The following is a 115343-nucleotide window of genomic DNA, read 5'->3' as shown; positions in this document are numbered from 1 at the left end:
GCGCCGCTTCGACTTCCAGGCGGCCGGGGAGTTCGTCGTCACCCGGGACACCGCGGCCGACCCGGCCACCGCGTTCCAGATCCAGGTCCGTGCACAACCCTGGCCGGGTAGCCGACTGGTCGGCGTCAATACCGCCATGGCGGCCAACGTGGCCGGCGACCGGGTCGAGGTGACCGTGGCCAACGGACAGATGGCGGTGCTGGTCAACGGGTCGCCGCACCCGCTGACGGGCGGATCCCTGCCCAGGGGCGGCGACCTCATCTACACGCCGAGGGCGGCCGGCCCGTTCCTGACCATCGACTGGCCTGACGGGTCCTATGTCCTGGTAACGCTCTTCAGCCGCACCCTGACCCTGATCGTGGTGCCGTCGGCGGCCCACTACGGACGCTTGACGGGACTGCTCGGCGACGCCGACGGCAACCCGTCCAACGACCTGCCCGCCGCGGCCGGATCCTCCGCCCCGAGCTACGACGTCCTCTACCCCGGGTTCGCCGACAGTCTGCGGATCAAGCAGGCGGAATCCCTGTTCACCTACTCCACCGGCACGAGCACGACGACCTACACCGACCGCACGTTCCCCGACCGCTCCGCCGCCCCGTCGTCCCGGTCCGCGTGGGCCCGCGCAGTGTGCACCGCGAACGGGATCACCGATCCGGTCACGCTGGAGAACTGTGTCCTGGACCTGGCCAACACCGGCAACCCCGGCCTGCTGGCGGCATCCCAACTGACGCAAGCCGTCGCCACCAGCTTCCGGATGGACGGCAGCGGTACCACCGTCGCGATCACGCCGTCCGGGTCGAGGACCACGGTGCCGTTCACGGGCCGGGCCGGGCAGAAGCTCTACGTCGACGTCGTCGCCAGCACCCTGCCGTCGGCGTGTGGGCAATTGAGCTTGCAGGACAGCACCGGGAAGTCGTTGGCCACCGGGTGCATCATCAACGGAACCGGGGGCATCGACGCCGTCACCTTGCCGGCCGACGGTGCCTACCAGGTGGTGGTCGCTCCACCGGCCGGCGTCACCGGAACGGTGACCATGAGGCTGGTCTCGGCCTCCGACCAGCGGGGCGTACTGACCATCGACGGGCCGCCGGTGGCGGTCGGGGTCACTGCGGCCGGAGGCGTCGGTCGCCTGACCTTCGCCGGGACCAAAGGGGACGTGGTCTACGTCAACATCCCGACGGCCACGTTGTCCAGTGCCTGCGGAGTGATCGCCATCCACGACCCGAACGACGACGTGCTGGCCAGCGGATGCGTGATCGACGGGCAGGGGTCGATCGACCGGACGACTTTGCCGGCCACCGGGACATACGCCTTCGTGCTTGATCCGGCCGGGGCGGCCACCGGCGGGGTCCAGGTCCGCCTGACCCGGGCCGTCGACCAGGTCGGGACCATCCAGGTGGACGGCCCGGCCGTGGCGGCGACCGTGTCCCAGCCGGGGGCGGTGGCCAGGCTGAGCTTCGCGGCGTCGGCCGGGGAGAAGGTGTTCGTACGGGCCGATTCAGCCACCGTTCCGGGTCAATGCGGCGATCTGTCGCTCCGGGGGCCATCCGGGAACGTCCTCGACACCGGATGCGTGCTGGATGGCAAGGGTCAGGTGGACGCGACCCTGCTGCCCGATGACGGGACGTACTCGGTGGTGCTGGATCCGGCCGACGCCGGCATCGGCGCGGTCCGGCTCCGGGTGATCCGCGACATCGACCAGCAGGGCACCATCGCCCTCGGTGGGCCGCCCGTCACGGCGTCCGTGGCCCAACCGGGTGCGATCTCCCGGTTCACCTTCCAGGGCACTGCCGGCCAGAAGGTGGCGGTCATCGCCTCCGGCTCCACCCTGCCGGCCGACTGCGGTCAGCTCCGGCTGCTGGACGCGTCCGGTGCCGTCGTGACCACCGGGTGCCTGGTCGGCGGGGCCAGCGGCATCGACCCGGTCGCGTTGCCGGCCACCGGGACCTTCACCGTTGTCCTCGATCCGGGCGACGCGGCAACCGGACAGGTGCAGTTGGCTCTCACCGCAGCGTCCTGACCCTGGGAGCGGGTCGGGGCCGGGCCGCATAGGGTTGGCCCCGTGATGCAGATCCGGACCACGGAGCGACGAAACCGAACCGGTGCGCAACGGCTGGCCTGGCTGGTGGCCGCCGGGCTGCTCATGGCCTCGTGCACCAGCGCCGGGGCCAAGGCCCAGGAATCCGCGGTACACCCGGTGACGACACCCGAGAGCACCACCGCGACCGCGCTGGGTACCCGGGCGGCGGCACCGGGCAGCGGTCCATCCACACCCAGTACTCCGGCCTCGTCGGTTCCGGGCCGGACTCCGCCGTCCAGCCCGGGTCGGATCCCGCTGTCGTCGCCGCACCCCACCACGAAGGCCGGCGCGGCCGGAGGTCTACCCGGCATGCCGCCGGTCGCCGATCCGCACAACGTGTACGCCGACGCGGCCGCCGGGCGGCTCAGCGCCGCGGTGGCCGGGGATCCGCCGTACGCCTACGTTCCGCACAACCGATCGGGCGACGTCTGGGTGATCGACCAGCGCACCCACGCGGTGATCCGGAAGTGTCACGTCGGCATCGAGATTCAGCACGTCGTCCCCTCCTACGATCTGACGAAGCTGTACGCGACCGACGACGTCGGCAATCACATCAGGGTCATCGACCCGCGGACCGGCGAGTGCGGGCGGGAGATACCGGTCAAGGACCCGTACAACATGTACTTCACGCCGGACGGCCGATATGCCATCTCCGTTGCCGAGGAGTATCGCCAACTCATCTGGTACGACCCGGTGACCTGGAAGGTGCACGACACCACCTCGATTCCGGGGTGCGCCGGGATCGACCACGCCGACTTCAGTCCCGACGGTCGCACGGCCGTGTTCACCTGCGAGTTCGCCGGGCGGGTGGCGGTGGTCGACATCGTCACCCACCGGGTGGAGCGGTTGATCGACATGCCGGTCCGCAACACCATGATGGGGCCGCAGGACATCAAGCTGGCTCCTGACGGGAGTGCCTACTACATCGCCGATTCCGACTCCAACGGCGTCTGGGTGCTCGACGGCGCGGCGCGAAAGGTGCTGCGGCACATCGCGACCGGTCGGGGAGCGCACGGCCTGTATCTGAGCCGGGATGCATCCGAGCTGTACGTGACCAACCGGCTGGCGGGCACGATCAGCGTCCTGAACTCGCGGACCGGCGCTCTGCTGACCACCTGGGTCATCCCGGGCGGCGGCAGCCCGGACATGGGCAACGTCAGCGCAGACGGAAGTCAGCTGTGGGTCTCGGGTCGGTATAACAGCGTGGTCTACGTGTTCGACACGCGCAACGGTCACCTGCTGGCCCGGATACCGGTCGGGGACGAGCCGCACGGGCTGGCCCTGATGCCCATACCCGGGCGATACAGCCTGGGGCACACCGGCATCACCCGCTGACCGGGTGAGCCCGGCCGATCAGCCGCGGAGCAGAGTGCTCACCGTGACGGCCGTCAGGTGCCGGGATCGCAGATCGTCCAGGATGCCGGGCAGTGCGTCGACGGTGCCCTGGTGTCCCAGGTGCATGCTCACGATCGAACCGGCGCGAGCCTCGCGGACGTTGGCCCGGATCGCCGAGGCCCCAGGATCGGTCCAGTCCATGGAGTCCAGGTCGTACGACAGGCACGTGGCGTAACCCGCTGCCCCGGCCTCCCTGCGCACCAGTGCATTCGCGGTGGGCGACTGGGACTGCCGGAAGTAGCGGCCGGCCGACCCGATCTGCGAACGCAGCAGATCCCGGCAGCGGACGATCTCGGCCGTCACATCGGTGGCCGACAGCGAGTTGATGTCCTGGTGCGACCAGGTGTGATTGCCCATCTCGTGACCGCCGGCCACGATCGCCGGCCCGATCTCCGGGTTCTCGGCCAGCCACGTCCCGACGGCCATGACCGTGATCAGGGCCTTCTTCTGCCGGGCGATCTGCAGGATCTGGCGGGCCAGGCCGGTGTCGCCGGCGCCGTGAAAGGTCAGGGCGACCTGACCCCGGTCGGTCGGACCGTGGGAGATCTGTTCCGCCGGTCCGCCGGGGGGCCGGGTCGACGTCGGGGCGGTCCGGCTGGTCCGGGTGGGAGGGGCTGCCGGGCGGGACGACGGCCGGGACGCGGTCGAGCGGCCGGGAGTCGACGCGGTCGTGGTGCCGGGGGTCGTGGTCGCCCGTGGCCGGGCGGGCGATGAGTTCACCCGGGGGACCGATAACGCCGCGGAGGCCGACCCGGGGCCGGTCGCGGCGACGTCCGGCGAGGGGGCCGGGGGACCGGACCGGATGGCCGAGGTGCACGCGGCCGCGACCGCCGCGGTGAACGCCAGGCCCACCCCGATCAGGGCCCGTCGCGATATTCCACTGTGCATGAGGGAAGTATCCGGCCGGATCCCGATCTGACCCAATCGAGCACGATCGCCCGGCCCCGCCTAGGATTTCTCCGACCTCGATCCGTCCGCCGTCTTCGGAGAGGCACGTCATGGCCGAAGTGCTGCTGTTCCATCACGCCCAGGGGCTGACTCCCGGCGTGGTGGCCCTTGCGGACGTGCTCCGCGCCGCCGGGAACACCGTCCACACCCCCGATCTGTACGACGGGCACACCTTCGATGTGCTCGACGACGGGCTGGCCTACGCCGGTGGCGTCGGGTTCGAGGAGTTGATGAAGCTCGGGGTGCGGGCCGCCGCCGAGCTGCCGGAAGCCCTGGTGTACATCGGGTTCTCCTTGGGCGTGATGCCCGCGCAGAACCTGGCCCAGACCCGGCCCGGTGCCCGGGGGGCGGTCTTCATGGGCTCCTGTCTGCCGGCGGGTGAATTCGGGGGCTGGCCGCCGGAGGTGCCGGTGCGGATCCACGGCATGGCGGCCGACCCCATCTTCACCGGCGAGGGCGATCTGGAGGCGGCCCGCGAGCTCGTCAGCTCGGCGCCGGATGCTGAATTGTTCCTCTACCCGGGTGATCGCCACCTGTTCGTCGGCCGATCACTGCCCGACTACGACCCCGACGCCACTGAACTGCTGCTCGACCGCACGGTGCGGTTCCTGCGCGAGGTGTGAACGACGCGCGGTCCCGCGGCCGCGCTCAGTCGTGGACGGGCTCGCCGGTGATCTGGTGGTCGGCCTGGAACATCGCTTCCCGCAACAGATTGCGGACGTGCCCGCCGCGCAGCCGATAGACGATCCGGCGCCCCTCGCGGGTGCCTTCGACCAGACCGGCCAACCGGAGCTTCGACAGATGCTGGCTGGCCACGGTCGGCCGGCAGCCGGCTGCGGCGGCCAGGCTGGCCACGTCCATCTCGCGGGAGGACATGGCCCACAACATGCGCACCCGGGTCGGATCGGCCAGCATCGCGAACGAAACCACGGCTGCGTCCACCTGGGCCGGTGACGGATTCTCCGGGTGGGGACCGCCGACCGCGGCAACGGCATCCGTGGTCGCGGGGACGGTCATACATCTCACCCTAGCCGACCACCTTCATACCTTCACGGATGCGAAGATGACGATAGTATGACGGCGAACCCAACCGGCCCGGCGAAACGAGTCACCTGATGAGTCACCTTGTTGTCCGCGAGCATTCCGACCTCGACCTACCCGCGGCAGCCGAGCACGAGCACGACCACGACCACGATGAGCACGGGCACAGCCACGCCAATCACGACGAGCACGAACACGGCCACTCGCACGAGCACGGCCACTCACACGACGTGAGTTCCCCGTGGTCATCGATCAGGCATTGGCTGTCGGAACTGGTCGGCGGGCATTCCCACGACACGGTCGACGCCATCGACGACGCGCTGGAGGCCGACAGTGCGGGCCGACGGGCCCTTGTGATCAGCCTCATCGGGCTGGGTCTCACGGCCGCCATCCAGGGCGTGGTGGTGCTGCTGTCCGGCTCCATCGCCCTGTTGGGCGACACGCTGCACAACGTCGCCGACGCACTGACCGCAGTGCCCCTGCTGATCGCGTTCACGTTGGTCCGTCGACCGCCGAACAAGCGCCACACCTACGGTTACGGCCGCGCCGAGGACATCGGCGGGCTGTTCGTCATCGCCATGATGCTGCTGTCCAGCGTTCTGGCCGGATACGAGGCCATCGCCCGGCTCATCCATCCGCAGCCGGTGTCGCACCTCTGGGCGGTGGCCGGGGCCGGACTGATCGGCTTCCTGGGCAACGAGATCGTGGCCCGCTACCGGATCCGGGTCGGGCGCCAGATCGGATCGGCCGCACTGGTCGCCGACGGCCTGCACGCCCGCACCGACGGATTCACCAGTCTGGCCGTCCTGCTCGGCGCCGGCGGCGTCGCCCTCGGCTGGCGTTGGGCCGACCCGGTGGTCGGACTGCTGATCATGGTCGCCATCCTCGGAGTGCTCCGGTCGGCGATCCGTCAGGTCGGGGCCCGTCTCATGGACGCGGTCGATCCCGGTGTGGTGGACCTGGCCGCCGCGGCGATCGGCACGGTCGACGGGGTGCGACAGATCCGCGAGCTCAGGTTGCGCTGGATCGGGCACACCCTGCGGGCCGAGGCCGAGATCACCGTCGATCCGGCGCTCACCGTGCAGGAGGCGCACCAGATCGCCGATCACGCCGAGGCCCACCTGCTGGCCGGGGTGCGTCGCCTGGCCGCCGCCACCATCCAGGTCAGCCCGGCCCGGGTCGAGGCCGATCCGCAGCCGCACGGGTGAGCCACCGCCGGTGACGCGGCCCGGCTTCTCGGTGGGGCCACCGGTTCACCGGGACGGTGCCGGACCGGGACGGTGCCGCGGACGGGCACCGATCCCCCTACACTGATCGCATCCCGCGGGAGCCCGCAGATCGGGCTGAGAGGGTGGACGAGCGGCGGAAACATCGAATCCGCCCAGGCCACCGACCGCTTGAACCTGATCCGGCTAGTACCGGCGCAGGGAGAGGTTGGCTGTCATGTCCACATCTGTATCCAGATCGTCCCGACCATCGGCTGCATCGTCGGTGGCCCCTCCAGACGAGGCGCCGCACACCCTCACCGAGGCCGCCCCCCGCACCCTGGGCCTGCTCGACCAGCTGGGGCTGTGGGGCAACCTCGGGGTCAGCCTCCTCGGTTTCGCCGGGGCGGTCGCCGTCCTGCAGCCGTCCGGCGCGTCGCCGCTCGGGCTCACAGCGGCGATCGTCGCCATCGTCACCGGATCGGTACTCGGCGGGTTGATCCTCGGGGCGACGCTGGTGCTCGGAGCCCGGACCGGGGCGCCGGCCATGGTGCTTCTCCGCGGACTGCTCGGGGCCAAGGCCTCGTTCGTCCCGACCGTGCTGAACATCGCACAGTGCCTGGGCTGGGCTGTGTTCGAGTTGTTCGTCATTTCCAGTGGACTGCAGGCCCTTTCCCGCGGTCACCTGCCGTCCTGGCTCTGTGTCGTCGTCGCCGGCGCCGTCACCACCGGGCTCACCCTCCGGCCGCTCGGCGCCATCCGGGTACTGCGCAAGTACGTCTCCGTCCTGGTCGTGCTGTCGATGATCGTTCTTGCTGTCGGCCTGCTGCGCCGTCCGACCGGCGCGATCACCGGTTCCTGGGGCGGATTCTGGCTCGCGGTCGACGCGGTCATCGCCCTGACCATCTCCTGGGTCCCGCTCGGGGCCGACTACTCGCGTCATTCCCGCAGCGCCCGTTCGGCTTTCGCCGGCGGCTTCCTCGGATACGGGGTGACCCAGGTCGCCTGTCTGTTGATCGGCGTGGTGGCTCTGACCCAGCTCGGCTCGAGCAACGGAGATCAGATCCCCGATCTGTTCCTGACCCTCCCGTTGGGCACGGTGGCCTTCGCGATCCTGGTGCTGCGGGAGACCGATCAGTCGTTCGCGAACGTCTACTCCACCGCTGTCTCGATCCAGAACATGGCCCCGCGTTGGGATCGGCGGATCCTGACCGTGCTGATCGGGGCGGGTACGACGGTGCTCGCGCTCACCGTCGACGTGTCCCAGTACGAGAACTTCCTCTACCTGATCGGGGCCGTCTTCATCCCGCTGTCCGGTGCTCTGGTCGCCGGCTGGGCCCGCTCACGCGTCGCGGTTGCCCCGCCCGCGCCGGTGGTCGACGGTTCGTCGAGCGCCGAACCCACGGCCCTCGTCGCCGTCTGGGACGTGTCGGATGCGGCGCCCGTCCGGCCTGGGATGATCGCCGCCTGGATCATCGGATTCGTGGTCTACCAGTTGATCAACCCGGGCGGGATCGCCGGGTGGTCCTCGTTCTGGACCCGGATGGGGACCGACCTGCACCTCATCGGTCACCCGTGGCTGTCGGCCTCGATCGCCTCGTTCGTGGTCGCCGTGCTGGTGGCCCTGCCCTTCGCATCGCCGAAGGCGGGCCAGGTCTCGCCGCGCCAGGCGGCGTCCCAGAACATCCACTCGTAACGGGCGGCGGTGGCGAACGCGGCGTGCATGTCCGCCACCACCGAGGCCGACGAATTGGACGCGCACCGGTCGACGATGTCCTTGGCCCGTGCGGTCGCGGCTGCGAAATCCGGATCGCCGTACGTCTGGATCCAGTCTGCGTACGGATGTCCGGACAGGTCCAGACCGTCCATCAGCCGCTGACCCGTGTCCTGGTAGATCCAGAAGCACGGCAACAGCGCGGCGGCCAGTACCGGGTAGCTCCCGCGCGCCGCCGCGCCGAGCAGGAAGGTGACGTAGGCCGTCCCGGCCGGTGACGGCGGCGCCGCGTCGAGGTCGAGCACCCGGCCGGCGTGCAGCGTGCGTTCCACCTCGATGGCGTCGTGGGCGGAGCGGGCCCAGAACGACAGATCGTCGGGGTGCGAGGCTTGTGCCGCGCACATGGCCAGGGCGCGGGCGTACCCCAGAAGGTAGTGCGCGTCCTGTGCCAGGTAGCCGAGGAACGTTGCCTCGGCCAGGGTTCCGTCCCGCAGACCCAGCAGGAACGGATGCTCGTCGATGGCCCGCCGGATCGTCGCGGTGTCGGCCCAGGCGGTGTCGGTGAAGCGGTCCATGGTGTTCCTGTCTCCTCGGGATGGGTTCGAACGATCAGTGGCTGGTCAGGTCCGGGGAGGTGGCCCGGTGCTGCTGCGAAGTACCAGTTCAGGCGGGATGACCTGCTCCCGGGGGCCGATGCGGGTGCCGTCGAGCCGGCCGGCGATGCGAGCGACCGCCAATCGGGCCAGCCGGCCCGGATTCTGGCCGACCGTCGTCAGGTCGACGTAGGACAGAGCGGCCAGCCGACTGTCGTCCCAGCCGATCACCGAGACGTCCTGCGGGACCTGCCGCCCGTTGCGGTGCAGCGTGTCCAGGACGCCAAGGGCGCAGCGGTCGTTGTAGGCCACCACCGCGGTCGGCGCAATGCCCTGGGCCAGCAGGGTTCTGGTGGCGGCCGCGCCGTACTCCTCGGTCGGACCGCCCGGCACCACCCGGGCCTGATCGGCGAGGGCGTGACGGCCCATGGCGCCGGCGAAACTCCGGCGTCGCTCGGCCGAACCCGGCGCCGAGGCGCCGTCGACATGCGCGATCCGGGAATGGCCGGCCGCGACGAGATGTCCGACGGCCAGCGACATTCCCTTGTCGTCGGCCGACCGGACGGTGTCGACCCCCGGATGACGAACGCTGCGGCCCACGACGACCAGCGGCATCCGGGACGCCCAGCGGCCGAGCGTGGCGACGGGTACCCGCGGGCCGAGCAGGATCATCGCCTCGCACCGGTCGTCGAGCAGGGTCTGGGCGGCCCGCTCCTCGCTGCGACTGGGCGCCACCGCACTCAGGACCACCTCGTAGCCGGCCTCCTGTGCGGCGGTGTAGATCCCTTCGACCAGGTCACCGTGGAACGCTTGCTGCACCTCGAAGGAGACGCCCAGCAGTCTGGAGCGCTGGCGCCGGAGCATCCGCGCCCGCTGGTCCGGTCGATAGCCAAGGCCCTCGGCCACGGCCAGCACACGCTGCCGGGTGGCCGCCGAGGCACCGGGCACGCCGCGGATGACGATCGAGACCAACGCCGGCGAGACACCGGCCACCGCGGCGACATCGGCGATCGTCGCTCGACGCTCGACACTCGGGCGGTCCCCGGTCACGGTGCTCCTTCGGCTTCGGGGGTCCGGGGTCACCGGGCCGCTGATCCCGTCCACCCTAGATCGTTCTATGTCCAGGGGCGGAGCCTTGACCCCCGGGTTTGGGCGGTCGTAGGCTGCTGCGTCTAGAACGTTCTAGGCACGCGAAGGTGAGCGCCATGGGTTTCGATCTCGCGGTCAGCGCCGAAATGGTGTTTCTCGACCTTCCGTTCGCCGAGCGGGTGGCCAAGATCCACGAACTGGGCTTTGCGGCGGAGATCTGGGACTGGACGTCGAAGGACATCGATGCCCTGGTCGCGACCGGTGCCCGGTTCACCTCGATGACCGGCCACATCGCCGGCAACCTCACCGATCCGGCCGGGATTGCGGAGTTGCTGCGGACGGCGGCGCTGTCACTCCACGCCGCCGAGCGGCTCAACTGCCCGAACCTGAACCTGACCGGCACCGCACTGGACCGGAACGGGCTTCCGGTGGTGCCGGTCTCGGAGGTCACCGGGGCGATGTGGTTGGCCGCGGGCCGCACGCTGGGGCGCCTGGCCGAGCTCGGCGAGCGGGCCGGTCGGACGTTCCTGTTGGAGAACCTGAACACCGCGGTCGACCATCCGGGGACGCCGTTCGCGCGGGCGGCCGACACGCTGGCGCTGGTCGCGGCGGTCGACAATCCGCACCTGAAGATGAATCTCGACCTCTACCACGCCCAGATCGGCGAGGGCAATCTGATCGAACTCGTCGAGCGGGCGCTGCCGCACATCGGGGAGATCCAGGTGGCCGACGTCCCCGGTCGCCGCCAGCCCGGCACGGGCGAGATCAACTACCCGGCCATCGCCCGTGCCCTGCGACGTCTGGGCTACGACGGCGTGGTCGCCTTCGAGGGCTGGGCCGCCGGCGATCCGCTGCTGGCCCTGGAGCACTTCCGGGCCGCCTTCACGCTGTAGCGACGCGCTGGGAGCCCTCTCCGGGTGGTCGGCCACGCTCCGGTCGCGTATTCGGGGCCGGTGGAATCAGGGGAGCGAACCGGGTTCGGCCGCAGCCTCACACCGAGCAGGTATCGCCCTCGCACGACCCGGCGTTCCCGGCCGTCATCGTCAACGGGTGGGCATCGGACCAGGCCTGGTTGAGCACGTCCAGCAGGGCCGGCGCCGGCTGGGCCCCGGACACACCGTACTTGGCGTCGATGACGAAGAACGGGACTCCGCTGATCCCGTAGGCCCGCGCCTGGGCGATGTCGGCCCGCACGTCGTCGGCGTAGCGGTCGCCGGCCAGGGCGGCCTCCACCTCGGCGCGGTCCAGCCCCGCCTCGACGGCCAGATCGGCGAGGGTGCCGTGGTCCCCGACCGGCAGGCCGTCGGTGAAGGTGGCCTTCATCAGTCGCTCCTTCAGCACGTCCTGCCGACCCCGGGCCAGGGCCAGGTGCAACAGCCGATGGGCGTCGAAAGTGTTGGCGGCCTTCATCTTCTCGAAGTGATAGTCCAGACCTTCGGCAGCCGCCGTCGCCGTCAGGTCGTCGTGCATCCGGGCCGACTTCTCGCGGCTGAGGCCGAGTTTGTCGGCAATGGCCTGGATGTGGTCGTGGTCCGACCCGGGCGACGCGCTGGCGGCCGTGGGATCGAGTTGGAACGAATGCCACGTCACCGAGACGTCGTCGCGGTGGGCGAACTGCCGGAGAGCGGACTCGAAGCGGCGCTTGCCGAGGTAACACCAGGGGCAGACGACGTCCGACCAGATATCGATCTTCATGCCGAGTCCAACCCGCTCTCCGGCAGCAGCATTCCCGGCTCGATGCGCGCGTCGGGTCGAGGGGCGGGCAACGCGGGCGTGCTAGCCTTCTCCGGACCTAGAAATCGCTCTGACCAGCACAAATACCGAGGAGAACCGTCGTATGTCTGAGGTGGGCCCGAAGGGCGGTTTACGGTCTCGTGTCCGTTCGGCGGCCTACTCCGCGTTCGGATACCTGCCGCCCCGCGTGCGCCGGGGCATTGTCGGTGTGGTCGCGCCGTCGTTCACCGTCGGGGCGCTGGGCGTCATCCACGACGGCGATCTGGTCCTGTTCGTCCGGCAGCAGCATCGGCCCGGGCTGGCGCTGCCCGGTGGACTGCTCAAGAAGGGCGAACCGGCGCGCCGGGCCCTGGTGCGCGAATTGGCGGAGGAGCTGGGGGCCGACGCGTCCGGTTTCGCGGCCGCGCCCGACACCGCCCATGTCGATCCGGGCAAGACCAGAGTCGACCTGATCTTCTTCTGTGCCGCCGACCGGGCGACGATGGCCCTGACTCCGGCCGCAGAGGTGTTGTCGTTCGAATGGCGCCGGATCGACGACGTGGAACTGACGCCCCAGACCCGCGAGATCCTGGCTTCAGTCGGGGACCGCATTCCGAGATGAGTTCAACCGCAACCGATGTCGTCGGGGTGGTGCTGGCGGCGGGTCGCGGGTCGCGGCTGAGTCCGATCACCGATTTCGTCCCCAAGCCGCTGCTGACCGTGGACAATGAGCGACTGCTCGATCTGGCGCTGGCGCGGCTCGGGGCGGTGGTCGCCGACGTGGCCGTCAACGCCCACCACCTGGCCGAGAAGATCGCGGACGCGGCAACGGCTTTCCGGCCGTCGGTGCACGTGTCGTTCGAGCGCGAGAGACTGCTCGGGACGGCCGGGGCGCTCCGTCACCTGCGCGATTGGATCGACGGGCGCCCGGTGCTGGTGAACAACAGCGACCTGTGGCTGTCCGACCCGATCGACCGATTCCTCGACGATTGGGACCGGGAACGCCCGCGGCTGCTGGTCCGGGACATGGGGCGCCCGGCCGACTTCGGTACCTACCGGTACATGGGCGTCAGCACGGTTCCGGCGAAAGTTGCGGCCGCGCTGGAATATTCGCCCGATGGGCTGTACTCGGCCGTCTGGAAGGACGCGTATCGGCGCGGGGAACTGGAATTCGTCGAACTCACCGGACGCTCGTTCGACTGCGGCACGCCGGCCGAATTCCTGACGGCCAACCTCTCCGCCTCGGGATCGTCGTCGGTGGTCGCGCCGGACGCGCAGGTGCTCGGTGACCTTGACCGCTGCGTGATCCTGTCCGGCGCGCGGGTGGCTGCGGGGGAGCGGTTGGTGTGCGCCATCCGGGACCGCTTCGGAAACACCCTGACGGCCGATCCGGCCGACGTCGCGTCCTGACCCGGCGTCCGGCGGCTGGACGTGCCCCGACGAACCCGGACGACTGAGCACGCGCATTCGTGAGTCCGGCTGATCCGACGTAGGTTGGGCGCCATGACGACCTTGCCGCAAGCCGTGGCCGCCGGGCCGGTTGTGCTCGACGGGGGATTGGCCACCCTGCTCGAAGCCCGCGGTAACGACCTGACCTCTGACCTGTGGTCGGCCCGGTTGCTGCTCGACGATCCGGACGAGATCGTCGCCGCTCACCGGGAGTACTTCCAGGCCGGTGCGCAGGTGGCGATCACCGGCTCGTACCAGGCTTCGTACGAGGGTTTCGCACGGTTGGGGTTGAGCCGGGCCGAGTCCGAGGCGGCGCTGCTGGCCTCCGTCGCCTGTGCGGTGCGAGCCCGGGACCAGTTCGACGACGGGTCGCCGCGGTGGGTCGCCGCCTCGATCGGCCCCTACGGCGCGGTGCTGGCCGATGGCTCGGAGTATCGCGGCGACTACGGCCGGACCGCGACCGAACTCTACGAGTGGCATCGTCCCCGGTTCGAGGTGTTGGCCCGGTCCGGTGCCGACGTGCTGGCCTTCGAGACCGTTCCGGCGATGGTCGAGGTGGAGGCGATCGTCCGGCTGCTCGACGGGACCGGACTGAGGGCCTGGATCTCGCTGACCGCCGAGGACGGCCGGACCAGGGCCGGCGAGCCGATCGAGGACGCCTTCGCCCTCGCCGCATCAATCCCCGAGGTCTTCGCGGTCGGGGTCAACTGTTGCCCGGCACCGCAGGTCGCCGGCCTGGCCGCCGCCGCGTCGGCCACCGGGAAGTCCGTGGTGGTCTACCCCAACAGCGGTGAGGTGTGGGACGGCGTCACGCGCTCGTGGTCGGGTGACCCCACCTTCACCGCGACCGAGGTGGAGTCGTGGACGGCGGCCGGAGCGTCGTTGATCGGTGGTTGCTGCCGGGTCGGCCCGGCCCAGATCAGCGCCTTGGCGTCAGCTCTGCGGAACTGACCGGGCGCTCCGTCGTACCAGCACGGTCACCAGGACCAGAGCGGTCACCTCGGTCAGGGCCATGCCCCGTTCCACCAACCCGAGCGGGATCTGGGTCCACCAGGCTCGCGGGGCGACCGCGATCGCGATCAGGATCGGCACGAACCACAGCAGCGACACGGCCCCCGACCAGAAGGCCAACCGCGCCGTCGCCCGGTGCGCGCCACCACGTCGCCGGGCCAGGGCCATCACGGCGACCGGCAACGCGAGAAAGGCGACCAGGCTGGCCATCCGGTGGACCTGGCCTGAGCTGCTGATGGCACCGAGGGCCCAGTTGTGCTTGGGAAAGTTCACCAGCGTGAGCAGGCCGGCCACCCACAGGACGCCCCCGACGGTGGCTCCCGAAACGGGCTTGACCTGCCGCACCATGATCGCCCCGGCAAACGTCGCCACCGACGCGCCGGCCAGGGCCACCACGGCCAGGTTGAACGCCCAGGCCGATGTGGTCAACGCGTACTCGCTGATCGTGCGGTGCACCGGCGAGATCGCCGAGGTCGGCGGGAGGAGATGCAGGAGCGTGAAGGTGACCACGGTGACGGTGATCGCGGCCAGGGAGATCCAGGTCAGGAACCGGACCGGGATCGAGGCGGTCCGGTCACCGTTCGCCTGCACGTCGGCCGATCGGCTCGCCACCTCATTGGACACTGATCACTCTCCACCTCGGGTCGGACGAACCTGCTCTCCGGAAGTCCCGACCGTACGCAGGTGCGTTGTGCGGCGTCTGTGAGCGGTCGGTCCGACGGGCTGGATCCCGCACCCGACCGATCCGAAGGCACGGGCCAGCCGCCCGTGCGACAGTGGTAGCCGTGAGTACCCAGGGGCGTCACGCCAGGTCGACCGATCAGGCTGCGCATCGCAGTGCCGAACACGCACGACTGGCGGAGTCCCCGTCGGCGTCCGGCCCGTGGCGGCTCTGGGGTCCGTACCTGTCGGGACGGCAATGGGGCACGGTCCGCGAGGACTATTCGGCCGACGGGGACGCCTGGGCCTATCTGCCGTTCGAACAGGCCAGGGCCCGCGCCTACCGGTGGGGCGAGGACGGACTGGGTGGAATCTCGGACCGTTACGGTTTCCTCAATCTGTCGGTGGCGCTGTGGAACGGCCAGGACCCGATCCTCAAGGAACGGCTCTTCGGGCTGGCCAACGCCGAGGGGAACCACGGCGAGGACGTCAAGGAATACTGGTGGGTGCTCGACGGCACGCCGACCCACTCCTGGATGAGCTGGCTGTACCGGTATCCGCAGGCCGAGTATCCGTACCAGCGACTGCGGGAGGAGAATGCGCGGCGCGGCCGTGACGACCGCGAATTCGAACTCGGTGACACCGGGATCCTCGATCAGAACCGATTCTTCGACGTCCGCGTCGACTACGCCAAGGCCGGGCCTGACGACATCTGCGCCGAGATCACCGTGACCAATCACGGACCCGATCCGGCGCCGTTGGACGTGTTGCCGCAGATCTGGTTCCGGAACACCTGGGCCTGGGGGGTCGACTCGCGGACGCCGAGCCTGCACACCATCGACCCGATGATGTTCGGTGGCCGGTCCCGGGCCGTGGAATGCACGCACGAATTCCTCGGTCGTTACGTCCTGGCCGCCGAGGGAGCGCCCGAGGTCCTGGTCTGTCAGAACGAAACGAATGACGTGGCGTTGTTCGGATCCGAGAGCAACCCGACGCCGTACACCAAGGACGGCATCGACAACCGGGTGGTACATGGTGATCTCACTGCGGTGAATCCGGACGGCCACGGTACCAAGGCCGCGTTCTGGTACCACTTCGACGCGATCGCGCCCGGCGCGTCGGTGACCATCCGTCTGCGACTGTCGACCGAGGACGTCAACGCCGACACCTTCGGGGAGGCCTTCACCGCGGTGGTGGCCGACCGCCGCGCCGAGGCGGATGACTTCTACGGATCGGTCATCCCGCAGGAGCTGCCGGCGGCCGACGTGATCATCGCGCGCCGGGCGTTCGCCGGCCTGCTGTGGGGCAAACAGCTCTATCGCTTCGACGTGCGACGCTGGCTGCAGGGTGATCCCGGCGAGCCTGTCCCGCCCCGCGAGCGGAACGGTCCGCAGGGCCGCAACATCACCTGGGAGCACCTGTCCCTGGCCGATGTGATCAGCATGCCGGACGAATGGGAGTACCCGTGGTTCGCCTCCTGGGACCTGGCCTTCCAATGCGTGGCCCTGGCCCACGTCGACCCGGCGTTCGCCAAGGACCAGTTGCTGCTGCTGTGCCGCGAATGGGCCATGCACCCGAACGGGCAGCTGCCGGCCTACGAATGGAATTTCTCGGACGTGAATCCGCCGGTGCATTCCTGGGCGGCCTGGCAGGTCTTCCTGGTCGACGGTGGGAACGACCACGATTTCCTGATCCGCATCTGCACCAAACTCCTGCTGAACTTCTCCTGGTGGGTGAACACCAAGGACGCCGACGGTTCCAATCTGTTCGAGGGCGGATTCCTCGGCATGGACAACATCGGTTTTTTCGATCGGTCGGCCAAGCTGCCGGCGGGATACCGGTTGGAGGAATCCGACGCCACCAGCTGGATGGCCGTCTTCTGCCTCAACATGCTGCAGATGTCCCTGGAACTGGCCATGACCGTCCCGGCCTGGGACGACATCGCGACCAAGTTCCTGGAGCACTTCCTGTCCATCTCCAAGGCGACCCGCAGTTCCGGCGGGACCGACAACGCCCTGTGGGACGAGCAGGACGGCTTCTACTACGACATCCTGGTGCACCCCGACGGCGGTCACCAGAAGCTGCGGGTGCGGTCCATGGTCGGTCTGCTGCCCGTGCTGGCGGTGGCCACCGTCGCCCCCGAGGTCTGGTCGAAACTGCCGGATTTCACCGCGCGCCTGGCGTGGCTGCGGCGTCGCCGACCGGACCTGGCCGAAGGGGTCGTCACGGACCACGGCGCCGGTCACGGGGTGATGTTCGCGCTGGTCGACCAGGATTCCTTGATCCGGCTGGCCGGCCGGATGCTGAACGAGTCGGAATTCCTCTCCCCGTTCGGCATCCGCGCACTGTCGGCGGCCTACCGCACGCCCTTCTCGGCCGAGATCGAAGGCCAGCAGATGACCATCGACTACGAGCCGGGGGAGTCGCGGTCCGGGCTGTTCGGCGGCAACTCGAACTGGCGCGGCCCCATCTGGTTCCCGGTCAACGTGTTGCTGGCCGACGCCCTGCGGCGGCATGCCGGGTACTTCGGCGACACCGTGACCACGGCCATGCCGGCGCCGAACGGACCGCAGGTCCGGTTCGACGAGGCGGCCGACGTCATCGACGACCGCCTGGTCGACCTGTTCCGGCGGGGGCCCGACGGGCGGCGTCCCAGCAACGGCAACCGCATCGAGGCCTCGGCGGATCCGTTGTGGGCCGATCACATCACCTTCAGCGAGTACTTCAACGGTGATACCGGCGAGGGCCTGGGGGCATCGCACCAGACCGGCTGGACCGCCTTGGTGGCCCACCTGCTGTGCCGCCCGAAGGTCAGTCGGGGCGAATCCACCGTCAACCGCTGACCACGGCGGTCAGTTGCTGACCACGCCCGGCCGGGCGCCGGGTCAGGCGGTGGGCGCCGGGCCGGTGGGCCGGCGGATCATGATCAGGGTGATGCCCCCGACGACGAGGATCAGTCCGAGTTTGACCGCCCGGTAGAGCAGCGCGCCGGCCACGGCCACGCCGGCCGGCAGGCCGGATCCGACCAGCGCCGCGCCGAGCGCGATCTCGACCACCCCGAGTCCGCCCGGGGTCAGGTTCAGCGAGGAGGCGCCGGAGCCGACCGCCCAGGCCAGCACGATGCCGTGCCACGGGACGACGCCGTGCACGGCCATGATGGCGCAGACCAGGCAGGCCAGATCGGCGATCCAGTTGAGCGCGGCCATGCTGGTCGCCACCGTCGCGCTGGGTGTGCTCAGGCGCAGAGAGGTCAGTTGCCCGAGCGCGGACGAGGTCAACTCGGCGGCGTCGCCCCGCGGTCGGCGGGCCACCCGTTGCGTCAGCCGGAGGACCGCGGTCATCACCGTCGCGGCCAGGGCGTTCACCTTCGGCCGGCGCAGACCGGCGAACAGCAGGATGAGCGGCAGGACCACGCACACCGAGGTGATGAAGCCGGTGATGGCCAGCCCGGTGGAGCCGCTGATCATCGCCCCACCGGCGGCGATGGCCGCGAAGCTGACCGTCGAGTACACGCCGGAGATGGCCAGCGCCCAGCCGGCGACCGCCCGGTCCACCCCGATCGCGGTGAACCGCCGGTAGGAGAAGACGGTGGCCGCGGCCGAGCCGATCACCGGTACGGAGATCGAGATCGCATTGCCAGCGTAGACCGTGGCCAGCACCGACGGCAGCGGCTTCTGGCCACCCCGGACGCTGATCAGCCGGCGCTGCTCGCGGGCCAGCGCGCTGATCGAGAGCACCTGGGCCAGGATCGCCATGACGACCCAGTGCCACTTGGCGTGGGTCAGCAGTTCGGGGAGGCCGGCCAGCCGGTGCCGCTGCCAGATCAGCAGAGCGATGACGACGATGTAGAACAGGACGGTCAGGACGATCCGCACCGGGCGGACCCGGGGCAGATCGATCGGTGGTTCCTGCTCCCTCGTCGTCACTGGGCGTCCTCGATGGTCGTCGTTGTCCAACCAGTGTGACGCTCCCGGTCCCCCGACGGAGCGCACCGGGCCCGGATCACCAGGCTGGCGGAGCGCGTCGTATCGTCCGACGGACAGACCAGCCGGCGCATCCCGCGCCGAACACCAGGAGGCCACCACATGAGCGCACCCACCGCCAACGGCATCACCCGGGTCGGCGTCGTCGGGGGTGGCCTGATGGGATCGGGCATCGCCGAGGTCTGCGCGCGGAGCGGCCTCGACGTCGTCGTGTCCGAGGTGCGGGAGGAGTTCGCCGACTCGGCTCGGCAGCGGGTGGCGACGTCCCTGGCCCGGGCGGTCAAGTCCGGCAAGGCCACCGACGCGGAGGCGGCGCAGGCGCAGGGCCGGATCCGGGTGCTCGTCGGGCTCGATGCCCTGGCCGATCGGCAGCTGGTGATCGAGGCGGCCACCGAGAACGAGCAGCTCAAGCTGAAGGTGTTCACGGACCTGGACGCCATCGTCACCGACCCCGAGGCCATTCTGGCCTCCAACACGTCGTCGATCCCGATCTCCAAGCTGGCGGTGGCCACGAACCGGCCGCACCGCGTGGTCGGCGTGCACTTCTTCAACCCGGCCACCGTGCAGAAGCTGGTGGAGATCATCCCGTCGCTGCTGACCTCGGAGGAGACGGTCGCGACGGTGGTCGACTTCGCCGAGCGGGGTCTGGGCAAGACGGTCGTCAGAGCCAAGGATCGGGCCGGGTTCGTGGTGAACGCCCTGCTGATCCCGTACCTGCTGTCGGCGGTGCGGATGTTCGAGGCCGGCCACGCCAGCGCCGAGGACATCGACAACGGCATGGTCCTGGGCTGCGCGCATCCGATGGGACCGCTGCGACTGCTCGACCTGGTCGGCCTGGACACCACCAGGTCCGCCGCCGAGTCCATGTACGCCGAGTACGGCGAGCCGCACTTCGCGCCGCCCGCCCTCCTGTCCCGCATGGTCGAGGCCGGCCTGCTCGGCCGCAAGACCGGCCGCGGCTTCTACACCTACGCCTGAGCGCGGCTAGGCCTGAGCGCGGCTAGGCCCGAGCGTGGGCGGCGCCGCCGGCGGCCGGGGCCGGGTCAGCCGGTGTACAACTCGTCGAGCCGGCCCATGTGCTGCTTCTCGACCACCTTGCGGCGGACCTTCATCGACGGGGTCAGTTCGCCGTCCTCGACGGTCAGGTCCCGATCGAGGATGACGAACTTCTTGACCGTCTCCCACCGCTCCAGCTTGGAGTTCAACTCGTCGATGTAGCCGCCGATCAGTTCGCGGACCTTCGGCTCGGTGGCCAGCTCCCCGACCGACCGGCCTTCCAACCCGTTGGCCGCGGCCCAGGTGAGGATCTCGTCCGGGTCGAGCGTGATCATGGCCGAGATGAACTTGCGGCCGTCGCCGTGCACGATGATCTGCGACGCGTACGGACACACGGCCTTGAAGATGCCCTCGATCTTCTGGGGCGCGACGTACTTGCCGCCGGAGGTCTTGATCAGGTCCTTCTTGCGGTCGGTGATCTTGAGGTAACCGTCGACCAGCTCGCCGATGTCGCCGGTGTGCAGCCAGCCGTCGACGGTCAGCACCTCATGGGTGGCCTCCGGCAGGTTGTGGTAGCCCCGCATGATTCCCGGGCCCCGGACGAGGATCTCGCCGTCGGATGCGATGATCACCTCGGTTCCCGGCAGCGGCGGCCCGACGGTACCGATCCGCGCGTCGTCGGGCAGGTTGACGAAGGTCGCGGCGCTGGTCTCCGTCATGCCGTAGCCCTCGAGGATGACGAGGCCGGCCGCGTCGAACCACTCCGCCACATCCCGGGACAGGGCCGCCGAACCGGAGATGAAGAACCGGATCCGGCCGCCCACGACGGCGCGGATCTTGGTGAACACCAGCTTGTCGGCCAGCGCGAGCTGCAGGGAGTGCAGGCGGGTCAGCGGCGTGCGGGCCTGCCGTTGTCGCGATGCGGCCAGCCCGACGGCGAAGGCCCAGTCGAAGATCTTCGCCTTCAGGCCCCCGGCGCCCTGGCTGGTGAGGGTGACCCTGGCCTTCACCTTCTCGAAGATCCGGGGCGCGCCGGCCATGAACGTCGGCCGCACCTCGCCCAGGTTCTCCACGATCTTCGTCAGGTCGCCGTCGACGGCGGTGGCGAAACCGATCTGCAGCTGAATGGCGATCAGCATCTTCCCGAACACGTGGGACAGCGGGAGCCAGAGGTACTGCACGTCGTCGGGCCGCAGGATGCCCAGCTCGGTGACGGCCTTGCCCTCGTACGTCCAGTTGTCGTGGACCAGCCGCACCCCCTTGGGCCGGCCGGTGGTGCCGGAGGTGTAGATCAGGGTGGCCAGGTTCTCGCCGGTGAGGGCGTCGATCCGGGCATCGACGACGCCTGGCTCGGCGGCCCGCAACGCCTTTCCGCGGGCGGCGAGCTCCGACCAGGACAGCACCTTGTGCCCGTCCCCTTCACCGTCGATCAGGACGATCGCGGCGACGTCGGGCAGGCCAGCGCCGGTGACCTTGGCCGCCTGCCCCGCGTCCTCGGCGATGACCACGACCGAGCCCGAGTCGGCCAGGATGTACTCGACGTCCTCGGCCGTGGTGGACGGGTAGACGGTGGTGGTGGCCGCGCCGGCGCAGGCGATGGCCAGGTCGGCCAGGATCCACTCGAGCCGGGTCCCGGAGGCGATGGCCACCCGCTGCTCGGACGTCACACCCAGATCGATGAGACCGGCCGCGATGTCGTACACCTGATCCCGGGTCTGGGCCCAGGTCTGCGATTCCCAGCCGGATCCGGACTTGTGCCGGTAGGCCTCGGAGTCCGGGGTGGCCTTGACCCGGTCACGGAACAGGTGCCCGAACGAAGTCGATCGGGTGTCGATGCTGGCCATCTCGCGTCCTCCTTGACGGTGCCCGCGGCCGTCATCGAACAGGTCGAGCCGTCGGGCGGGTTCTCTGGTCGAGGTTACGTGGCCCGCGGCGCTCGTTCGGATCAGGCCCACCCGGCGACGGTCAGCGCAAACGGGTGACGCGAACGGTGACCTCGTTGCCGCTGGCCTCCGGTCCGGCGTACACACCCTTCACCGGTGGCACATCCCGGTAGTCCCGTCCGCGTCCGACCACCACGTGCGAGTGACCCGGGGCGGAGGCGTTGGTCGGATCGAACGGCACCCACATGCCGTCGAACCATTCGACCCAGGCGTGCGACTGCCCGACCACGGTCTTGCCGATCTCGGCGTCCCGGTCCGGGTGCAGGTACCCCGAGACGTACCGGGTCGGCACCCCCATTGCTCGCAGCATCCCGATCGCCAGGTGCGAGAAGTCCTGGCACACACCACGCTTCTCGGACCAGGCCTCGGCCGCCGAGGTGTGCACCCCGGTGGCGCCCTGTTCGTACCGCAGCGACTTGGTCAGCAGCGAGCACACCGCCCGTCCGGCGGCCGACGGGTCCGCGGCCTCGCTGCGGATCTGCTCCGACAGCCCGTTGAGCTCGTCGTCGAGTTCGGTCAGGTGGGTCGGCGTCAGGAACTCCTCGTACCGGTCGTGCGCCCCGGATGCGGCGAGCTGCTCCCAGGTGAGTCGTTCCGGGTCGGCCACCCCGGCGCCGTACCCGCCGGCCCCGAACGCGGTGGACGGAAAGGTCTCCACGGTCGAGGTGGCGGTCACCGTCAGGTGGCGGTGCGGGCGGTGCACATCGAAGGAAGCGACGCGGGTGCCGAAGTAGTCCAGGTAGCTGGTGACGCCCTCGAACGGATCGATCTCGATCCGGGACGACAGGACGGCCTGGCCGGGTTCGTCCGACGGCTGCATCCGGAACTCGTTGTAGGACGTGGTGACGGTGTCCGGGTAGGTCAACTCGGTGCGGTGCACGATCAGCAGGCGCCAGATGTCCGGCCCGTAGGCGTTCTCCGAGATGGCCGTCATGCCAGCGCCCCGTCCGATCCGATGTTGGCCCACGTGACCTCGTCGCCACGCCGGAAGAAAGAATTGGTGACGGCGACATGGGCACTGGCCACCGTGCGCTGCAGGCTGCTCAACAGGCTGGTCAGTTCGGAGGTCAGCTCGGTGCCGGTGCGGTAGTCGAGCCCGGTGCGGGTGCGGCCGACGATCCGGCGGGCCGATGACGGGTCCCGGCGCGGGTCTCGCTGTTGCATCGAACCGGCGGCCTCCAGTTCGGCCAGTGACGCCTCGGCCGCCGTCAGGCAGCGCAGCACCGATCGCGGGAACTTGCGGTCCAGTAGGGCGAATTCGATCGCGGTGCGCTGGCCGATGGAGCCGCCGTGTTCGCGGACGTACGGCTCCCAGCCGCCACAGGCGGACACCAGGGCGCGCCAGGGCGGAACCGATCCGGTTTCGGAGTCGGCCGCGGCGATCAGCCGGATCGTCATGTCGGCCCGTTCCAGGGCGCGGCCGACGGCGAGGAAGTGCCAGCCCTCGTCGTGGCTCATCACCTGATCGGTCAGGCCGGCCGCGATCGCGCACCGTTCGGACACCCACCGCAGGTAGGTGTGCGGTCCGCCGCCGGTCGAGGCCCGGCTGCGCAGCCCGTGCCAGGTGACGTTGAGGCATTCCCAGACGTCCAGCGGCAGCGCGTCGCGGACGCCGCGGGCGTTGTCGCGGGCGGCGATCAGCGCGCCGGAGACCGATGACGCCCGCTCCGTGTCGAAGACCAGGGTCCGGATCAACTTCCCGGAGTCGGCGCCCTCGACCTCGTCGTCGCCGGACAGGCCCATCGAGTCGACCAATGACCGGATCACCTGGTGGTCGGTGGCCCAGGAGCCGGTGGGGAGCAGGTGCAGGTAGGTGTCCAGGATGCGGGCCGTGCAGTCGGCCCGCTCCACGTGGCGGCCCAGCCAGTACAGGGATTCGGCGATCCGGCTCAGCATGGCAAACCACCGGCCGTGTGGTTCTCCATGCGGTTGATCTCGCTTCTCCGGAGGTGGGCGTCGGATCCTTCGGCGAGGCGGAGATGCGGCGCCGCCTGCTGCTGCTGGCCCTGCTGGTGGCGGAGCGCCGAGCCCCCGTCGTCGGGGGTCACCGGTGGGTCGAAGAAGAAGGCCCCGGTGCTCTGGGCGGCCGACTCCTGCCAGTGACTCGGCGATGGGCTCCCGGCGGGGTTGAACTCGTCGTGGTCGTGGTCGTGGTCGTGGTCGTGGTCGTAGTCCGAGTCCGCGATGTCCGCCGGCAGGTCCGCCTGCACCTGCAGCGGGGGTTCGACGTGCCTGGACTCCGGGGCGGCGAGCACCCACGTGTCCTTGGATCCACCGCCCTGCGAGGAGTTGACGACGAGTTCGCCCTCGGGCAGCGCGACCCGGGTCAGACCGCCCGGCAGCACCCACACCGAGTGGCCGTCATTGACGGCGAACGGGCGCAGGTCGACGTGCCGGGGGCGGATCTTGTCCCCGATCAGGGTCGGGACGGTGGACAGGGCGATCTCCCGCTGGGCGATCCAGCCTCGCGGGTTCTCCAGGATGGCCTGGCGCGCCTTGGCCAGGGTGGAGGCGTCGGCCTGCGACCCGATGACGATGCCCTTGCCGCCGGAACCGTCGACCGGTTTGATCACCAGTTCGGCCAGGTGCTCCAGGGCGTAGGCCAGGTGGTCCGGCTCCTCCATCCGATAGGTGTCGACGTTGAGCAGGATCGGCTCCTCGCGCAGGTAGTACCGGATGATGTCGGGCACGTAGGTGTAGACCAGCTTGTCGTCGGCGATGCCGTTGCCGACCGCGTTGGCGATGGTCAGATTCCCGGCCCGGGCTGCGTTGATCAGGCCGGGCGAACCGAGCATCGAGTCGAGCCGGAACTGCATCGGGTCCAGGAACTCGTCGTCCAGACGGCGGTAGATGACGTGCACCGGCATCTCGCCGCCGGTGGTGCGGACGAAGACGCGGTTGTTCCGGCAGATCAGGTCGCGGCCCTCGACCAGTTCGACGCCCATCTCGCGGGCCAGCAGCGTGTGCTCGAAGTAGGCCGAGTTGTAGACCCCAGGGGTCAGGACGACGACCGTCGGGTCGGTGACGTTGGACGGGCTGACGGCCCGCAGGGCAGCCAACAACCGGCCCGGATACTCGGCCACCGAACGGATCTGCTGGTCGCCGCCGGCCTCGGACAGCACCTGGGAGACGGCCTGCCGGTTCTCCAGCACGTAGGAGACCCCGGACGGGACGCGGACGTTGTCCTCCAGGACGCGGAAGGCGCCGTGCTCGTCACGGATCAGATCGACCCCGGAGATGACGATCCGGGCGCCGTCCTGGTTGTTCATCCCGGCGACCTGACGGTGGAAGTGCGGGGACGTGGTCACCAGGCGACGAGGCACCACCCCGTCCTGGAAGATCTGCCCGGGGCCGTAGCAGTCGGCCAGGAACGCCTCGAGGGCGCGCACCCGCTGCGGGACGCCGGTCTGCACGACCTTCCACTCCTGCGCCGTCACGATGCGCGGGATCAGGTCCAACGGGAAGGGCCGCTCGACGCCACCGAGGGCGAACGTGATGCCCTGGTCGAGGAAGGTGCGGCCCATGATGTCGGCCCTGGCCTTCAGATCCGCGGCCGAAAGGGTCTGCAGAGCGGCATGTACGGATTCGTACGCGGGCCGGATCACTCCGGGACCCGAGAACATCTCGTCCCACGCCCGCCCGAACGGATAGTCCTGGAACAGGTCGGCCATGGCCCGAACCGTAGGTTCGACGTGTTTCGCGGTCATGACAGTGCATTGTGGCCCTGTTACGTGACGCAGGTGACAGTTGGGGAGGACAGTTCGTGCTGCCGACCGGCGCCCCGACGGTATCGGTGAGGATGATCGCCGGCGCGGGGTCGGCCGGTGAGACGGGGTGTCCGGCGGCCTGGCCGTCTGCGCGACCACGGACCGAACTCCGGTGGCGGGCCGTGGGAGGATCGGGGCCCCATCGGGTAAAGAAGTGGTCACATCGAACGGGACAGGCGGGGCATGAGCGAGGATCGCAGCGGGATATGGGCCGGGCGTGGAGCGAACCGCGCTGAATGCCGGCGCGAAATGCGGGCGGCATGAGCACCGGGGGTGGCAACAAGGCGATCATCGCGGCGCTGTCGGCCAACGTCGGGATCGCGCTGGCCAAGTTCGTCGGGTTCCTGCTCTCCGGGGCCTCGTCGATGCTGGCCGAGGCGGTGCACTCGCTGGCCGATTCCGGCAACCAGGTGCTGCTGCTGATCGGCGGCAAGAAGTCGCGGCGCAAGGCCACCGCCGAGCACCCGTTCGGGTTCGGACGGGAACGCTACGTCTACGCGTTCATGGTGTCGATCGTGCTGTTCAGCGTGGGCGGCGTGTTCGCCATCTATGAAGGGGTGCACAAACTCCAGCATCCGGAGGCGGTGGAGAAGGCCTGGCTGCCGATCACCATCCTGCTGATCTCGATCGCGCTCGAGGGCTACTCGCTGCGGACCGCGCTGCACGAGTCGGCCGAGCACCGCCGCGGCATCAGCATCGCCCAGTTCATCCGCCGGGCCAAGGCGCCGGAGCTCCCGGTGGTGCTGCTGGAGGACATGGCCGCCCTCATCGGTCTGGTGCTGGCGTTCCTGGGCGTGGTGGTCGCCGTCATCACCGGCAACGGAGTCTGGGACGGGGTCGGAACGGTCGCCATCGGCGTCCTGCTGGTCCTGGTCGCGTTGATCCTGGGGGTGGAGGTGAAGAGTCTGCTGGTCGGCGAGGGCGCGTCCCCGGCCGATACGGAGGCCATCGTCACCGCGGCCGTCGCCGGGGAGGACATCGAGAAGATCATTCACATGAAGACGCTCTATCTCGGTCCGGACGAGTTGATGGTCGGGATGAAGGTCGCGGTCGCGGCGACCGACTCGGCCCGGGATGTCGCCAACGCCATCGACGCGCTGGAGCGTCGGGTCCGCGCGGCCGTCCCGATCGCCCGCGTCATCTACATCGAGCCGGACGTGTACGACCCGACCCGGGCCGACTCGGCCCCCTTGCCGACCGAGACCTGACCCCGGCGCATACACAACGGCCCGGCGCCTACAGTTCTGCCCAGATCGGCGTCGAACCGCACTGATCCGGGCAGAACTGTCTGCGCGCCGACCGCGGCGCCGGCTGGGAGGAGCACCATGCACCCGCTCGACCCGCTCAGCAGCGACGAGATCACGACGACGGTGGAGTTGTTGCGCGGGGCCGCGGTGGTCGGCGACACGTACCGATTCGCGTCGATCACGTTGGTCGAGCCGCCCAAGGCGCAGATGCTCGCCTGGCGGCCGGGCGACGAGGTGACCCGGCGCTCGCTGTCGGTGTTCTGGGACCGGCGGGACAACCTGGCCCGTGAGGCGATCGTGGACCTGGTGGCCGGATCGATCGAATCGGTCACCGAGATGCCCGGCGTCACACCGAATTTCACCGTCGATGAGTGGCACGACTGCGAACACGCGATGAAGGACGACCCCCGGGTCGTGCAGGCCCTGGCCGAGCGGGGCATCACCGACCTGTCGCTCGTCGTCATCGACGTCTGGACCTACGGCAAGGCGTTGATGCCCCCGCAGTGGGCCGACCGCCGGCTGGGCTGGGCCGACATCTGGGTGCGATCCACGCCCTACGGCAACCCGTACGCGAACCCGGTGTCGGGCATCAAGCTCATCGTGGACATGAACACGATGGAACTGCTGGAGATCGACCGGGACGACACGACCGACCCGGCGCCGGTGATGGGGGAGTACGAGCCCGATCTGGTACCCGGGCAGGTGCTGCGGGACGATGTGAAGGCGCTGCACATCACCCAGCCGGACGGCCCGGGATTCACCATCGACGGCAACGAACTGCGCTGGCAGAACTGGAAACTGCGAGTCGGCTTCAACTACCGCGAGGGTCTGGTGCTGCACCAGGTCAGTTACGACGACCATGGCACCGAGCGCGACATCGCCTACCGCATGTCACTGGCCGAGATGATCGTGCCGTACCGCGACTCCGGTTTCGACCACTACCGCCGGACGGCCTACGACATCGGCGAGTGGGGTCTGGGCTACATGACCACCTCACTGCAGCTCGGCTGCGACTGTCTCGGTGAGATCCGTTATCTGGACGCCACTCTGGCCGACAGTGCGGGCATTCCGTACGACATCAAGCAGGCCATCTGCATCCACGAGGAGGACAACGCGGTCCTGTGGAAGCACGTCGACAACAACGGTCGGTCGCAGGTGCGCCGGATGCGTCGGCTCGTGGTGTCGGCCCACGCCACGGTGGCCAACTACGAGTACCTGATCTATTGGCGGTTCTACACCGACGGCAACATCGAGTGCGAGATCCGGGCCACCGGCATCATGGTCACCACGCCGCTGGCTCCGGGACAGCCGACGCCGGCCACCGGCACCCTGGTCGACCAGCGCACCTACGCGCCGTTCCATCAGCACATCCTCGTCGCCCGCCTCGATCTGGACGTGGACGGGCCGCAGAACTCGGTCATGGAGGTCGACAGCTTCGCGGTCGAGACCTCACCGGACAATCCCTACGGCCTGGCGATACAGACCCGGGCCACCCTGATCGCCTCGGAATCCGAGGCGGGCCGGGACTACGACTTCGGGAAACAGCGGTCGTGGAAGGTGACGAACCCGAACCGGCCCAACGGGCTCGGCACACCGGTCGCCTACAAGCTCCTGCCCGGGGCCGCGATCCCGTCGTTGATGGCCGCCGGCGCCCCGCAGTACCGGCGGGCGCCCGTGATCGGGCACACCCTGTGGGTGACCAAGCAGCATGACGACGAGAAGTGGCCCTGCGGCGACTACCCGACGCAGAGTGAAACCGATGACGGTATGACGCGCTGGATCGCCGACGACGAGTCGCTGGAGAACACCGACGTGGTGCTGTGGTACGTCTTCGGCATCCACCACATCACCCGTCCCGAGGACTGGCCGGTGATGCCGGCCGACACGGTCTCGTTCTGGCTCAAGCCGTTCGGATTCTTCGACCGCAACCCCTCGCTCGACGTCCCCCCGACCCCCGCGGCCGACCACTGCCACTGACCGGGGGAGCGGGCGACGGCCACCTCGAGTGGGTCGTCGCCGGCGTTCACCAACCCGCGCCTGTCCCGTCGAACAAGAAACCAAGCCCGTCACTGTCAGTCGTGTATGGCCGGCTGGCGGCTCGGCCAAGACGTCCCGATGGGACGGTCTTCGCTGGTCAATGTGTACGTGGAGTAGGTTGTTCCGGCCCTGGAGCTGGTTACTCTGAGCCACCCCAACAGGTGATGTCGCTATACGTAGTCGCCTGCTACTGTCAGTGATGCAGCGGATAGTAGTCAGACCTAACTTACGGTAGCCAGGATGACGCGCGGCACCTCACCTTGGAGACCCATGTCTGCTCACGCGCGTCTGCATCGACTCTGCCCGAGTCGTGCCGTGCTGTCCCGGTTCGTACGTCCCGTGTCGGTCGGCCTGGCCATCGGTCTGGCCGTATCGGTGGCGAGTGCCCCATCGGCCGGGGCCTCCACCGTCGTCTGGGCTCCGGTGGCCACGGCCGTGCCGGTGCCGTCCGCCCCGTCCCTGGCGGTGGTCGCTCCGGTCACCACGGCCTTGAGTCCGTCCGACCAACTGGTGCTGAGTTCGCTGAACACGCAGCGATCCGCAGCCGGGCTGGGCACTCTCACCGAGGTCAAGGGCATCGACACCGAGTCCATGAACTGGTCGCGGAGCATGGCCACGGCCGGACAGCTGAGCCATGACGCGCTGGCCTCGACCGAGCTGCCGACATCCGGTGCCCCCGCTGCGACGGTGTACGGAGAGAACGTGGCCAGTTGGGTCGACTCGACGGTCGACGGCTCGGCGCTGGTCGCGAAGTACCTGACCAACGCGACCAACAGTGCCAACATCCTGAACCCGGCGTTCAAATACGTCGGCATCGGCACGGCGACCGCCGCTGACGGGTCGAACTGGAGCACCACCACGTTTGTCGACTCGGCCGATCCGACCCAGACGTACGACCCGGCCCTGCAGTCGATCCCGGTCGGGCAGTTGAATTCGGCCACCCTGGTGGGGAGCACGGTGCAGGTGACCGGATGGGGCTACGACCTGGACACGGCCACGAGTCCGATTCAGGTCCAGCTCACCGACACCGCGCCGAGCGGCGTGGTGACCTCGTCGACCGTCACTGCCGGCACCACGCGGACGGACGTCACCCAACTCACCGCCACCACCGGCACCTCCCACGGATTCACCGCCACGATGCCGGTCTCCGGGCGCGGGGTGCACCAGATCTGCGCGACGCTGGTCAATGCCGGCGCCGGAAGCACCAACCCGGCTCTTGGTTGTCTGCCGGTCGAGGTCACCGGGCCGTACGGAAGCCTCGACACGGCCGACGTGACGAGCACCGCGGTCACCGTCACGGGCTGGGCCGTCGATCCGGACGCGCCGTCGTCCGCGACCACGGTCACGCTGACCGACCAGAACGCGCAGGGAACCGTCACGCTGCCGACCGTGACGGCCGACCAGGCCGATCCGAACGTCGACGCCGCGATCCCGGGCGTCGGGTCCGGTCATGGCTTCGTGTCGACCTTCTCGTCCCAGGTCCCCGGAGCGCACACGGTCTGTGCGACCACATCCAGTGTCGCGGCCCCGACCCTGACCAAGGCGCTCGGATGTCGCACGTTCAGCGTCCGGTACCCGGCGGCCGGTGCGATCGGTGTGGTGTCGAGTACGACGTCGTCGTTGACGGTGAATGGTTGGGCTTTGGATCCGAACGTGGTTTCTCAGTCCTCGATGGTGCAGGTGACGGTGACGAGTCCGTCGGGTCAGGTGATCACTCCGGCGTTGCTGACGGCGGGTGGGGTCAGTGCGGATTCGTTGGTGCAGTTCCCGTCGGCCGGGTCGAGTCACGGTTTCGGTGTGACGGTTCCGACGACGGAGTTCGGTGTCTACAGGGTGTGTGCGGTGGCCAACTCTTTGGTGGATCCGTCGGCGTCGACGAGTCTGCCGTGCCAGTCGGCGACGATCACCAATCTGCAGGGTTGGTTCGATTCGGCGACGGTGGTGAGTGGGTCGATCAGGGTCCGTGGTTGGGGTTTGGATCCTGCTCATCTGACGACGAGTGTGCCGGCGTGGGTGACGGTGACCGGTCCGTCGGGGACGAAGACGCAGGCGTTGGCGACCAATGTGTCGCGGCCGGATATCGGTACGGCGTATCCGGGGGCGGGCAATCTGCACGGGTTCGACTCCACGGTGCCGTCGGCCGGGGTGGGCGTGAACAAGGTGTGTGTCACGGAGCAGGCGGTCGGGAACTCCACTACCCGCATGTTCCCCTGCATCAACGTCACCGTCTGATCGCACCAGGACTGAATGCACCAGGACTCACCGCACAGGGATTCACAGCACCGCGACGACCGGCAGCCCCCGACGAGCAATCGTCGGGGGCTGTCGTCGTCCCCGGTCGGGACGGTCACGGAGGTCCGGGGGCCTCGCGTCGGGCCGATCGCACTGACCTCGGCAAAAAAGAAAGCGACTATATATTGACAGTGACTACCAAAGAGTAGCTAGTATCGGATGACCACGAGCTAGCAACCAACGGGAGCTGTCATGTCTGAAGTCACGCCACGGCACGGCCACAAGCGGTGGTGGGCCCTCGCCGCCCTCGCGCTGGCCATGCTGACCATCGGCCTCGACACCACGGTGCTGAACGTCGCGGTGCCGACCCTGGCCACGGCGCTGCATGCGTCCAACGACCAGCTGCAATGGTTCTCGGCCGTCTACACCCTGGTCCTGGCGGCCGCCCTGCTGCCGGCCGGGACGCTGGGAGATCGATTCGGGCGCAAGAAGTTGCTCCTCGGCGCGCTGGCCGTGTTCGGGGTGGCCAGCGCGCTGTGCGCCTGGGCCGGCTCGGCCGGAATGCTGATCGGAGCGCGGGCCGCCCTCGGCCTGGGCGCGGCGTTCATGATGCCGCTGTCCATGGCCGTCCTGCCCACGCTGTTCCCGGAAGCCGAGGAACGCGGCCGAGCGATCACGGTGTGGGTCACCTCCACGGCGCTGGGGCTGCCACTCGGCCCGATCCTGGGTGGCTGGCTGCTCGACCACTTCTGGTGGGGATCGGTGTTCCTGATCAACGTTCCCCTGGTGGTGGTGGGGATCCTGGCCGTGGCCCTTCTCGTCCCGGAGACGTCGGCCGGTGGATCTCGTCCGATCGACACTGCGGGGGCGGTGCTGTCCAGCGCCGGACTGCTCGCCCTGACCTACGGGTTCATCGAGGCCGGGGCGCGAGGCTGGGGGAGTGCCGTCACCCTGGGCCTGATCGCCGGCGGCGTGGTGCTGTTGGCCGGCTTCGTCTTCCGGCAAGCTCGTACCGCCTACCCGTTGATCGACCTGAACCTCTTCCGGGACTCCGGATTCAGCTTCGGGACCTCGCTCGCCGTGTTGTCCAGCTTCGCCCTGTTCGGCTTGATGTTCACCCTGCCCCAGTACTTCCAGGCGGTGTTGCGTTCCGATGCCCTCGGCTCCGGGCTCCGGCTCCTTCCGATGATCGGCGGCCTGGTCGTCGGCACCCGGCTGGCCGGGAGGGTGTCGGGACGGTCCGGTCGTCGTGGCGTTCTGATCCTGGGGTGTGCCCTGCTGGCCCTGTCCATCGGGGCCGGTGCGTTCACCGCGGTCGGGACGGCCTACGGAATCAGCGCCATCTGGATCACCGGCGTCGGAGTGGGCCTTGGTCTCGCGCTGCCCACGTCCATGGCCATCGCGACCGACGCACTCGACCCGGCCACCGCCGGTTCCGGATCCGCCCTCCTCCAGGCCCTGCGGCAGGTCGGCGGCACGATCGGCGTCGCCGTGCTCGGCACCTTCCTGGCCTCGACGTACCGCCACCACCTGGATCTGACCGGCATCCCGGCCATTTCGGCGGATGCCGCGGCGTCGAGCGTGTCCAGTGGGGTCAAGGCCGCGGTGAAGCTCGACTCGGTGCCGTTGCTGGACACCGTTCGCAGCTCCTTCGTGCACGGTATGGACGTGGTGCTGCTCGTGTGTGCGGCGATCTGCGCCGGGGCATTGGCCCTGGCCTGGTTCTACCGCGAGCGGGTCGGGACGGCCGCGTCGACAGCGGGTACCGCACAATCAACGGATGAACTCGTCAGCTGACCCGGGCGCCCTGGGGTTGCGGGAGCGAAAGAAGATCCGCACCCGCAACGCGATCCGGGACAACGCCATGCGGCTGTTCAAGGAACAGGGTTTCGCCGCGACCACCGTCTTTCAGATCGCCGAGGCGGCTGATGTCTCACCCAGCACGTTCTTCCGGTACTTCCCCAACAAGGATGCCGTCGCGCTCACCGATGACATCGACGACCTCATGATCGCCGCGGTCCGCGGCGCTCCGGAGGGACTGAGCGCACTGGCCACCCTGCGCCACGCGTTCGAGACCACCTTCGACGCCATGACCGACGAGGCCATCGCCTTCGAACAGCAGCGACAGGAGCTGATCAGCAGCGTCCCGGAGTTGCGGACCGCGATGGTCGACGGGTTCAAGCACAACGTCGACCTGATTCGCACGCTGATGGCCGAGCGGACCGGCGTCGACCCGGATTCGTTGGAGATGAAGGTGTTCGCCGGCGCGGTCATCGGGGCGCTCCTGGCCGTGGTCGCCCCGGCGGCCGACTACCGGCGGGACGTGGATGCGGTGCTGGACCGTCTGGAGCAGGGGATCGAGCTGAAGCTCACCGGCCGGCCGGCGCCCGAGCACTGATCCGGGCCCTGCGCGGCCAGAAGCCCCCCGACGCGTCACGCGTCGAGGGGCTTTGTCGGGCTGGGCGTCCGGAACTACAGAACGATCAGACCCTTGGTCTTGTCGCGGGCGGCGGTGAACCGGGCCGTGGCATCGGCCCAGTTGATGACGTTCCACCAGGCCGTCACGTAGTCGGCCTTGACGTTCTTGTACTGCAGGTAGAAGGCGTGCTCCCACATGTCCAGCAGCACGATCGGGATCTGGGCGGCGGGCAGGTTGCCCTGCTGATCGAACAGCTGCATGATGTTCAGCCGCTGACCAAGGGTGTCCCAGGCCAGGATGGACCAGCCGGAACCCTGGATCGCGTTGGCGTTCGCACTGAACTGCTTGCGGAAGCCGTCCCACGAGCCGAAGAACTCGTCGATCGCAGCGCCGAGTTCACCGTCCGGCTTGTCGCCGCCGCCCGGCGCCAGGTTCGGCCAGAAGACGGAGTGGTTGATGTGCCCGCCGAGGTGGAACGCGAGGTTCTTCTCCAGCAGGTTGATGGTGCCGAAGGCGTCCTTCTCACGGGCCTCGGCCATCTGGTCGAGCGCCGTGTTGGCGCCGGCCACGTAGGCCGCGTGGTGCTTGGAGTGGTGCAGCTCCATGATCTGACCGGAGATGAACGGCTCGAGTGCGGCGTAGTCGTACGGGAGCTCGGGCAGGGTGTACTGGGCCATGGCGGCCTCCCTCACATTCGTTGGATGGCAGTGGACTTCAGGTGGGACAACTGCCGTCTGTGGATCTTCCACAGACCCTCGACCGACCCTATACCCGCTCATTTCGGGCCCGTTGGGGACCACCGGCCAGTACCCGTCACCGCCCGGGGTCACTCGTCACCCCCAGGACGGCAGCCAGGTCTCGGCGGTAAGCCGTTCCGGGGTCATGGGTGACCCGTCGAGCATGGGCAGCAGCCAGATGAAGTTGGCCACCACCAGCCCGACGTACAGCGCGACGATGGCGTAGGAGAGGTAGCGCCGTTCGATACCGACGTGCCTTCGGCCCAGGATGTCGCCCAGCACCAGGCAGATGCCGATGATCAGGAACGGCGCCAGCGGCGTGACGTAGAAGAAGTACATCTGCCGGTTCAGGTTGGTGAACCACGGCAGGTAGTCGGCGCCGTAGGCGACCAGCACGGCGGCGTACCGCCAGTCGAAGCGGGTGAAGGTGCGCCACAGTGCCCAGACCAGCACGAACAGCGACAGCCACCAGAGGGCCGGCGTCCCGATGATGAAGATGCGTTCGACGCAGTCGGTGCGGCCGGCTCCGCAGCCGGTCTGCCCGGCCGGAGGGGCGTAGTAGAGCACCGGCCGGGTGCCGATCGGCCACGACCACGGCTTGGACTCCCACGGATGACGGTCGGCCGGATTGCTCGGCGTCAGCAGGTTCGCGTGGAAGTCGAGCATCTTCCAGGTCCACTGCCAGAGGGCGTTGTGCCAGAGCGACGCCAGCTTGTGGAACAGGCCGGTCGGGTTGGCCCAGTCGCCGACATGGCTGGGATCGGCCATGAACGCATGACGCGGGTACGCGTTCTCCGAGAAGAACCAGGCCCACCACGACGCGATGTAGATCCCGAACGGCACGACGACCAGCGACCAGATCGACGGCAGTACGTCCCGGCGCAACGCCCCGATCACCGGGCGCCGCACGCCCAACTCGCGGCGCGCCGTGATGTCCCAGAACACCGAGAGCAACCCGAACGCGACGATCCAGTACACGCCGTTGTACTTGATCGCGAAGGTCAGGCCCATGAAGAAGCCGCAGCCGAACCGCCACCAGCGGGCGCCGAGCGCTGGGCCGGCCACATCACCCCAGCGGCGCCAGGCCCGGAACGGGCCGGTTCCCGGCTCGGGAGGCAGGAACGTGTCGTGGACGTGGGAGTTCAGCCGGGCCCTGGTCTGGTCACGATCGGCGATCAGACAGGCGAACGCGGCCAGGATGAACACCTCCTGGAACACGTCCAGCAAGGCCATCCGGGACATCACGAAGCTGACCCCGTCACAGATGATCAGGATGCCGCCGATGGCCCCGAGCAGGGTCGATCTGGTCATCCGCCGGACGACCCTGATGGTCAGGAAGACGACGACCGTGCCCGCGACGACGGACGCCAGCCGCCAGCCGGTCGGGTTGTAGCCGACCAGCTTCTCGCCCAGTGCGATCAGCTGTTTGCCCAGCGGGGGGTGGACGACGACCCCGTAGGCCTGGTTGTCCTCGACCCCGTTGTTGCGGATGACCTCGGCCGCCTGGACCGCGTAGTACTTCTCGTCGAACAGCGGGGTGCCCCCGTCGGTCGCGCTACCGACGTTCCAGATCCGGGTCAGTCCGCCGATGATCGTCAGGACGATCGTGGTGATCCAGCCGCGGAGCCGGTCGCTGGGCATCGGCGGGAGCTTCCGGCGCTCGGGCCGGATCGGCGCCGTGAGGGGCGGGATCTCCCCGATGGCCACCACGTCCGAGGCCGGATCGATGCGAGCAGAATGGGGATCGGAATCGTCGAAGTCGACGACGGTGGGACGCCCACCGACCGACGATTCCTCGTCGAGGGATTCGAGGCCCGGTCCGGACTCGTCACCGTGTTCGACGACGGTGGGCGGGGCAGTCATGGGGACGATCGTAGGGTGAGGACATGAGAGCCGAAGGCGTCACGGGCCGTTTGGTGCTGGCCGGAACGCCATTGGGCCGGACCTCCGATGCCTCGATCGGCCTGATCAACGCCCTGACCTCGGCTGACGTGATCGCCGCAGAGGACACCCGCCGCCTGCACCGGTTGGCCGCGGATCTGGGTGTCTCCCTGTCGGCGACCGTGTTGTCCTACTACGAGGCCGTTGAACAGGCCCGTATCCCCGGATTGCTGGAGCGGATCCGGCAGGGCGACGAGGTGGTGCTCGTCACCGACGCCGGAATGCCGTCGGTGTCCGACCCCGGCTACCGGCTGGTCGCGGCGGCGGCCGCGGCCGGGTTGACGGTGACCTCGGTGCCCGGCCCGAGCGCGGTGATCACCGCGCTCGCGCTCTCCGGCCTGCCGTCGGACCGGTTCACCTTCGAGGGGTTCCTGCCGCGCAAGACGGGGGAGCGCGGGACGGCACTGGCGGCCCTCGCCGGCGAGATGCGCACGATGGTGTTCTTCGAGTCGGTGCACCGGCTGTCGGAGACGCTGGCCGCGATGGCCGGCGTGTTCGGCGACGACCGGCCGGCCGCACTGTGCCGTGAGCTGACCAAGACCTACGAAGAGGTGCGGCGCGGGACGCTCCGCGAGCTGTCCGACGGCTCGGAGGGCGTGCGGGGCGAGGTCACCCTGGTGGTTGGCGGCGCCTCGTCGGATGCCGCCGGGCCGCCGTCCGACGAGGCGCTCGGATCGGCCGTGGCCGCCCTGGTCGCCGCCGGCTCGACCCGCCGGGATGCGGTGGACGCCATCGCGGCCCGGTACGGGTTGCCCCGTCGCACGGTGTATGCCGTCGGCCATCGCTCGACCTGAGGGGTTCGCGGCCGCCCCATGGCCGGTTACTCGGGCGCGTAACCCGGGCGCGCGGGGGTTCGCCGGCGCACTAACCTGGCCGGAGCCACCCCGACCGGGGCGGCGGCCGCGGTGGCCGCGGCCCGACGCGCCGATCCGACGCGCCGGCGGGGTCGATGTGAGGTGGAGAGATGTCGGAACTGAAGGCAACGTTGCGGTCGGACCTGACGGCGGCGATGAAGGCGCGGGATGCGCTGACTCTCGGCACGCTGCGGATGGCCCTGGCCGCGGTGACGAACGAGGAGGTCGCCGGCAGCAGTGCCCGCGAACTGACCGACGCCGAGGTGACGACCGTGCTGGCCCGAGAGGTCAAGAAGCGCAAGGAGTCGGCCGAGGCGTTCGAGAACGCAGGCCGGGCCGAGCTGGCCGAGAAGGAGCGGGCCGAATCGGCGGTGCTCCAGCGCTACCTGCCCGCCCAGCTGTCGGACGCCGAGATCTCGGCGTTGGCGCAGGAGGCGGTGGCCGAGGTGGCGGCTTCCACCGGCAGCGCGCCGACCATGAAGCAGATGGGTCTGGTGATCAAGGCCGCCCAGGCCAAGGCGGCCGGCCGGGCCGACGGCGCGAAGATCGCCGCCGCGGTGAAGGCCGCCTTGGCCTGACCGGCTCGAAGCCCGCCCGGCCCCGTGGCCCGGCGGCCGACCGCCCCGTAGTCCGGCGTGGATCAACTTCGCAGGCATGGACGAAATTGATCGATCCTGTCCCGCGCGTCCCAAACGATGGAAGTTGATCCATGCCGGGCGGCGGTCGCCGGACCGGGTTCGCCGGATCCGGGTTCGCCGGACCCGGGTGAGCCGGCCGTCGGCCCATACGGAAGGCTGGAGACTCGATACGCGTCCTGCGTAGCGCCGTTTTCGCTTCCGGAGGTCTGATAAATGTCCGACACCACTGCCACCGCCGACATCGGCGTGACGGGCCTGGCCGTGATGGGCTCGAACCTGGCCCGCAACTTCGCCAGCAAGGGCTTCGTCACGGCGGTGCACAACCGCTCGTACAGCAAGACGCGGGCCCTGATGGCCGATCACGGTGGCGACGGCCAGTTCGTGCCGTCGGAGTCGGCGGCCGACTTCGTCGCCTCGCTGAAGACCCCGCGCAAGATCATCATCATGGTCAAGGCGGGTGGGCCGACGGACGCCGTCATCGACGAGCTGTCGGAGCTGCTGGAGCCGGGCGACATCCTGATCGACGGTGGGAACGCGAAGTTCGCCGACACCATCCGACGGGAGGCGGCGGCCAAGGAGAAGGGCATCAACTTCGTCGGATGCGGCATCTCCGGTGGTGAGGAAGGTGCACTGCTCGGTCCGTCGATCATGCCCGGCGGTTCGGCCGAGGCGTACGCCTCGCTCGGTCCGATCCTGGAGAAGATCTCGGCCCACGTCGACGGTGCCCCGTGCTGCACCCACATCGGCGAGAACGGCGCCGGTCACTTCGTGAAGATGGTGCACAACGGCATCGAGTACGCCGACATGCAGCTGATCGCCGAGGCCTACGACCTGCTGCGCCGCGGCGCCGGGCTGGAGCCGGCCGAGATCGCCGACATCTTTGCCGAGTGGAATGCCGGCGAACTGGACTCGTTCCTGATCGAGATCACGGCCGAGGTGCTGCGTCAGGTCGACGCCGAGACCGGCAAGCCGTTCGTGGACGTCGTGGTCGACGCGGCCGGGATGAAGGGCACCGGCACCTGGACCGTGCAGACCGCTCTCGACCTCGGGGTGCCGGTTTCCGGCATCGCCGAGGCGGTGTTCGCCCGCGGTCTGTCGTCCTCGGCACTGCAGCGCTCCGGTGCCGGTGAGCTGCCCGGCCCGAACAATGCCTGGTCGATCAAGGACAAGGACGCCTTCGTCGAGGACGTCCGTCAGGCGCTCTACGCGTCGAAGATCGTCGCCTACGCGCAGGGACTCGACGAGATCGTGGCCGGGGCCGCCGAGTACAACTGGGACATCGATCTCGGTGCGGTGGCCCGGATCTGGCGCGGCGGCTGCATCATCCGGGCGGTGTTCCTGAACCGGATCACCGAGGCGTACGACGGAAAGGCCGAGCGTCCGGCCTCCCTGCTCTTCGCTCCGTACTTCACCTCGGCCGTCGCCGGGGTCCAGGACTCCTGGCGCCGCGTGGTCGCCGGGGCGGCGCAGTCCGGCATCCCGACCCCGGGTTTCGGGGCCGCACTCGCGTACTACGACGGCCTTCGCTCGCCGCGCTTGCCGGCGGCCCTGATCCAGGGCCAGCGGGACTTCTTCGGCGCCCACACCTACAAGCGCGTCGACAAGGACGGCACCTTCCACACCCTGTGGTCGGGCGATCGCACCGAGGTCCAGGCCTGACGGTCGCCCTCGGGTAGTCCGGGGCCTGGCGTTCAAGGCCACCCAACGGCCGACGCCCCCGCCCGGGTGCCGGATTCGGCACTCGAGCGGGAGCGTCATCGTGGGTCGACCCAGGCCTGCCGCCTCGGGCCGGTCACCGGCCCGAGGGTCTGCGGAACTCAGGCGTGCGCGGTCGCGGCGCGGAGTTCCTCCACGTCGGCGTCCAGTTCCGCTGTAGCCGCGTCCGGACGTCCGTCGAAGCTGGTCTCCACCGAGGCGGCGGGCTTCGGCTGCGGCCGGATGGCCACCAGGACCAGGATGACCGTGGCCGCCAGGAAGAGGGCGGCGATCAGGAAACCGCGATCGGCACCGACGACGAAGGCGTGCTGGGCGCGTTCGACCGCCGAGGCACCGGCCGGCGAGACCGCGGAGCGGGAAGCCGAACCGAACACGGTCACCAGGACGGCGAGGCCGAGCGCGCCGCCGACCTGCTGCATGACGTTGACCAGACCGGAGGCGGCGCCGGCGTCAGCCGGGTCGACGCCCCGTAGAGCGGTCGAGGTCAGCGGCACGAAGGCCAGGCCGTTGCCGATGCCGAACAGCACCAGCGGGAACAGCAGGGCGGTGTACCCGCTGGTGGCGTGGAGCTGGGTCAGCCACAGCAGCCCGATGGTGGAGAGCGTCAGGCCTCCGGCCATGACCGTCTTCGCCGGGACGCGACCCGTCAGCACCCGGGCGGAGATCTGCGAGGCGGCGAACAGCACCACCGTCAGGGGCAGGAAGGCCACGCCGGTGACGACGGCCGAGTAGTGCAGCACGTCCTGCAGGAACTGGGTGAGGAAGAAGAACATCCCCATCATCCCGGCCACCAGCAGCAGTCGCGCGACATAGGACGTGGCCCGATCGCGGTTGGCGAACAGCCGCAGCGGAACGATCGGAGAGCTGGCCCGCAACTCGACCGCGATGAAGGCGGCGAGCAGGACGACACCGGCCGCGAAGGCGGTCACGGTCACCGAATCGCCCCAGCCGTCGGAGGCGGCACGGACGAAGCCGTAGACCAGACCGGTCATTCCGAGGGTCGAGGTGATGGCGCCGGCCAGGTCGAAATGTCCAGGGCGCCTGGCGGTTTCGGGCAGTACGCGCAGGGCCACGGCGATGACGGCGAGGCCGATCGGAACGTTCACGAACAGCACCCAGCGCCAGGAGACCCACTGGGTCAGCATGCCGCCGGAGATCAGGCCAACTGCGCTGCCGCCGATGGAGACGGCGGTGTAGTACCCGATGGCCTTGGTGCGTTCCTTGGCGTCGGGGAACATCGTCATGAGCAGGGCCAGGGCGGACGGGGCGGCGAGGGCGGCGCCGACCCCCTGCACCGCGCGGGCACCGAGCAGCAGGCCCGCCGATGTGGCGAAGCCGCCGGCCAGCGAGGCCACGGTGAACAGCGCGATGCCGCCCAGGAAGACCTTGCGGCGGCCGAGGATGTCACCGGCCCTGGCGCCGAGCAGCAGCAGCCCGCCGAAGACCAGCGTGTAGGCGTTGATCACCCAGGACAGGCCGGTGGGGGTGAAGTCGAGGGCGCTGGAGATGTCGGGCAGTGCGATGTTCACGATCGTTGCATCGAGCACCACCATCAGCTGCGCCGTCAGGACGAGACCGAGGACGAGGAGGCGCCGGCGGGCGGCTGTCTTCTCCTCGTTCGGTGAGGACACGGACGTTGATGTAGTCACGGGCGGTCATTCCTTCCACGCCCACACCGGGCGTACTATCGGAAACGGATGGTCCCTCCGGATTGCATCCGGAGGCTGCCTCCGGTTAGAACTATACGGAGGTAGCCTCCGGTTTAGCAAGTGGGTTTGCCGATCTGTTCGCCGTCCGACTGAGGAGACTGATTTCGATGACCGCGCTGGACACGGCCGAGGGTTCTGCCGCGCCGGTCGAGAAGTCCGCCCCCGTGCCGGGTCCGACCCCGAGCGGTCCCTCCGAGCAGCCCGCGGTCCCGTCGGAGGCAGCCACGCCCCGTCGCCCGTTGCGGGCCGATGCCCAGCGCAACCGGGACAAGCTCATCGAGGTCGCCACCAGTGCCTTCGTCCGGGATGGATCGGACATCGCGCTCGAGGAGATCGCGCGACGGGCGGATGTCGGCATCGGGACCCTCTACCGCCACTTCCCGACCCGGGAGGCCCTGGTCGTCGCGGTCTACCGGAAGCAGATCGACGATCTGGGACAGCTGGCCCATGACCTGCCGCTGACCCACGGTCCGGCCGACGCCCTGCGCCTGTGGATGCAGGGTTTCGTCGAGTACGGGGCGGTCAAGCGGGGGTTGGTGGGCCTGCTGAAGTCGATGATGGAGACGGAGTCGGATCTGTTCGACCAGGCCCGCGCCACCTTGCGGGGATCCGCGGGGGCGCTGATGAAGGCCGCGGCGGAGGCGGGGGAGATCCGCCCGGACTTCGAGCCGGGCGACGTGATCCGGGCCCTTGGTGGTATCTGCATGGCCACGGATCGGCCGGACGCCGGGACCAGTGCGCTCGCGCTGGTCGACCTGGTCTTCGACGGCTTGCGCTACGGGGCGCCCGCTCGCAGTTGAGGGCGGGGCACGCGCGTCACCGGGGTTCGCGGGGCGCACTAACCTCTAGGGCATGAGTTCCATACTGACTGCGGTCGCCTGGCCCTACGCCAACGGTCCGCGGCACATCGGCCACGTTTCCGGTTTCGGCGTTCCCTCCGACGTCTTCTCGCGTTACCAGCGGATGGCCGGCAACGACGTGTTGATGGTCTCCGGCACCGACGAGCACGGGACCCCGATCCTGGTCCAGGCCGACGCCGAAGGCGTACCGGCCCAGGCGCTGGCCGACCGGTACAACAAGGTGATCGTCGGCGACCTGCAGCAGTTGGGTCTGGGCTACGACCTGTTCACCCGGACCACCACCCGGAACCACTACGCAGTGGTGCAGGAGCTGTTCCGCACCGTCTACCGGAACGGCTACATGGTTCCGAAGACCACCATGAGCGCGATCTCCCCGTCCACCGGGCGCACCCTGCCGGATCGCTACATCGAGGGCACCTGCCCGATCTGCGGGTACGGCGCGGCCCGGGGCGACCAGTGTGACAACTGCGGCAACCAACTGGATCCGATCGATCTGATCAATCCGAAGTCCCGGATCAACGGCGAGACACCGGCTTTCGTCGAGTCCGAGCACCTGTTCCTGGATCTGCCGGCACTGGCCCAGGCGCTCGGTGACTGGCTGAACACCCGCAACGACTGGCGACCGAACGTCCTGAAGTTCTCGATGAACCTGCTGGCCGACCTCAAGCCCCGCGCCATGACCCGCGACATCGACTGGGGCATACCGGTCCCGCTCGACGGCTGGCGGGATCGAGGGGACAAGAAGCTGTACGTGTGGTTCGACGCCGTCATCGGCTACCTGTCGGCCAGTATCGAATGGGCCCGGCGGTTCGGCGACAGCGCCGATGCCTGGCAACGGTTCTGGTCCGACGACGCGGCCCGGCAGTACTACTTCATGGGCAAGGACAACATCACCTTCCACTCGCAGATCTGGCCGGCCGAGCTGCTCGGTTACAACGGTCTGGGGGCCAATGGCGGCGAACCGGGACGGCTCGGCAAGCTGAACCTGCCGACGGAGGTGGTCTCGAGCGAGTTCCTGACGATGAGTGGATCGAAGTTCTCGACGTCACGCAAGACGGTCATCTACGTGGGTGATTTCATCTCCGAATTCGGTGCCGACGCGCTGCGTTACTTCATCGTGGCAGCCGGGCCGGAAAATCAGGACAGCGATTTCACCTGGGACGAGTTCGTGCGGCGCAACAACTCCGAACTGGCCAACGAGTGGGGCAACCTGGTCAACCGTTCGGTGTCCATGGCGCACAAGAACTTCGGTGAGATCCCGGCGGCCGCCACGCGCACGGAGATGGACGTGGCGTTGCTGCAGGCGTCGACCACGGCGTTCGACACGGTCGGAGAGCTGTTGGGCCGCAGCCGGTTCAAGCAGGCGATGGGTGAGGCGATGCGGGTGGTCTCCCTGGCCAACAAATACATCTCCGACACCGAACCGTGGAAACTCGGAGAGGACAGGGAGCGTCAGGCGACCGTGCTCAACACCGCGCTCCAGGTCGTGGACGACGCCAAGACCATGTTGACGCCGTTCCTTCCCCATTCCTCGCAAGGCGTCTTCGAGGCGCTCGGCGGTTCTGGGGTCTGGGCCGCGCAACCGGAGATCGTCCAGGTCACCGATTTCGACGACGACGTCGAGGGCGTCGGCGCACCCGCCGTCCGTGACTACCCGGTGATCACCGGGGACTACCGGAACCAGCTGGCGACCTGGGAACGACGGGACATCGTGGCCGGGACCAGGCTGGCCAAGCCGAACCCGTTGTTCGCCAAACTCGACCCGAAGCTCGGGGAGACCGGCCCGGAGTGGGCGCCGATCTCATGACGGTGCACCCCGCGGTGCGCGACCGGGCACCGGTGCCCGCTCCCGAGGCGCTGGCGGCCCGGGTGGCGGACGCGCACACCCATCTGGACGCATGTGGGTGTGAAACCCCGGCCGATGTCCAGGCAGCGATGGCCAGGGCCCACGCGGTCGGCGTGACCAGGGTGGTGACGGTGGCCGACGATCTGGACTCCGCCCGCTGGGCCGCTCAGGCCGCCACCTGGCATCCGGACCTGTACGCGGCGGTTGCCCTGCACCCGACCCGGGCCGATCGGCTCGACGAATCGGCCCGGAGCGTCCTGGAGGAACTGGCCGGCCATCACAGGGTCGTGGCGATCGGTGAGACCGGTCTGGACCACCACTGGGAGGCGGCGCCGCACGACGTCCAGGCCGAGGCATTCGCCTGGCACATCGACCTGGCCAAGCGCACCGGCAAGGCGCTGATGATCCACGACCGCAACGCCCACGACGCCGTGTTCGACGTGCTCGACTCGGAGGGCCCGCCCGACCGGGTGATCTTCCACTGCTTCTCCGGTGACGCCGCGATGGCGGCCAAGTGCGCGGATCGCGGCTTCGTGATGTCCTTCGCCGGACCGGTCACGTTCCGCAACGCCGTCGATCTGCAGGCCGCAGCCCGGGTCGCACCGGCCGATCTGCTGCTGGTCGAGACGGACGCGCCCTTCCTGACGCCCCATCCTCACCGCGGCCGCCGCAACGAGCCGTACGCGTTGCCGTACACCGTGCGAGCCCTGGCCGGGCTGCGCGGACAGGGAGTGGTGGACCTGTGCGAGCAGGTGAATCGGACCACAGAGGCCATGTTCGGCATTCGGGTGAACTGAGCACGGATCTCGAACTTTTCCGTGCTCCCAGGCAACCCCGAGCAAGTCTGTGAACGTTCCAGGGTTGCCGTGCCGTGCTCTGGCCGTTACTGTCCTGTGACAACAGCCGGGATGGGGAAGTTCCGGGTGCATCGGGGCAGGTGCTGTCCGCGGGTCGATCGGACTCGCTCCAACGCCTGCCTTTCGTGTGTCCCGCACCAGGTGCGGATCTGCGGAGATGACGCCGTTCCCCTGCCCGAACGGTACGACGTACGGATGTGACTTGGCTTCCAGCGACGACGTGTTCGACTCGACCCCCGAGCCGACGCAGGCCTTCTTCGACCAGTTCGGAGACCACCGCGACGCGGATGGCTCCGACGCTCTCTCCGGTGCCTCGGAGGTGGGATCGGTCGAGGACCTGCCCCCTGCGCATCCGACGGTGTCCGCCGAGGACGCTGATGACGAGCAGCCCGGGTCGGAAGTCTCGCCGGAACCGGAACCCAACGCCGCCGGGGCTGAGTCGGCCCCGACCGCAGCGGAGGCCACCGCGGTGGCCCTGCCCGCGGCGAAGGTCGCGAAGGCCCATCGCTATCGCAAACCCGCCCTGGTCAGTGTGGCCGCTCTCGTCTGTGCCCTGACCATCGGCGGCGGGGTGATCGCGGCCAAGACGAAGACCGTCACCATCTCGGTGGACGGCACCCAGCGCCAGATCACCACGTTGGCCGGGTCGGTCGACGGCGCACTGGCCGCCGCCGGCATCAGCGTCAGTGCGCACGACGCCTTGGCTCCGGCCGGCAGTGCGGCGATCGCTGACGGCTCGCAGATCGCTCTGAACCGTGGCCGCCTGTTCACCGTGACGATCGACGGCAAGCAGCAGACCATCTGGACCACCGCCCGTACCGTCGATCAGGCGATGGCCGAGATCGGCCGGAACCCGGCGGACTACCAGCTGTCGGCCAACCGGTCGCGGGCGATCCCGCTCAACGGACTGACGGTCGCCGCCTCGACCTTGCACACGGTGAAGGTCGGGTGGGCCGGTCGGAAGATGGCCAGCGTCACCTCGCCGGCGACCACGGTCGCTGCGCTGCTGGCCCAGCAGGGCATCAAGATCGGTCCCAACGAGCGGGTGTCGGTCCCGCTCAACACCGTGCTGTCCGACGGCGTACAGGTCACCATCCGCACGCTGCCCACCGTTGTCATCGCGGACGGGGCCAAGAAGGCCGATTCGATGGTCTCGGAGCTGAAGACGGTCGGCGACCTGCTGAAGTCCGAGGGCATCAAGGTGGGCAAGGACGACGTCGTCACCCCGGCCCTTGGGACCCAGCTGAAGCAGGGCCTGAAGATCAGCATCACGCGGGTCGGGTACCAGCTCGTGACGAAGAAGCTGACGCTCCCCCAGCCGGCTGGACAGACCGTCGACGACGACACGATGGACAAGGGCACTACCTCGGTCACCCAGCAGGGTCATGCCGGCGTCGTCGAGGTCACCTACCGCGCCAAGGTCGTCAACGGCAAGGCCGGGCGTCCGCAGGAAGTCGCGCGCAAGACGGTCCAGCCAGCTGTGGCCAGCATCACCCACGTCGGCACCTACGTCGCGCCCGTAGTGGTGACCAGCACGCCGACGCCGAGTTCGACGTCGGCCTCGACGTCGACTCCGCCCAGCAGTTCCGCTCCGCAGACCTCGTCCTCTTCGTCCTCCTCCTCCTCGTCATCGGGGAGTGGTTCGGGTGCGTCCTATTACGACAATCCCAGCCATTGGAGCGTCAACTGGGACGCAATTGCTCACTGTGAGTCGACCAACAACTGGGCCATCAACACCGGAAACGGATATTACGGCGGTCTGCAGTTCGACATCGGGACCTGGTTGAGCAACGGCGGCGGTCAATACGCGCCCCGAGCTGATCTGGCCACCAAGGACGAGCAGATCGCGGTGGCCGAGAAGGTCTACGCGTCACGTGGACTGCAGCCCTGGGCATGCGGGTACGCGGCCGGCTGATCGACCCGATCCGATTGCGGCACAACGTCATTCAAGTACCTGGGACAGCCCCCACCCGATATCTCCGGTGGGGGCTGTCTTGCATTTTTTTGTACGGTCCGTCCAATAGTTGCCCCTCGCAAATCCGTCGACAACCCCTGAGCCTGTTGCTTATTCGTTCAAATCCCGTTACTATTCTGTGATAACCGCCGGGATGGGAACGTTCCGGGCTGGTGTCGCGAGGTTCGCCACGCATCCATCGTGGAATTCCCTCATCCGCAATCGTGTGATCAGACGCACAAATTGTGGGGATGCCGCCCGTTCCTTGCTCGGACGTTTCGATACATCGGATGTGACGTGAGCAAGCACCACGCGGTGGAAGAAGAGCCGCAGTCTTCGGACATGTCGTGGATCAGAGGGCTGTCCCAGCCCGATGCGACCCCGGCCTCCCCGATTCCCTTCTACTCGGCGCTGGTTCCGCGCGCCCCCCGACATGCCGACCCGTCGGATCGAGACCTCGACGACACGTCGCCCGCGTCTCGGACCGCGCCCATCCGGCGGATCTCCGCCGAGCAGGTCGACACCTTGATCGGCCACCTCGACGCGGTCGGCTCGGTCGACGCCGAACCGGCCGATTCTGGGGTCGATCTCGGACTGGCCCTGTTCGATGCCGATGCTGCCGCCGTGGCCGAGAACCGGCCCGCCGACGAGTCGCCGGCCGAGGACGACTCAACGGGTGATGACGGCCATGGTGCCGATCCGGCCGCCGACCACGAGTCGCACAGCAACGCCGTGACCCCCGAATCTCCCGCCTCGACCGACGACTCGGCGCAGGTCACGGCGCCGACCGACACGGACGACACCCCGACCACCGTCGTCGATGCTCGGTCGGAGGCACAGGAAGAGGCACCGACCCGCGTGACGCCGCGTCGCGGACGTCTGCGCAAGCCGGTTCTGGCTGGTGCGGCCGCTGCTCTGTGCCTGCTGACCCTCGCCGGCGCCACCGTCACCACCGTGAACAACAGCAATGCGGCCGTCCCGGCCAAGACCGTCTCGGTCGTCGTCGACGGCCAGGCCCAGAGGGTGACGACCTCGTCCGACTCGGTCGAAGGCGCTCTGGCGGCAGCCGGGATCACCCCGACCGGCCACGACGTCATCGCCCCGGCCGTGACCGTACCGATCTCCGACGGCTCGACCGTTGTCGTGAAGCGCGGGCGGATGCTCACCCTCACCATCGACGGGCGCACGCGGCAGATCTGGACGACGGCCACCACCGTCGAGCAGGCCCTGTCCGAACTCGGAACCCGGACGGCGAACCTGTCACTCTCGGCGAACCGATCGCGAGCGATCCCGCTGACCGGCCTCTCGGTGACCGGCTCGACGCTGCACACCGTGGATGTTTCGGTGGGCGGCGCCAAGTCGACGTCGTCGACCACCACGGCTCGAACGGTCGGCGACCTGCTCGCCGCGGACGGGATCGTTCTCGGCCGCCGCGACACCGTCAGCCCGGCGCTGACCACCAAGCTGTCCGACGGGTTGGTGATCACGGTGAACCGGGTGCTGGTCAGCACCGGGACGAAGACCGTGGTCCTGCCCGAGCCGGCGGCGAAGACGGTCGGCGACGCCACCCTGGTCAAGGGCCAGTCCAAGGTGGTCCAGCCGGGAACAACCGGTCGCCAGCTGATCACCTACGCCGTGACCACCGTGAACGGGAAGCGAACGGCACAGACCGAGACGTCGCGGAAGATCATCGCCGCGCCGGTCGCCAAGGTGACCCACGTCGGCACCAAGACGACGTTCACCTACGTAGGCAACGAGGTCTTCACCAACGACACGTCGTTCGGCGTCAACTGGGACGGCCTGGCGATGTGCGAGTCGACCCACAACCCGAAGGCGGTCAACGCCAACCCGTCGGCCGGTCTGCCGACCTACGGCATGTTCCAGTTCGACATCCCGACCTGGGCCACGGTCGGCGGCAGTGGCAACCCGATGGACGCGAGCCCGGAGGAGCAGCTGATGCGGGCGAAGCTGTTGTACCAGCAGCGTGGCCTCGAGCCGTGGGCGTGTGCCTACGCGGCGCACTGAGCGGTTCAACTGTCGTAGTCAGGGGCCGGGCCCGGAGAGAGAACTCTCCGGGCCCGGCCCGTTGTCGCGTCCCGGGCTCCGGGCCGCTCGTGTGAGGATGGTGGTCGTGAGCGACACGAACCCGATGCCCGACCCAACGGGTGACGTCGCCGCCCACGGTCGGATCACGCTGCTCGGTGCGGCCGAGATCCGGCGGCTGGCCGCCGAGCTGGACCTGCGACCCACCAAGCAGCTCGGCCAGAACTTCGTCCACGACGCGAACACCGTCCGACGGATCGCCGCGGCCGCGAAGCTGGACCGGGCCGGGCACACCCTCGAAGTGGGACCCGGCCTCGGCTCGCTGACCCTGGCCCTGCTCGAGGTCTCGGAGAAGGTCACCGCCATCGAGATCGACCAGCGGCTGGCGTCCCGTCTCCCGGCCACCGTGGCAGCACACGCCCCGACCCGGACTGGCGATCTCACGGTCATCACGGCCGATGCGATGGCCGTGCGTAGCCACCACATCGAGGGCGCCCCGACCTCGCTGGTGGCCAATCTGCCGTACAACGTGGCCGTCCCCGTCCTTCTGCATCTGTTGGCCGAACTGCCGTCGCTGCAACGGGTTCTGGTGATGGTGCAGGCCGAGGTGGCCGACCGGCTGGCGGCGCCACCGGGTTCGAAGACCTACGGGTCGCCGAGTGCCAAAGCGGCCTGGTACGGCTCCGCGCGGCGGGCCGGCGCGATCGGTCGGTCGGTGTTCTGGCCGGTACCCGGGGTCGACTCCGCGCTGGTCGCGTTCGACCGCCGTCCCGTTCCGAGGGTGGGAGACCGGATGGCCGTGTTCGCCGCCATCGACGCCGCATTCGCCCAGCGTCGCAAGACGTTGCGAGCGGCGCTGTCGACCTGGGCCGGATCGCCCGTCCGGGCCGAGGAGATCCTGCGGGCCGCCGGGGTCGATCCCGGGCTGCGCGGCGAGATGCTCGACGTCGACGCCTTCGCCCGCATCGCCGCCGCGAAGACCGAAGCCGACGCCAAGGCGCTCGCGTGACGAGGCGGTCCTCGCAGACCCCCGGGCCGGTGCGGGTGCGGGTCCCCGGCAAGATCAATCTCCATCTCTCGGTCGGTGACCTGCGCGCCGACGGTTACCACGACCTGGTGACCGTGTTTCACGCGGTCGACCTGGTGGACGAACTGACCATCAGCCCAGCCGAGCGTCACACGGTCAGTACCGAGGGAGCGTCGGCCGCGGTGCCCACCGGAGGCAAGAACCTGGCCGGGGCGGCGGCCCGGCTGCTGGCCAAGCGGACCAAGGCCGGTGGCCCGGTGGCGATCCAGATCAGCAAGCAGATCCCGGTGGCCGGGGGGATGGCCGGCGGTAGTGCCGATGCGGCCGGTGCGCTGCTGGGCTGCGCCGCGTTGTGGGGGCTCGAGCTGACTCGAGATCAGCTGTCCGAGATCGCCGCCGAACTCGGGTCCGATGTGCCGTTCGCCCTGGCCGGAGGCACCGCGGTCGGCACCGGACGCGGGGAGCGGCTCTCGCCCGTCCTGGCTCGCACCCCGCTGCACTGGGTGCTGGCGCTGGCCGATGGTGGCCTGTCCACGCCGGCCGTGTTCGCCGAACTGGACCGGTTGCGCTCACACGCCGACCCGCCGCGGGTGGCCGGGGTCCAGGACATGCTCACCGCTTTGAGCAGCGGTGATCCGGCGCAGGTCGGCGCCGCCCTCGGCAACGATCTGCAGGCCGCGGCCATCTCGCTACAGCCCGGCCTGCGCCGGACGTTGCGAGCCGGGCTGGCCGCCGGTGCGCTCGGCGGCGTGGTGTCCGGGTCAGGGCCGACCGTCGCCCTGCTGTGCGCCGACCCGGCGGCCGCCGCCGAGGTGGCCGCGGAGTTGGCCGGATCCGGGACGTGCCGCTCGGTGCGGGTGGCCTCCGGGCCGGCCCCGGGGGCCCGCGTCATCGGTTGACCGGGAATCTGGTTGTTGCCGCTGCCGTTCCACTATTCGTCAGACCAGGGTCACAACGGGCCCGAACCCAGCTAGGAGACGTTCCGCCCCGATGGCCAATCTCGTCAATCTCGAATCCGCCACCGTCATCCACGGTGTTCGCGCCGTCCTGGACCAGGTGTCCCTCGGCGTGCAGACAGGCGATCGGATCGGCGTCCTCGGGCTCAACGGTTCGGGCAAGACGACGCTGCTGACGGTGCTGGCCGGGCTGGTTCCGCCGGATTCCGGCCGGGTAGCCACTCTCCGCGGCGTCAACATCGAGGTCGTCACGCAGTCGGACCGGCTGGAGCCGGGCGCCAGCGTGCGGGACATCGTGCTGCACACCTTCGGTGAAGGGGATCACGGCTGGGCCTCGGACTCCTCCGTGCGGGGGATCCTCGACGGTCTCGGCCTGGCCGGAATCGGCCTGGAGACACTGGTCGACAACCTTTCCGGCGGGGAGCGGCGGCGGGTGGCGCTGGCCGCGGCCCTGGTCACCGACGCCGACCTGCTGATCCTGGACGAACCGACCAACCACCTCGACATCGAGGGTGTGGCCTGGCTGGCCGATCACCTGCTGGCCCGACGGTCGGCCCTGGTCGCCGTCACCCACGATCGCTGGTTCCTCGATGCCGTCGCCACCACCACCTGGGAGGTGGTGGACGGCACCGTGCACATCCGCGAAGGCGGTTACTCGGACTGGGTTTTCGCGCGGGCCGAACGGCTGCGGCTCGATCGCGCGGCCGAGGAGACCCGGAAGAACCTGGCTCGCAAGGAGTTGGCCTGGCTGCGTCGTGGGGCGCCGGCCCGCACGTCGAAGCCGCGGTTCCGGATCGAGGCCGCCGAGGCGCTGATCGCCGACGTGCCCGAGCCGCGGAACTCGGTGGAGTTGCACAGCTTCGCCCGCAAGCGTCTGGGCAAGGACGTGCTGGACCTGGAGGACGTCACGGCCACTGTGCCCACCCCGACCGGGGACCGTGTGCTGCTCGACGACGTCACGTGGCGGATCGGTCCGGGCGACCGCATCGGGCTGGTCGGCATCAACGGATCCGGGAAGTCGACATTGCTGCGGGTGTTGGTCGGGGACCGGGCGGTGACCGACGGCGAGGTCAAGCGGGGAAAGACGGTGTCGGTCGGCTACCTGTCGCAGGACGTGGTCGAACTGCCGCCGAACCTGCGGCTGCTGGAGGCGGTCACCGAGATCGCCGGCACCGTGAATCTCGGGGGCAAGGACATCTCGGCCGGGCAGCTGGCCGAACGATTCGGCTTCACCAACGAGCACCAGTGGACCCGGGTGGCCCAGCTCTCCGGCGGTGAGCGCCGACGCCTGCAGTTGCTGCGCATCCTGATGGCCGAGCCGAACGTGCTGATCCTCGACGAGCCGACCAACGACCTGGACACCGACACCTTGGCCTCGCTCGAGGATCTGTTGGATTCCTGGCCGGGCACCATGATCGTGGTCAGCCACGATCGGTACCTGATCGAGCGGGTCACCGACGACGTCGTCGCGCTGCTGGGCGACGGCAAGATCACTCATCTGCCGGGCGGCATCACCGAGTACCTGCGCCGCCGGGCGTCGGTCGAGGTCGGGTCGGTGTCGGGATCGGTGAGTGGGGGCGCAGCCGTCAGCGGGCCCGGTCTCGACGCGGCCGCGGCGCGCACGCTGCGCAAGGAGCAGCAACGGTGGGAGAAGAAGCTGGAGTCGTTGAAGCGCCGCGAAAATGACGTGCACGCCCGGCTGGCCACGGTCGGCGCCGACTTCGCCGTCGCGGCCGACCTGAACGCCCAGCTCAAGTCCATCGCCGAAGAGGTCGACGAGGCCGAGCTGAGCTGGATGGCTGCCGCCGAGGCCCTCGAACAGGGCTGACCAGGCCGCATAGCCGTCGTGGTCGGCGTGGATCAACTTCGCAGGCAGGGACGAAATTGACCACTTGCGTCACTTCTGTCCCACATCAGCCAAGTTGATCCACGCCTGGGAAGTTGATCCACGCCGGGGGCGGGCGCAACCACTCAGGAGCAGAAGAACTCCAGGATCTGGGTGGAGAATTCCACCGGGGCGCTGGTGTGCGGCTTCCGGGCGCCGGGAACGGTGGCCCGGACGGAGTTCGGGATGGCCGCGGCGATCAGATCCAGCACGGCCCGCTCGCCGACCTCGGCGGCGCCGCTGCACAACACCATGGTCGGCGCCGTGATCGCGCCCAGCGACTCCCACCAGTCCGGGTCGGCCCGGGCCAGCTGATCCAGCACCGACTTGGCCCGGGAGAAACCTTGCAGGTTCTGCCGTAGCTTGCCGCGACGCAGCGTCGTCACGGCGCCGGACAGGGCCATGCCGGGCGACATCCGGGTGTTGGCCGGGGGGCCGGAGCGGGGTGGGGCGGTCGGTTCGCACAGCACCAGCTTCCGGACCAGTTGCGGGTAGCGCGCAGCCACCCCGGCGGCCAGATAGCCGCCGAAACCGTGTCCCAGCAGGTCGATCGGCTCGTCCCCGAGGTCGGCGAAGACCATCGCCACGTGCTGGACGAAACATTCCAGGTCGTCGCCCGGGGCCGGGTCACTGCGCCCGGTGCCCGGAAGGTCGATGGCGACCAGTTCCCGATCGGCCCGGACCAGCGGGGTCGTCAGGTGCTCGAAGGTCGCCGCCGACGCGCCCAGGTCGTGCAGCATCAGCACCGGGGTGCCGGAGCCGTTCGAGTAGACCCGGATCTCGCGTTCGTTGATGAACAGATCGTGTACAGCGCTGTACGTCACACCCCCATGGTGCCTTGTCGCCGCCACTCCCGGAAGACCGACCCGGAAACCAGGCGGTAAAGCGAGGCTCAGTCCGCCGCGACCCGGCGGAGCCCGGGGTCACCCTCGTCGACGTGGTAATCGGCGCCGACGGTCTCGTCCTGCCCATCACGGGCCTTCATGGCCCGGAGCACAACCGTGACCACGACGACGACGATCAGGTTGGCCGCCAGGGCGACGACGCCGACGTAGATCTGCACCGGCGACGTGCCGAACGGGTGCCAGCCGAAGATCGACAGCTTGCCCAGCTGCAGGGCCGAACCGCCGAAGTGCAGCTTGCCGTTCGCCGGGTTGGGGATCGTGTAGAGGAGGTACAGGCCCCAGGCCAGGCCCACGGCCCACCCGGCGATCAGGGCCTTCGAGTGCTGCCACCTGGTGTACAACGCGATCGCCACCGCAGGCAGGGTCTGCAGAATGATCACGCCGCCGATGAGCTGCAGGTCGATCGAGAACTGCGGATCGATGAAGAAGATGAAGGCCACGGCGCCGAACTTCACCACCAGGGAGGCCCACTTCGCCTGCTTGGCCTCCTGTTTCGAGGACGCCCCCCGGTTGATGTACTCCTTGTAGATGTTGCGCGTCCACAGGTTGGCCGCGGCGATGGACATGATGGCGGCGGGCACGAGGGCCCCGATGCCGATGGCGGCGAAGGCGATCCCGGCGAACCACCCGCTGAACTGCCCCTGGAACAGCACCGGCACCACGGTGTTTCCGTCGGCCCGGCCGGTTGCGTTGTTGGTGATCGGCTTGGTCCCGGCGGCGATCGCGACGTAACCCAGCAGGGCCAACAGCCCGAGCAGGAAACTGTAGGCCGGCAAGGCGATCATGTTCTTCTTGATCACGTTGCGGCCCCGGGAGGCCAGGATCCCGGTCGCCGAGTGGGGGTAGAGGAACAGCGCCAGGGCCGAACCGAGAGCGAGAGTGGCGTACTGCAGTTGGTTGTTCTTGGTGAGCAGGATGGAGCCGGTGGCGGCCTTCCCGCCCTTCGGGGCGAACTTAGCCGAGGCGCTGTCGAAGATGTGGCTCCAGCCGCCCAGTTTCGACGGCAGATAGATCACCGCGACGATGATGACGAGGTAGATGAGCCCGTCCTTGACGAAGGCGATGAGCGCCGGGGCCCGCAGGCCCGACTGGTACGTGTACAGCGCGAGGACCAGGAACGCGATGAACAACGGCAGGTGCCCGACGATGCCGTGCCCGTTGATGCCCATGGTGCGCAGCACCGATTCCAGGCCGACCAGCTGCAGGGCGATGTACGGCATGGTCGCGACGATGCCGGTGATGGCGATCACCAGCGCCAGGGTCGGCGAGTCGTAGCGGCCCCGGACGAAGTCGGCCGGCGTCACGTAGCCCTTGGCCCGCGACACCGACCACAAGCGCAGCACGGGCAGGAACACCAGCGGGTAGAGCACGACCGTGTAGGGCAGGGCGTAGAACCCGAGGGCACCGGCACCGAACACCAGGGCCGGCACGGCGACGAAGGTGTAGGCCGTGTAGAGGTCGCCGCCGACCAGGAACCAGGTGATCCAACCGCCGAACTTGCGGCCGCCCAGGCCCCATTCGTCCAGGTGCTCCATGGTGTCCCCGGCCTTCCACCGGCTGGCCATGAACCCCATGACGGCCACGCCGATGAACAGCACGACGAAGACGATGAATTCGGTCCAGTGCCCACTCATGCCCGGCCTCCGATCTGCTCTTCGGGGGTCGTCGGTGACGGTGGAGGCACGGACGACGTCGGGCGGCTCTTCGTGGCGCTGTAGACAATGGTCACGCAGGCCACGCCGACGAACACGAAAGCCAGTTGGTACCAGTAGAAGAAGGGCAGTCCGAGCATCCGGGGTTTGTCCTTGTTGAACCACGGTGTCAGGAGCATCAGCAGCGGGAGCACCAGCAAAAGGTTCCACCAGCGCCAGATCAAGGCGTTGGGGCCGCGTCCGACCGGCGGTGACGCGCCGGTCGTCGGGATGGGATGCTGCTCGCCTGGTTGCGTCATCGCTGCCTCCACGGGTCCGCTCCGCTGCGGGTGGTTTGCACGCTAGAACTTGATCTTGCCTTCGGATAGTCGGACGCGCCGCCGTTGCCCCATTTGACCGGTTTTACCTCCGGACGGGTCAGTGCGATCCACCCGGATATCGACTTTCGGTGGCCGGTTTCCCCCCTCGCGCGCTCATTCGGCGTCAATAGGTGGTGCGCACCAAGTCATCGATGCGATCGGACTCGGGTGCGGAGACACCGGCGCCGGGTGTGGTGGTGGCCAGCGCACCGGCCACGCACGCCCGCTGCAGCGCCGCGCGCGGGTCGAGGCCGGCGGCCCAGGCGACCGCCAGCGCCCCGGTGAAGGCGTCGCCCGCACCGGTGGTGTCGATCGCGACGACCTGCGGCGCTGACACCTCGAACGAGGTGCCCGGGCCGCGATAGCGGGCACCGGAGCGACCCAGGGTGATGACGAGGTGGGGGACCGAACGCAGGGCGTCGTCCCCGATCGCGGCCGCCTCGCCCTCGTTGACGACCAGAACCGTGACCGCGTCGAGCAGGTCGGACGGCAGATCCCGTGCGGGTGAAGGATTGAGCAGGACCGGGACGTCCGCCGCGGCCGCGACCCCGGCGGCCGAGATCACGGCGCTGATGGGGATCTCCAGCTGGCACAGCAGGATGTCGGCTCCGCGGACGACGTCACGGTCGGCATCGGTCAGGCCCAGGACACCTCCGTTGGCGCCCGGCACCACCACGATGGTGTTCTCCGCCTGCTCGTCGACCACGATCGCGGCGATCCCGCTGGCCCCGGCCGTGTGGCGGAGCTGTTCGACGTTCACGCCGGCCCCCAGCAGCGCTTCTCCGAGAGCCGCACCGAAATGATCGTCCCCGACCGCTCCGATGAACGCCACGGTGCCGCCGGCCCGTGCCGCGGCGATGGCCTGGTTGGCCCCCTTGCCGCCGGGGATGGTGCTGAACGAGCCGCCCAGCACGGTCTCGCCGGGAGCCGGCAGGTGCGACGTGGTGGTGACCAGGTCCATGTTCACCGAACCGAGGACGACGACCCGGGTCTCGTTCGTCATAGGGCTTCCTCCAGAAAGTCGAGCGGGCCCGCGCATCGCCCGCTGCGACGGTAGACCATGGCACCGGACCCGCTGTGAGATCGTGGGCGTATGAGCGCTTTTGTGGACGCCCTGCGCAGTGCTGCGCTGGGGGATGCCGGGATGACGACCGGAGAGCCGCGTCAGGCCGTCCGCACGGGATGGGGGGAGATCCATCAGCGTGCGCTGGGCGGCGCGGCGGTGCTGGCCGCCCGGGGTCTGCGGAAGGGACAGGCGGTGGCGATCCTGGCCGGTACGCCGGCCGAGGTGGCCCCCGCGGCCCAGTCGGTCTGGCTGGCCGGCGGATCGGTGACGATGCTGCACCAGCCGACCGCCCGTACCAAGCTGGAGCACTACGCGGCGGAGACGATGCGCACGCTCACGGTGATCGACGCCCACCTGGTCATCGTCGGGGAGCCGTTCACCGAGCTGGGCGGTCTGCTCGCCGGTACCGGGATCGGCGTGGTGACGGTAGCGGAGCTCACGGCCGGCGACCCGGCCGCTGCGCCCACGGTGGACGTCACGAACGCGGATCCGGCCCTGCTGCAACTGACCTCCGGTTCGACCGCGTCCCCCAAGGCGGTGCGGATCACCCACGGCAACCTGTGGGCCAACATCGAGGCCATGTGCGCCACCGCCCGCCTGCGGGCGGAGGACGACGTGATGGTGTCGTGGCTGCCGCTGTTCCACGACATGGGCATGGTCGGCTTCCTGACCCTGCCGATGTGCCGCGGCATCGAACTGGTCACCGTCACACCGCAGGACTTCCTGGGCCGCCCGCTGCTGTGGCCGGAGTTGATCAGCAAGTACCGCGGGACGGTGACCGCCGCTCCGAACTTCGCCTACGCCCTGACCGCTCGCGTGCTGGCCCGGCCAACGACCGGGGCGCAGGGGTCGCCCGAGCCATCGGCGGCGTCGGTGGGTAGGCAGGACCGACCGGGTGAGGCCGAGGGTGCGCCCCCCGGACTCGACCTGTCCAGCCTGCGGTTCGCCCTCAACGGCGCCGAACCGATCGACGTCGGGGCCGTGCGCGGCTTCCTGGCCGCGGGGGCGCGGTTCGGGTTGTCGTCGACCGCGGTGGTCTGCGCCTACGGCATGGCCGAGGCCACCCTCGGGGTGTCGTTCCATCCGTGGGGGACACCGCTGAAGGTCGACACCGTCGATGCCGACGCGCTGGAAAATCACCGGCGGGCGACGCCGGCCGATCCGGAAGGCGCCGGAACCCGCTCGTTCCCGGTCCTGGGTCCGCCGCTGCCCGGGATCGAGGCGGTGGCCTTCGACGAGGACGGCGTGCCGTTGGGGAATCGGGAGGTCGGGGTTCTGCACCTGCGCGGGGAATCGATCACCGAGCTGTACCTGACGGTGGACGGCCCACGCCCGACCCGGGGGCCCGGCGGGTGGCTGGACACCGGCGACCTCGGGTACCTGGTGGACGGCGAGGTCGTCGTCTGCGGCCGGGTGAAGGACGTGATCATCATGGGCGGCCGGAACATCTATCCGACCGACATCGAGCGGGTGGCCGAAGGCGTCGACGGGGTCCGGGCGGGTAACGCGGTGGCCGTCCGCTGGCTGGAGAACGGCCGCCGCGAGTCGTTCGCCGTGGCCGTCGAGTCGCGCGAGGCGGCCGATCCGGTTGCGGTGGAGCGCATCTCGGCCGGCGTTCGATCGGCCGTGACGGCTGCCATCGGCGCCCGCCCGGCTCTGGTCGCGGTCCTGCCGGTCGGCACGCTGCCCAAGACACCGTCGGGCAAGTTGCAGCGATCCGCCGCCTCGGCCCTGCTGGTCTGAGCTCTGGCGAGGGTCCGCCCCGACTCCGGGGTCGGCCGGCGATCCGACGACCCGGCCGGGGCCTAGTGCAGACGGTTCTGCGTGTCCAGCAGGCCGACCCGGATCAGTGATTCGACCGCGTCGGCCGCGTTCTCCAGGTCCACCGGGAGTTCCTTGCGCTCGGCGGCGGTGAAGTCGCGGAGCACGTAGTCGGCCGGGTCCATCCGGCCCGGCGGGCGCCCGATGCCGCATCGCACCCTCAGGTAGTCCTTGGTGCCGAGGGCGGCCGAGATCGACTTGAGCCCGTTGTGGCCGCCCTCGCCGCCGCCCTGCTTGACCCGGACCACCGACGGTGGCAGGTCCAGTTCGTCGTGGACGACGATCACGTCGGTCGGCGGGATCTTGAAGAATCGGGCCAAGCCGGCCGTCGGGCCGCCGGAGAGATTCATGTACGAACGGGGTTTGGCCACCACCACCCGGGCGCCGGCCAGTCGGCCCTCGGCGACGTCGGCGCCCGCCTTGTGCGACTTGAAGCGGCCGGAGAACCGCGCGGCCAGGACGTCGGCGACCATGGCCCCGATGTTGTGCCGGTTGCCGGCGTAGGCCGGTCCGGGGTTGCCCAGGCCGATGATCAGCACCTGGTCCGGCGTCACGAACGGCGTCGTCATGCTCGTCTCGATTCCAACTCGGCTCAGACGCCAACGGGCGCACCGGAATATCCGGCGCGCCCGTGGCGAGTGGAACAGGGAAAGACTCAGGCCTCTTCGGCCGGCTCCGCCGTGGCGGCCGCCTCGGCTTCCTCGCCGCTGTCGGCCTCCTCGACCACGGAGACGGCGACGACCAGGGTGTCGGGATCGCTGACCAGCGTCGCGCCCTCGGGGAGCACGACCTGCGAGGCGAGCACCTGCGAACCGATCGCCAGTCCGTCGAGCGAGACCTCGAGGTGCTGCGGGATGTGCAGGGCCTCGACCTCGATCGACAGGTAGTTGGTCTCGGTCAGCACGGTGGAGCCCGGGGCCGCGTCGCCCACCAGGGTGATCGGGATGTCGACGGTGACCTTCTCGCCACGCTTGACGATGATCAGGTCGACGTGCTCGAAGTAGTCGCGCAGCGGGTGCTTGACGACGGACTTGGCCAGGGCCAGCTCCTCGCCGCCCGGCAGATCCAGGGTCAGCACGGTGTTGGCGCCGCCCTTGATGGCGTGGGCGAACTCGCGAGCGACCAGCGCCAGGTGGCGGGGCTCGGTGCCGTGGCCGTACAGGACGGCGGGGATCTTGCCGACCTTGCGGATGCGGCGGGCGAAGCCCTTGCCGAACTCGGTGCGGGACTCGGCGGAGAGGCGGACCTCGGACACTTGGTGCTCCTAGCTGTAACGGTGGGTCTGGGAATTCTCGGTGTGTGGTGGCAGCAGCGCAGAACAACACCAGCGGATCCAGATATGACCCACCGCGTCGATCACGGTGGTCGGGGATCGAACAACGATCCGCCGGGCCACCCTCGCCGAGGCAACCCCCGAAGACTACGCGCTGCGGGCGGCACGGCCAAACCGTCGATGCGCGGCGTCCGGTCGGGCGGTGCCGAGCGCCGCGGCGTCCGGCCGCGGCGCTCAGTGGTCGACGAGCGTCACTTCGAACGAGTACTGGCTGGCCCGGTAGGCGTGATGTCCCCACTCCACGGGGCGACCCCGGTCGTCGTGGGTGGCGCGATCCATGGTCAGCAGCGGGCTGCCCCTGCGCTCACCCAGCAGTCGACACTCCTCGGTGGTGCCGGCCTTGGCCCCGATCCTCTGTTTTGCGACCCGGATGTGCACGCCGCGGGCCCGCATCAGCTGGTAGAGCCCCCGTTCTTCCAGATCGGCCCGGCCGATGTCGGAGAGGTCGGCGGGGAGGTAGTTCTCCATGATGGCCAGCGGCTCGCCGTTGGCGAACCGCAGGCGGCGCAGGCGGAGCACCTGGGACCGGACCGGAACGTCGAGGATGTCGGCGACGACTTCCGAGGCCGGGACGATCTCGTTGACCAGCAGGGTGGTACGCGGTGCCTGGTTGGCCCGGGCCAGATCGTCGTACAGGCTCGTCAGCTCGACCGGCCGGGACACCTGACCGTGGACGACCTGGGTGCCGACCCCGCGCTTGCGCACGAGCAGCCCTTTGTCGACCAGTTCCTGGATGGCGCGGCGCATGGTCGGACGGGACAGCCCGAATCGGTCGGCCAGGCTGATCTCGTTGTCGAGCCGGGCTCCTGGGCCGAGTCGCCCGGACGAGATGGCCTGCTCGATCTGTTGCGAGACCTGGAAGTACAGCGGAACCGGGCTGGAGCGATCCAGTTCCATGAACAGGTCGGTCATCGATCCCCCTCCGCCAGGACGACCCTTCACGTCGCCCGTCCGACTTGGGCCGGAACCGTCCGATCGTTCCAGGTTCGGCGCTGCGTCGGGTCAGAGTACGCCAGCACGAGAGAGCCACCGAATGACAGTATGTTATGACAAAGGTGGACAGACGACCACGGGTTCGCCCAGCCTTGGTACAACCGTGGTAGGACCCGGCAATGCGGCCGCCGGCGACCGTCACCTCCACTCGGCCGCGGGCGACTCAGGAGCGGCGTGAGCGGACATCTCGAGGTCGTGACCATCGGCCGCCTCGGCGTCGACCTGTACCCGCTGCAGGACAACGTGGGCCTGGAGGATGTGGAGACGTTCGGGAAATATCTGGGGGGCAGCGCGGCGAATGTCGCGGTCGCGGCCGCTCGGCATGGGCGCCGGACCGCCCTCATCTCGCGGACCGGCCCGGACGCGTTCGGCCGGTATCTGCATCGGGCGCTCCGGGACTTCGGGGTGGACGATTCGTTCGTCTCCGTGGTCCCGGACCTGCTGACGCCGATCACCTTCTGCGAGATGTACCCGCCGGACCACTTCCCGCTGCTGTTCTACCGGCTCCCGTCGGCGCCGGATCTGCAGATCCGGGCGGAGGAACTGGACCTGGACGCGATCGTCGACGCCGACGTCTACTGGTCGACGGTGACCGGTCTGTCCGAGGAACCGAGTCGCTCGGCCCACTTCGCCGCCTGGGACGCGCGGGCGCGCATGCCGCTCACCGTCCTGGATCTGGACTACCGTCCGATGTTCTGGTCCGACCCGACCGCGGCATGCGCCCAGGTCAGGGCGGCGCTGGCCCACGTGACGGTGGCCGTCGGGAATCGGGAGGAGTGCGAGATCGCCGTCGGAGAAACCGATCCGCGCCGGGCCGGGCGGGCGTTGCTGGAGGCCGGGGTGGAGATCGCGATCGTCAAACAGGGCCCCCGCGGTGTCCTGGGCATGACCAGGGACGTGACCGTGGAAGTACCGCCGACCCCGGTCGACGTGGTCAACGGGCTCGGCGCCGGCGACGGATTCGGCGGCGCCCTGTGTCACGGTCTGCTGGCCGGCTGGGACCTGGAAACGGTCCTGCGCTTCGCCAACGCGGCGGGGGCTATCGTGGCGTCTCGGCGTGAATGTTCCAGTGCGATGCCGTCCACGGCCGAGGTGCAGGCGCTTCTCGAGGAGGTCGGAGAATGAGCGTCGTGGCGACGCTGACCATCCGGGAACGAGTGGCCGAGATCAGCCGGATCAGGGCGGCGGACCCGGACGCGATCCGGCGGGCGGCACTGGCCCGCGCCAAGCGGCCGACACTGCGGGGTGACGGCCGGCTGATGATCCTGGCCGCGGATCATCCGGCCCGGGGCGCGTTCGGCGTCGGAGACCGGCCGATGGCGATGGGCTCGCGGGTCGACCTGCTGGACCGGCTGGTCACCGCGCTGTCCCGGCCGGGCGTCGACGGTCTGCTGGCCTCACCCGACGTCGTGGAGGACCTGCTGCTCCTCGGGGCGCTCGAGGACAAGGTGGTCTTCGGCTCGATGAACCGCGGCGGCCTGCAGGGCGCGGAGTTCGAGCTGGACGATCGGTTCACCGGCTACGACGCCCGGGGTGTGGCCGACATGGGCCTCAACGGCGGCAAGACCTTGACCCGTATCGCTCTGGGCGACCGCGGGACGGTGGCCACGATGGAGGCCACCGCCACGGCGGTGAACGAGCTGGCCGCGCGCAAGCTGATCGCCCTGGTGGAGCCGTTCTGGTCCAGCCGGGCCGGTGGCCGCGTCTACAACGACCTGACCCCGGACGCCGTGATCAGGTCGGTCGGTATCGCCGGCGCGCTCGGCCGGACGTCGGCCTTCACCTGGCTGAAGCTGCCGGTCGTCCCGGAGATGGCTCGGGTGATGGATTCGACGACGCTACCCACCCTGTTGCTGGGCGGAGACCCGGCCACCAGCCCCGAGGAGACCTACCAGAGCTGGCGGGACGCGCTGTCCCTGCCCTCGGTGCTGGGGCTCGTGGTCGGCCGGACCCTGTTGTACCCGGGTGACGACGACGTGGCGACCGCGGTCGACACGGCCGTGTCGATGGTGCGCTGATGACGGCCGGCCACTCTCGCCGTATCGGTCGGCCCGGGCGGCTCTACCGCCCGGCCGGCAGCACCGGCGACGACGTCTTCGACCTGGTGGTCACCCCGGAGTCGGCCGGCTGGGGCTACTCCAGCCTGCGCGTGCTGACCCTCGGCCCGGGCGGCGCGGTGACGTTCCCCACCGGCGACGCGGAGATGCTGGCCCTGCCGCTGTCCGGCGGCTGCTCGGTCACCGTCGACGGAGTGAAGCTCCAGCTCCAGGGTCGACCCGACGTCTTCACCGCCGTCACCGACTTCGCTTACCTGCCAATGGATTCCAGAGTGACGGTGGTCAGCGACGCCGGGGTTCAGATCGCATTCCCAGGGGCGCGGGCCAGCCGCCGGCTGCCGTTTCGGTACGGGCCGGCGGCCGGTGTGCCGATCGAGATCCGCGGCGCGGGACAGTCCAGCCGTCAGGTGAACAATTTCGCCACCCCGGCCGCCTTCGAGACCGACAAGCTCATCGCCTGCGAGGTGATCACCCCGGCCTCGAACTGGTCGTCCTATCCGCCGCACAAACACGACGAGGCCGGCCCGACCGAGTCGGAACTGGAGGAGATCTACTACTACCGGTTCCGCTCCAAGCGCCCGCTCGAAGCGTCATCGACGGCCGCGGGCGGCTACCAACGGGTCCGCGGGACGCCGGAGCGGCCGATCGACCTGCTGGAGGAGATCTCCGACGGTGACGTGGTCCTGATTCCGCACGGGTGGCACGGCCCGGCGATGGCCGCCCCCAGTCACGACATGTACTACCTCAACGTGATGGCCGGCCCCGGAGCCGAACGCGCCTGGCTGATCACCGACGATCCCGAACACGCGTGGATCCGCGACACCTGGGCCGGCCAGGTCGCCGATCCCCGGCTGCCCTTCTACCCATCGGTCGCGTCGACGTCCGTTGCGCCGGTCGGGCGTGCCGAGGGCGAGACCTCCGGCCGCCGGCCCACGGGAGGTTCCCATGGCTGACATCGCGGCGTCTCCGGCGATGATCCGACTGACCGTCGGACAGGCGATCGTCAAGTTCCTGGGCCGGCAGTACGCGGAGCGCGACGGGGTGAGGCGCAAGTTCTTCGCCGGGTGCTTAGGCATCCTCGGGCACGGCAACGTGGCCGGGCTCGGTCAGGCTCTGTTGCAGGCGGAACTGGACGAACCGGGTGAATTGCCGTACCACCAGGGACGCAACGAACAGGCCATGGTGCACATCGCGACCGGGTACGCCCGGCAGAAGGATCGGCTGGAGACGTTCGCCGTCACCGCATCGGTCGGTCCGGGGGCGACCAACATGCTGACCGGGGCCGCGCTGGCCACCGTCAACCGCATCCCGGTACTGCTGTTGCCGGCCGACGTCTTCGCCACCCGGGTCGCGTCACCGGTGCTGCAGGAACTGGAACAGCCGTTCGGCTATGACGTCTCGGTCAACGACGCCTTTCGTCCGCTGTCGAAGTTCTTCGATCGGATCTGGCGCCCCGAGCAGTTGCCGGCCGCGCTGTTGGGGGCCATGCGGGTGCTCACCGATCCCGCCGAGACCGGGGCGGCGACCGTGTGCCTGCCGGAGGACGTGCAGGCGCAGGCCCACGACTGGCCGGTGGAACTGTTCCGGAACCGGATCTGGCGCATCGCCCGCCCGGTGCCCGAACCCGAGGTCATCGCGGCCGCGGCCGAGATCATCCGCGCGGCGCGGCGACCGATGATCGTGGCCGGCGGCGGTGTCACCTACTCCGAGGCCAACGCCGAGCTGCGCTCGTTCGTCGAGGCCACCGGAATACCGATCGGGGAGACCCAGGCCGGGAAGGGGTCGCTGCCGTTCGACCATCCGTTGAACACCGGTGCCGTCGGCGCCACCGGCACCCCGGCGGCCAACCGGATCGCGGCCACCGCCGACGTCGTCATCGGGATCGGCACTCGCTATTCGGATTTCACCACGGCCTCCCGGACGGTGTGGCAGCACCCGGGGGTCCGGTTCGTCAACATCAACGTGGCCGGGTTGGACGCCGTCAAGCACGCCGGCCTGCCCGTGATCGCCGACGCCAAGCGGGCGCTGACGGCACTGCAGGACGCCCTGTCCGGATACCGCACCGACCCGGACTTCGCCGCGTCGGCCACGAAGCTGGCCGGCGACTGGGACGCCGCGGTGGTCGCCTCCCACCACAGCGGTCACGGTGCCCGGCACGGCGTCCTGGCCCAGAGCGAGGTGCTGGGCGCGATCGAGGCGGCCATGGACCCGCGGGACGTGGTGGTGTGCGCGGCCGGGTCGTTGCCCGGCGACCTGCACGCGATGTGGCGCACCCGGGACCGCAAGGGCTACCACGTCGAATACGGGTTCTCCTGCATGGGGTACGAGATTCCCGGCGGCATCGGAGTCGCCCTGGCCGCCCCCGACCGCGACGTCTTCGTGACGGTCGGCGACGGCTCGTACCTGATGATGCCGACCGAACTGGTCACCGCCGTCCAGGAGGGCATCAAGATCATCGTGGTCCTGTTGCAGAACCACGGATACGCCTCCATCGGGGCACTGTCGGAGTCGCTGGGCGGCCAGCGGTTCGGCACCAGGTTCCGGTACCGCTCCACGGGGTCGGGCCGGCTCGACGGCGGGGTGCTGCCGGTCGACCTGGCGGCCAACGCCGAGAGTCTGGGCGTCACCGTCTACCGCGCCAGGACCCTGGCCGAACTGAAGGACGGGCTGGCTCGGGCCAAGGCCGGCTCCAGCGCCGCCATGGTCCACGTCGACACCGACCTGTACCAGCGGTCGCCGTCCGGCGACGGATGGTGGGATGTCCCGGTGGCGCAGGTGTCGACGATCGACACCACCCGCGCGGCGCGTACCGCCTACGAGAATTTCAAAATCGCCCAGAAGCCCTACGTCACGCCGACGGTCGCCGACCCGAGCGCGACTCCCGAGAGGACGCAACAGCAATGACCGCAACCCAGCAAGCAACGACGCCCACGGCCACAACGGACCTTCCGGTGGTCGGTCACTGGATCGACGGGGCCATCGGCGCCGGCACCAGCGGGCGCGCCGCCGACGTCTACGACCCGGCCACCGGGCAGGTGACGAAGCGGGTGGCGCTGGCGTCACGGGAGGATGCCGATGCCGTCATCGCCGCCGCCGCGAAGGCCTGGCCCGCCTGGCGGGACATCTCCCTGGCCCGCCGCACCCAGGTGCTGTTCGCATTCCGCGAACTGCTCAACGCGCGCAAGGCCGAGCTGGCCGAGATCATCACCTCCGAGCACGGCAAGGTCCTGGCCGACGCCCTCGGCGAGGTCTCCCGCGGGCAGGAGATCGTCGAGTTCGCCTGTGGCCTCTCGCATCTGCTCAAGGGTGGCCAGACCGAGAACGCCTCCACCGGTGTCGACGTCTCCTCCATCCGGCAGCCGCTGGGCGTGGTGGGCGTCATCTCGCCGTTCAACTTCCCGGCCATGGTGCCCATGTGGTTCTTCCCGATGGCCATCGCCGCGGGTAACGCCGTAGTCCTCAAGCCGAGTGAGAAGGACCCGTCGGCGTCGCTCTGGCTGGCCCGGCTGTGGCAGGAGGCCGGTCTGCCCGACGGCATTTTCAACGTGCTGCAGGGCGACAAGGTCGCGGTCGATGCGCTGCTGGAGAGCCCGTCGGTGAAGGCGATCTCGTTCGTCGGCTCGACTCCGATCGCACGGTACGTGTACGAGGTCGCCACCCAGCACGGCAAGCGGGTGCAGGCCCTCGGGGGCGCCAAGAACCACATGGTCGTCCTGCCCGATGCCGACCTCGACCTGGCCGCCGACGCCGCCGTCAACGGCGGTTTCGGCTCCGCCGGCGAGCGGTGCATGGCGGTCAGCGCACTGGTCGCGGTGGACACCATCGCCGACGAACTGATCGGCAAGATCAAGGAGCGGATCGCCGGCCTGCGGACCGGTGACGGCCGACGCGGCTGCGACATGGGTCCGCTGGTCACCGGGGCCCACCGCGACAAGGTGGTCGGCTACATCGAGCAGGGAGTCGCCGCGGGTGCCGAACTGGTGGTGGACGGCCGGGACAAGCTAGTCGACGGTCCGGTCGGCGGGTTCTGGGTGACGCCGACGCTCTTCGACAAGGTCACCACCGACATGTCGATCTACACCGAGGAGATCTTCGGGCCGGTGCTGTCCGTCCTCCGGGTGAAGACGTTCGATGAGGCCATCGACATGATCAACGCCAACCCGTACGGGAACGGCACGGCCATCTTCACCAACGACGGTGGCGCCGCCCGCCGGTTCCAGCACGACGTAGAGGTCGGCATGGTCGGCATCAACGTGCCGGTCCCGGTGCCGGTCGGGTACTACAGCTTCGGCGGCTGGAAGAATTCGCTGTTCGGTGACACCCACGCCCACGGCACCGAGGGCATGCACTTCTTCACCCGCGGCAAGGTCGTCACCACCCGGTGGCTCGACCCGAGCCACGGCGGCATCAACCTCGGGTTCCCGCAGAACGTCTGAACCCGGCGGCCGCGTCGGGCAAGCCGGCTTTCTCACCGGCGGGCGGCCCTGGCCCCGAACGTCAGGACGCCAGGACGCCGGTGAGAAAGCCGAGCGAGGCGGCGATGTCGTCCAGGGCGGCGGCCGCCTGCTCGGGCCCGGACAGGATGGTGTCCTGCTCCATGACGTACCAGCCCGAGTATCCGGCGGTGTGCAGGATGCCGAGAATGGCGTTCAGATCGACGTCGCCGGTGCCCAACGGCACGTACATGCCGCTCCCGACGGCCTGCGTGTAGGTCAGTTCGGCGTGCTGCACGCGCCGGGCCAGGTCGGCCCGTACGTCTTTGAGGTGCACGTGGGCGATCCGGCCGGCGGCGGCCGACGTCAGCGCGACGAGGTCGTTGCCGCCGATCATCAGGTGGCCGGTGTCCAGGGTCAGGGCGATCCCGGAGCCGGTGAGCACCCGTTCCACCTCGTCCGGCTTCTCGATCATGGTGCCGACGTGGGGGTGCAGAGTCGGGATCACGCCGCGCTCGGCGGCCGCGGCCGCCACCCGGTCGAGGTTGTCCAGCAACCGGCGCCAGCCGGCCTCGTCGAGATCCGGCCGCTCGTCGTAGCCGTCGACGCCGGTGGCGGCGGCTAGGACCAACGTGCCCGCCCCGGCCGCGACGAACGCGTCGAGTTCGATCTGCAGACCCGGCAAGGGATCGTGGCCGGCTTCGTGCAGGACGACCGGGACGAAGCCGCCGACGGCGGACAGGTCGTACGCCGCGAGGGTCGCCGCCCGGGCGGCCGGGTCGGCCGGGAGGAAGGTGTCGGGGCCGAATTCGGTGGCCGTCAGCCCGAGGTCCCGCATCTGTCCCAGCACCAGCTCCGGCGGCAACTGGTAACCCCAGTCGGGGACTTCGCACACGCCCCAGGAGATCGGCGCTCCGGCGATCTTCTCGGCGCCGCTCGCGATGCCGCTCATGGGAACCTCCTCGTCGAAAAGGGTCGCTTCACTCTGGACCGCCGGCGAATGCTCGTCACCACTATGTTAAGACAAATACGCCCGCCAGGTCACCCGGTCGACCGTTCACCGAATGTGGCGGCCCGCCATGACAGGGCGAAACGTTCAGTGTTGAAACGGCTTTTGTAGGTCTCGCGAGCCTGGTGGCCGGCTTCGGTCACTTCTGTCCGGGACAGTCGCCCGAGGATTGCGGCCAGAGCGGCCACGTCTCCCGGCGGGTAGAGCCACCCGTCCACCTGGTCGGTGACCACGTCGACCAGGCCGCCGCCCGCGCTCGCGACGACCGGACGTCCGCGGGCGAAGGCCTCGATGGCTACCAGCCCGAATGGCTCCGGTTCATCGGACGGCATCAACACCACATCCGCTTCCTCGAGATAGACCGACGGATCCGACACCTCGCCCACCACCGACACCGACGACGGATCACGCAGTGCGGAGACCAGTCCGGGAACGTCGACCCACTCGCCGCTCGGCGGGCGGCCGCCCAGCACCGTGAGGTGGCCGGCCGGCTTGGCCCGATCCCAGGCCGCCAGCAGGGTTCGGTGTCCCTTCCAGGCGTTCCACCGGCTGGCGACGACGAACTGCAGCCGGCCCTGGTGGGTCTCGATCGGGACCAGGCGCGGCGGCTCCGGAGTCCCATTGGGCACTACGACGGTGCGCAGTGCGATCCGCCCCGGCACGGAGGCGACCACGGCCTCGGAGATTGCGAGCAGGCGGTGGCAGGCCAGCGCGGGTCCGCGCAGGACCTGTCGATCGGTCTTCGACCAGATCTCCTGGAGGTGTCCGATGACCGCGGGGACACGGGCGATCCGGGCCAGCGGAGCCCCGAGGAACGTCGCACTGGTCGTGCAGTAGACGACATCGGGGGCGCCGCGCCGCAATGCGCGGAACAACCGCGCCGAGCGTACGGCCAGGCGGACCAGGCCCATCGGGTTCTGATAGGCACGGCGCATGATCGGCAGATCGAGGTGGCGAACCGCGGCGCCCCGGCGCTCCAGTTCGACGCAGAGCGGCCGCTCGGGATGGGCCAGATCCGTGGGGAGCCACACCTCCGCCTCGGTGTGCTCGGGCAGTGCGCCGACCATCTCCAGCAGCATCCGATCGGCACCGTAGAGCTCGTCGGAAGAGTGCAGGAACACGAATCTCGTACGGTCACTCACTGTTGATCCTCATGACGAATGGGTCCGGTCGACGAGCGCGTGGCTGTGCGGTCAGATGGCCCAGTGTGCCACCCCACACGGCGGCACCCGGGTGTTGGACCCGAACCGCATTGTGGGCGGTTTACCCCGTCGGTCAATCGGGGGAATGGGTGGTCACTCGTCCGGGCTGAACGCGGAGTTCTTCGCTTTCCCTCCTCGGGCGACCACGCAGTGTTAAATTTGGTCCAGCTGTCGGTGCTGGCGGCGGCCCGCGCGAGCCGAGATTGGTGCGGGCCGTGAAGGTGACTGCGTACCGTGTCCGTTCGGTGTCACCCAACAGATGAGGTGATCAATCGTGCCGTCCACCGTTGGGTGTCATGTCCGGAACTCGAGTTCGACGTGGCCGGACCTTTCCGGCGCGCTCGGTTCCGGGTCGCTGGAAATGGGGGGTCATGATGGACGGTGAGGGAATCGGAGTTCGCTCGGACGATCGCTTGGGCGCGGCGGAGCCGTCCGGGGTTTCGGTCGGTCGGCCGGGGCCGGTGACGCCGGCGGCACCGTACTCCGAGGTCGTCCGCTCTCTGAGTACCGCCCAGAAGCCGTCCAAGGGGGCACCGGCCTATTCCCGTTTCGTCAACCGGCGGCTCGGCCGACTGATCGCCGCCGGCGCGTTCAAGTTGGGGCTGACACCGAATACGGTGACCGCCATCAGTGCCGTCTTCTCCTTCGCCGGAATTGCCGTGCTCGCCCTCGTCTCCCCGGCGGTGTGGGTCGGAGTGGTGGTGTGTCTCTGCCTTGTGCTCGGGTACGCCTTCGACGCCGCGGACGGTCAGTTGGCCCGGCTCCAGGGGTCCGGGAGTTCGGCCGGTGAGTGGCTGGACCACATGGTGGACGCGACGAAGATCTCCAGCCTTCATCTGGCCGTCCTGGTCAGCGCCTACCGATTCATGCCGGTGGGGCGGGCCGCCCTGCTGATTCCCATCGGGTTCACGGTCGTGGCGGCCGTGATGTTCTTCGGCATGATCCTGAACGACCAGTTGCGTCGGCAGTTCCAGGCCCGGTCCGGGCAACCGCTGGAGCGGGGCGGAACCTCACTGCTGCGCTCGCTCCTGGTGATCCCGACCGACTACGGCCTGCTGTGTGTGGTGTTCGTCGTACTGGGCTGGCCCCTGGTGTTCTTCTGGGTTTATGCGTTCCTCTTCGTCGCCTCGGCCGGATTCATGTTGCTCGCGTCGGTCAAGTGGTTCCGGGACATGAAGGCGCTCGGCTGAGGAACCCTGCGGCGTGCGGGCCGCTCAGGCCTGCTCGGCCAGGAGTCGTTTCATCTCCGCGACGAACGCGTCGACATCGGCCTCCGTGGTGTCGAAGGAGCACATCCAGCGGACCTCCCCGGTATGCGGGTTCCAGTCGTAGAACCGGAAGGTCTCGCGCAGTCGATCGGCGACTACCGGGTCGAGGATGGCGAAGACGGCGTTCGCCTGGACCGGCTGGGTGATCCGGACACCGTCGAGGGAGCCGGCCGCCTCGGCGAGCCGGGCCGCCATTGCGTTGGCGTGCTGGGCCGAGCGCAGCCACAGGTCGCCCTCCAACAGGGCGATCAGCTGGGCCGAGACGAACCGCATCTTGCTGGCCAACTGCATGTTCAGCTTCCGCAGGAACGGCAGAGCAGCCGCCGCGCCGTTTTCCTCCGGGCGCAGGACCACGACGGCCTCGCCGTAGAGCAGGCCGTTCTTCGTGCCCCCGAAGGACAGCAGGTCAACCCCGGCGTCGGTGGTGAAGGTCGACAGGTCGGTGCCGAGCGATGCCGCGGCGTTGGCGATCCGGGAGCCGTCGACGTGCAGCAGCATGCCCTTGGCATGCACGTGCTCGGCGATGGCGGTGATCTCGGCCGCCGTGTAGGCGGTCCCGAGTTCGGTGGTCTGGGTGATCGACACAGCCAGCGGCTGGGCGCGGTGCTCGTCGCCCCAACCCCAGGCCTGCCGGTCGATCAGTTCGGGGGTCAGTTTGCCGTCGGTGGTCGGAACGGTGAGCAACTTGAGACCGCCGACGCGCTCCGGTGCGGCGTTCTCGTCGGTGTTGATGTGTGCGGTCTCCGCGCAGACGACGGCCCCCCAGCGGGGCAGGATGGCCTGGAGGGACAGCACGTTGGCTCCCGTGCCGTTGAACACCGGGAACGCCTGCACGCCGGCGCCGAAGTGGCGCGCCATGACCGTCTGCAGGTGAGCGGTGTAGACGTCTTCGCCGTATGCGATCTGGTGGCCACCGTTCGCCTCGGCGATCGCCGTGAGCACCTCGGGATGGACTCCGGCGTAATTGTCCGAGGCGAAGCCCCGCTGATTGATGTCATGAAGGAGGGTCACCCGTCCATTGTCCATCGCCGTTCCGGCTCCTCCGACGCAGAGGTCTTCGGCCCCGCGGCGCCCGAAGACCGGGCGGTGTCACATCAGCAGGCGGGCCCCGTTGACCTCGGCCGGCTCATCGGTGAACAGGTCGACGATCCGGTCGGCCAGGTCGCGTACGTCCGTGAACCCGGTGAACTGCTTGTCCGGCGCGGCATCCCGCATTCCTTGGTCGACGAGCGCCTTGATGATCAGGATGGTGGCGGCCGACCGTTGGGGGAACGGCTCCGACTTGGCTCCCGACTGCAGCCGTCGGAACGACTCGGCCATGGCCAGCATCCACGCCTCGGTGGCCGCCTTCGCGGCCGCGTAGTTCGCCCCGCCCGGCGTCGGTCGCTCGGCCGCGGTCGCCGAGACGATCACCGCACGCCCGTCCGATGACGCCGCGAGGTCGTCGTGGAGAGCCATCGTGATGTGACGGAGGCTGTCGATCAACGTGCGGCTCAGGTAGCCCCAGTCGTCATCGCTGTTCGCGGTGAAGCCCGAGCCGCCTCGCCAGCCGCCGACCAGATGAACGAGGCCGTCGATGCGGTGGTGCCGCCGGCGAACCCGATCGGCGAGCGCCTCGCAGTGCTCGGTGTCGCTGATCTCGGCCACCTGGCAGTGGACGCCGGGCAGTCCCGCGAACAACGTCGCCAAGCGGTGCTCGTCACGCCCGACCGCCACCACCTCGGCGCCGGCCCGGGCCAGGGCCCGGACGGTCGCCCGCCCGGCGCTGCCGGTCGCGCCGGTGACGAGGATGACAAGACCGTTCAATTCACCTGCTGGACGACTGATCATTCAGGGATCATCCCGTAATTCCCGCGGTGGCGCTGACGACCGGTGCGAGCTTCCGGTTGAGTGCCTCGTAGAACATCGAGAGCGGAAATTCGTCGGGTAGCACCGCATCGGTGAGGCCGCGGACCGGGCCGTCCAACGGAAGCGCGTCCGGACCCTTGGCCCAGGTGGACGACGGATTAGGGGCCACGGTTCCGGACACCAGTTGGTACGCGGCCAGCCAGTGCGCGGTCTTGGAACGGTCGATGGACTGCCAGTACAGGTGCTCGATCTGGCGGCCCAGCTCGAGTACCGGCTCGGTCACCTCGGTCCAGTCGATGGTCAGCCGGTTGTCGGTCCAGTGCAGGACGTGATGCTGGTGCAACCAGGCGAAGAGCAGCTGGCCGCCCAGCCCGTCGTAGTTGCGGACCCGGCTCCCGGTGATGGCAAAGCGGAAGATGCGGTCGAACAGGATCGCGTACTGCACGAGACGGGCATGGGGAACGCCGGCCCGCTCGAGCTTGACCGACTCGCGGAAGGCGGTCAGATCACAGCGCAGCTCCTCCAGCGTGTAGAGGAAGAACGGCATGCGCTGCTTGATCATGAACGGGTCGAAGGGCAGGTCGCCGTGCATGTGGGTCCGGTCGTGGATCAGGTCCCACATGACGAATGTCTGCTCGGCCAGCTCCTGGTCCTGCAGCAACCGGGCCGCGTCCGGAGGCAGCGCCAACCGGGTGATCTCCGCCGCGGAGCTGACCACCGCGCGGAAGCGGGCCGCCTCCCGATCGGCGAAGATGGCGCCCCAGCTGAACTTGGGAACCTCGCGCATGGCGATCGTTTCCGGGAAGAGCACGGCCGAGTTCGTGTCGTACCCGGGTGTGAAGTCGAGGAACCGGATCGGCACGAACATCTTGTTGGAGTACTCGCCGGCCTCCAGATCGGCGACGAAGTCGGGCCAGATCACCTCGATGAGGACGGCTTCGACATTCCGATCGGGGTTGCCGTTCTGCGTGTACATCGGGAACAGCACGAGGTGCGCACGGCCGTCCACCCGGTCCGCCTCCGGATGGAAGGCCAGCAGCGAGTCGAGGAAGTCGGGGACGCCGAACCCGCTGTCGCTCCACCGGGTGAGGTCCTTGGCGCAGGCAGCCAGGTAGTCCGCGTCGTGCGGGAACTCGGGCGCGAGCTGCTCGACCGCGGCGACGATCCGCTGGATCAGAGTCGCGGCCTGCGTCTTGTTCTCCGGAACCGAGCCGTCCTTGGCCTGCAGGGGGCGCAGGTCACCGACGGCGCTCTTCAGGTCGAGCCAGGAGGGGTGCTCGATGATCGGCGACCGATGGGCGCGGCGACCGGCGGTGGTGGGGCGCGCCGCGTAGCTGACCGCGTTGAAGAACAGATCACCCGAGGACGGATCCATCGCGACGGCCAGGACCACCAGGCGGGACGAGCCGACGACCGACGTCGCGGCGACCGGAGCGCCGGGTCGGCCGCCGGACAGGCGCAGCAGCGGGGCAGCCGGGTCGGTCAGCGTCAGGGTGGCCAGGGGCCGCAGACGGTCGAGATCCGTGCGCGCCAGCAGGTCTTCGTCGATCTCGGTCCGTGCGTTGCCGTGTTGCGGGTGAAGTCCGGCGTCCCCCGGCTCGCGGGGGTCGGCCGACAGGCCGGCCGAGCCGGTCGGGAGTAGGTCGCCGGCGGCGATCCCGCCCAAGGGTGCCGCGAGGTCTTCGACCGAGTCGATCAGGAGGACCAGGCCGGCGCCGGCGGACACGGCCTGCGCGGCCGGAGCGGCAAGCGGCGCCGACCCGGCAACCACCACATCGGCTCGGGCCGGATCGTCGACCACGACGTATCCGCGGTGGGCCAGGACCTCCTCCGGGACGAAGCCATCCTTCGCCCAGGATTTGTTGCGGTCGAGCCAAACCCGTGGAAACTGTGTCATGTTCACCTCTCTAGCCATAGATCTTCCTGTCGAGCAGCCTACAGGCAGGAAGTTATGCGGGTCAACGAACGAGTGAGCGTCGTAACTCGTGGTGGGCGGGAAGATCGACCGATGTGCCAGAGCCGGTGCCGGGCTCAGGACAGCCGCAGCTTGCGGAATGCCGCCTCGCCGTCGGTGGAGCTCCGGCCTATGTGCAGGTATCCGCCCCTGGTGGTGGAATCGGACGACGTCACCGTCCCGGCCGCATCGGTCCTGGTCCAGGTGATGGCCGCCGGGGTCACCTGCAGACGCAGCGGGATCCACTGTCCGGGCGACGCTGGGGTGGTGGCCACCGAGACGCCGAGTTGGACGCCGTCCGGATGACCGTCGAGGTGACGATAGAGCTCGAGCCGGCCGTCGGCCCGCAGGATGGCGTGATAGCCGTTGCCCCGACCCAGCCGATGTTCGTAGTAGCTGTCGTCATTGCGTCCGAAAGCGATGGTCAGGTTGTCCGCCGCACTGGAGGGAAGCGCCGGCCAGCATGCTTCGACCTCCACCGTGTAGCTGCCGGCCGCGCTGCGCACGGGTCCGAAATGACCAAGGGTGAGGAAATGCTGAGTCCCTTTGGCGGCCAGGTGCAGTTCGGGGCCGGACCAGGCCGGGGCGTAGGTCGCAGAACTTGGGTCCCTGGTCATCTCTCCCGGCGCGATCGCTCCGGAGGCCCAGGTGTCGGCCGTGGCGATCGGGCGGTCGGAGGCGATGTACGGGGCGCTGGAGCCGACGATGCCTCGGCAGCCGAGGTCGAAGAAGTGGGCGGCGTCGGAGCGGCGATGGGCCGCGTAGATCCAGACCGGGATTCCGGTACCGACCGCCGCGGTGACGAACTGCGAGTTCAGGAGTCCGGATGCCCCCGAGGCGGGCAGGACTATGCAGTCGGTGGCCGGGGCGAGTGTCTTGGCCAGGGCGGCAATGCGTTCCAAGGTGATGTCCGTTTCGGCTCCGAAGTAGCCGAACACCGGATAACCGGCCGCGCGCGCCTGCGGGAGGCGCGAACTGGAGTAGAAGCCCTTGATGATGACGCTGTCCTTGAGCCCGGCCGTTTCGATGGCGGCGATCATCGCCGGGTACGCGTCGTCGTTCTTGGCTTCGATGCACATCACCACCTTCCCGCCCAGCTCGCGCAGGACGTCAAGGAGATACGGGACCCGGGGCACCGGCTCCGCCGCCCAGGCCGGACCGAGCTGGGGTACATCCAGGCGGCCGCCGCGCAACACCGTCGACGGGAGGGAGGCGACCGTGCCGGACAGCGTGGTGGTCCGGTCGTAGGTCGCGTCGTGCATGCAGATCAACGTGCCGTCCGACGTCATGCCGACGCTGATCTCGATGCACTCGATGCCGGCGGCCACCACGGCGCGATAGCCCTCGATACTGTGCTCGGGATAGACATCCCCGCTGCCTCGATGACCGATGTGGTAACGGTTTCCCCGGCGCGCGGCCCAGCCCGCGACCGTCGCGACGGCGCCGCTGCCACTGGGCGGCCGGGTCGGCTCGCCGAGTCTGCGATCGACGATCGCCCCGGCCGCCGCGCCGACGCCGATGGCTCCGACCGACATCGCGCCGATGGCAGTTCTGCGGCTCACCCCGGGCACATTGGACCCCGTTCGTCAGCTCAGCCTGACCGCGCTGAGTACCCGACCGGAGTATTCACCCACCGGCGTTCGGATCGCGTCAAAACGCCGGTCGGTCCCGGCCTCAGACGTCGAACAGCGAGGTCACCGATCCGTCTTCGAAGACCTCGTGGATCGCCCGGGCCAGCAGCGGGGCGATGGAGAGCACGGTCAGTTGCGGGAACTGATGCTCCGGCGGGATGGGCAGGGTGTTGGTCAGCACGACCTCGACCGCGCCGCACGTGCTGAGCCGTTCCGCCGCCGGGTCCGACAGCACGCCGTGGGTGGCCGCCACGATGACCTTCTCCGCCCCGGCGTGCATGATCTCCTGGACCGCCTTGGCGATGGTGCCGCCGGTGTCGATCATGTCGTCGACCACGATGCAGGTGCGCCCGGCCACGTCACCGACCACTCGGTTCGCCTTGACCTGGTTGGGGCGCAGCGGGTCCCGCGTCTTGTGGATGAAGGCGATCGGCTTGCCGCCGAGCCGGTTCGCCCAGCGCTCGGCGGTACGGACCCGCCCGGAGTCGGGGGAGACCACCGTGAGGTCCTCGGTGCCGTACTTCTCGGAGATGTAGTCGGTCAGCAGGGGCTGGGCGAACAGGTGGTCGACCGGGCCGTCGAAGAAGCCCTGCACCTGGTCGGTGTGCAGGTCGACCGTCATCAACCGGTGGGCGCCGGCCGTCTTGAGCAGGTCGGCGATCAATCGGGCCGAGATCGGCTCGCGACCGCGGTGCTTCTTGTCCTGCCGGGCATACGGATAGAAGGGCAGGACGACCGTGATCCGTTTGGCTGAAGCGCGTTTCAGGGCGTCGATCATGATCAGGGTCTCCATCACCCACTTGTTGATGGACGCGCCGCAGGACTGGATGATGAACGAATCCGTCCCGCGGACCGACAGCTCGGGCCGCACGAAGATCTCGCCGTTGGCGAAGTCGTAGATCGAGGTGGGGGTCACCTGGGCGTCGAGTTCACGGGCCACCTCGTCCGCCAGCTCGGGGAACCCGCGGCCGGAGAAGAGCATCATGCTCTTGCGGGTGGTGGTGGAGATGGCATTCACGCGAGGTGGTGTCCTTTTCGCTGACGAGCGGAGCGTGCTGTTCTGGTCGGGCCCGGGCAATGGGCGGGCGGCCTCACACGTCGGTGGCCGTGGGCGAACCGGCGCCGGCCGCACGGGCCGAGCGGTCGGAGGCCGTTCCTTCGCGGCGGCGCAGGACCCAGCCCTTGACGCTGCGCTGGCGACCACGCGCGACGGCCAGATCACCCGGTTCCACATCGTTGGTCACCGTCGAACCGGCGGCCACGTACACGCCATCGGCGATCCGCACCGGTGCGACCAAGGTGGAATTCGATCCTACGAAAGCGTTCTCGCCGATGGTGGTGGCACTCTTGAGCACTCCGTCGTAGTTCGCCGTGATGGTGCCGGCGCCGACGTTGGAGCCCGTCCCGATCGTCGTGTCCCCGATGTAGGACAGGTGCGGCACTTTGGCCCGGCGCCCGATGAACGACTTCTTGATCTCGACGAACGCGCCGACCTTGGACTTCTCGCCCAGATCGGCGCCGGGACGCAGGTACGAGTACGGCCCGACGCTGGCGCCCGGCCCGATGGTCGAGCCGGTGCAGTGGGAACGCACCACCGCGGCGTGATCGGCCACGCGGCAGTCCGAGAGGGTGGTTTCCGGGCCGATCACGCAATGGGATCCGATCACCGTGCCCGCCTCCAGCGACGTGCCCGGAAGGAGGACGGTGTCCCGGCCGATCACCACATCCGCGTGCAGGTAGGTGGCGGACGGGTCGACCACGGTGACGCCGGACAACTGGGCGTCCCGCACGAGCCGACCGTTGAGGACCTTGCCCAGCTCGGCCAGTTGCACGCGGTCGTTGACCCCCTCGGTCTGCGCGGCATCGTCGGTGGTCAAGGTCCCGACCGGATGATCATCGGATCGGGCCAGAGAAACGACGTCGGTCAGGTACCGCTCGCCCTGGGAGTTGGCCGACGTCAGGCGGGTCAGCGCGTCGGCCAGGACCGCTCCGTCGAAGGCGTACACACCGGAGTTGATCTCGGTGATGGCGCGCTGCACATCGTCGGCGTCCTTCTGCTCGACGATCGCCGCCAGCTGTCCGGACTCGTCGCGGACGATCCGGCCGTACCCGGTCGGATCGACCACGTCGGCCGTGAGCACGGTCACCGCGTTGGCGCTGCGCTGATGGTGCGCGGCCAGTTCGACGAGCGTCGCGCCGGTGAGCAGAGGGACGTCGCCGTAGGTGACCAGGACCGTCCCGCTGATCCGGCCCATCTCCGCCAGGGCGCAGGCGACCGCATGGCCGGTACCGAGTTGCTCGTCCTGCACGGCCTGCCGCACGGTGGGGTGATGATCGGCGAGATACTGGCCGACCTGTTCGCGTCCGTATCCGACGACGACCACCAGGTGTTCGGGCCGGACGGCGGCGGCTGCGGTCACGGCGTGCCACAGCAGTGGCTTCCCGGCGACCGGGTGCAGCACCTTGGGCACGGACGAGCGCATTCTGGTACCGGCGCCGGCGGCGAGGACGATCACCGCCGAGACGACGGCGGACGTCGCCCGTTCACTGTCCGGCATTGGCGATCCTCCTGTGCTGGCCCGAAGCCCCCACGGATGTTAGCCGGATTCGATGTGGGCACGAACCAGCGATCGAGGCCGTCCGCTCCGCCGCCAGGATTCGAACCTGAACCATCTGAACCAAAATCAGAGGTGCTGCCGTTACACCACGGCGGATTGACCACCAGCATCATTCCATGTCATGGCGGCGGTTGAGGCCGCCTCCCGTGCGCGGCTGCTCGGGGCCGGCACCGGAACGGCGACTGTGGTCGATTGCCCCGCACGCATTCCGCCGGTACCCCTGAGCCGGTACCGTTGGCGGAAGAACCCGGTGGGTCCGGCGCGTTCCGTGAACGTCGCAGGCACGGGCGGTTGGCCAGAGTTCCACCTGTCCCGGGCGGCTGTCGGCCGGGACCCGAGAAGATTGATCGCCCGTGACCCCTCCGCAGTCAGCCCCCACCATGGACGGTGCTCCCACCCCCACCAGCCCCGCCCGCACGACGGCCACGACGGCGCAGGGGCCGAAGCCGATCCTGGACGGCGAACGCGGCATCGCGGCTCAGATCGCCGTCTACGGTTTCTCCCTGGTGCCCCTGCTGGCCGTGATCCTGGCGGTTCCGTTCGCCTGGGGATGGGGTCTGACCTGGACCGACGTCATCATTGCGGCCGCGTTCTACGTGGTTTCGGGCATGGGGGTGACGGTCGGGTTCCACCGGCTGTTCACCCACGGATCGTTCAAGGCGAATCGCGCCCTCAAGATCGCCCTGGCCGGAGCCGGGCAGATGGCAGCCCAGGGTCCGGTGATCATCTGGGTCGCTGACCATCGGCGCCACCATGCCTTCTCCGACCGCGAGGGAGACCCGCACTCGCCCTGGACGTACGGAACATCGGTTCCGGCGTTGGCCAAGGGCTTCTGGCACGCCCACATGGGGTGGATCTTCGATCGGGACAACACCAATCAGCAGCGGTTCGCCCCTGACCTCCTGGCCGACAAGGACATCGCCCGCCAGAGCAAGTACTTCTGGACGTGGACCATCGGATCGATCATCGCGCCCGCTCTGATCGGCGGCCTGGTCACCATGTCCTGGCACGGCGCGCTGACCGCCTTCTTCTGGGCCGGGCTGGTGCGTATCGCGTTGCTGCACCACGTCACCTGGTCGGTGAACTCGATCTGCCACATGATCGGTGAGCGCCCGTTCGCGGCCCGGGACAAGTCGGCCAACTTCTGGCCGCTGGCCCTGCTCAGCTTCGGCGAGTCCTGGCACAACCTGCACCACGCCGACCCGACCTGCGCCCGTCACGGCGTGCTGCGCGGTCAACTCGACATCTCGGCCCGGACCATCTGGTTCTTCGAGAAGCTGGGCTGGGCGACCAAGGTGCGCTGGCCCAGCCCGCAGCGCCTGGCCCGGATCCAGGCCACCGCCGGCGAGATGGGCCACTGACCCACTGCGGCCGCCTCCGGCTCCGGGGGCACCGTCGGTGGACGACGGTACAGTCGTGACCAGACGCCCCCTACCGCACGGTCGGGGGTTTTCTGGCGTGTCGGCATCCCGCTGCGCCGGTGTTGATCGGGCCGATTCCGGCCGGTCAGGGACGCGAGGAGTGCCGACGTGGCGCAGCAGGTAGCGAAGAGACCGACCGCATCGGCGCACCCGGAGAGCGGGAACACGGCGCTGGCCGGGCTGCTGGAGGCCGTCCTGCGCACCACTGTGGTCAAGGACATGGTGGCCACCGCCGGCGCCCCGACCAACCGGATCATCGCTCCGCCCGGTGCCCGCCCGTTCCTGGCCGCCGCATTGGCCGTGGACAAGGCGGCGGGCGGAGCGGGGGTCCCGGTCCTGCTGGTCACCGCGACCGGCCGCGAGGCCGAAGTGGCGACCGCCGCCATCGCCGACCTGATCGGCGACGACAACGTGATGATCTTCCCGTCGTGGGAGACCCTGCCCCACGAGCGGCTGTCACCCCGGGCCGACACCGTCGGCAAGCGCCTGGCCACCTTGCGGCGACTGGCCCACCCGGAGGAGCACCCGGCGGGTTCGCCCAAGGTGGTGGTGGCCACGATCCGGTCGCTGATCCAGCCGATGGCCCCCGATCTGGGCGAGATGGCGCCGGTCGTGTTGCGGACCGGCGACTGGGTCGACCTGTCGGAGTTGGTCGGCCGACTCGTCACCCTGGCCTACACCCGGGTCGAGATGGTCGAGAAGCGCGGCGAGATCGCGGTCCGCGGCGGCATTCTGGACATCTTCCCGCCGACCGACAGCCACCCCATCCGGGTCGAGTTCTTCGGTGACGAGGTCACCGACATCCGCACCTTCGCCGTTACCGACCAGCGGTCGATCGACGCCGTCGACTCGGTGACCGCCCAGGCGTGCCGGGAGGTCCTGCTCACCGACGAGGTCCGGGAACGCGCGTCCCGGCTGTCGGCGGCCGGGACCGGTGACCCGACGCTGGCCCAGATGCTCGGGAACCTGGCCGCCGGCATCGCCGTCGAGGGGATGGAAGCCCTCATCCCGGTCCTGTTGCCGGGTCGGCTGACCATGCTCCCCGAGGTGTTGGCCAAGGGCACCCATGTGGTGCTGGCCGATCCGGAGCGGATCCGCACCAGGGCCGAGGATCTGGTCCGCACCGGGGCCGACTTCCTGGCCGCGTCGTGGATGGCCGCGGCCACCGGTGGGCGCGCCCCCATCGACCTGGCCGAGTCCGCCTACCGGTCCCTGGGTGAGGTGCAGGACCTCATCCGGGACCAGGAACTGCCGCTGTGGCGGGTCGCCCCGTTCGGCGTGGACGAACCGGGCGACGCGACGGCGGCGCTGCTGCAGGCCAACCCGGACGAGCAGGTGGCGATCATCGCCGCACCGTCCTACCGGGGCGAGATCGCAGTCGCCATCGACGATGCCGCGCAACGGGCGGCCGGTGGGGGAGTGACGGTCGTCGTCGTCCCCGGGGCGGGGACCGCCGCGCGGGCGGCCGAACGGTTCGCCGAGGCCGACCTCGCCGTCACCACATCGGGCGATTGGATGGAACACCCACCGCGACCGGGCATGGTCACCGTCGCCCGCGGGCGGTTGGAGGACGGTTTCGTCATCACCGGGTCAGGTCTGGCCATCATCACCGAGTCCGACCTGACGGGCACCCGCGGCACGGCGACCCCGCCATCCGCCACCAAGATGCCGTCTCGCCGCCGCAACATGGTCGACCCGCTGGCCCTCAAACCCGGTGACTACGTGGTGCACGCCCAGCACGGCATCGGCAAGTACATCGACCTGGTCAGCCGGACGTCCGGTGGCGCCGTCCGCGAGTACCTGGTGGTCGAGTACGCACCGAGCAAGCGGGGACATCCCGGCGACCGGTTGTTCGTCCCCACCGACGCCCTCGATCTGCTGTCCCGGTACATCGGGGGCGAGGTGCCGACGGTCAACAAGCTGGGCGGCGCCGACTGGGCGAAGACCAAGGGGCGCGCTCGGAAGGCCGTCCGGGACATCGCGGCCAAGCTGGTGCAGCTCTACGCGGCCCGTGCCTCGGCCCCGGGCCACGCCTTCGCTCCGGACACTCCGTGGCAGCGTGAGCTCGAGGATGCCTTCCCGTTCACCGAGACGCCCGACCAGATGGCGGCGATCGACGAGGTGAAGGCCGACATGGAGAAGCCGGTCCCGATGGACCGGGTGATCTCCGGTGACGTCGGCTACGGCAAGACCGAGATTGCCGTCCGGGCCGCCTTCAAGGCGGTGCAGGACGGCAAGCAGGTCGCCATCCTGGTGCCGACCACGCTGCTGGCCCAGCAACACCTTTCGACCTTCACCGACCGGATGTCGGCATTCCCGGTGACGGTCCGCGGGCTGTCCCGGTTCACCGACGACCGGGAGTCGAAGGAGACCGTCAAGGGCCTGGCCGACGGCAGTGTCGACATCGTCATCGGAACCCACCGGCTGCTGCAGCCGAGCGTCCGCTACAAGGACCTCGGTCTGGTCATCGTCGACGAGGAACAGCGGTTCGGGGTCGAGCACAAGGAACACATCACGGCCCTCCGGGCGCACGTGGACATGCTCACCATGTCGGCCACCCCGATCCCGAGGACCTTGGAGATGAGCCTGGCCGGCATCCGCGAGATGTCGACCATCCTCACCCCGCCCGAGGAGCGGCACCCGATCCTCACCTACGTCGGCGGCTATGACGAGAAGCTGGTCGCCGCCGCCATCCGGCGCGAGTTGCTCCGCGACGGTCAGGTGTTCTTCGTGCACAACCGGGTCTCCGACATCGACGCGGTGGCCGGGCGCATCCGGGAGGCCGTCCCCGAGGCCCGGGTCGCCGTGGCCCACGGTCAGATGAACGAAGACCGACTGGAGAAGGTGATCGACGGGTTCTGGGACCGGTCGTTCGACGTGCTCATCTGCACCACCATCGTGGAAACGGGCCTTGACATCTCGAACGCCAACACGCTGATCGTCGACCACGCGGAAATCCTGGGCCTGTCGCAGATGCACCAGTTGCGCGGCCGGGTCGGCCGGGGCCGCGAGCGCGGCTACGCGTACTTCCTGTACCCGAGCGAGAAGCCGCTCACCGAGACCGCCCACGACCGGTTGGCCACCATCGCGCAGAACTCCGACCTCGGGGCCGGCATGGCCGTGGCCATGCGCGATCTCGAGATCCGAGGGGCCGGATCGATCCTCGGGGCCGAACAGTCCGGGCACATCGCCGGTGTCGGGTTCGACCTCTACATCCGGTTGGTGGGTGAGGCGGTGACGGCGTTCAAGAAGGCCGCCGGCGGCCCCGCATCGGGCGACGAACAGGAGGTCGAGGAGGAAACCCTCGAGGTGCGGGTCGAGCTGCCGGTGGATGCCAGCATCCCGCACGACTACGTGCCGTCGGAACGCCTCCGGCTCGATGCGTACCGCAAGATCGCCGGCGCCACCACCACCGAGGAGATCACGTCCGTGCGGGCCGAACTGGTCGACCGCTACGGGCCGCTGCCCACCGAATCGGAAAACCTGTTGGCGGTGGCGGCATTCCGTCAGGTGTGCCGTGAGGCCGGCGTCTCCGAAGTTGCCCTCGGCCCGCAGGGTTTGCGATTCGCACCGCTGGAGTTGGCCGAATCGGCCCAGATGCGTGCGGCCCGCGTCTATCCCGGATCCAAGTACCGGGCACTGACGAACACCCTGACCCTCCGGCCCCCGACCGAGTCGGACCGTCTGGCCGCGGACACGCTGCGGGACCGGGAGTTGCTGGCCTTCTGCGAGCAGGTGCTCCACAACCTGGTGCCATCGACCAGGACGGCGTGACCGTCGCGTCAGTGGCGGGAAACGACCAAACCGCGGGTGGGTGAGGACCTCAGGTCCTCACCCACCCGCGGTGCCACTTCCGAGGCAGAAGGCTCAGCGCTGCGCTGACCGCCCGCGGATCATCTTGGTGCCGGCCAGGCACAGGCCGACGCCCAGCAGCAGTACGATCGCGCCGATCAGTACCGCTCCGCCGACGTTGAAGCCGGTGCCGGTGTAAGAAAGGGCTGAGCCGCTCGCGCTTCCCGCGCCGCCGACGGTCTGGGACGTCCCGAGTACCTGGACGGCCCCCGAAGAGTTGGACACTCCCGAGGTGACCGCGGGTGGGACGTAGTCGTCCGCCGAGGCGATACCCACCGAGAGGAACAGCGTTGCGGCGGCCATCGAGACGACGGCAAGGATCTTGTTGAACATCTGGTCTCCTGACCGAGTGAAGTCGTGCGCCTACTGTAGAACTTCCACGGCGCGAAGGTAACTATGAGTTCACATTCGTGGCCGAATGGACACAATGATCACCCGATCGTGTCGGGCGACCGGAGGGAATCGCACCAGCGGCCACAATCAGTGAACCGGTCGATGTCAACGCGCTGATGCGGCTCAGCAGCTCGGATATCCGGCCGCTGACGTCTTCCAGGTGGTCACCGACGGGGTGGTCTCCAGGCGCGGCTGATATTGCGCGGCGGTGGCGGACGGAGCAGCCACGGTGAAACGACCGGTCACCGTGGCCTGTGCCCCCGGGCGCAGCTCGACCGTGATCATGCCGACCCGGCGTCCGCCCTCGGTCGCCCACACGACCGGGACCGCCCTCCCATCGACCGACAACGTGGAGATGGTGCCATCGACCGGGGCGAAGATCAGGAAGTTGGTGCGCAGGACGTACGGTCCGCCTTTCGCGTAGCCAAGGACGTAGGTCGGAAGGCCCGCACTGGGTGCCGTGTAGCTCATCGTCACGGAGAGGGTGAGGTTCCGCTGACCGGCCGTACACGTCCCTGGCACCAGCGTCGCCGAACCGCTGGTGTAGTACCCGAGCTTCCCTCCGGTGCTGTCGTTGCGGAAGACACCGACCACGGGAGTGGCCCCGTCGACCGTTGGCAGATGCCCGGACAGATCGGTCGCCAGCAGGTCCGTCTGCTGCTCGCCGTCGGCACTCCAGACGAGCAACCGACGCTCGCCGACGGCCTTCCTCAGCCCGCGCAACAGCGACCGGGCGCTGCCGCCGGAGTTCGTCACGGCCGCGAACGCCTTTGCCGTCGCATCGGCCAGGAAGGCCTCCCGGGCCGGAGCATCGTTCGACTGCGGATACAGCGCGTAAGCGGTCGACAGCAGGATCCGGGTGACGTTGGACGAGGTGAGTTGCAGGTTGTGCCCGATCGGGATGGGCTTTGCCCCGACCAGGAGGTACGACAGCGCCACCGGGTCGATCGACACCACACCGTCGACGGTGACGTGCTTGCGGATGGCGTACATCTTGGCCAGCAGGGCGGCCGAGGTCGGGAAGTCCGGCGTGAGGTTCGTGTCGGTGGCGTAGGTCCCGGGCAGTTGGCCGTACAAGGCGGTGGACAGGCCGGCCGGCAGCGCGAGCGGCGGGTCGAACTTGCCGAGGTCTCTGGATCCTGACCCCTGATCGGTGATGGCGAGCTTCCCGTCGGTGATGGTGACCAGGGCGTAGGAGCCGAACAGGCCACCGCTCGCTCGCGGCTCGGCGAGGTTCTGGAAGACGACGAGGTACTTGCGGGGACCGTCGGCGCCGAGCATGGCGGGCGCCAGCCGGCCGATCCGGGCGGCCGCCGATGTGGTCTGCTCCAGCTTGGCCAGCTTCGCCTGCAACGTGGTGACCGCCCGGTCGATCGGACCGATCAGGCCACGGCGATCGATCGAGGAGGTGCTCTGCTCGGCCGAAACCACGGCGGCATCCGCTGCCTGCAGCGTGTCGGACGCCGCCGCGATGGGCTTGACGTCGATGGTGCCGTTCTTCGGCGTCAGTGTCTCCGGTTGCACGGTGCGCGCGACCTGCACCAGCGAGGGCGCGGTGGTGGTGGCCAGCTGGTCGACGGTGGAGGCGATGTCGGACACGGCCCGGAAGTTGGTGCCGATCCACGGGAGGTGGCCGGCCAGGCGGAACAACGGGTCCGAGGTGTCGGCCCGCGCCTTGTCCGCGTCCGCGCGCAACTGGGCCGCCGTGGCATCGGCCTTGTTCAGGTCGATATTGCTCAGGTCGCGGACCTGGGCCTGCAGATCACTGACCTGCGTCGCGGCGGCGTTCAGATGGCGGTACGCCTGGTAGGTCCGCCATCCGACCCAGGCGACGGACAGCAGGATCAGGACGCCGGCGACCAGCAGGGCCCGACCGAACCAACGCCGGGCCGTCCCCGCCCTGGGCTCCAGATGTTCGTCGTCCGTCACTGAATCGACCCCGTCGTCGCCGGGCCGGACCGGTTGCGGTTGCGGTGCCCCGTCCGGGTGGTCGGCGCCCTGGCCGTCTGCGATCGGCTCGGTCACGGTCGGCCCAGAGCCCGGTAGGTCCAACCGGCCGCGCGCCAACGAACCGGGTCCAGGGTGTTCCGGCCGTCCAGCATGTGTTTCCCGGCCACCACCGAGGCCAACTCGTCCGGATCGAGGGATCGGTAGTCGTCCCATTCGGTCAGAACCATGACCAGGTCCGCATCTTGGGCGGCCTCCATCGCCGTGTCGGCGTAGTGCAGACCGGGCGAGGCCCGCCTGGCGTTGGTCACCGCTTCCGGATCGGTGACGACGACCGTGGCTCCCTGCAGTTGCAGCTGGGTGGCCACGTCGAGGGCGGGAGAGTCCCGGATGTCGTCGCTGTTGGGTTTGAACGCCGCGCCCAGGACGGCAATGCGCCGCCCGACGATGGATCCGTTACACACCTCCCGCGCCAGGTCCACCATGCGGACGCGGCGTCGGAGGTTGATCGAGTCGATCTCGCGGAGGAAGGCCAGCGCCTGGTCGGCGCCGAGCTCCCCGGCGCGGGCCATGAAGGCCCGGATGTCCTTGGGCAGGCACCCGCCCCCGAACCCGAGCCCCGCGTTGAGGAATCGGCGGCCGATCCGTGCGTCGTACCCGATCGCATCGGCCAGCTGCGAGACGTCGGCCCCGGTCGCCTCGCAGACCTCGGCCATGGCGTTGATGAACGAGATCTTGGTGGCCAGGAACGAGTTGGCGGCCACCTTGACCAGTTCGGCCGTGGCGTAGTCGGTGGTGACCAGCGGCGTCCCGGCGGACAGCGGAAGGGCATAGACCTCGTCGAGCAGGGCCTTGGCCGCAGCGTCGGCCGGCGCCGCGGGCAACCCGTAGACGAGACGGTCAGGGGCCAGCGTGTCCTGGACGGCGAAACCCTCCCGCAGGAACTCGGGGTTCCAGGCCAGCATGGCGCCCGGTTCCGCGGCCCGCAGGATGCCGGCCAGCCGTCCGGCGGTGCCGACCGGGACCGTCGACTTGCCGACCACCAGGTCACCCGGCGACAGATGTGGGGTGAGGGCGTTGACCGCCGCGTCGACGTAGGTCATGTCGGCGGCGTTCTCCCCGGCCCGCTGCGGAGTGCCGACGCACACGAAATGCACCTGGTTGCCGTGGGCCGCCGCGAAGTCGGTGGTGAACCTCAGCCGCCCACTGGCGATCGCGTCGGCCAGGACGGTCTCGAACCCGGGCTCGAAGAACGGCGGCCGCCCGGACGCGAGGGACTCGACCTTGGGCCGATCGACATCGATCCCGACGACGTCATGGCCGGACTGGGCCATGCAGGCCGCGTGCACGGCTCCGAGGTATCCACATCCGATGACGGTCATCCTGGTCATGACGGGCTCCGCTTCCTCTCGCCGGGGCGGCTCGCAACGACGGGAGGAACCCCACCGGCGTTGTGGTCACCCGGTGTTGCGCATTCCGGCGGCAACACCGTTGATGGTGAGCAGCATCGCACGCTGCAACTCCGGATCGGGGGTCACACCGTCGTCCAGCGCCCGGATCCGGTGGAGCAGGTCGACCTGGAGGTACGAGATCGGCGCCAGGTACGGCTCCCGGACGGTGAGCGTGCGGCTGAGGTCCGGCTGGGACTGCAGCAGGTCGTTCGAGTGGGTCAGACGGAGCACCTCGGCCACGGTCAGGGCGTGTTCGGCTTTGATCAGGTCGAACAGATGCCGCAGTTCCGCCGGGACCAGCGCCGAGACGTAGAGCTCGGCTATGTCGAGATCCGTTTTGGCCAAAGTCATCTCGACATTCGAGATGAAGGTCCGGAAGAAGTGCCAGCTCCGGTGGATCTCCTCCAGGAGTTCGCCGTGGCCGGCCTCGCGTGCGGCCTTGAGCCCGGACCCGACGCCGAACCAGCCCGGGACGATCTGACGGGACTGGGTCCAGCCGAAGACCCAGGGGATCGCCCGCAGGCCGGAGAGGCCGGCGCCGGAATCGGGGCGCCGGGAGGGGCGGGACCCGATGTTGAGCGACCCGAGCTGCTCGACCGGGGTAGAGGCCAGGAAGTAGGCCGGCAGGTCCGGGTCGTCGATCAAGGTGCGGTAAGTGGTGAACGCCGCCCCGTTGACGACTTCCATGACCTCGTCCCACGCCGCGAGCTGCTGGTCCGACAACCGGGGGGCGCGGTGCAACGCCGACGCCTGGAGCGCGGCCGCCACGGTCAGTTCCAGGTTCTCCCGGGCCAGTTCGGGCAGCGCGTACTTGTCGCTGATCACCTCACCCTGCTCGGTGAACTTGATCGCCCCGGTGAGCACACCGTGCGGCTGAGCCAGGATCGAGTCGTAGGTCGGCCCGCCGCCACGACCGACGGTGCCGCCGCGGCCGTGGAACAGGACCAGCGAAACCCCGTGCCTGGCCGCCACGTCGCGCAGCACCCGCTGAGTCTTGTGGATCTCCCACTGGCTGGTGGTGATCCCGGCGTCCTTGTTTGAGTCCGAATACCCGAGCATGACCTCTTGGACGTCTCCGCGCAGCCGGACGATCTCCCGGTAGGTCGGGTCGGACAGCAGTTCGTCGATCACCTCGCCGGACCGGCGCAGTTCCTCGACCGTCTCCAGCAAGGGAGCGAAGCCGATGCGGGCGTACGGCTCTCGCAGTTCGGAGCCGTGCACGTCCAGCAGGCCGGCCTCCCGGGCCAGGATCGCCGGAGCCAACACGTCATCGGCGCCCATGGTCATCGACACGATGTAGGTCTCGATCACCTCGGGACCGTAGGTGTCCAGGGCATCGGCGATCTCCGCGAACACCGAGAAGGTCTTGGCCGCCGCCGCGTCAAGGGCGGCCGGGCGGTAGGTGAGGGGTCGACGGGAGGTGAGCTCGGCCGAGAGCAGCTTCATCCGGTCGGCCCGATCCAGCTCCGTGTAGGCCGTCCGGTTCTCGCCCAGCCGATCGAACAGCTGCGCAAGAACGTGGTGATGGGCCTCGGCGTGCTCGCGGATGTCCATGGTCGCGGTGTGCAGACCGGTGGCGGCGACCGAACGACGCACGGTCGCGACCACTCCGTCTGCCGCCAGCTCTCCGCCGTGCTGCCGGAGGGAGTCGGCGATGACGGCGAGATCGGCCAGGAGCTCGCTGCGCTGGGCGTAGTCCCGGCCCGGTTCGTGTCGTCCACGCGCGGCAACCCTGGTCCTGGTGTTCAGCAGCTTCGCCTTGACGCACGTCAGCTTGAGCCGGTACGGCTCGGCCGCGTTGATCTCCTTCACCCGCGGATCGAGCCCCGGCAGTCGGCGCAGGTCCTCGGCGACCGACTCGCTCAGCGCCGTGGATACGCCGACGATGGCGGTCGACGCCGACAGATAGGCGATCAACCGGTCGATGTTGCCGATGGCCAGGTCGATGGCCAATTGATGGTCGAGGGCGAGGACCTGGTGGGTGATGGCCGCGGTGACGTTGGGGTTCCCGTCCCGATCCCCGCCGATCCAGGTGCCGATCCGCAGCGGAACCGACTCCGCGGAGAGGGTGACGCCATGGCCGGAGAGTTCAGCAGCGAGGTCGTCCATCAATTCGGGCAGGCTCTCGCCACCGATCTGACGCAGGTAATAGAGCAGGTTGCGGGCCTCGTCGATCGGGGTCGGCCGGATCTGGCGCAGTTCGTCGGTCTGCCAGATGAGGTCGATCAGTTCGGCCAGTTGACGATCCTGCCGGACCCGGGCCGTCGATCCGGGCTCGGTCGGCTCGGCCAGCAGGTCGCTGATCCGGCGCAGTTTGGTCAGCACGCTGCGCCGGCTCGCCTCGGTGGGGTGGGCGGTGAACACCGGTCGGACGTCCAGATCGGCGATCGCCCTGGTCAGTTCCTCCGGTCCGAGTTCGGTCGCGACGTCGGCCACGGCACGCGCGAGCCAGCCTTCGGACGCCGGACGGGCTCGCAAGGCGCGGATGCGGTCCACCTGTTCGGCTGCGTTCGCCAGGTGGAAGTAGGCGGCGAACGCCCGGACCAGTGCGGTTGCCTCGCTGATGGGCAGCGTCGCCAGGATGGCCCGGACCTGGTCGGTGGCCGCCTGCCGATCCTGTGGTGTCGCGGACTCGTGAGCCTGCTTCGTCAGGGCTCGAACCTTCTCGACCAGATCCAGCATCTCCTGGCCCTCCTGACGGACCAGTGTTTGACCGAGGAGGGATCCGACCCGCCGGACGTCGGCGCGCAGCTCCGCCTCGGTGTCAACCGACCCGGCCGGTCGCGGGGGACGGGCCGAGGGGTTCAGCGGGGCAGAACTCGTTGGGGCAATCGTCATGCCCCGATCCTTCCCGATCGGGATGACAGGAAGATGACGACCGCCCTGGCTCTCGGAGCGAGAGGCGGGTGTCAGGAGGTGCCAATGAGCATTCGAGTGTCGCAACACCGAGACAATCCGACACGGAGAGTGGCCGTCAGTTCGCGGATTCACCCAAACGCGTCGGATCCCGGACGGGATCGACTCGATCGAGTTCGTGACTTGCACCGTGTGTGACGGGTAGGGTCACCGGAGGCGGCGCGCGGGTCGGATGTCGGGTACTTCCCGTTGCGGAGCTTCGAATGATGATCTCTCATCGATGGGAACCAGTAATGCCCGATTTCGCCCGATTTCGCCGCCCGTCCGCCGTCGCCGTGGCTGTGGCCATGCTCATGATGGCGGGGACCGGCATCGCTTCCGCGAGTCAGGCGTTCGCCGATGCGACCGCGAGCCCGACGGCGCCGACCACCTCCAGCCCGTTCTGGGGAATTCCGGTTGGGATGACGTTGTGGGGCCTGATCGGACTGGTCGGTGTGGTCGCGGGACTGTTCGTCGCAGCCAAGCCCACCCGCCGGCTGAAGGCCGCCGGGCAGCCGGACCCGCCGGCATCGACCAATTCGGTGCGGCTGCAATCCACTGACCCCTTCCCGCATTCGTAGGTCGAGCACCGTACGGGGCTGGGAATGCCGCCTGCCCCGTCCGACCCCTCTTCGGCTCGCCGCGTCCCTCGGTCGCAATGTGGGTGTATCCAACGGCGTATGCCGCCCATGAAGATAACGGATACATAACGTGATGTCGGTCACATCAAGACACCCGGACGCCGACGTGCTCGGCCGTCGCGCGGGGAGAACGACTGCCAATCGCATCACCTGATCGCCATGCGAGGTAGGTCTCCGGCCCGCGAAATCGTCGCCTGGCTCCCTTCGCGCGGCAGTCAACTGAGTGATGCCCTCCGACCGGCGCGATTCTGACGAGCGTCGGTCGCCATTCGCGGATCGAGCCGACTCGCACGTCCATTACCGCACGGGCCCGGTGTCTGGACGCGTTGACCAAATCGGGGCTTGGTGCGAGCACACCCAAACCGTTACCTTCTGCGACGAGCGATTCGCGCAAAGCGCTCACCAGATGAATCGTCACGCGGGCTTTCGGCCAGTCCGGTGATCAGGAACCATGCACGGCCCGGCGATCAGGTTCGGTCGGGGAGATCCCGACTCATGGCCCGCCACAAGGCAGCACGGAGCACAACTACCAGGGGTAGTCACCATCGGCGTGCCCAGAATCGGGCCGCCTCGGATTCGGCCGCCCAGAAGGGAGACGCCGGCCAGTTCGACCGGATGCAAGGAAACGCAGACCACCAACGAGTGTCGTGACGCCGAGCCGAATCGGGGCCGTGCGACCGCTCATGCCGGAGGAAAACTTGTCCCAAGCACCTCGTCATTCCATCAGGACGTCCAGAAGCAAACGCGTCCAACGAATCGCCATTTCCGTCTTCACGGCAGCCGTCGCCGGGGGCATCGTCGTCCCCGTCGCCTCGTCGGCCTCGGCTGCCGGAGCCACCTGGACCAACATCGCGGTGGATACCTACAGCCGAACGACCAGCGGCGGACTCGGTTCCGCCGATCTCGGCGGCGCATACACCACTGCCAAGGGCACCGGCTCCGGTGCGCTCAGCGTGACCGGCGGGCACGGTGTACTCGAAGCGGTGCAGCCCGGCACGGCCACGTCGGTCGTGCTGACGCAGACCTCGGCCGCGGACGTCCACCTGCAGGGCACCGTCCGGGCGCCGGCCATGGCCGCCTCGGCCTTCGGCCTCTATCACGGCCTCCAGGCTCGCCGCCAGAACGACGGATCCGCGTACATCGGCCGGGTCCGGCTGGCTCCGGGCGGCGCTCTCTCGGTGAGCGTGTCTCGGGTCAGCGGTAGCTCGGACACCCTCCTGAAGGATGTCAGGACCAATCTGACCGCTGCCCCAGGCACTCTCGTCAAGCTGGCCTTCGAGGTCACCGGAACCGATCCCGTGGTGCTCTCGGCCCGAGCCTGGTTGTCCGGTAGTGCCGAACCCGGCTGGCAACTGACCGCTCAGGACACCTCGCCGTCACGGATCACCAAGGCTGGGGCGGTGGGCCAGTGGGACTACGTATCCCGTTCCTCCGTGGCCACCACAGTTGTCGTCGACGACTTCTGGGCCGCGAAGAGGTTGACCGCAGGTGCGCCGGTGACCACGCCACCACCGGCCGTCCCACCCGCCGTCACCGCGCCCGCCACGACAACACACGGGGCCCTTCCGATCGGAACGGCGCAGTATGCCGTGCCGTCGAACGCGATCTTCGTCAATCCGAACTCGGGCAACGATTCCGGGTCCGGGACCATGGCAGCGCCCTACCGGACAGTGACTTACGCGGTGTCGAGGGCCGCGGCAGGTCAAACGGTCGTACTGCGTGGCGGCACCTATCACGAATCGGTCATCGTCAATGACCGCCCGATCACCATTCAGGCCTACCCGGCGGAGGCAGTCTGGTTCGACGGAAGCAGCGCGGTCACCGGATGGACCAAGTCCGGTTCGACCTGGGTCAAGTCCGGATGGACGAAGACATTCGACAGCTCGATCGGCTTCAGTTTCGGCCAGAACAACTCGGTCTTCCTCCAGAGCGGCTTTCCGATGGCATCCCACCCGGATCAGGTGTACATCGACGGCGTTCAGCTCAAGCAGGTCGCGACCGCCGCATCGGTGGTTCCCGGGACATTCGCGGTCAACTACGCGAGCAAGCAACTGATCATCGGTAGCGACCCGGCCAACCACCAGGTCCGGGCCACCGACATCGAGCAGGCCATCCGGGTCAACGTGGCCGGTGTCGTGCTCCGGGGGTTCGGAGTGCGCCGGTACGGAACGCCGATGCCACTGATGGGCGCCGTGCGGTTCAACAAGCCAGGGTCGGTCGAGAACGTGGAGATCGACGACGTCGCGGCCAACGCCCTGAGTTTCAGCGGAAGCAATGCATCGGCGAATCACGTGACGGTGAATCGGGCCGGTCAGATGGGTCTGCATGCCGACACGGCGGACAACCTGGTGGTGAAGAACTCGCTGTTCAACCAGAACAACTACGAGCACTTCAATCCGTGGATCGCCACCGGAGGAATCAAGATCACCAAGACCCGAAATGCGGTGATCAGTGGGAATACCGTCATCAACACCTATGGGACCGGCATCTGGTTCGACGAATCCAGCGTCAACATCAGAATCGTCGGCAACACGGTGACAGGCAACACCGAGGCCGGCATCGAAACCGAACTGTCGGACACGATGACCATCGCCAACAACACCGTGACCGGCGGCAAGACCGGGATCTACCTCTTCAATGCGGGCAATGGCAAGATCTACAACAACCGGCTCGGCGGCAGCTCGGACCAGGGTATCTGGCTTTCGCAGAACGGTCGGCGCCAGGCGAACGCCAGCGAACCGGGCCACGATCCCCGCTATCCCATTCCGGATCCGACGTGTCCATGGATCCTGCGGAACGTTCAGATCGTGAACAACAGTTTCGGTGAGGCACCGACCGACCACATCATGGTTCTGGACAAGGCGACCAATGTGGGCGCCGATTCGATGAACATCACGATCAACGGAAACCTCTTCTCCAAGAAGGTGTCCGCCTCGGATTCCAACCTGCTGGCCTGGGGCGGCACCAACAACCAGATCGCCTCCCGGATGACCAGCGTGGCCCAGCTCTCGGCAAAGAACGCCGGGTGGCGCAATGCCGAGAGTGCGACCAGCACCGCGCTCGCCGGGCTGACGACGCAGGAATCGGCGTTCAGCTCATTTGCCGTCGCCCTGCCGGCTGACGTCGCTTCGGCGGTTGGAGTAGCCTCCGGCACCAAGAAGATCGGTACCTTCTGAACCGATGCCGTCAGTGATCGGCCCGCCGATGCCCTTTCCAGGGTATCGGCGGGCCTCTTTTTGGTGTGACGTGGCCCAGGCGTCGCGGCACGGCTAGGATCCAGGTTCGGTCGAAATCGGAAGGGGCATGTTCTCGGTGGCATCGGTGTCGGTGACCGTGGCGATCCTGACCTTCCGTCGTCCGGGCGAGGTGTCCGAAGGTCTGCCGATGATTCTCGACCAGGTTCAGCAGATAAATTCCCGGCCCGGCCACCGAGCCGACGTCCTAGTGGTCGACAACGATCCCGAGGGGAGCGCGCGATCGGCGGTGTCGGCCTTCGGGTCACCCATCGTCCGGTATTGCGTCGAACCGAGACCCGGAATATCGGCCGCGCGAAACCGCGCGATCGACGAGTCCGCCGGATCGCGACTACTGGCCTACATCGACGATGACGAGCGCCCCGAGCCAGGATGGCTGTCGCAGTTGCTCGATGTCTGGGCGCCCACCGAACCGGCGGCGGTATCGGGTCGGGTGATCCCCGAGTACGAGCGGCCGCCCGAGCCGTGGATTGTGGCCGGCCGGTTCTTCGAGCGTCGCAGTCTGCCGACGGGAACCGAACTGGACGTGGCCGCGGCCGGCAATCTACTGATCGATCTGCAGCAGGTCCGGGCGTTCGGGCTGCGATTCGACGACCGCTACGGCCTGGCCGGCGGAGAGGACACCTTGTTCAGCCGTGCGCTTTTCGCCAAAGGTGGACGCATGTTGTGGTGCAACGAGTCGGTCGTGGTGGACAAGGTTCCGGCGGCGCGGATGAACCGTGAGTGGGTTCTGCGCCGGGCGTGGAGCCACGGCAACACGACCGGGCTCATCGCGCTCGATCTGACCGCCGGTCGCGCGCGTCGGTCGGTCCGTCGGGTGGAACTGGCCGTCGGGGGGCTGGCCCGCGTCGCGGTCGGCTCGGCGCGATCGACGTTCGGCCGGGTCAACGGGTCGGCCCGGCACCAGGCCCGCGGTCAGAGACTGGCCCGACGCGGGGGCGGGATGGCTGCCGCAGCGGTCGGGCACGTGTACCAGGAGTACCGGCGGGATGGCTGATCTGCGCCGACGCAGTGGCGTCCGCACCCTGGTGGAGAGCCGATCGTGGGGTGCCGGGTCCGTGATAGGGGTCCGGACCGCGAGTCCGATAGTGGTGATGACCTTCGACGACGGGCCGGACCCAGCGGGCACCACGGCCGTGCTCGAGGCACTTCGCTCCACCGGCGCCACTGCCACCTTCTTCGTTCTGATGACGAGGGTGCGTCGCCATCCGGCGCTGCTGTCCGAGATTGTGGCGGCCGGACACGAGGTGGGCCTGCACGGGGTGGATCATCGAGCCCTGCCGACCTTCAGCCCCAACCAGGTCTTTCGGCGTTGCCGGGACGGCCGGGCCGAATTGGAAGACATCCTCGGGCGACGGCTGCGCTGGATGCGACCGCCGTATGGACGTCAGACGGTCAGTACCTGGGCCGCCGTACGGGCCTCCGGCCTGACTCCGGTGCTATGGAGTTCGACCAGCTGGGACTGGAAGCCGCTGCTGGCCGACGACGAGCGGGTCGCGAAGGCGATGAGCAACGCCCGACCCGGCTCGATCCTGCTGAATCACGACGCGCATGCCGGGCTCGACGACGGGGTGGACGACGGGCCGGAACCGGACGTGGACCGCGGCAAGTTGGTCACGAGCCTGATCCGGGCCTACGCGGACCGCGGCCTGACCCCCTGTTCGCTGACGGCGGCTCTCGGTTCGGGTTCGTTGTGGAAGGCCGCCCGCTTCACCCGTTGAGGTGATTCAAGCCCGTTGATTGCAGAGCGTGCTCACCTGGCGGCTTCGCCCCCTTCCTGCTCGAGGACTCCCAATGAGCTCGCTGTCACCCGTAAGGGGAGCGCAGCCGCCCGGTCGGCGTCGATTCGAGGGCTGAGCTGCTGTGCATCACCCACATGATGAGGAGCAAATGCCGCCTACGCCGTAATAGGTGAACCTTCTTCGTACTCTGGGCAACCAGGCCCCGGGATGCTAAATTGCCCGAGGAGGAGCACCATCTGGGCTAATCGAATGTGACGCTCAGTAGTACACGTTGCACACGCCGTCGGGGTGATTTTCGGGTGCGGCGCGGACGGCCTCTGTTCTGCTGTCTTGCCGCGTACCTCTCCGAGCCTTGAGGACCCATGAAACATCCCCGCCCTGCCCCGACCGTTGGCGCCGATCCTGATCGGCTCCTGCGTATCGCCATGGTCGGCACGCGCGGGGTCCCGGCGCGCTACGGGGGATTCGAGACGGCGATCGAGGAGGTCGGCCGGCGCCTGGTCGATCGCGGCCATCAGGTGGTGGTCTACTGCCGTACAGCCGGGACGTCGACTACGCCGCCCGCGGGCCGGTACCTGGGTATGGAACTCGTACATCGGCCGGCCCTGCGTAGCCGGAGTCTGGAGACGCTGAGCCACACTGCCCTCTCGGTCGGCCACCTGCTGCAAAATCGTACTGATGTGGCTGTGGTGTTCAATGCGGCCAATGCGCCGTTCCTGCCGCTTTTCCGTGCGGCGAGAATTCCGGTAGCCACTCACGTTGACGGGCTGGAATGGAAGCGCGCAAAATGGGGGCCGATGGGCCGCCGGTATTACCGAACGGCCGAGTGGTTGGCGGTCAAGCAGTCCGACGCCTTGATCGCCGACGCGATCGGGATCGCCGACTACTACCGCGAAAGGTTCGACGTCGGAACCGATATCATCTCCTACGGGGCGCCCAAGACGGCCGGGATCTCGTCGTCACGGTTGTCCGAGCTGGGGTTGACCGCCAATGACTACCATCTCGTTGTCGCTCGCTTCGAGCCCGAAAACCACGTGGACATGATCGTCCAAGGATTCGTTCAGAGCGGTTCGCGTCTGCCGCTGATCGTGGTCGGGTCGGCTCCCTATTCCGACGAATACACCAGGCGCGTACACGCCGCCGCGGATGACCGCATTCGATTCCTGGGCGGTGTCTGGGATCAGGAACTGCTCGACCAGCTGTACGCGCACGCCCGCATCTACTGGCACGGGCACAGCGTCGGCGGAACCAACCCGTCCCTGCTCCGGGCGATCGGGGCCGGGACCGCGACCAATGCCTACGACGTGAACTTCAACCGAGAGGTGCTCGGCTCGGCCGGTCGCTATTTCGGCACCGCGGCCGACGTCGCGGCACGAGTGGAGAACGACGAATCGGCCGATCTCAACCTGGTCGCCCGCCGTGCGGCGGCACGCAGTCGTGCGGCGGCCTACGACTGGGACGACGTCACCGACCGATACGAGGATCTGGCCCGGCGGCTTGCTCGTGGCTCACGCAAGTACGACGAGACGAAGGTCCGATCATGAACCGCAGTGCTGTTCGGCTCACACGCAGGATCGGTGCCCTGGTCGGCGCCCTGATCATCGGTGCCGCGGCTTGCACCAGTGCCCAGACCCAGAGCGGGGCGGCGGGTTCCCCCTCGGGGTCGAACGCTGCGGCGGCCTCCTCGGCGTCGGTCGGCACGTCCGGCACGGAGAGTCCGGCCGCCCCGGCGGGCTCGACCAGTTCGGTCGCACCCATCCCGCCGGCCGTGGCGGTGCGGACCTCCTCGTCCGGCCCGGGATCCAAGACCGTTCCGGCCGCGCCGAGCGCGCGGCCGGGCGGCGGATCGGCGGCCACGACGAGCAGACCGAAGCCGGCCACGACGCCCGTGCCGCCGCCCACGGCCGGGAACATCGATCAGACGGTCGCGTCCGTCCCGGTGACGACGGCCAAAGCGGTGCCGCTGACCCGATCCGCGAATTTCGGCGGGAAGGTCTCGGCCTCGATCGTTGGGGTCAACGGCATCACGGCCGAGGCCCGGGGCCCGGGCGAGATCGCGGGCCCCGCAGTGGCAGTGACGGTCGAGATCGAGAACAAGTCCGCCCGAAGCATTGATCTCAGCAGGGTCACCGTGAACGTCACCAATTCGAAAGGTAACCCGGCGTCGCCGCTGTCGGGTCCGCCGACCGCACCATTCAGCGGCACTCTGAAGCCCGGCGGCCAGTCGCAGGGTACGTACGTCTTCTCGGTCGGGGCCGGGCAGCGCAGTCCCATCGGAATCAGCGTCAGTTACAGCACTGACGCACCGGTGCTGATGTTCGTCGGTAACGCCTCATGAACCTGGAGCCCCCCATGGAACGAACTTCCCTCGGTCGTCGGTTGCGGTCGGTCGGCGCAGCGCTGACCTTGCTGGTCGGCGGGATCGTCGTGTCGGTCGCCGCGGCCGCGCCGGCCGCGGCTGATCTGAGCCCGGTACAGCAGCCGTCGGCCAGCCTGGTGACCGCGGACTCGCTGCCGACGACTCAGGTCGACGGGGTGGTGTGGCAGCAGGTGATCAACGGCAACACGGTCTACGCGGCCGGTAGCTTCGCCAACGCCCGGCCGGCCGGGGCATCACCCGGGGTCAACACGACGCCGCGGGCCAACCTGCTCGCCTACGACCTGACCACCGGCAACCTCATCTCGTCGTTCAATCCGTCCCTGAACGCGCAGGCTCGGGCGATCACCAAGTCGCCGGATGGTTCGCGGATCTACGTGGGCGGCGACTTCACGACCGCGAACGGTCAGACCCGCAGCCGCATTGCGGCCTACAGCACCGCCGACGGTTCCCTCATCTCCACCTTCCAGCCCAGCTTCAGCGGCCGGGTCAACGCCATCGTGGCCACCAACACGACGGTGTACGTCGGCGGTGACTTCACTCAGGTCAACGGCCTTTGGCGGATCCGGCTGGCCGCCATCCGAGCCAGCGACGGTGCCGTGCTGGGCTGGAATCCGCAGGCCGATCGAGTGGTCAACGCGCTCACCCTCACCACCGACGGTACGAAGCTGATCGCCGGCGGAGCGTTCGAGAACATCAATACCTCGCCCGCCTACGGCCTGGCCGCCCTGGATCCGACGACCGGAGCCTTGCTGCCCTGGAATGCCACCTCACTCGTGCGGGACGCCGGCCCCCAGGCCGCCATCCTGTCCCTCACCGCGTCGGGGACCAGTGTCTACGGCTCCGGATACGTCTTCGGCAGCGGTGGCAACCTGGAAGGGGCGTTCAAGGCCGATGGCGCGACCGGCAACATCCAGTGGATCGAGGACTGCCACGGCGACACCTACGGGGTCGCGGTACTCAACTCGGTCGTCTACACGGTCAACCACGCGCACTACTGCCAGAACATCGGCGGGTTCTTCCAGTCCAATCCCTGGTCGATCAACATGCGGCACACCCTCGCCTTCACCGACGCGGTGACCGGAACGATCGCCCACGACACCCAGGGCTACCCCGACTGGTACGGCAACCCGAGCCCGTCCTTGTACAACTGGTTCCCGGACATGACCGAAGGCACGGTGACGGGGCAGTCGCAAGCGGCCTGGACCGTCACCGGCAACAGCCAGTACGTGGTCATGGGCGGCGAGTTCCCGACCGTCAATGCCAGCGGTCAGCAAGGTCTGGCCCGCTTCGCCCTGAAGTCGATCGCCCCCAACAAGCAGGGCCCGCGGCTGTCGGGCAGCTCCTGGACGCCGACCCTGACCGGCCTCGCGGCCGGAACGGTCCGGGTGGCCTGGCCTTCCAACTGGGATCGGGACGATCTCAATCTGACCTACAAGGTCACTCGCAACGGCGGTGCCACTCCGGTGTACACGACGGTGGCGGCAGCCACGTACTGGAATCGGCCCACCTTGGGATTCATCGACAAGGGGTTGACCCCGGGTGCCACCTACACCTATCGCATTCAAGCGGTCGACCCGGACGGAAATGCGCAGAACAGCCCGATCGTCAGCGTGCAGGCGCCGGATTCCGGCACGATCAGCGCCTACGCCAACCAGGTCATCGCCGACGGGGCGGCGCCGTTCTGGCGACTGTCCGAGACCTCCGGCACCAGCGTCATCGACTACGCCGGATTCAACGACGGCGTCGGCGGCACGGGCCTGGTACGCGGTACGGCCGGCGCCATCATCGGGGACTCCAACACCGCGACGACGTTCGACGGCACGTCGGCTTCGACGGTGACGACCGCGACGGCGGTGCCGGCCCCGGACACGTTCACGGTGGAGGCGTGGTTCAAGACCACCACCACCCAGGGCGGGAAGATCATCGGGTACGGCAACAACAACACGGGTCTGTCCGGAAGCTATGACCGGCACGTGTACATGGACAATGCCGGGCATCTGTTTTTCGGTGTGTACCCCGGATCGGTACAGACCGTGAGCACCTCGGGCACGTACAACGACGGGGCCTGGCATCAGGTCGTGGCCAGCCTCGGTGCGGCCGGCATGACGTTGTACGTCGACGGAGTCCGCGCCGCCAACCGGTCCGACATCACGACGGGTCAGGCCTACTCGGGCTTCTGGGTCGTCGGTGGGGACAACCTGGGCGGCTGGACCAACCAACCCTCGAGCAACTACTTCAACGGCGCGATCGACGAGGTGGCGATCTACCCGACCCAGTTGTCCCGGCAGGTGGTGGCCAACCACTACACGCTCAGTGGTCGGACTGTTCCGGGATCGACAGCACCGGGGGATGCCTACGGCTCGCTGGTCTGGAATGCCGACCCCGACCTGTACTGGCGCCTTGACGATTCGAATTCGGTCGCCGCTGACGCGTCGCCCTACAACCAGCCCGGCTACTACCTCGGTGGGGTCACCCAGCAGGTCGCCGGAGGCATCCACGGCACCACCGACACCGCGGCCGCGTTCGACGGCTCGACCGGCCAGGTGATTTCGAACAACACGTTCACGAACCCGACCACGTATTCCGAGGAGTTGTGGTTCAACACGACCACCACCTCGGGCGGAAAGTTGATCGGATTCGGCGATTCGGCATCCGGGCTGTCCAGTAACTACGACCGACATGTCTGGATGCAGAACGACGGGACCCTGGTGTTCGGCACCTGGACCGGGCAGACGAACACGATCACCACTCCGTCGAGCTACAACGACGGTCATTGGCACCACATGGTGGCAACCCAGTCCAGTGACGGGATGAAGCTCTACGTCGACGGGCAGCTGACCGGGACCAACCCGCAGACCGCGGCCCAGGCCTATACCGGCCGCTGGCACCTCGGTGGCGACACTGTGTGGTTCGGCGCCTCGAGCCACTATTTCGCCGGCAAGCTGGACGATGCCGCGATCTATTCCCGAGCCCTGTCGTCCCAGGATGTGCTGCAGCACTACCAGGTGGGCAGCGGCACTGTCCCCAACCAGTTGCCGGTGGCGGCGTTCACCACACAGTCCACCGATCTGTCGCTCGCCGCGGACGGCACATCATCGTCCGATCCGGACGGCTCCATCTCGTCCTACTCGTGGAACTGGGGTGACAACACGGCGGCGGGCAGCGGAGCTACCGCCAACCATGTCTACGCGGCGGCCGGGACCTACACGGTGACGCTGACCGTGACCGACAACCAGGGCGGGACCAACTCGGTCTCCCACAACGTGACGGTCACGGCGGCGAACCAGCTGCCGACCGCTGCGTTCACCTCGACGGCGACCAACCTGTCGGTGGCGTTCGACGGTTCGACGTCGTCCGATCCGGACGGCTCCATCTCGTCCTACTCGTGGAACTGGGGTGACAACACGGCGGCCGGGTCCGGGGCGACTCCGACCCATGTCTATGCGGCGGCCGGGACCTACACGGTGACGCTGACCGTGACCGACAACCGGGGTGGGACCAACTCGGTCTCCCACAATGTGACGGTCGCTGCGGCGAACCAGCTGCCGACGGCTGCGTTCACCTCTACGGCGACCAACCTGTCGGTGGCGTTTGACGGTTCGACGTCGTCCGATCCGGACGGCTCCATCTCGTCCTACTCGTGGAACTGGGGTGACAACACGGCGGCCGGGTCCGGGGCGACTCCGACCCATGTCTACGCGGCGGCCGGGACCTACACGGTCACGCTGACCGTGACCGATAACCGGGGTGGGACCAACTCGGTCTCCCACAATGTGACGGTCGCTGCGGCGAACCAGCTGCCGACCGCCGCGTTCACCTCGACGGCGACCAACCTGTCGGTGGCATTCGACGGTTCGACGTCGTCCGATCCGGACGGCACGATTGCCTCGTACGCCTGGAACTGGGGTGACAACACGGCGGCCGGGTCCGGGGCGACCCCGACCCATGTCTACGCGGCGGCCGGGACCTACACGGTGACGCTGACCGTGACCGACAACCAGGGTGGGACCAACTCGGTCTCTCACAATGTCACGGTCACGGCCGCGGCCACCGCAGTCGCGACGGACAACTTCGGCCGTGCCCTGACCAACACCTGGGGCACCGCGGACGTCGGCGGAGCATGGAGCCCGACATCGAACTCCTCGATGTCGGTGGCCGGCGGTTTCGGCGTCATCCGCCTGGCCACGGCCGGCACCGGACCATTGGCCACTCTGAACTCGGTGTCGGCCCGGGACGTGACCGGTGTCGTGGACGTCCAGATGGACAAGGACGCGACCGGGGGAGGCGTCTACGCCAACATGGTGGTCCGTCGCGTTGGCACCACGGACTACCGCGTCAAGGTCCGGTTCGTGGCCGGCGGATCGGTCCAGCTGATCACGAGCCGCGTGGTCTCCAATGCCGAGACCACTTTGCAGACAGTGAATGTCGCCGGCCTGACCTACGCGGTGGGTGACACGTTACGGCTGAGGTTCAAGGTGACCGGAAGCGGCACCACCACCCTCTCCGCCCGGGTCTGGAAGGTGGGCACCACCGAGCCGGCTGCTTTCCAGATCAACAGCACCGACACGACGGCTGCGCTTCAGGTGGCCGGAGCCGTCGGGATCCAGGGGTACTTGTCGTCCACGGCGACCAATGCCCCGGTCACTCTCAAGTTCGACAACTTCGAGGTTGACCCGGCCTGATCCATCGGGGACGCCGAGACCCGACCGCCCGGTCGGGTCTCGGCGTCTTCGTCGAAGGTTGAGCCGTTCCCGTGCGTTGTGCAGACCATTTCGTCGGACCAGTCGATCAAGTAGAGAACCAGGAGAGCACGATGAGTGTCGTCACAATGCGGCGGCGGGTCACGTCGGCGATGTCGGCGGTCGCCCTCGCCGGCGCCGCGTTGACTCTTCCGGTCGTCATGGCGCCGGCTGTCTCGGCGGCTCCGGCCCCGGTGGCCGACCGGACGGCGACCATGGTCACCGCGGACGCCCTGCCGACCACCCAGATCGATGGCGTGGCCTGGTCCCAGGTCATTCTCGGCAATCGGGTCTTCGTCGGAGGCGACTTCACGACCGCTCGTCCCTATGGTGCGGCGCCCGGGGTGGGAACGGTGCCCCGGACCAACCTGCTCGCCTACACCCTGTCCACGGGAGTGCTGGATCCGACCTTTGCCCCGGTCCTCAACGGCCAGGTCAAAGCCGTTGCCCTGTCCCCAGACGGAAGTCGTCTCTACATCGGGGGCGACTTCACCACGGTGAACGGTCAACCGAGGTCCAGGATCGCGGCGTTCGACACCACGTCCGGAGATCTGATCGCCAACTTCGCCCCCAGCATGAACCACATCGTGAACAGTCTCGTGGTCACCACCACCACGGTCTATGCCGGCGGCGATTTCACGCAGGTCAACGGGCTCTGGCGCATCCGGCTGGCGGCGATCCGGACCAGCGACGGTGCGTTGACCAGTTGGGCCCCGCAGGCCGATCTGGCCGTGTGGAGCATGGCGCTGACCCCTGACACCTCCAAGTTGATCGTTGCCGGGGCCTTCGTCAACATGAACGGTTCGGTCGCCAATGGTTCGGCCGCTCTCGACCCGGTCAATGGCACCTCGCTGCCCTGGGCGGCCAGTGCCGCCATCGTGGTCGGCGGTACGTCCTCGGCGATGACGAGTGTCACCACCGACGGTTCAGCCATGTACGTGACGGCGTACACCTATGGCGGCACCCACAATTTCGAAGGCATGGCCTCCCTCGATCCGGCCACCGGGTCGATCATCTGGCTCGAGGACTGCCACGGCGATTCCTATTCGTCCTACTCCGACGGCAAAGTGGCCTACGTCGTCGGTCACGCCCACTACTGCCTCAACGTCGGAGGGTTCAACCAGCTTTCCTCCGAGTGGCAGCGCACGTTGGCCTTCACCCACAACGCGACCGGGACGCTCCTGACCAACAAGCAGAGCGGCTACAAGGATTGGGCCGGAACCCCGAGCCCGACCATGCTGAACTGGTTCCCGACACTGCAGTCGGGCACCTTCACCGGCCAGTCCCAGGCCGCCTGGACCGTGACCGGCAACGGAGAGTACGTCATTCAGGGCGGGGAGTTTCCTGCCGTCAACAACAATCCCCAACAGGGCTTGGTGCGATTCGCCGTCCCGGCCAAGGCTCCCAACAAGCAGGGACCGAGGCTCAGCGGGGCGGACTTCCTGCCCACGGCGGCCACGGCGGTCGGTCAGGGGACTCGCGTCACCATCGGAGCCAACTGGGACCGTGACGACTCCGACCTGACCTACTCCCTGATCCGCGACGGCGACACGGCTCACCCGATCGGAACCAAGGTCGTAACCTCCCAGTTCTGGAACCTGCCGGTGGTCACTCTGGCCGATCCCGGACACGACCTCGCCCCGTCCTCGACTCACTCCTATGCCGTCGCGGTCAAGGATCGGGACGGGAACACCGTGGTCAGCGATCCGATATCGATGACCACCAACGCGGCGGCAAGCCCGTACGCGCAACTCGTACTGGCCGATCAACCGACCGGCTTCTGGCGCCTCGACGAGGCCAGCGGCAAGACCCTCTACGACTGGGCCGGCTCGGCCGACGCCGCCACCTCGACCGGGCTCACCCGTGGGACGGTCGGGGCGATCGCCGGCGACTCCGACCGGGCTACCACCTTCAGCGGTTCGAGTACCGGGTACGGCGCCGCTCCCGCGTCCGCCGTCGGGGCCAACGATCCGCTCACCCTGGAAGCCTGGGTGAAGACCACGTCATCGAGCGGCGGTGCCATCCTGGCGCTCGGCAATGCCGCCACCGGAACCTCGACCGTCACCGACCGGGTCCTGTACATGGACAACTCGGGCCGCATCCTGTTCGGGGTGAACAACGGTACCCCGCAAGCGATTTCCTCGGTGAGTACCTATCGGGACGGCGTCTGGCACCACGTCGTCGCCACCTTGGGCGGCGACGGCAGCAGCCTGTACGTCGACGGTATCCGAGTCGCTCGCAACTCCGCGTTGAACTCGGCTTCGGCATCCGCCGGCTACTGGCGCATCGGCGGCGACAATCTCACCGGATGGCCGAACAAGCCGACCAGCAATTATCTGAGCGCCGGTATCGACGAGGCCGCGGTGTATCCACGAACCTTGACCGCGCAGCAGATCGCGGCCCACGCCGTGGCCGGTGGCAAGTCGATCCCGGCGGCGCCGACCGACCCCTACGCGGCGGCCGTCTTCAACGATGGAGCCGAGACCTATTGGCGGCTCGGTGAGACGTCGGGCACCGTCGCCGCAGATTCGGGCATCTTCGCCAACAAGCCGGGCACGTACCGAGGCGGGTTCACCCTGAATCAGCCCGGCGCCATCGCCAACAGCGCCGACAAGGCGGTCAAGCTGAACGGCAGCAACGCTTTCGTCAGCAGTCAGGGCGCGGTGATCAACCCGGTCAACTTCAGCGCGGAGGCCTGGTTCAAGACGACCAGTACGGCTGGTGGCGAGATCATCGGCTTCGGCAACTCGCAGACCGGTACATCGACCTCCTACGACCGAGAGGTGTTCGCCTCCAACGACGGGAGACTCAACTTCCTGGTCGGAACGGCCAAGCTGGTCACCCCTAAGCCGTACAACGACGGGGCCTGGCACCACGTGGTCGCGAGCAGTGACAGTACGGGCCGGAATGTGTACGTAGACGGGGCCCTGGTTGTCGCCGGATCCGCCATGACCCCGTTGGTGACCACCGGCTACTGGCGGGTGGGCGGGGACTCGACCGCGGGGTCGACCAGTCGATTCCTGAACGGCACGGTCGACGAACCTGCGATCTACTACTCGGCCCTGAGCCCGGCCCAGGTGGCTGCGCACTACACGCTCGGTTCTGGCGTGGCGCCGAACCAGGCGCCGACGGCCCGCTTCACGTCGACGGCCACGGCCCTGTCCATCGCGTTCGACGGGTCGGCTTCGACCGATCCCGATGGAACCGTCGCGTCCTACTCGTGGAACTGGGGTGACGGAACGGCGGCCGGAACCGGCGCGACGCCGACGCATGTGTATGCGAGCCCGGGCAACTACCAGGTCACCCTGACTGTGACCGATGACAAGGGCGCCCTCGGGTCCTCGACCAAGACAATTGCGGCGGCGGCGAACCAGCTGCCCACCGCTGCCTTCACGTCGGTGAGGAACGGCCTCACGATCACCGTCGACGGTTCGTCGTCCGCTGATCCGGATGGATCCGTCGCCGCCTACCTCTGGAACTGGGGTGACAATTCGACGGCCGGCTCGGGCGCCACCGCCTCGCACGCATACGCCGCGGCCGGTACCTACGCCGTCAGCCTGACGGTCACAGACAATTGGGGCGGTTCGGCGACGACCACCCAGTCGATCACCGTCGCTCCGAACCAGGCGCCGGTCGCGGCCTTCACCTCCCAGGCTTCGGACCTGGTCGTGGCCGTCGACGGAACTCAGTCGGTCGATGCCGACGGCACCGTCGCGTCCTACGACTGGAACTGGGGTGACAACTCGCCGAACAGCGCGGGCGCGACGGCCAGCCACACCTACGCCCAGTCGGGGACCTACTCGATCACCCTCACGGTCACCGACAACCAGCAGGCCACCGGCACCGTGACTCACGACGTCACTGTGCTCGCAGCCAATCAACTACCGAACGCCGCGTTCACCCCCACCATCACCAACCTGTCGCTGGCGGTCGATGCCTCGGCCTCGACCGACCCGGATGGTTCCATCAGCACGTACTCCTGGAACTGGGGTGACAACACCCCAGCCGACTCCGGCGTGAGCGCGACCCACGTCTACAGCGCGGCCGGCACCTATCAGGTGACGCTGACGGTCACGGACGATCGCGGCGGCAGTGCCAGCCGTTCGACGCCGGTTACCGCCGTACTGCCCACCACCGTCGTCGGCACCGACACGTTCGGCCGGACCGTGAGCAACGGTTGGGGCAGCGCGGACACCGGCGGGGCCTGGACGTTGTCCGGGACGGCCTCTCGGTTCGCGGTCGCCGGCGGACGGGGTTCGATGAGCCTCAGCACGGCGGGGGCGGCGCTGGCCGCATATCTCAACGGGATCTCGGTCAAGGACGTCGATCTGGTCAGCAACGTGTCCTTCGACAAGACGCTGGCCGGAGCCGCCGTCTACGTCGCCCAGGACGTGCGCCGGATCAGTACGTCCAACTACCGGATCAAGGCGCGCCTCGATCCGAACGGCAGCGTTCAACTCTCCACGGTGCGAGTCGTCGGCGGCGTCGAAACCACACTCAAGACGGTGACGGTCGCCGGGCTGACCTACACGCAGAGTACGGTCCTGCGCATGCGCGTTCAGACCACCACCGACGCCACCGGCACGACTCTGTCCGGCCGGATCTGGGCTGTCGGCGCCAGCGAACCGGCGGTGGCTCAGGTCAGCAGTGTCGATACGACGGCGGCCCTGCAGGCATCGGGCGGGGTCGGGCTCTGGACCTATCTGGGATCGACGGCGACCAACGCACCTCTGACGGCGTCCTTTGACAACGTCGGGGTTATCTCGTCCGACCGTTGACGCCGGCGAGCGAACCCTTGGACCGCGGCCGGCATCGTGTGGCCGACCGGAGTACCGAGTCGGTCTCGGCACCCGCGACCTCGGCTGACCCTCTCGGACCGGAGGTCACTCCTATTGATGCGGCCGGGCCGGCGCCGGTCGAACCGCCGATGGGCGATCCGGACACCGGGTCGCCGTCGTTGGGCCGGGCCGCGGCCAGCGGGGCCGGGATCACATTGGTGTCGCAGGGCTTGCGGTTCGTCCTGCAGATCATCGCGCTGGTGGTCCTGTCCCGGTTGCTCACCCCGAGCGATTTCGGGTTGGTGGCCATGGTCACGGCGATCCTCGGGGTGGCCGAGATCATCCGAGACTTCGGTCTGTCTTCGGCGGCCATCCAGGCCAAGGAGCTGTCCGACGGTGAGCGAACCAATCTGTTCTGGGCCAACCTCGGAATCGGCACGGCCTGCGCGGCCGTGGCGGCGGCCTGCAGTCCGCTGATCGCGGCCATCTACTCCCGACCGGAGCTGACGGGGGTCACCCTGGCCCTCTCGTGGTTGTTCGTGGTCAGCGGGGCCAACACCCAGTTCCGCGCCGAACTCTCACGCAGCCTTCGGTTCCGGGCCTTGGCCGTCACCGACGTCGGCGCGCAGGCCCTCGGGATCGGAGCCGGCATCCTGTCGGCGGTCCTGGGCTTCGGATTCTGGTCGATCGTCATCCAGCAGATCGTCTTTGTCGTCGCCACCTGCGCCATCAATGTCGTGTCGTGTCGTTGGCGGCCGGGCTGGCCGCACCGCGGAATCTCGCTGCGGCGATTCTTCAAGTTCGGGGCCGGTCTGCTGGGAATGCAGGTGATGGGCTACGCCACCAACAATGTCGACACCGTCGCGCTCGGGTCGGTCTGGGGCGCAGGGCCGGTCGGCCTCTACAGCCGGGGCTACCAACTGTTGATGGTGCCGTTGTCCCAGGTGAGCAACGCCCTGCTGCGGGTCGTGCTTCCGGTCCTGTCACGAGTGCAGGACGACGACGAGACCTATCTGCGGTATGTGCGGCGGGCCCAGCTGCTGTGCTGCTACGGGTTCGGGTTGTCCTTCGCGGTGGCGGCCGGGCTCTCGGGCCCGCTGGTCGCCGTGCTCTTCGGCGCGGCCTGGTCCGGCGTCGCGCCGATCTTCGCGTTGCTGGCCATCGGCGGCATCTTCCGGGGGCTGGCTCAGACCACGTACTGGATCACCCTGTCGAAAGGTCTGACCGGATCGCAGTTGAGATTCTACTTGCTGGCCCGCCCGTTCATGATCATCTCGATCCTGGCCGGATTACCTTGGGGCGCAGTCGGTGTCGCTGCCGGACATTCATTCGCGTTCATGGTCGAATGGGCCGCATCGCTGTGGTGGATGGGCCGGTCGGCCGGGATCGACTACCGGCCGTTGTTGCGCCGCGCCCTGCGGAGCGTGCTGCTCGTCTGTGTCCCGGCCGGCCTGATCGCCCTGGCCGGATCGATGCTGCCCGTTCCGGCGGTTCTGCGGTTGGTGCTGGGGGCGCTGGCGGCGGCCGGATACGTGGTCGGGTTGGCCGTGGTCTCCAGTACGGAGCGGGCCGACCTGCGGCTGATGGCCGACTTCGTCCAGCGCGCCACGGGTCGGGGCCGGCCGTGACGGCGGCCGCTGCCACCGGGTCCGACCGGCCCGCGGTCGCGATCTGGCGCACCGACTGGTTGCCGGCCTCGGAGACCTTCATCGTGGACCAGATCGCGGCCTTGGCCCGGTGGCGCCCGATCACCGTTGGCCTGCGCCGGGTGACCGACGGATTTCCGATCATCCCGGATCTGGCCCCTTTCGACCGTCGAGTGCTGTCGCGGGCCGCGCATCGGGCCGACGCGATCCTGGGCTACCGGTTCCCGTACGACCGCTGGCTGGCCCGGCACGAGGTGCGGGTCCTGCACGCGCATTTCGGCCCAGGGGCCATCCGGGTTCTCCCCATCGCCATGCGGAATCGGCTGCCCCTGGTCGCTACCTTTCACGGCTTCGACGCCACCAGCGAGCCGGCCCGGACGGACGAGGCCGGGCGGCGATATCGGGCCGGTCTCGTCCGGCTGTTCTCCGGGTGCACCCGGTTGATCGCGGTATCGGAGTTCATCGCTGAGCGGCTGATCGAGTTGGGCGCGCCCGAGTCCAAGGTGATCGTCCACCACATCGGCGTACCCACCGATCGGGGACCGCAGTTCGATGACCGGAGCCGGCGATCGGGCATCACCTTCGTCGGCCGGCTCCGTGAGCAGAAGGGAATCCGCCACCTCATCGAGGCGGTGGCCGCGCTGCCGGACGACCTTCGGTCGTCCACACCGGTGCGGGTGATCGGAACGGGTGAACTGCGCGCAGAACTAGGACAATTGGCCGACCGGAGGCGGGTGAACGTGCAGTGGTTGGGCCGCCTGTCGCCGGAACAAGTGGCCGTCGAACTCGAGCACACGGCGGTGTTCTGTGGGCCCTCGATCACCCACGACGGTGCCACTGAAGGCTTCGGGACGGTCTATCTGGAGGCGGCCCTCCACTCCGCGCCGGTCGTGGCCTACGCGAGTGGGGGAGTGGTGGAATCGGTCGCGAACGGAATCACCGGCTTGTTGGTCCCGGAAGGGGATGTCGTCGGCCTGTCCGGCCAACTGCGGACCCTGTTGACCGATACCGACCGGGCCCGTCAGCTCGGCCGGGCCGGCCGCGAACGAGTCCTCCGGTCGTTCGACATCCGTCAGCAGACGGCCGAGCTGGAGCGCATCTACGACGAGACCATCGCGGACTCGGCGGCCACCTGATGCTGCGGTCCGGGTCGCAGTGTGTCGGCGACCGGGTTCGCCACCAACGCCATGATCATCCAGAGCAGTGGTCCGGACACCGTCTCGACGCCGAGCGAACTGAACGTCTCCGGGATGATCAGCATCATCACTCCGGCCAGGAAGGCCCCGCGAACGCACCGGGCGAACAACGAGCGGAACACGAGAACCAATTGGGTGCCGAAGTAGATGGTTGTGACGACTATCCCGACCCCAACGGCGTACATCAGGTAGGCGCTCTCCAATGACGTCCCGAGGCCACCGATGCGGGCGGCACGATAACTCGTCGTGATGCCGTCACCGAAATACAGGAACTGGGTCCAGTTGTCGGTGAAGAAGGTCCAGGCCGCAGTCCGGGCGGCGGCCGATCCGGTGTCATCCAACAGCCGGCTCTGCAGTCCGGCGAAGATGGGCGACGTGACCAACAGATAGGAACCGAGCGCGATGGACAACCCGACCACGATCTTCGCCGAGGCGCCGGCCCTTGATCGGATCATCACGTAGATCAGACCAACGGGGACCAGGACGGCGGCCGTGCGCGACTGAGTGATCAACGTTGCCACCGCCAGCAGGCTCAGCAGGGAGATCTGCACCACCGACCGCCGGAGGCCGGCGATCAGCGGAACGGCGCCGCAAAGTACCAGGGACAACACCAAGGGATGATCGGTCGTCCCCATCCAGCGGTCCCAGGTGGCTGGATTGAACCAGTACTCGGTCAGGAACTGCGACCGGTAGAAGATGACCGAACCGGCGAAGTACTGCAGGATGGCCAACACCGCCTGGACGGCGGCGAGACCGATGATCCAGTTCCGCAGCAGTATCAACTCGCTCGGCCGAGCGGCGATCCCGGCCCCGACCAGCCAGAACATGAGCACCGGGACCAGCATCTGGTCGACCGCCAGCACGGAGCCGGCGGGTTGGCTGCCCAGCCGCGTGATCACCACGGCGGCCAGGATCGCGAACAGCAGTGCCAGGTACGTCACGTAACGACGGGCCAACTCGGCGAAGAACGTACTCGGATGACGGAACATCTGCACGACGCAGGCGAACAGCACGAGCCAGGTCGCGGGCTGATAGGACAGACTGCCTTCGGAGCGCCCGGTGAACAAATGCCCGGCGACTCCCGGAACGAACATCCAGAACGTCAGGGCCAGGATGGCCAATACCGCCGGACGACGATGAAGTACGGCGGCCAAGCCGAGGCAGAAGGCCGCCCACACCGCGAGCAGCATGGTCATCAACCTCCGTCATGTCGGGCCGGGTCCCACGTCAGCCGAGCGACACCCATATGCGCTAGGAAGTCGCATCGGCGTCTCCCGACCGAGAAGCGTGCGCCGGACGGGCGGCCGGCCGATTCGGCCATCCTAACGGCCGTCTCCCCATGGGTCAGGGTGCTCGCGATCGCCGGGGCCACGGGTGGAGCCCGGCTGAGAGAGCGCCCCAGGGTCGGTCGTTCCCGGCTCCGACTTCGCAGGGAGCCGGGAAGAATGGGGGATGATCACCGGGACCGGGGCGTCGCCCGAGGCGCGTCGCGGCCGTATTCGATCTTGGTCACGCCGTAAGCACCGATCAACATGCCCCATGCACTGGCCAGGGCCAGGTCGCCCCGAGCCTGGTCGCTCACCTGTCCGGTCAGCGTGCCCTTCACCCGTCGGGCGAGTCCCTGGACCGCCCGGAGGGCGGCCCGGGCCGTCAGGTCGGCCCGCTCCCGGATGGGCCGGTCGGCCAGCGCGATCGCGACGCGGCTCCAGTCGTTGCTGGTGCGCACGGTGCGTCGCCGGACCCATCTGCGGCTCAACCGACTGCTCGGAACGTCCTCGATCACGCGTGCCGTAGCGCACCACCGAATCTCGAGGCCGCGGCGAACCATCTCGTGGGTGAGCATGGTGTCGCTTCCGCCACTCAGCCCGAATTCCGGCGCGAAGCGCAGACCGGTCCGACGAAGCTGGCCCAGGTCCAGCAGGAGGTTGTTGCTGGCCGCGCCGCCCAGTCGCTGTCCGTCGGCCCGATCGATCGGGTCGAATACTCCGCTGGCGACGATCCAGGGTTCCGGCGTGGTCGCGAATCGCGAGTGGACCGGACCGGCCACTGCCGCGCATCCCCATCGTTGCCACGCCGACACCAGTTCGACCAGCCAGTTCGAACATGGCATCTCGTCGTCGTCGAGGAAGACGAGCAGATCGGATCCGACGGCTTCGTCGATCGCCCGGTTCCGGGCCGCCGCGATTCCCGGTGTCGGCTCGCATACATAGTGGACCAACGGACCCAGCCACGAACTCATGGCATCCTCCGCAGAACGGCCAGCGTCGTTGTCGACCACCACGATCCGCGCCGGTGGGGCAAGCCGGGACGCCTGTTCGGTCAGAGCCGGGAGCACCGACGCCAATCGGTCGACGCGTTGGTAGGTCGCCATGGCCACCGTCACCGTCGGGAATGAACGACCACCGACGGACGCGGACACCGGGTCAACCTTTCTCCTCGCGCGGCTGGATGAGGGTCGTGCGCTCGGAGACCCGTCGCCAAAGCCTGCCCGTGGCTGTCGGACACCAACCTTACTCGACTGGCCGGAAAAGGCCCGTAGACTCCGATCAGGGTTCTGCTGTCGCCCACGTAGCCGACGGCAATTCCTCGGTGCTGGGGGACTCCCTCACGGCTCTGCGAAGAACGGGACATTGCATGGAATTGCGAACCTACGTGGCGGCCTTGCGCAAGTTGTGGTGGGCGATAGTGCTCGTCACCGTCGTCGGGGCGGGGACGGGCGCTTACCTGGCCTACCGGCAGACCCCGATGTACGCCACCACGGTGACCTTCTTCGCGACCACGCAAACGACTTCCGCGTCCAGTAGTTCAGCCTTCGCCGGCGACCAGTTCGCACAGCAGCGGGTGAACACCTATGTCTACCTGCTGTCCAGTGATCGGCTGGCGCGGTTGGTGATCGCCGCATCGAAAGTGGACCTGAGCGTGGAGAAGGTGGAGTCCAGCATCAGCGGCGCCTCGCAGTTGAACACGGTCCTGCTGACCGCGACTGTCACCGACTCGGTCCCCTCCCGCTCCGAAGCCGTCGCCGACGCGCTGGCCACCCAGTTCCCTGCCCTCGTGAACACGATCGAGAGTGCCAACGGGACGAGGACCGCCTTGGTACACCTCGACGTCGTCGACGGGCCTCACCTGAATCCGAAGCCGGTGAGCCCTCGCACCAAGCTCTACATCGCCCTCGGAACGCTCATCGGCCTCGCGATCGGCGTCATCGTGGCCCTGCTCCGAGAACTGCTGGACACCACCGTCCGGTCGGTCCATGGACTCAGTACGTTGACCGACGTCCCGGTGCTCGGGGTGATCAACTCGGACTCAGCAACCAAGAGGTCCCCTCTGATAGTGCAGGCCGGATCGCAGTCGGTTCGGGCCGAGATGTTCCGACAACTTCGTACGAGCCTGCAGTTCGTCGACGTGGACCAGCCGGCGTCGGTGATCGTGGTGACCTCATCGGTCGAGAAGGAGGGGAAGTCGACCACCGCGGCCAATCTGGCCATCGCCTTCGCCGATGCCGGACGGAGAGCCTTGCTGATCGATGCCGACCTGCGTCGGCCGAAGATTGCCGACTACCTGGGGCTGGAAGGCGCCGTCGGGTTGACGAACGTGCTGGCCAACCAGGTCGACGTGGACGTGGTGCTGCAGACCTGGGGCGCCAGTGGTCTGACCGTGCTGGTCAGCGGTTCGATCCCGCCCAATCCTTCGGAATTGTTGGGCAGTCAGCACATGGTCGATCTGACCGCGGACCTGCGGACGAAATTCGACGTGATCATCATCGACACGCCGCCGTTGCTGCCGGTCACCGACGCGGCGGTCGCCGCGACCTTCGCCGACGGTGCGGTCATCGTGGTGAAGCACGGCAAGACCAAACGAAGCATGGTCTCGCGTTCGGTCCACAGCCTGCGGGCGGTGGACGCCCGGATCCTCGGGACGGTCCTCAACTTCGCCCCGACAAAAGGAGCGGATGCCCAACGCGGTTACGGTCCGTACGGCTACGCCTCCGCGGCGACGATCGACGAAGCGGGCGCTGAGCCCCGAACCCGGCGCCGATCGGCGTCGAGAACCAAGTCGTCCGACCGGACCGGCGAGTCGGACGCACCGAAGCAGGCCTGGGCCGGCCCCAGGACCGAAGCGGGCGAGGCCGATTCCAGCTCGGACGCTGCACCTGACAACTCGGGCCCCGACGGTCCGGTCACCGGCACCGAAGAGCGGGCGGCGCGCGCCTGACCGGAAGCGCACGGTCACGGGACGTGTGGGGCCCGGGCACTCGTCCCACCGGCTCGACTGCGTCTCCTGTCTCGATCGGGACGTCAATCCAGCGCGTGT

Annotated in this window: 82 protein-coding genes, 1 tRNA gene, 1 pseudogene and 1 riboswitch (2 of these 85 only partly in view); of the genes and pseudogenes, 47 read left to right on the top strand and 37 right to left on the bottom strand. The window is 68.7% G+C overall.

Going from position 1 to position 115343, the window contains the following annotated elements; all coding sequences use genetic code 11:
* Positions 1-2020, top strand: the 3' portion of a protein-coding gene (locus BLS97_RS03000) for a VWD domain-containing protein (RefSeq protein ID WP_157695136.1). It extends 1364 nt beyond the left edge of the window; only the last 2020 of its 3384 coding nucleotides appear in the window; its start codon lies beyond the left edge, outside the window; the stop codon is at positions 2018-2020.
* A 45-nt stretch (positions 2021-2065) separates the two neighbouring features.
* Positions 2066-3415 (top strand): YVTN family beta-propeller repeat protein, encoded by a 1350-nt coding sequence (locus tag BLS97_RS02995; protein WP_331710771.1) that lies wholly within the window; start codon positions 2066-2068, stop codon positions 3413-3415.
* A gap of 18 nt (positions 3416-3433) precedes the next feature.
* Here the strand turns inward: BLS97_RS02995 and BLS97_RS02990 are convergent, their stop codons facing one another.
* Complete coding sequence (locus BLS97_RS02990; RefSeq protein ID WP_090474536.1) at positions 3434-4363, bottom strand: polysaccharide deacetylase family protein; 930 nt, start codon at positions 4361-4363, stop codon at positions 3434-3436.
* 110 nt (positions 4364-4473) lie between these two features.
* Between BLS97_RS02990 and BLS97_RS02985 the strand changes: the two genes are divergently transcribed.
* Positions 4474-5046: a dienelactone hydrolase family protein gene (locus BLS97_RS02985; protein WP_090474535.1), complete on the top strand. Its 573-nt coding sequence runs from the start codon at positions 4474-4476 to the stop codon at positions 5044-5046.
* 25 nt (positions 5047-5071) lie between these two features.
* Here the strand turns inward: BLS97_RS02985 and BLS97_RS02980 are convergent, their stop codons facing one another.
* Entirely contained in the window at positions 5072-5440 is a 369-nt protein-coding gene (locus BLS97_RS02980) for an ArsR/SmtB family transcription factor (RefSeq protein ID WP_090474534.1), read from the bottom strand.
* A gap of 98 nt (positions 5441-5538) precedes the next feature.
* Here BLS97_RS02980 and BLS97_RS02975 point away from each other — a divergent pair, with 98 nt between their 5' ends.
* Together BLS97_RS02975 and BLS97_RS02970 are read left to right on the top strand one after the other, a co-directional pair.
* On the top strand, positions 5539-6672 hold the full coding sequence (locus BLS97_RS02975; protein ID WP_090474533.1) for a cation diffusion facilitator family transporter: 1134 nt from the start codon (positions 5539-5541) through the stop codon (positions 6670-6672).
* Positions 6673-6777: 105 nt separating this feature from the next.
* Positions 6778-6911: riboswitch (TPP riboswitch) on the top strand.
* A pseudogene (locus BLS97_RS02970) lies at positions 6908-8002 on the top strand (purine-cytosine permease family protein); the annotation flags it as partial. (Overlaps the previous riboswitch by 4 nt.)
* 236 nt (positions 8003-8238) lie before the next feature.
* On the opposite strand, the gene BLS97_RS23680 reads toward BLS97_RS02970, so the two are convergent.
* Positions 8239-8958, bottom strand: coding sequence for a TenA family protein (locus BLS97_RS23680; RefSeq protein WP_090474531.1), 720 nt, complete (start codon positions 8956-8958; stop codon positions 8239-8241).
* A 45-nt stretch (positions 8959-9003) separates the two neighbouring features.
* Positions 9004-10026, bottom strand: coding sequence for a LacI family DNA-binding transcriptional regulator (locus tag BLS97_RS02960; protein WP_090481160.1), 1023 nt, complete (start codon positions 10024-10026; stop codon positions 9004-9006).
* Positions 10027-10181: 155 nt separating this feature from the next.
* Here BLS97_RS02960 and BLS97_RS02955 point away from each other — a divergent pair, with 155 nt between their 5' ends.
* Entirely contained in the window at positions 10182-10958 is a 777-nt protein-coding gene (locus BLS97_RS02955; RefSeq protein ID WP_090474530.1) for a TIM barrel protein, read from the top strand.
* A 97-nt stretch (positions 10959-11055) separates the two neighbouring features.
* Here the strand turns inward: BLS97_RS02955 and BLS97_RS02950 are convergent, their stop codons facing one another.
* Complete coding sequence (locus BLS97_RS02950; RefSeq protein WP_090474529.1) at positions 11056-11760, bottom strand: DsbA family oxidoreductase; 705 nt, start codon at positions 11758-11760, stop codon at positions 11056-11058.
* A gap of 142 nt (positions 11761-11902) precedes the next feature.
* On the opposite strand from BLS97_RS02950, the gene BLS97_RS02945 reads away from it, so the two are divergent.
* The 3 genes from BLS97_RS02945 (at position 11903) to mmuM (ending at position 14178) form a co-directional block, all read left to right on the top strand.
* On the top strand, positions 11903-12400 hold the full coding sequence (locus BLS97_RS02945; RefSeq protein ID WP_090474528.1) for an NUDIX hydrolase: 498 nt from the start codon (positions 11903-11905) through the stop codon (positions 12398-12400).
* A complete protein-coding gene (locus BLS97_RS02940) occupies positions 12397-13188 on the top strand; it encodes a nucleotidyltransferase family protein (protein ID WP_157695135.1) in 792 nt (263 codons plus the stop codon). The genes BLS97_RS02945 and BLS97_RS02940 overlap by 4 nt, the downstream gene beginning before the upstream one ends.
* A gap of 93 nt (positions 13189-13281) precedes the next feature.
* On the top strand, positions 13282-14178 hold the full coding sequence (gene mmuM, locus BLS97_RS02935) for a homocysteine S-methyltransferase (protein WP_090474526.1): 897 nt from the start codon (positions 13282-13284) through the stop codon (positions 14176-14178).
* Here the strand turns inward: mmuM and BLS97_RS02930 are convergent.
* Positions 14161-14862: a DUF998 domain-containing protein gene (locus tag BLS97_RS02930; protein WP_090474525.1), complete on the bottom strand. Its 702-nt coding sequence runs from the start codon at positions 14860-14862 to the stop codon at positions 14161-14163. The two genes, mmuM and BLS97_RS02930, sit on opposite strands and share 18 nt — an antisense overlap.
* Positions 14863-15023: 161 nt before the next feature.
* Between BLS97_RS02930 and BLS97_RS02925 the strand changes: the two genes are divergently transcribed.
* Positions 15024-17741, top strand: coding sequence for an MGH1-like glycoside hydrolase domain-containing protein (locus BLS97_RS02925; protein ID WP_090481157.1), 2718 nt, complete (start codon positions 15024-15026; stop codon positions 17739-17741).
* 42 nt (positions 17742-17783) lie between these two features.
* Here the strand turns inward: BLS97_RS02925 and BLS97_RS02920 are convergent, their stop codons facing one another.
* Positions 17784-18824, bottom strand: a complete 1041-nt coding sequence (locus tag BLS97_RS02920; RefSeq protein ID WP_157695134.1) for a lysylphosphatidylglycerol synthase transmembrane domain-containing protein — start codon at positions 18822-18824, stop codon at positions 17784-17786.
* 159 nt (positions 18825-18983) lie between these two features.
* Between BLS97_RS02920 and BLS97_RS02915 the strand changes: the two genes are divergently transcribed.
* Positions 18984-19859, top strand: coding sequence for a 3-hydroxybutyryl-CoA dehydrogenase (locus tag BLS97_RS02915; RefSeq protein ID WP_090474523.1), 876 nt, complete (start codon positions 18984-18986; stop codon positions 19857-19859).
* A 65-nt stretch (positions 19860-19924) separates the two neighbouring features.
* Here the strand turns inward: BLS97_RS02915 and BLS97_RS02910 are convergent, their stop codons facing one another.
* The 4 genes from BLS97_RS02910 to BLS97_RS02895 form a co-directional block, all read right to left on the bottom strand.
* A complete protein-coding gene (locus BLS97_RS02910; protein WP_090474522.1) occupies positions 19925-21721 on the bottom strand; it encodes an AMP-dependent synthetase/ligase in 1797 nt (598 codons plus the stop codon).
* Positions 21722-21842: 121 nt separating this feature from the next.
* Positions 21843-22754, bottom strand: a complete 912-nt coding sequence (locus tag BLS97_RS02905) for a transglutaminase family protein (protein WP_090474521.1) — start codon at positions 22752-22754, stop codon at positions 21843-21845.
* Entirely contained in the window at positions 22751-23716 is a 966-nt protein-coding gene (locus BLS97_RS02900) for an alpha-E domain-containing protein (protein WP_090474520.1), read from the bottom strand. Before BLS97_RS02900 ends, BLS97_RS02905 begins: the two co-directional genes overlap by 4 nt.
* Positions 23710-25491: a circularly permuted type 2 ATP-grasp protein gene (locus tag BLS97_RS02895; RefSeq protein WP_407938037.1), complete on the bottom strand. Its 1782-nt coding sequence runs from the start codon at positions 25489-25491 to the stop codon at positions 23710-23712. Before BLS97_RS02895 ends, BLS97_RS02900 begins: the two co-directional genes overlap by 7 nt.
* 356 nt (positions 25492-25847) lie before the next feature.
* Between BLS97_RS02895 and BLS97_RS02890 the strand changes: the two genes are divergently transcribed.
* From BLS97_RS02890 to BLS97_RS02870, 5 genes are all read left to right on the top strand, one after another.
* On the top strand, positions 25848-26795 hold the full coding sequence (locus tag BLS97_RS02890) for a cation diffusion facilitator family transporter (protein WP_090474519.1): 948 nt from the start codon (positions 25848-25850) through the stop codon (positions 26793-26795).
* A gap of 117 nt (positions 26796-26912) precedes the next feature.
* Positions 26913-28811, top strand: a complete 1899-nt coding sequence (locus tag BLS97_RS02885) for a primary-amine oxidase (RefSeq protein WP_090474518.1) — start codon at positions 26913-26915, stop codon at positions 28809-28811.
* A 330-nt stretch (positions 28812-29141) separates the two neighbouring features.
* Positions 29142-31103, top strand: coding sequence for a CAP domain-containing protein (locus BLS97_RS02880; protein WP_172832201.1), 1962 nt, complete (start codon positions 29142-29144; stop codon positions 31101-31103).
* Between the two features lie 252 nt (positions 31104-31355).
* The gene (locus tag BLS97_RS02875; protein WP_090474516.1) at positions 31356-32900 is read left to right on the top strand and encodes a DHA2 family efflux MFS transporter permease subunit; all 1545 of its coding nucleotides are present in this window, start codon (positions 31356-31358) and stop codon (positions 32898-32900) included.
* Positions 32884-33501: an acyl-CoA-like ligand-binding transcription factor gene (locus BLS97_RS02870; RefSeq protein ID WP_090474515.1), complete on the top strand. Its 618-nt coding sequence runs from the start codon at positions 32884-32886 to the stop codon at positions 33499-33501. Before BLS97_RS02875 ends, BLS97_RS02870 begins: the two co-directional genes overlap by 17 nt.
* A gap of 74 nt (positions 33502-33575) precedes the next feature.
* Here the strand turns inward: BLS97_RS02870 and BLS97_RS02865 are convergent, their stop codons facing one another.
* Together BLS97_RS02865 and BLS97_RS02860 are read right to left on the bottom strand one after the other, a co-directional pair.
* A complete protein-coding gene (locus BLS97_RS02865; RefSeq protein WP_090474514.1) occupies positions 33576-34199 on the bottom strand; it encodes a superoxide dismutase in 624 nt (207 codons plus the stop codon).
* 156 nt (positions 34200-34355) lie between these two features.
* Positions 34356-36122: a dolichyl-phosphate-mannose--protein mannosyltransferase gene (locus tag BLS97_RS02860; RefSeq protein ID WP_090474513.1), complete on the bottom strand. Its 1767-nt coding sequence runs from the start codon at positions 36120-36122 to the stop codon at positions 34356-34358.
* Positions 36123-36145: 23 nt separating this feature from the next.
* On the opposite strand from BLS97_RS02860, the gene rsmI reads away from it, so the two are divergent.
* The 3 genes from rsmI to gndA all read left to right on the top strand — a co-directional run bounded on the left by rsmI (position 36146) and on the right by gndA (position 39351).
* Positions 36146-36994: a 16S rRNA (cytidine(1402)-2'-O)-methyltransferase gene (rsmI, locus tag BLS97_RS02855; RefSeq protein ID WP_090474512.1), complete on the top strand. Its 849-nt coding sequence runs from the start codon at positions 36146-36148 to the stop codon at positions 36992-36994.
* A gap of 170 nt (positions 36995-37164) precedes the next feature.
* Positions 37165-37632, top strand: a complete 468-nt coding sequence (locus BLS97_RS02850) for a GatB/YqeY domain-containing protein (RefSeq protein ID WP_090474511.1) — start codon at positions 37165-37167, stop codon at positions 37630-37632.
* A gap of 273 nt (positions 37633-37905) precedes the next feature.
* Positions 37906-39351, top strand: coding sequence for an NADP-dependent phosphogluconate dehydrogenase (gene gndA / locus BLS97_RS02845; RefSeq protein ID WP_090474510.1), 1446 nt, complete (start codon positions 37906-37908; stop codon positions 39349-39351).
* A gap of 158 nt (positions 39352-39509) precedes the next feature.
* Here the strand turns inward: gndA and BLS97_RS02840 are convergent, their stop codons facing one another.
* A complete protein-coding gene (locus BLS97_RS02840; RefSeq protein WP_197676378.1) occupies positions 39510-41057 on the bottom strand; it encodes an MFS transporter in 1548 nt (515 codons plus the stop codon).
* 167 nt (positions 41058-41224) lie between these two features.
* Between BLS97_RS02840 and BLS97_RS02835 the strand changes: the two genes are divergently transcribed.
* The 8 genes from BLS97_RS02835 (at position 41225) to BLS97_RS02800 (ending at position 52488) form a co-directional block, all read left to right on the top strand.
* Positions 41225-41917: a TetR/AcrR family transcriptional regulator gene (locus BLS97_RS02835; protein ID WP_090474509.1), complete on the top strand. Its 693-nt coding sequence runs from the start codon at positions 41225-41227 to the stop codon at positions 41915-41917.
* Positions 41918-41969: 52 nt separating this feature from the next.
* Entirely contained in the window at positions 41970-43784 is a 1815-nt protein-coding gene (metG, locus tag BLS97_RS02830) for a methionine--tRNA ligase (RefSeq protein ID WP_090474508.1), read from the top strand.
* Positions 43781-44620, top strand: coding sequence for a TatD family hydrolase (locus tag BLS97_RS02825; RefSeq protein ID WP_090481151.1), 840 nt, complete (start codon positions 43781-43783; stop codon positions 44618-44620). Before metG ends, BLS97_RS02825 begins: the two co-directional genes overlap by 4 nt.
* Positions 44621-44882: 262 nt before the next feature.
* A complete protein-coding gene (locus tag BLS97_RS02820) occupies positions 44883-46595 on the top strand; it encodes a ubiquitin-like domain-containing protein (protein WP_172832200.1) in 1713 nt (570 codons plus the stop codon).
* 381 nt (positions 46596-46976) lie between these two features.
* The gene (locus BLS97_RS02815; RefSeq protein ID WP_157695133.1) at positions 46977-48659 is read left to right on the top strand and encodes a resuscitation-promoting factor; all 1683 of its coding nucleotides are present in this window, start codon (positions 46977-46979) and stop codon (positions 48657-48659) included.
* A gap of 106 nt (positions 48660-48765) precedes the next feature.
* The gene (rsmA, locus tag BLS97_RS02810) at positions 48766-49686 is read left to right on the top strand and encodes a 16S rRNA (adenine(1518)-N(6)/adenine(1519)-N(6))-dimethyltransferase RsmA (RefSeq protein ID WP_231988322.1); all 921 of its coding nucleotides are present in this window, start codon (positions 48766-48768) and stop codon (positions 49684-49686) included.
* Positions 49683-50603: a 4-(cytidine 5'-diphospho)-2-C-methyl-D-erythritol kinase gene (locus BLS97_RS02805; RefSeq protein WP_090474505.1), complete on the top strand. Its 921-nt coding sequence runs from the start codon at positions 49683-49685 to the stop codon at positions 50601-50603. Before rsmA ends, BLS97_RS02805 begins: the two co-directional genes overlap by 4 nt.
* 91 nt (positions 50604-50694) lie before the next feature.
* Positions 50695-52488 (top strand): ABC-F family ATP-binding cassette domain-containing protein, encoded by a 1794-nt coding sequence (locus tag BLS97_RS02800; RefSeq protein ID WP_090474504.1) that lies wholly within the window; start codon positions 50695-50697, stop codon positions 52486-52488.
* 143 nt (positions 52489-52631) lie between these two features.
* On the opposite strand, the gene BLS97_RS02795 is transcribed toward BLS97_RS02800, so the two are convergent.
* From BLS97_RS02795 to BLS97_RS02780, 4 genes are all read right to left on the bottom strand, one after another.
* Positions 52632-53369: an alpha/beta fold hydrolase gene (locus BLS97_RS02795; protein WP_090474503.1), complete on the bottom strand. Its 738-nt coding sequence runs from the start codon at positions 53367-53369 to the stop codon at positions 52632-52634.
* A 68-nt stretch (positions 53370-53437) separates the two neighbouring features.
* Positions 53438-55084: a monocarboxylate uptake permease MctP gene (mctP, locus tag BLS97_RS02790; RefSeq protein ID WP_090474502.1), complete on the bottom strand. Its 1647-nt coding sequence runs from the start codon at positions 55082-55084 to the stop codon at positions 53438-53440.
* Entirely contained in the window at positions 55081-55401 is a 321-nt protein-coding gene (locus BLS97_RS02785) for a DUF3311 domain-containing protein (protein ID WP_090474501.1), read from the bottom strand. The genes mctP and BLS97_RS02785 overlap by 4 nt, the downstream gene beginning before the upstream one ends.
* A 184-nt stretch (positions 55402-55585) precedes the next feature.
* Positions 55586-56464, bottom strand: coding sequence for a ribokinase (locus BLS97_RS02780; RefSeq protein WP_090474500.1), 879 nt, complete (start codon positions 56462-56464; stop codon positions 55586-55588).
* Positions 56465-56554: 90 nt separating this feature from the next.
* Here BLS97_RS02780 and BLS97_RS02775 point away from each other — a divergent pair, with 90 nt between their 5' ends.
* The gene (locus tag BLS97_RS02775) at positions 56555-58270 is read left to right on the top strand and encodes a fatty acyl-AMP ligase (RefSeq protein ID WP_090474499.1); all 1716 of its coding nucleotides are present in this window, start codon (positions 56555-56557) and stop codon (positions 58268-58270) included.
* Between the two features lie 62 nt (positions 58271-58332).
* Here the strand turns inward: BLS97_RS02775 and pth are convergent, their stop codons facing one another.
* The 3 genes from pth to BLS97_RS02760 all read right to left on the bottom strand — a co-directional run bounded on the left by pth (position 58333) and on the right by BLS97_RS02760 (position 60593).
* A complete protein-coding gene (pth, locus tag BLS97_RS02770) occupies positions 58333-58917 on the bottom strand; it encodes an aminoacyl-tRNA hydrolase (protein WP_090474498.1) in 585 nt (194 codons plus the stop codon).
* Between the two features lie 86 nt (positions 58918-59003).
* Positions 59004-59603 carry a 50S ribosomal protein L25/general stress protein Ctc gene (locus BLS97_RS02765; RefSeq protein ID WP_090474497.1) on the bottom strand — a complete coding sequence of 200 codons (600 nt, stop codon included), beginning with the start codon at positions 59601-59603 and terminating at the stop codon, positions 59004-59006.
* Positions 59604-59855: 252 nt separating this feature from the next.
* On the bottom strand, positions 59856-60593 hold the full coding sequence (locus BLS97_RS02760; RefSeq protein WP_090474496.1) for a GntR family transcriptional regulator: 738 nt from the start codon (positions 60591-60593) through the stop codon (positions 59856-59858).
* 255 nt (positions 60594-60848) lie between these two features.
* Between BLS97_RS02760 and iolC the strand changes: the two genes are divergently transcribed.
* From iolC to BLS97_RS02735, 5 genes are read left to right on the top strand one after another with little or no spacing between them, the layout of a single operon-like run.
* The gene (gene iolC, locus BLS97_RS02755; protein ID WP_090474495.1) at positions 60849-61799 is read left to right on the top strand and encodes a 5-dehydro-2-deoxygluconokinase; all 951 of its coding nucleotides are present in this window, start codon (positions 60849-60851) and stop codon (positions 61797-61799) included.
* The gene (locus BLS97_RS02750) at positions 61796-62692 is read left to right on the top strand and encodes a Cgl0159 family (beta/alpha)8-fold protein (protein WP_090474494.1); all 897 of its coding nucleotides are present in this window, start codon (positions 61796-61798) and stop codon (positions 62690-62692) included. Before iolC ends, BLS97_RS02750 begins: the two co-directional genes overlap by 4 nt.
* Entirely contained in the window at positions 62692-63684 is a 993-nt protein-coding gene (gene iolB, locus BLS97_RS02745; RefSeq protein ID WP_090474493.1) for a 5-deoxy-glucuronate isomerase, read from the top strand. The genes BLS97_RS02750 and iolB overlap by 1 nt, the downstream gene beginning before the upstream one ends.
* Positions 63677-65635 (top strand): 3D-(3,5/4)-trihydroxycyclohexane-1,2-dione acylhydrolase (decyclizing), encoded by a 1959-nt coding sequence (gene iolD, locus BLS97_RS02740; RefSeq protein WP_090474492.1) that lies wholly within the window; start codon positions 63677-63679, stop codon positions 65633-65635. The genes iolB and iolD overlap by 8 nt, the downstream gene beginning before the upstream one ends.
* Positions 65632-67167, top strand: coding sequence for a CoA-acylating methylmalonate-semialdehyde dehydrogenase (locus tag BLS97_RS02735; protein WP_090474491.1), 1536 nt, complete (start codon positions 65632-65634; stop codon positions 67165-67167). Before iolD ends, BLS97_RS02735 begins: the two co-directional genes overlap by 4 nt.
* Positions 67168-67228: 61 nt before the next feature.
* Here the strand turns inward: BLS97_RS02735 and BLS97_RS02730 are convergent, their stop codons facing one another.
* Positions 67229-68116: a TIM barrel protein gene (locus BLS97_RS02730; RefSeq protein ID WP_090474490.1), complete on the bottom strand. Its 888-nt coding sequence runs from the start codon at positions 68114-68116 to the stop codon at positions 67229-67231.
* A gap of 89 nt (positions 68117-68205) precedes the next feature.
* The gene (locus BLS97_RS02725) at positions 68206-69315 is read right to left on the bottom strand and encodes a glycosyltransferase (RefSeq protein WP_157695132.1); all 1110 of its coding nucleotides are present in this window, start codon (positions 69313-69315) and stop codon (positions 68206-68208) included.
* Positions 69316-69836: 521 nt separating this feature from the next.
* Between BLS97_RS02725 and BLS97_RS02720 the strand changes: the two genes are divergently transcribed.
* Positions 69837-70565 (top strand): CDP-alcohol phosphatidyltransferase family protein, encoded by a 729-nt coding sequence (locus tag BLS97_RS02720; RefSeq protein WP_231988321.1) that lies wholly within the window; start codon positions 69837-69839, stop codon positions 70563-70565.
* A gap of 24 nt (positions 70566-70589) precedes the next feature.
* On the opposite strand, the gene BLS97_RS02715 is transcribed toward BLS97_RS02720, so the two are convergent.
* From BLS97_RS02715 to BLS97_RS02685, 7 genes are all read right to left on the bottom strand, one after another.
* Positions 70590-71669 (bottom strand): threonine aldolase family protein, encoded by a 1080-nt coding sequence (locus BLS97_RS02715; RefSeq protein ID WP_090474488.1) that lies wholly within the window; start codon positions 71667-71669, stop codon positions 70590-70592.
* A gap of 63 nt (positions 71670-71732) precedes the next feature.
* Positions 71733-72473, bottom strand: a complete 741-nt coding sequence (locus tag BLS97_RS02710) for an SDR family oxidoreductase (RefSeq protein ID WP_090474487.1) — start codon at positions 72471-72473, stop codon at positions 71733-71735.
* 7 nt (positions 72474-72480) lie between these two features.
* Complete coding sequence (locus BLS97_RS02705) at positions 72481-73866, bottom strand: DUF6421 family protein (protein WP_407938036.1); 1386 nt, start codon at positions 73864-73866, stop codon at positions 72481-72483.
* A 656-nt stretch (positions 73867-74522) separates the two neighbouring features.
* The gene (locus tag BLS97_RS02700; protein WP_157695130.1) at positions 74523-76007 is read right to left on the bottom strand and encodes a glycerophosphodiester phosphodiesterase; all 1485 of its coding nucleotides are present in this window, start codon (positions 76005-76007) and stop codon (positions 74523-74525) included.
* Between the two features lie 112 nt (positions 76008-76119).
* A complete protein-coding gene (locus tag BLS97_RS02695) occupies positions 76120-77094 on the bottom strand; it encodes a ribose-phosphate diphosphokinase (protein WP_090474485.1) in 975 nt (324 codons plus the stop codon).
* 73 nt (positions 77095-77167) lie between these two features.
* Positions 77168-78634 (bottom strand): bifunctional UDP-N-acetylglucosamine diphosphorylase/glucosamine-1-phosphate N-acetyltransferase GlmU, encoded by a 1467-nt coding sequence (glmU, locus tag BLS97_RS02690; protein WP_090474484.1) that lies wholly within the window; start codon positions 78632-78634, stop codon positions 77168-77170.
* 85 nt (positions 78635-78719) lie between these two features.
* Positions 78720-78790, bottom strand: a tRNA-Gln gene (locus BLS97_RS02685).
* A 284-nt stretch (positions 78791-79074) separates the two neighbouring features.
* Here BLS97_RS02685 and BLS97_RS02680 point away from each other — a divergent pair.
* Both BLS97_RS02680 and mfd read left to right on the top strand, forming a co-directional pair.
* Positions 79075-80055 carry an acyl-CoA desaturase gene (locus tag BLS97_RS02680; RefSeq protein WP_090474483.1) on the top strand — a complete coding sequence of 327 codons (981 nt, stop codon included), beginning with the start codon at positions 79075-79077 and terminating at the stop codon, positions 80053-80055.
* Positions 80056-80334: 279 nt separating this feature from the next.
* Complete coding sequence (mfd, locus tag BLS97_RS02675; RefSeq protein WP_172832342.1) at positions 80335-83889, top strand: transcription-repair coupling factor; 3555 nt, start codon at positions 80335-80337, stop codon at positions 83887-83889.
* A gap of 93 nt (positions 83890-83982) precedes the next feature.
* On the opposite strand, the gene BLS97_RS02670 is transcribed toward mfd, so the two are convergent.
* From BLS97_RS02670 to ppc, 4 genes are all read right to left on the bottom strand, one after another.
* Positions 83983-84300, bottom strand: a complete 318-nt coding sequence (locus BLS97_RS02670; RefSeq protein ID WP_090474481.1) for a hypothetical protein — start codon at positions 84298-84300, stop codon at positions 83983-83985.
* Between the two features lie 183 nt (positions 84301-84483).
* Positions 84484-86385 carry a DUF4012 domain-containing protein gene (locus BLS97_RS02665; protein ID WP_090474480.1) on the bottom strand — a complete coding sequence of 634 codons (1902 nt, stop codon included), beginning with the start codon at positions 86383-86385 and terminating at the stop codon, positions 84484-84486.
* Positions 86382-87698: a UDP-glucose dehydrogenase family protein gene (locus tag BLS97_RS02660; RefSeq protein ID WP_090474479.1), complete on the bottom strand. Its 1317-nt coding sequence runs from the start codon at positions 87696-87698 to the stop codon at positions 86382-86384. Before BLS97_RS02660 ends, BLS97_RS02665 begins: the two co-directional genes overlap by 4 nt.
* Before the next feature lie 66 nt (positions 87699-87764).
* Positions 87765-90596 (bottom strand): phosphoenolpyruvate carboxylase, encoded by a 2832-nt coding sequence (gene ppc / locus BLS97_RS02655; RefSeq protein WP_090474478.1) that lies wholly within the window; start codon positions 90594-90596, stop codon positions 87765-87767.
* A gap of 311 nt (positions 90597-90907) precedes the next feature.
* On the opposite strand from ppc, the gene BLS97_RS02650 reads away from it, so the two are divergent.
* From BLS97_RS02650 to BLS97_RS02605, 10 genes are all read left to right on the top strand, one after another.
* Positions 90908-91234, top strand: coding sequence for a hypothetical protein (locus BLS97_RS02650; protein ID WP_090474477.1), 327 nt, complete (start codon positions 90908-90910; stop codon positions 91232-91234).
* A gap of 758 nt (positions 91235-91992) precedes the next feature.
* Positions 91993-94470, top strand: coding sequence for a right-handed parallel beta-helix repeat-containing protein (locus BLS97_RS02645; protein WP_172832199.1), 2478 nt, complete (start codon positions 91993-91995; stop codon positions 94468-94470).
* Between the two features lie 127 nt (positions 94471-94597).
* A complete protein-coding gene (locus BLS97_RS02640) occupies positions 94598-95545 on the top strand; it encodes a glycosyltransferase family 2 protein (RefSeq protein WP_090474475.1) in 948 nt (315 codons plus the stop codon).
* On the top strand, positions 95538-96269 hold the full coding sequence (locus BLS97_RS02635; protein ID WP_090474474.1) for a polysaccharide deacetylase family protein: 732 nt from the start codon (positions 95538-95540) through the stop codon (positions 96267-96269). Before BLS97_RS02640 ends, BLS97_RS02635 begins: the two co-directional genes overlap by 8 nt.
* Positions 96270-96652: 383 nt before the next feature.
* The gene (locus BLS97_RS02630; RefSeq protein ID WP_197676374.1) at positions 96653-97834 is read left to right on the top strand and encodes a DUF1972 domain-containing protein; all 1182 of its coding nucleotides are present in this window, start codon (positions 96653-96655) and stop codon (positions 97832-97834) included.
* Positions 97831-98628 carry a hypothetical protein gene (locus BLS97_RS02625; protein ID WP_090474472.1) on the top strand — a complete coding sequence of 266 codons (798 nt, stop codon included), beginning with the start codon at positions 97831-97833 and terminating at the stop codon, positions 98626-98628. The genes BLS97_RS02630 and BLS97_RS02625 overlap by 4 nt, the downstream gene beginning before the upstream one ends.
* A gap of 14 nt (positions 98629-98642) precedes the next feature.
* Positions 98643-103352, top strand: a complete 4710-nt coding sequence (locus BLS97_RS02620) for a LamG domain-containing protein (protein WP_172832198.1) — start codon at positions 98643-98645, stop codon at positions 103350-103352.
* A gap of 131 nt (positions 103353-103483) precedes the next feature.
* A complete protein-coding gene (locus BLS97_RS02615) occupies positions 103484-108187 on the top strand; it encodes a LamG domain-containing protein (protein ID WP_090474470.1) in 4704 nt (1567 codons plus the stop codon).
* Positions 108188-108336: 149 nt separating this feature from the next.
* Entirely contained in the window at positions 108337-109815 is a 1479-nt protein-coding gene (locus tag BLS97_RS02610; RefSeq protein ID WP_157695129.1) for a lipopolysaccharide biosynthesis protein, read from the top strand.
* A complete protein-coding gene (locus BLS97_RS02605) occupies positions 109812-110969 on the top strand; it encodes a glycosyltransferase (RefSeq protein WP_172832197.1) in 1158 nt (385 codons plus the stop codon). The genes BLS97_RS02610 and BLS97_RS02605 overlap by 4 nt, the downstream gene beginning before the upstream one ends.
* Here BLS97_RS02605 and BLS97_RS02600 read toward each other — a convergent pair.
* Together BLS97_RS02600 and BLS97_RS02595 are read right to left on the bottom strand one after the other, a co-directional pair.
* On the bottom strand, positions 110933-112225 hold the full coding sequence (locus BLS97_RS02600; protein ID WP_090474467.1) for an O-antigen ligase family protein: 1293 nt from the start codon (positions 112223-112225) through the stop codon (positions 110933-110935). The two genes, BLS97_RS02605 and BLS97_RS02600, sit on opposite strands and share 37 nt — an antisense overlap.
* A 260-nt stretch (positions 112226-112485) precedes the next feature.
* A complete protein-coding gene (locus BLS97_RS02595; RefSeq protein ID WP_157695128.1) occupies positions 112486-113448 on the bottom strand; it encodes a glycosyltransferase family 2 protein in 963 nt (320 codons plus the stop codon).
* A gap of 215 nt (positions 113449-113663) precedes the next feature.
* Between BLS97_RS02595 and BLS97_RS02590 the strand changes: the two genes are divergently transcribed.
* Positions 113664-115244: a polysaccharide biosynthesis tyrosine autokinase gene (locus BLS97_RS02590; protein ID WP_172832196.1), complete on the top strand. Its 1581-nt coding sequence runs from the start codon at positions 113664-113666 to the stop codon at positions 115242-115244.
* 83 nt (positions 115245-115327) lie between these two features.
* Here BLS97_RS02590 and BLS97_RS02585 read toward each other — a convergent pair whose 3' ends face one another.
* Positions 115328-115343, bottom strand: the final stretch of a protein-coding gene (locus BLS97_RS02585; protein ID WP_090474464.1) for an arsenate reductase/protein-tyrosine-phosphatase family protein. The gene runs 593 nt beyond the window's last position; 16 of the gene's 609 nt are visible here — the last part of the coding sequence; its start codon lies beyond the right edge, outside the window; the stop codon is at positions 115328-115330.

Origin of the sequence: Nakamurella panacisegetis (assembly GCF_900104535.1) — a bacterium.
GTDB classification, from domain to species: Bacteria; Actinomycetota; Actinomycetes; order Mycobacteriales; family Nakamurellaceae; genus Nakamurella; species Nakamurella panacisegetis.
Note: the sequence above shows the minus strand (reverse complement) of the source record. Positions and strands in the feature narration are given on the sequence as shown.

Bases quoted from the DNA above. Each gene is read 5' to 3' on its own strand.
- BLS97_RS02995 (WP_331710771.1), top strand. From the start codon at position 2,066: ATGCAGATCCGGACCACGGAGCGACGAAACCGAACCGGTGCGCAACGG.
- BLS97_RS02990 (WP_090474536.1), bottom strand. From the start codon at position 4,363: ATGCACAGTGGAATATCGCGACGGGCCCTGATCGGGGTGGGCCTGGCG.
- BLS97_RS02985 (WP_090474535.1), top strand. From the start codon at position 4,474: ATGGCCGAAGTGCTGCTGTTCCATCACGCCCAGGGGCTGACTCCCGGC.
- BLS97_RS02980 (WP_090474534.1), bottom strand. From the start codon at position 5,440: ATGACCGTCCCCGCGACCACGGATGCCGTTGCCGCGGTCGGCGGTCCC.
- BLS97_RS02975 (WP_090474533.1), top strand. From the start codon at position 5,539: ATGAGTCACCTTGTTGTCCGCGAGCATTCCGACCTCGACCTACCCGCG.
- BLS97_RS23680 (WP_090474531.1), bottom strand. From the start codon at position 8,958: ATGGACCGCTTCACCGACACCGCCTGGGCCGACACCGCGACGATCCGG.
- BLS97_RS02955 (WP_090474530.1), top strand. From the start codon at position 10,182: ATGGGTTTCGATCTCGCGGTCAGCGCCGAAATGGTGTTTCTCGACCTT.
- BLS97_RS02950 (WP_090474529.1), bottom strand. From the start codon at position 11,760: ATGAAGATCGATATCTGGTCGGACGTCGTCTGCCCCTGGTGTTACCTC.
- BLS97_RS02945 (WP_090474528.1), top strand. From the start codon at position 11,903: ATGTCTGAGGTGGGCCCGAAGGGCGGTTTACGGTCTCGTGTCCGTTCG.
- BLS97_RS02940 (WP_157695135.1), top strand. From the start codon at position 12,397: ATGAGTTCAACCGCAACCGATGTCGTCGGGGTGGTGCTGGCGGCGGGT.
- mmuM (WP_090474526.1), top strand. From the start codon at position 13,282: ATGACGACCTTGCCGCAAGCCGTGGCCGCCGGGCCGGTTGTGCTCGAC.
- BLS97_RS02915 (WP_090474523.1), top strand. From the start codon at position 18,984: ATGAGCGCACCCACCGCCAACGGCATCACCCGGGTCGGCGTCGTCGGG.
- BLS97_RS02910 (WP_090474522.1), bottom strand. From the start codon at position 21,721: ATGGCCAGCATCGACACCCGATCGACTTCGTTCGGGCACCTGTTCCGT.
- BLS97_RS02905 (WP_090474521.1), bottom strand. From the start codon at position 22,754: ATGACGGCCATCTCGGAGAACGCCTACGGGCCGGACATCTGGCGCCTG.
- BLS97_RS02900 (WP_090474520.1), bottom strand. From the start codon at position 23,716: ATGCTGAGCCGGATCGCCGAATCCCTGTACTGGCTGGGCCGCCACGTG.
- BLS97_RS02895 (WP_407938037.1), bottom strand. From the start codon at position 25,491: ATGGCCGACCTGTTCCAGGACTATCCGTTCGGGCGGGCGTGGGACGAG.
- BLS97_RS02890 (WP_090474519.1), top strand. From the start codon at position 25,848: ATGAGCACCGGGGGTGGCAACAAGGCGATCATCGCGGCGCTGTCGGCC.
- BLS97_RS02885 (WP_090474518.1), top strand. From the start codon at position 26,913: ATGCACCCGCTCGACCCGCTCAGCAGCGACGAGATCACGACGACGGTG.
- BLS97_RS02880 (WP_172832201.1), top strand. From the start codon at position 29,142: ATGTCTGCTCACGCGCGTCTGCATCGACTCTGCCCGAGTCGTGCCGTG.
- BLS97_RS02875 (WP_090474516.1), top strand. From the start codon at position 31,356: ATGTCTGAAGTCACGCCACGGCACGGCCACAAGCGGTGGTGGGCCCTC.
- BLS97_RS02870 (WP_090474515.1), top strand. From the start codon at position 32,884: ATGAACTCGTCAGCTGACCCGGGCGCCCTGGGGTTGCGGGAGCGAAAG.
- BLS97_RS02865 (WP_090474514.1), bottom strand. From the start codon at position 34,199: ATGGCCCAGTACACCCTGCCCGAGCTCCCGTACGACTACGCCGCACTC.
- BLS97_RS02860 (WP_090474513.1), bottom strand. From the start codon at position 36,122: ATGACTGCCCCGCCCACCGTCGTCGAACACGGTGACGAGTCCGGACCG.
- rsmI (WP_090474512.1), top strand. From the start codon at position 36,146: ATGAGAGCCGAAGGCGTCACGGGCCGTTTGGTGCTGGCCGGAACGCCA.
- BLS97_RS02850 (WP_090474511.1), top strand. From the start codon at position 37,165: ATGTCGGAACTGAAGGCAACGTTGCGGTCGGACCTGACGGCGGCGATG.
- gndA (WP_090474510.1), top strand. From the start codon at position 37,906: ATGTCCGACACCACTGCCACCGCCGACATCGGCGTGACGGGCCTGGCC.
- BLS97_RS02835 (WP_090474509.1), top strand. From the start codon at position 41,225: ATGACCGCGCTGGACACGGCCGAGGGTTCTGCCGCGCCGGTCGAGAAG.
- metG (WP_090474508.1), top strand. From the start codon at position 41,970: ATGAGTTCCATACTGACTGCGGTCGCCTGGCCCTACGCCAACGGTCCG.
- BLS97_RS02825 (WP_090481151.1), top strand. From the start codon at position 43,781: ATGACGGTGCACCCCGCGGTGCGCGACCGGGCACCGGTGCCCGCTCCC.
- BLS97_RS02815 (WP_157695133.1), top strand. From the start codon at position 46,977: ATGTCGTGGATCAGAGGGCTGTCCCAGCCCGATGCGACCCCGGCCTCC.
- BLS97_RS02800 (WP_090474504.1), top strand. From the start codon at position 50,695: ATGGCCAATCTCGTCAATCTCGAATCCGCCACCGTCATCCACGGTGTT.
- mctP (WP_090474502.1), bottom strand. From the start codon at position 55,084: ATGAGTGGGCACTGGACCGAATTCATCGTCTTCGTCGTGCTGTTCATC.
- BLS97_RS02785 (WP_090474501.1), bottom strand. From the start codon at position 55,401: ATGACGCAACCAGGCGAGCAGCATCCCATCCCGACGACCGGCGCGTCA.
- BLS97_RS02780 (WP_090474500.1), bottom strand. From the start codon at position 56,464: ATGACGAACGAGACCCGGGTCGTCGTCCTCGGTTCGGTGAACATGGAC.
- BLS97_RS02775 (WP_090474499.1), top strand. From the start codon at position 56,555: ATGAGCGCTTTTGTGGACGCCCTGCGCAGTGCTGCGCTGGGGGATGCC.
- pth (WP_090474498.1), bottom strand. From the start codon at position 58,917: ATGACGACGCCGTTCGTGACGCCGGACCAGGTGCTGATCATCGGCCTG.
- BLS97_RS02760 (WP_090474496.1), bottom strand. From the start codon at position 60,593: ATGACCGACCTGTTCATGGAACTGGATCGCTCCAGCCCGGTTCCGCTG.
- BLS97_RS02750 (WP_090474494.1), top strand. From the start codon at position 61,796: ATGAGCGTCGTGGCGACGCTGACCATCCGGGAACGAGTGGCCGAGATC.
- iolB (WP_090474493.1), top strand. From the start codon at position 62,692: ATGACGGCCGGCCACTCTCGCCGTATCGGTCGGCCCGGGCGGCTCTAC.
- iolD (WP_090474492.1), top strand. From the start codon at position 63,677: ATGGCTGACATCGCGGCGTCTCCGGCGATGATCCGACTGACCGTCGGA.
- BLS97_RS02735 (WP_090474491.1), top strand. From the start codon at position 65,632: ATGACCGCAACCCAGCAAGCAACGACGCCCACGGCCACAACGGACCTT.
- BLS97_RS02730 (WP_090474490.1), bottom strand. From the start codon at position 68,116: ATGAGCGGCATCGCGAGCGGCGCCGAGAAGATCGCCGGAGCGCCGATC.
- BLS97_RS02715 (WP_090474488.1), bottom strand. From the start codon at position 71,669: ATGGACAATGGACGGGTGACCCTCCTTCATGACATCAATCAGCGGGGC.
- BLS97_RS02710 (WP_090474487.1), bottom strand. From the start codon at position 72,473: ATGATCAGTCGTCCAGCAGGTGAATTGAACGGTCTTGTCATCCTCGTC.
- BLS97_RS02705 (WP_407938036.1), bottom strand. From the start codon at position 73,866: ATGGATCCGTCCTCGGGTGATCTGTTCTTCAACGCGGTCAGCTACGCG.
- glmU (WP_090474484.1), bottom strand. From the start codon at position 78,634: ATGCCGGACAGTGAACGGGCGACGTCCGCCGTCGTCTCGGCGGTGATC.
- BLS97_RS02680 (WP_090474483.1), top strand. From the start codon at position 79,075: ATGGACGGTGCTCCCACCCCCACCAGCCCCGCCCGCACGACGGCCACG.
- mfd (WP_172832342.1), top strand. From the start codon at position 80,335: ATGGTGGCCACCGCCGGCGCCCCGACCAACCGGATCATCGCTCCGCCC.
- BLS97_RS02670 (WP_090474481.1), bottom strand. From the start codon at position 84,300: ATGTTCAACAAGATCCTTGCCGTCGTCTCGATGGCCGCCGCAACGCTG.
- BLS97_RS02660 (WP_090474479.1), bottom strand. From the start codon at position 87,698: ATGACCAGGATGACCGTCATCGGATGTGGATACCTCGGAGCCGTGCAC.
- ppc (WP_090474478.1), bottom strand. From the start codon at position 90,596: ATGACGATTGCCCCAACGAGTTCTGCCCCGCTGAACCCCTCGGCCCGT.
- BLS97_RS02650 (WP_090474477.1), top strand. From the start codon at position 90,908: ATGCCCGATTTCGCCCGATTTCGCCGCCCGTCCGCCGTCGCCGTGGCT.
- BLS97_RS02640 (WP_090474475.1), top strand. From the start codon at position 94,598: ATGTTCTCGGTGGCATCGGTGTCGGTGACCGTGGCGATCCTGACCTTC.
- BLS97_RS02635 (WP_090474474.1), top strand. From the start codon at position 95,538: ATGGCTGATCTGCGCCGACGCAGTGGCGTCCGCACCCTGGTGGAGAGC.
- BLS97_RS02630 (WP_197676374.1), top strand. From the start codon at position 96,653: ATGAAACATCCCCGCCCTGCCCCGACCGTTGGCGCCGATCCTGATCGG.
- BLS97_RS02625 (WP_090474472.1), top strand. From the start codon at position 97,831: ATGAACCGCAGTGCTGTTCGGCTCACACGCAGGATCGGTGCCCTGGTC.
- BLS97_RS02620 (WP_172832198.1), top strand. From the start codon at position 98,643: ATGGAACGAACTTCCCTCGGTCGTCGGTTGCGGTCGGTCGGCGCAGCG.
- BLS97_RS02615 (WP_090474470.1), top strand. From the start codon at position 103,484: ATGAGTGTCGTCACAATGCGGCGGCGGGTCACGTCGGCGATGTCGGCG.
- BLS97_RS02610 (WP_157695129.1), top strand. From the start codon at position 108,337: ATGGGCGATCCGGACACCGGGTCGCCGTCGTTGGGCCGGGCCGCGGCC.
- BLS97_RS02600 (WP_090474467.1), bottom strand. From the start codon at position 112,225: ATGACCATGCTGCTCGCGGTGTGGGCGGCCTTCTGCCTCGGCTTGGCC.
- BLS97_RS02590 (WP_172832196.1), top strand. From the start codon at position 113,664: ATGGAATTGCGAACCTACGTGGCGGCCTTGCGCAAGTTGTGGTGGGCG.